The 115,343-nt window shown below is 60.3% G+C and carries 102 protein-coding genes, 1 other RNA gene and 4 pseudogenes (1 of these 107 only partly in view); 34 read left to right on the top strand and 73 right to left on the bottom strand.

The annotated features are described in order from the left end of the window. From UIA24_RS16020 to UIA24_RS15955, 14 genes are all read right to left on the bottom strand, one after another. On the bottom strand, positions 1-384 hold the 5' portion of the coding sequence (locus tag UIA24_RS16020; protein WP_330523281.1) for a CS1 type fimbrial major subunit. Its footprint begins 75 nt before the window's first position; only the first 384 of its 459 coding nucleotides appear in the window; it begins with the start codon at positions 382-384; its stop codon lies off the left edge, out of view. An 82-nt stretch (positions 385-466) separates the two neighbouring features. Further along, the gene (locus UIA24_RS16015) at positions 467-1,207 is read right to left on the bottom strand and encodes a molecular chaperone (RefSeq protein ID WP_330523280.1); all 741 of its coding nucleotides are present in this window, start codon (positions 1,205-1,207) and stop codon (positions 467-469) included. A 39-nt stretch (positions 1,208-1,246) separates the two neighbouring features. Continuing rightward, positions 1,247-2,452, bottom strand: coding sequence for a hypothetical protein (locus UIA24_RS16010; RefSeq protein ID WP_330523279.1), 1,206 nt, complete (start codon positions 2,450-2,452; stop codon positions 1,247-1,249). An 87-nt stretch (positions 2,453-2,539) separates the two neighbouring features. After that, positions 2,540-3,751, bottom strand: a complete 1,212-nt coding sequence (locus tag UIA24_RS16005; RefSeq protein ID WP_330523278.1) for a hypothetical protein — start codon at positions 3,749-3,751, stop codon at positions 2,540-2,542. A gap of 31 nt (positions 3,752-3,782) precedes the next feature. Continuing rightward, positions 3,783-6,320, bottom strand: a complete 2,538-nt coding sequence (locus UIA24_RS16000; RefSeq protein WP_330523277.1) for a CS1-pili formation C-terminal domain-containing protein — start codon at positions 6,318-6,320, stop codon at positions 3,783-3,785. A 168-nt stretch (positions 6,321-6,488) separates the two neighbouring features. Continuing rightward, positions 6,489-6,974 (bottom strand): CS1 type fimbrial major subunit, encoded by a 486-nt coding sequence (locus tag UIA24_RS15995; protein ID WP_330523276.1) that lies wholly within the window; start codon positions 6,972-6,974, stop codon positions 6,489-6,491. Between the two features lie 1,496 nt (positions 6,975-8,470). Next, the gene (locus UIA24_RS15990) at positions 8,471-8,938 is read right to left on the bottom strand and encodes a CS1 type fimbrial major subunit (protein WP_330523275.1); all 468 of its coding nucleotides are present in this window, start codon (positions 8,936-8,938) and stop codon (positions 8,471-8,473) included. Positions 8,939-9,230: 292 nt separating this feature from the next. After that, positions 9,231-9,557 (bottom strand): YbaB/EbfC family nucleoid-associated protein, encoded by a 327-nt coding sequence (locus UIA24_RS15985; RefSeq protein ID WP_065760970.1) that lies wholly within the window; start codon positions 9,555-9,557, stop codon positions 9,231-9,233. A gap of 70 nt (positions 9,558-9,627) precedes the next feature. Further along, positions 9,628-11,676 carry a DNA polymerase III subunit gamma/tau gene (dnaX, locus tag UIA24_RS15980; protein ID WP_330523273.1) on the bottom strand — a complete coding sequence of 683 codons (2,049 nt, stop codon included), beginning with the start codon at positions 11,674-11,676 and terminating at the stop codon, positions 9,628-9,630. Positions 11,677-11,873: 197 nt separating this feature from the next. Further along, an RNA gene (gene ffs / locus UIA24_RS15975) (signal recognition particle sRNA small type) lies at positions 11,874-11,970 on the bottom strand. 111 nt (positions 11,971-12,081) lie between these two features. Beyond that, on the bottom strand, positions 12,082-14,448 hold the full coding sequence (gene ligA, locus UIA24_RS15970) for an NAD-dependent DNA ligase LigA (protein WP_330523272.1): 2,367 nt from the start codon (positions 14,446-14,448) through the stop codon (positions 12,082-12,084). A gap of 240 nt (positions 14,449-14,688) precedes the next feature. Next, the gene (zipA, locus tag UIA24_RS15965) at positions 14,689-15,573 is read right to left on the bottom strand and encodes a cell division protein ZipA (protein WP_330523271.1); all 885 of its coding nucleotides are present in this window, start codon (positions 15,571-15,573) and stop codon (positions 14,689-14,691) included. Positions 15,574-15,777: 204 nt separating this feature from the next. Continuing rightward, complete coding sequence (gene smc, locus UIA24_RS15960) at positions 15,778-19,266, bottom strand: chromosome segregation protein SMC (protein WP_330523270.1); 3,489 nt, start codon at positions 19,264-19,266, stop codon at positions 15,778-15,780. A 2-nt stretch (positions 19,267-19,268) separates the two neighbouring features. Then, positions 19,269-19,928 (bottom strand): GntR family transcriptional regulator, encoded by a 660-nt coding sequence (locus tag UIA24_RS15955; RefSeq protein WP_065760382.1) that lies wholly within the window; start codon positions 19,926-19,928, stop codon positions 19,269-19,271. Between the two features lie 239 nt (positions 19,929-20,167). Here UIA24_RS15955 and xdhA point away from each other — a divergent pair, with 239 nt between their 5' ends. The 9 genes and pseudogenes from xdhA to guaD all read left to right on the top strand — a co-directional run bounded on the left by xdhA (position 20,168) and on the right by guaD (position 29,208). Then, complete coding sequence (gene xdhA / locus UIA24_RS15950; RefSeq protein ID WP_330523268.1) at positions 20,168-21,622, top strand: xanthine dehydrogenase small subunit; 1,455 nt, start codon at positions 20,168-20,170, stop codon at positions 21,620-21,622. Continuing rightward, complete coding sequence (xdhB, locus tag UIA24_RS15945) at positions 21,615-24,011, top strand: xanthine dehydrogenase molybdopterin binding subunit (RefSeq protein WP_330523267.1); 2,397 nt, start codon at positions 21,615-21,617, stop codon at positions 24,009-24,011. The genes xdhA and xdhB overlap by 8 nt, the downstream gene beginning before the upstream one ends. 49 nt (positions 24,012-24,060) lie before the next feature. After that, positions 24,061-24,831: pseudogene (xdhC, locus tag UIA24_RS15940) on the top strand (xanthine dehydrogenase accessory protein XdhC); the annotation flags it as partial. 181 nt (positions 24,832-25,012) lie between these two features. Beyond that, a pseudogene (locus UIA24_RS15935) lies at positions 25,013-25,177 on the top strand (IS4 family transposase); the annotation flags it as partial. A gap of 21 nt (positions 25,178-25,198) precedes the next feature. Beyond that, the gene (locus UIA24_RS15930) at positions 25,199-25,915 is read left to right on the top strand and encodes a hypothetical protein (protein WP_008832113.1); all 717 of its coding nucleotides are present in this window, start codon (positions 25,199-25,201) and stop codon (positions 25,913-25,915) included. Further along, positions 25,899-26,078: pseudogene (locus tag UIA24_RS15925) on the top strand (hypothetical protein); the annotation flags it as partial. The gene UIA24_RS15930 and the pseudogene UIA24_RS15925, both read left to right, overlap by 17 nt. A 581-nt stretch (positions 26,079-26,659) precedes the next feature. Beyond that, the gene (gene aph(3')-Ia, locus UIA24_RS15920) at positions 26,660-27,475 is read left to right on the top strand and encodes an aminoglycoside O-phosphotransferase APH(3')-Ia (protein ID WP_000018329.1); all 816 of its coding nucleotides are present in this window, start codon (positions 26,660-26,662) and stop codon (positions 27,473-27,475) included. Between the two features lie 137 nt (positions 27,476-27,612). Next, a pseudogene (locus UIA24_RS15915) lies at positions 27,613-27,756 on the top strand (IS5/IS1182 family transposase); the annotation flags it as partial. Positions 27,757-27,903: 147 nt separating this feature from the next. Further along, a complete protein-coding gene (gene guaD / locus UIA24_RS15910; protein ID WP_330523266.1) occupies positions 27,904-29,208 on the top strand; it encodes a guanine deaminase in 1,305 nt (434 codons plus the stop codon). A 4-nt stretch (positions 29,209-29,212) separates the two neighbouring features. Here guaD and aqpZ read toward each other — a convergent pair whose 3' ends face one another. Both aqpZ and UIA24_RS15900 read right to left on the bottom strand, forming a co-directional pair. Then, positions 29,213-29,911, bottom strand: coding sequence for an aquaporin Z (gene aqpZ, locus UIA24_RS15905; RefSeq protein WP_330523265.1), 699 nt, complete (start codon positions 29,909-29,911; stop codon positions 29,213-29,215). Between the two features lie 155 nt (positions 29,912-30,066). After that, the gene (locus UIA24_RS15900; RefSeq protein ID WP_065760387.1) at positions 30,067-30,834 is read right to left on the bottom strand and encodes a GntR family transcriptional regulator; all 768 of its coding nucleotides are present in this window, start codon (positions 30,832-30,834) and stop codon (positions 30,067-30,069) included. Positions 30,835-31,191: 357 nt separating this feature from the next. Here UIA24_RS15900 and UIA24_RS15895 point away from each other — a divergent pair, with 357 nt between their 5' ends. After that, complete coding sequence (locus UIA24_RS15895) at positions 31,192-32,541, top strand: NCS2 family permease (RefSeq protein ID WP_065760388.1); 1,350 nt, start codon at positions 31,192-31,194, stop codon at positions 32,539-32,541. Positions 32,542-32,606: 65 nt separating this feature from the next. Next, positions 32,607-33,233, top strand: coding sequence for a LysE family translocator (locus UIA24_RS15890; RefSeq protein WP_065760389.1), 627 nt, complete (start codon positions 32,607-32,609; stop codon positions 33,231-33,233). 45 nt (positions 33,234-33,278) lie between these two features. On the opposite strand, the gene UIA24_RS15885 is transcribed toward UIA24_RS15890, so the two are convergent. Both UIA24_RS15885 and uraH read right to left on the bottom strand, forming a co-directional pair. Further along, complete coding sequence (locus tag UIA24_RS15885) at positions 33,279-38,504, bottom strand: hypothetical protein (protein WP_330523264.1); 5,226 nt, start codon at positions 38,502-38,504, stop codon at positions 33,279-33,281. A gap of 172 nt (positions 38,505-38,676) precedes the next feature. After that, positions 38,677-39,030 carry a hydroxyisourate hydrolase gene (uraH, locus tag UIA24_RS15880; RefSeq protein WP_065760391.1) on the bottom strand — a complete coding sequence of 118 codons (354 nt, stop codon included), beginning with the start codon at positions 39,028-39,030 and terminating at the stop codon, positions 38,677-38,679. Between the two features lie 386 nt (positions 39,031-39,416). Here uraH and puuE point away from each other — a divergent pair, with 386 nt between their 5' ends. From puuE to UIA24_RS15835, 9 genes are all read left to right on the top strand, one after another. After that, entirely contained in the window at positions 39,417-40,343 is a 927-nt protein-coding gene (puuE, locus tag UIA24_RS15875; RefSeq protein WP_099773962.1) for an allantoinase PuuE, read from the top strand. Then, the gene (uraD, locus tag UIA24_RS15870; RefSeq protein ID WP_065760393.1) at positions 40,343-40,858 is read left to right on the top strand and encodes a 2-oxo-4-hydroxy-4-carboxy-5-ureidoimidazoline decarboxylase; all 516 of its coding nucleotides are present in this window, start codon (positions 40,343-40,345) and stop codon (positions 40,856-40,858) included. The genes puuE and uraD overlap by 1 nt, the downstream gene beginning before the upstream one ends. A 90-nt stretch (positions 40,859-40,948) precedes the next feature. Continuing rightward, positions 40,949-41,944: an allantoicase gene (gene alc / locus UIA24_RS15865; RefSeq protein ID WP_330523263.1), complete on the top strand. Its 996-nt coding sequence runs from the start codon at positions 40,949-40,951 to the stop codon at positions 41,942-41,944. A 96-nt stretch (positions 41,945-42,040) separates the two neighbouring features. Next, the gene (locus tag UIA24_RS15860) at positions 42,041-42,544 is read left to right on the top strand and encodes an ureidoglycolate lyase (RefSeq protein WP_102052438.1); all 504 of its coding nucleotides are present in this window, start codon (positions 42,041-42,043) and stop codon (positions 42,542-42,544) included. A gap of 47 nt (positions 42,545-42,591) precedes the next feature. Beyond that, positions 42,592-43,902: a urate hydroxylase PuuD gene (locus UIA24_RS15855; protein ID WP_330523262.1), complete on the top strand. Its 1,311-nt coding sequence runs from the start codon at positions 42,592-42,594 to the stop codon at positions 43,900-43,902. Between the two features lie 88 nt (positions 43,903-43,990). Beyond that, positions 43,991-45,346, top strand: a complete 1,356-nt coding sequence (locus UIA24_RS15850; protein WP_099773959.1) for a nucleobase:cation symporter-2 family protein — start codon at positions 43,991-43,993, stop codon at positions 45,344-45,346. A gap of 127 nt (positions 45,347-45,473) precedes the next feature. Further along, entirely contained in the window at positions 45,474-46,259 is a 786-nt protein-coding gene (locus UIA24_RS15845; RefSeq protein WP_099773958.1) for an outer membrane protein OmpK, read from the top strand. Between the two features lie 506 nt (positions 46,260-46,765). Then, complete coding sequence (locus UIA24_RS15840; RefSeq protein WP_330523261.1) at positions 46,766-47,551, top strand: outer membrane protein OmpK; 786 nt, start codon at positions 46,766-46,768, stop codon at positions 47,549-47,551. A 289-nt stretch (positions 47,552-47,840) separates the two neighbouring features. After that, positions 47,841-49,787 carry an LTA synthase family protein gene (locus tag UIA24_RS15835; RefSeq protein WP_330523260.1) on the top strand — a complete coding sequence of 649 codons (1,947 nt, stop codon included), beginning with the start codon at positions 47,841-47,843 and terminating at the stop codon, positions 49,785-49,787. A gap of 37 nt (positions 49,788-49,824) precedes the next feature. Here the strand turns inward: UIA24_RS15835 and UIA24_RS15830 are convergent, their stop codons facing one another. Further along, a complete protein-coding gene (locus UIA24_RS15830) occupies positions 49,825-50,733 on the bottom strand; it encodes a DUF808 domain-containing protein (protein ID WP_330523259.1) in 909 nt (302 codons plus the stop codon). 154 nt (positions 50,734-50,887) lie between these two features. On the opposite strand from UIA24_RS15830, the gene UIA24_RS15825 reads away from it, so the two are divergent. Further along, positions 50,888-51,508: a TetR/AcrR family transcriptional regulator gene (locus tag UIA24_RS15825; RefSeq protein WP_065759816.1), complete on the top strand. Its 621-nt coding sequence runs from the start codon at positions 50,888-50,890 to the stop codon at positions 51,506-51,508. Positions 51,509-51,565: 57 nt separating this feature from the next. Here UIA24_RS15825 and UIA24_RS15820 read toward each other — a convergent pair whose 3' ends face one another. Further along, the gene (locus tag UIA24_RS15820; protein WP_065759817.1) at positions 51,566-52,006 is read right to left on the bottom strand and encodes a GlcG/HbpS family heme-binding protein; all 441 of its coding nucleotides are present in this window, start codon (positions 52,004-52,006) and stop codon (positions 51,566-51,568) included. 257 nt (positions 52,007-52,263) lie between these two features. Between UIA24_RS15820 and gcl the strand changes: the two genes are divergently transcribed. From gcl to UIA24_RS15775, 9 genes are all read left to right on the top strand, one after another. Continuing rightward, positions 52,264-54,039: a glyoxylate carboligase gene (gene gcl, locus UIA24_RS15815; protein ID WP_330523258.1), complete on the top strand. Its 1,776-nt coding sequence runs from the start codon at positions 52,264-52,266 to the stop codon at positions 54,037-54,039. Between the two features lie 57 nt (positions 54,040-54,096). Beyond that, positions 54,097-54,879, top strand: a complete 783-nt coding sequence (gene hyi, locus UIA24_RS15810; protein WP_330523257.1) for a hydroxypyruvate isomerase — start codon at positions 54,097-54,099, stop codon at positions 54,877-54,879. Between the two features lie 66 nt (positions 54,880-54,945). Continuing rightward, positions 54,946-55,839, top strand: a complete 894-nt coding sequence (locus UIA24_RS15805) for a 2-hydroxy-3-oxopropionate reductase (protein WP_065759820.1) — start codon at positions 54,946-54,948, stop codon at positions 55,837-55,839. Between the two features lie 143 nt (positions 55,840-55,982). Further along, positions 55,983-57,263, top strand: a complete 1,281-nt coding sequence (locus tag UIA24_RS15800; protein WP_330523256.1) for a glycerate kinase type-2 family protein — start codon at positions 55,983-55,985, stop codon at positions 57,261-57,263. Continuing rightward, a complete protein-coding gene (gene pyk, locus UIA24_RS15795; RefSeq protein WP_330523255.1) occupies positions 57,253-58,668 on the top strand; it encodes a pyruvate kinase in 1,416 nt (471 codons plus the stop codon). Before UIA24_RS15800 ends, pyk begins: the two co-directional genes overlap by 11 nt. Before the next feature lie 111 nt (positions 58,669-58,779). After that, positions 58,780-59,667 (top strand): urea transporter, encoded by an 888-nt coding sequence (locus UIA24_RS15790; protein WP_330523254.1) that lies wholly within the window; start codon positions 58,780-58,782, stop codon positions 59,665-59,667. Positions 59,668-59,712: 45 nt separating this feature from the next. Then, entirely contained in the window at positions 59,713-60,537 is an 825-nt protein-coding gene (locus UIA24_RS15785) for an ion transporter (RefSeq protein WP_330523253.1), read from the top strand. Between the two features lie 92 nt (positions 60,538-60,629). Next, complete coding sequence (locus UIA24_RS15780) at positions 60,630-61,628, top strand: sulfate ABC transporter substrate-binding protein (RefSeq protein WP_065759825.1); 999 nt, start codon at positions 60,630-60,632, stop codon at positions 61,626-61,628. A gap of 931 nt (positions 61,629-62,559) precedes the next feature. Beyond that, positions 62,560-62,886, top strand: coding sequence for a DUF3077 domain-containing protein (locus UIA24_RS15775; protein ID WP_330523283.1), 327 nt, complete (start codon positions 62,560-62,562; stop codon positions 62,884-62,886). Here the strand turns inward: UIA24_RS15775 and UIA24_RS15770 are convergent. Together UIA24_RS15770 and UIA24_RS15765 are read right to left on the bottom strand one after the other, a co-directional pair. Then, the gene (locus UIA24_RS15770; protein ID WP_330523252.1) at positions 62,883-63,812 is read right to left on the bottom strand and encodes a class I SAM-dependent methyltransferase; all 930 of its coding nucleotides are present in this window, start codon (positions 63,810-63,812) and stop codon (positions 62,883-62,885) included. The genes UIA24_RS15775 and UIA24_RS15770 overlap by 4 nt on opposite strands. 31 nt (positions 63,813-63,843) lie before the next feature. Then, entirely contained in the window at positions 63,844-64,752 is a 909-nt protein-coding gene (locus UIA24_RS15765) for a DMT family transporter (protein ID WP_330523251.1), read from the bottom strand. A 131-nt stretch (positions 64,753-64,883) separates the two neighbouring features. On the opposite strand from UIA24_RS15765, the gene UIA24_RS15760 reads away from it, so the two are divergent. Next, positions 64,884-65,321, top strand: coding sequence for an Lrp/AsnC family transcriptional regulator (locus UIA24_RS15760; RefSeq protein ID WP_065759829.1), 438 nt, complete (start codon positions 64,884-64,886; stop codon positions 65,319-65,321). 16 nt (positions 65,322-65,337) lie between these two features. Here UIA24_RS15760 and UIA24_RS15755 read toward each other — a convergent pair whose 3' ends face one another. The 10 genes from UIA24_RS15755 to UIA24_RS15710 form a co-directional block, all read right to left on the bottom strand. Continuing rightward, positions 65,338-66,267 carry a phosphatidate cytidylyltransferase gene (locus UIA24_RS15755; RefSeq protein WP_065759830.1) on the bottom strand — a complete coding sequence of 310 codons (930 nt, stop codon included), beginning with the start codon at positions 66,265-66,267 and terminating at the stop codon, positions 65,338-65,340. Position 66,268: 1 nt separating this feature from the next. Further along, a complete protein-coding gene (locus tag UIA24_RS15750) occupies positions 66,269-66,892 on the bottom strand; it encodes a lysophospholipid acyltransferase family protein (RefSeq protein ID WP_330523250.1) in 624 nt (207 codons plus the stop codon). 10 nt (positions 66,893-66,902) lie between these two features. Continuing rightward, the gene (locus UIA24_RS15745) at positions 66,903-67,358 is read right to left on the bottom strand and encodes a hypothetical protein (RefSeq protein ID WP_330523249.1); all 456 of its coding nucleotides are present in this window, start codon (positions 67,356-67,358) and stop codon (positions 66,903-66,905) included. Next, on the bottom strand, positions 67,348-68,673 hold the full coding sequence (locus tag UIA24_RS15740; protein ID WP_330523248.1) for a phosphatase PAP2/dual specificity phosphatase family protein: 1,326 nt from the start codon (positions 68,671-68,673) through the stop codon (positions 67,348-67,350). Before UIA24_RS15740 ends, UIA24_RS15745 begins: the two co-directional genes overlap by 11 nt. Further along, a complete protein-coding gene (locus UIA24_RS15735) occupies positions 68,673-70,427 on the bottom strand; it encodes a bifunctional alpha/beta hydrolase/class I SAM-dependent methyltransferase (RefSeq protein ID WP_330523247.1) in 1,755 nt (584 codons plus the stop codon). Before UIA24_RS15735 ends, UIA24_RS15740 begins: the two co-directional genes overlap by 1 nt. Positions 70,428-70,435: 8 nt before the next feature. Continuing rightward, on the bottom strand, positions 70,436-71,062 hold the full coding sequence (locus tag UIA24_RS15730) for a CDP-alcohol phosphatidyltransferase family protein (protein WP_099773944.1): 627 nt from the start codon (positions 71,060-71,062) through the stop codon (positions 70,436-70,438). A gap of 205 nt (positions 71,063-71,267) precedes the next feature. Beyond that, complete coding sequence (locus UIA24_RS15725) at positions 71,268-71,678, bottom strand: hypothetical protein (protein WP_330523246.1); 411 nt, start codon at positions 71,676-71,678, stop codon at positions 71,268-71,270. A gap of 19 nt (positions 71,679-71,697) precedes the next feature. Further along, the gene (locus UIA24_RS15720; protein ID WP_102052422.1) at positions 71,698-73,791 is read right to left on the bottom strand and encodes a putative bifunctional diguanylate cyclase/phosphodiesterase; all 2,094 of its coding nucleotides are present in this window, start codon (positions 73,789-73,791) and stop codon (positions 71,698-71,700) included. A 232-nt stretch (positions 73,792-74,023) separates the two neighbouring features. Beyond that, a complete protein-coding gene (locus tag UIA24_RS15715) occupies positions 74,024-74,365 on the bottom strand; it encodes an FKBP-type peptidyl-prolyl cis-trans isomerase (RefSeq protein WP_065759838.1) in 342 nt (113 codons plus the stop codon). Positions 74,366-74,800: 435 nt separating this feature from the next. Next, positions 74,801-75,733 (bottom strand): DMT family transporter, encoded by a 933-nt coding sequence (locus tag UIA24_RS15710; RefSeq protein WP_065759839.1) that lies wholly within the window; start codon positions 75,731-75,733, stop codon positions 74,801-74,803. A 158-nt stretch (positions 75,734-75,891) separates the two neighbouring features. Between UIA24_RS15710 and UIA24_RS15705 the strand changes: the two genes are divergently transcribed. Continuing rightward, complete coding sequence (locus UIA24_RS15705; RefSeq protein WP_330523245.1) at positions 75,892-76,785, top strand: LysR substrate-binding domain-containing protein; 894 nt, start codon at positions 75,892-75,894, stop codon at positions 76,783-76,785. A gap of 14 nt (positions 76,786-76,799) precedes the next feature. Here UIA24_RS15705 and UIA24_RS15700 read toward each other — a convergent pair whose 3' ends face one another. The 12 genes from UIA24_RS15700 to ccmA form a co-directional block, all read right to left on the bottom strand. After that, on the bottom strand, positions 76,800-77,666 hold the full coding sequence (locus UIA24_RS15700) for a TylF/MycF/NovP-related O-methyltransferase (RefSeq protein WP_330523244.1): 867 nt from the start codon (positions 77,664-77,666) through the stop codon (positions 76,800-76,802). Between the two features lie 98 nt (positions 77,667-77,764). Further along, complete coding sequence (locus tag UIA24_RS15695; RefSeq protein ID WP_330523243.1) at positions 77,765-78,703, bottom strand: 2-hydroxyacid dehydrogenase; 939 nt, start codon at positions 78,701-78,703, stop codon at positions 77,765-77,767. Positions 78,704-78,751: 48 nt separating this feature from the next. Then, entirely contained in the window at positions 78,752-79,165 is a 414-nt protein-coding gene (locus UIA24_RS15690; protein ID WP_065759842.1) for a hypothetical protein, read from the bottom strand. Between the two features lie 12 nt (positions 79,166-79,177). Beyond that, positions 79,178-80,386: a c-type cytochrome biogenesis protein CcmI gene (ccmI, locus tag UIA24_RS15685; protein ID WP_330523242.1), complete on the bottom strand. Its 1,209-nt coding sequence runs from the start codon at positions 80,384-80,386 to the stop codon at positions 79,178-79,180. Continuing rightward, the gene (locus UIA24_RS15680; RefSeq protein ID WP_330523241.1) at positions 80,379-80,855 is read right to left on the bottom strand and encodes a cytochrome c-type biogenesis protein; all 477 of its coding nucleotides are present in this window, start codon (positions 80,853-80,855) and stop codon (positions 80,379-80,381) included. The genes ccmI and UIA24_RS15680 overlap by 8 nt, the downstream gene beginning before the upstream one ends. Further along, a complete protein-coding gene (locus UIA24_RS15675; protein WP_065759845.1) occupies positions 80,852-81,388 on the bottom strand; it encodes a DsbE family thiol:disulfide interchange protein in 537 nt (178 codons plus the stop codon). The genes UIA24_RS15680 and UIA24_RS15675 overlap by 4 nt, the downstream gene beginning before the upstream one ends. Next, a complete protein-coding gene (locus UIA24_RS15670) occupies positions 81,385-83,373 on the bottom strand; it encodes a heme lyase CcmF/NrfE family subunit (protein WP_330523240.1) in 1,989 nt (662 codons plus the stop codon). Before UIA24_RS15670 ends, UIA24_RS15675 begins: the two co-directional genes overlap by 4 nt. Then, the gene (gene ccmE, locus UIA24_RS15665; RefSeq protein ID WP_065759847.1) at positions 83,370-83,834 is read right to left on the bottom strand and encodes a cytochrome c maturation protein CcmE; all 465 of its coding nucleotides are present in this window, start codon (positions 83,832-83,834) and stop codon (positions 83,370-83,372) included. The genes UIA24_RS15670 and ccmE overlap by 4 nt, the downstream gene beginning before the upstream one ends. Then, positions 83,831-84,007 (bottom strand): heme exporter protein CcmD, encoded by a 177-nt coding sequence (gene ccmD, locus UIA24_RS15660; RefSeq protein ID WP_065759848.1) that lies wholly within the window; start codon positions 84,005-84,007, stop codon positions 83,831-83,833. The genes ccmE and ccmD overlap by 4 nt, the downstream gene beginning before the upstream one ends. Continuing rightward, positions 84,004-84,780: a heme ABC transporter permease gene (locus UIA24_RS15655; protein WP_330523239.1), complete on the bottom strand. Its 777-nt coding sequence runs from the start codon at positions 84,778-84,780 to the stop codon at positions 84,004-84,006. Before UIA24_RS15655 ends, ccmD begins: the two co-directional genes overlap by 4 nt. Before the next feature lie 45 nt (positions 84,781-84,825). Then, positions 84,826-85,494 (bottom strand): heme exporter protein CcmB, encoded by a 669-nt coding sequence (gene ccmB, locus UIA24_RS15650; RefSeq protein WP_065759853.1) that lies wholly within the window; start codon positions 85,492-85,494, stop codon positions 84,826-84,828. Further along, positions 85,491-86,123 carry a cytochrome c biogenesis heme-transporting ATPase CcmA gene (ccmA, locus tag UIA24_RS15645; RefSeq protein WP_330523238.1) on the bottom strand — a complete coding sequence of 211 codons (633 nt, stop codon included), beginning with the start codon at positions 86,121-86,123 and terminating at the stop codon, positions 85,491-85,493. Before ccmA ends, ccmB begins: the two co-directional genes overlap by 4 nt. Positions 86,124-86,317: 194 nt before the next feature. Here ccmA and fliK point away from each other — a divergent pair, with 194 nt between their 5' ends. Together fliK and UIA24_RS15635 are read left to right on the top strand one after the other, a co-directional pair. After that, positions 86,318-87,889, top strand: coding sequence for a flagellar hook-length control protein FliK (gene fliK, locus UIA24_RS15640; RefSeq protein ID WP_330523237.1), 1,572 nt, complete (start codon positions 86,318-86,320; stop codon positions 87,887-87,889). Next, positions 87,886-88,221, top strand: a complete 336-nt coding sequence (locus UIA24_RS15635) for an EscU/YscU/HrcU family type III secretion system export apparatus switch protein (protein WP_099773935.1) — start codon at positions 87,886-87,888, stop codon at positions 88,219-88,221. Before fliK ends, UIA24_RS15635 begins: the two co-directional genes overlap by 4 nt. 635 nt (positions 88,222-88,856) lie before the next feature. Here the strand turns inward: UIA24_RS15635 and UIA24_RS15630 are convergent. The 29 genes from UIA24_RS15630 to fliH form a co-directional block, all read right to left on the bottom strand. Continuing rightward, entirely contained in the window at positions 88,857-89,249 is a 393-nt protein-coding gene (locus UIA24_RS15630; RefSeq protein ID WP_065760016.1) for a DUF2802 domain-containing protein, read from the bottom strand. Position 89,250: 1 nt separating this feature from the next. Then, positions 89,251-89,730: a chemotaxis protein CheW gene (locus tag UIA24_RS15625; RefSeq protein WP_065760015.1), complete on the bottom strand. Its 480-nt coding sequence runs from the start codon at positions 89,728-89,730 to the stop codon at positions 89,251-89,253. Positions 89,731-89,797: 67 nt separating this feature from the next. Beyond that, complete coding sequence (locus UIA24_RS15620; RefSeq protein WP_330523236.1) at positions 89,798-90,667, bottom strand: CheW domain-containing protein; 870 nt, start codon at positions 90,665-90,667, stop codon at positions 89,798-89,800. After that, complete coding sequence (locus UIA24_RS15615) at positions 90,667-91,455, bottom strand: ParA family protein (protein WP_065760013.1); 789 nt, start codon at positions 91,453-91,455, stop codon at positions 90,667-90,669. The genes UIA24_RS15620 and UIA24_RS15615 overlap by 1 nt, the downstream gene beginning before the upstream one ends. A 45-nt stretch (positions 91,456-91,500) precedes the next feature. After that, positions 91,501-92,388 (bottom strand): flagellar motor protein MotD, encoded by an 888-nt coding sequence (gene motD / locus UIA24_RS15610; protein WP_330523235.1) that lies wholly within the window; start codon positions 92,386-92,388, stop codon positions 91,501-91,503. A gap of 3 nt (positions 92,389-92,391) precedes the next feature. Continuing rightward, positions 92,392-93,132, bottom strand: coding sequence for a flagellar motor protein (locus UIA24_RS15605; RefSeq protein ID WP_065760011.1), 741 nt, complete (start codon positions 93,130-93,132; stop codon positions 92,392-92,394). After that, the gene (locus tag UIA24_RS15600) at positions 93,132-94,247 is read right to left on the bottom strand and encodes a protein-glutamate methylesterase/protein-glutamine glutaminase (protein ID WP_065760010.1); all 1,116 of its coding nucleotides are present in this window, start codon (positions 94,245-94,247) and stop codon (positions 93,132-93,134) included. The genes UIA24_RS15605 and UIA24_RS15600 overlap by 1 nt, the downstream gene beginning before the upstream one ends. 45 nt (positions 94,248-94,292) lie before the next feature. Beyond that, on the bottom strand, positions 94,293-96,515 hold the full coding sequence (locus tag UIA24_RS15595) for a chemotaxis protein CheA (protein WP_330523234.1): 2,223 nt from the start codon (positions 96,513-96,515) through the stop codon (positions 94,293-94,295). Between the two features lie 12 nt (positions 96,516-96,527). Next, positions 96,528-97,316: a protein phosphatase CheZ gene (locus UIA24_RS15590; protein ID WP_065760008.1), complete on the bottom strand. Its 789-nt coding sequence runs from the start codon at positions 97,314-97,316 to the stop codon at positions 96,528-96,530. Between the two features lie 20 nt (positions 97,317-97,336). Next, positions 97,337-97,711, bottom strand: a complete 375-nt coding sequence (locus UIA24_RS15585; RefSeq protein WP_176717425.1) for a chemotaxis response regulator CheY — start codon at positions 97,709-97,711, stop codon at positions 97,337-97,339. A 106-nt stretch (positions 97,712-97,817) separates the two neighbouring features. Continuing rightward, a complete protein-coding gene (gene fliA, locus UIA24_RS15580) occupies positions 97,818-98,558 on the bottom strand; it encodes an RNA polymerase sigma factor FliA (protein WP_065760006.1) in 741 nt (246 codons plus the stop codon). Then, positions 98,555-99,388: a flagellar synthesis regulator FleN gene (fleN, locus tag UIA24_RS15575; RefSeq protein ID WP_065760005.1), complete on the bottom strand. Its 834-nt coding sequence runs from the start codon at positions 99,386-99,388 to the stop codon at positions 98,555-98,557. The genes fliA and fleN overlap by 4 nt, the downstream gene beginning before the upstream one ends. A gap of 120 nt (positions 99,389-99,508) precedes the next feature. Further along, entirely contained in the window at positions 99,509-100,819 is a 1,311-nt protein-coding gene (gene flhF / locus UIA24_RS15570) for a flagellar biosynthesis protein FlhF (RefSeq protein WP_065760004.1), read from the bottom strand. An 11-nt stretch (positions 100,820-100,830) separates the two neighbouring features. Beyond that, positions 100,831-102,960, bottom strand: coding sequence for a flagellar biosynthesis protein FlhA (gene flhA / locus UIA24_RS15565; protein ID WP_330523233.1), 2,130 nt, complete (start codon positions 102,958-102,960; stop codon positions 100,831-100,833). Between the two features lie 179 nt (positions 102,961-103,139). After that, entirely contained in the window at positions 103,140-104,276 is a 1,137-nt protein-coding gene (gene flhB, locus UIA24_RS15560) for a flagellar biosynthesis protein FlhB (RefSeq protein WP_102052417.1), read from the bottom strand. Between the two features lie 2 nt (positions 104,277-104,278). Next, positions 104,279-105,055, bottom strand: coding sequence for a flagellar biosynthetic protein FliR (fliR, locus tag UIA24_RS15555; RefSeq protein WP_065760001.1), 777 nt, complete (start codon positions 105,053-105,055; stop codon positions 104,279-104,281). 7 nt (positions 105,056-105,062) lie between these two features. After that, entirely contained in the window at positions 105,063-105,332 is a 270-nt protein-coding gene (fliQ, locus tag UIA24_RS15550; RefSeq protein WP_065760000.1) for a flagellar biosynthesis protein FliQ, read from the bottom strand. Between the two features lie 11 nt (positions 105,333-105,343). Then, entirely contained in the window at positions 105,344-106,096 is a 753-nt protein-coding gene (gene fliP / locus UIA24_RS15545) for a flagellar type III secretion system pore protein FliP (protein ID WP_065759999.1), read from the bottom strand. Then, complete coding sequence (gene fliO / locus UIA24_RS15540) at positions 106,096-106,545, bottom strand: flagellar biosynthetic protein FliO (protein WP_330523232.1); 450 nt, start codon at positions 106,543-106,545, stop codon at positions 106,096-106,098. The genes fliP and fliO overlap by 1 nt, the downstream gene beginning before the upstream one ends. After that, positions 106,546-107,010, bottom strand: a complete 465-nt coding sequence (gene fliN, locus UIA24_RS15535; RefSeq protein WP_065759997.1) for a flagellar motor switch protein FliN — start codon at positions 107,008-107,010, stop codon at positions 106,546-106,548. Between the two features lie 48 nt (positions 107,011-107,058). Continuing rightward, entirely contained in the window at positions 107,059-108,027 is a 969-nt protein-coding gene (fliM, locus tag UIA24_RS15530; RefSeq protein WP_065759996.1) for a flagellar motor switch protein FliM, read from the bottom strand. A 9-nt stretch (positions 108,028-108,036) separates the two neighbouring features. Continuing rightward, a complete protein-coding gene (gene fliL, locus UIA24_RS15525; RefSeq protein WP_065759995.1) occupies positions 108,037-108,534 on the bottom strand; it encodes a flagellar basal body-associated protein FliL in 498 nt (165 codons plus the stop codon). Between the two features lie 164 nt (positions 108,535-108,698). Continuing rightward, positions 108,699-110,066, bottom strand: coding sequence for a flagellar hook-length control protein FliK (locus UIA24_RS15520; protein ID WP_330523231.1), 1,368 nt, complete (start codon positions 110,064-110,066; stop codon positions 108,699-108,701). Between the two features lie 97 nt (positions 110,067-110,163). Continuing rightward, positions 110,164-110,511: an Hpt domain-containing protein gene (locus UIA24_RS15515; RefSeq protein ID WP_099773926.1), complete on the bottom strand. Its 348-nt coding sequence runs from the start codon at positions 110,509-110,511 to the stop codon at positions 110,164-110,166. Positions 110,512-110,536: 25 nt separating this feature from the next. After that, complete coding sequence (locus UIA24_RS15510) at positions 110,537-112,240, bottom strand: ATP-binding SpoIIE family protein phosphatase (RefSeq protein ID WP_330523230.1); 1,704 nt, start codon at positions 112,238-112,240, stop codon at positions 110,537-110,539. Positions 112,241-112,248: 8 nt separating this feature from the next. Then, positions 112,249-112,551 carry an STAS domain-containing protein gene (locus tag UIA24_RS15505; RefSeq protein WP_099773924.1) on the bottom strand — a complete coding sequence of 101 codons (303 nt, stop codon included), beginning with the start codon at positions 112,549-112,551 and terminating at the stop codon, positions 112,249-112,251. Positions 112,552-112,639: 88 nt separating this feature from the next. Continuing rightward, entirely contained in the window at positions 112,640-113,092 is a 453-nt protein-coding gene (fliJ, locus tag UIA24_RS15500) for a flagellar export protein FliJ (RefSeq protein WP_099773923.1), read from the bottom strand. A 6-nt stretch (positions 113,093-113,098) separates the two neighbouring features. Continuing rightward, positions 113,099-114,457 carry a flagellar protein export ATPase FliI gene (gene fliI, locus UIA24_RS15495; protein WP_099773922.1) on the bottom strand — a complete coding sequence of 453 codons (1,359 nt, stop codon included), beginning with the start codon at positions 114,455-114,457 and terminating at the stop codon, positions 113,099-113,101. After that, positions 114,447-115,208, bottom strand: coding sequence for a flagellar assembly protein FliH (fliH, locus tag UIA24_RS15490; RefSeq protein ID WP_330523229.1), 762 nt, complete (start codon positions 115,206-115,208; stop codon positions 114,447-114,449). The genes fliI and fliH overlap by 11 nt, the downstream gene beginning before the upstream one ends. Positions 115,209-115,343: the final 135 nt, after the last annotated feature.

The following is a 115,343-nucleotide window of genomic DNA, read 5'->3' as shown; positions in this document are numbered from 1 at the left end:
GATCTGCACCGGCATGTACGCCTGCACGCTGCTGTCGGCGGCCGAAAGCACCTCTTGAGCGATCAGGTTCAGCTCTCTGCCGTTCACCTTCACAGTGAGCGGAATTGAATCCGAACCACTGGTAATCACCGGCTGCTGGACCAGCCTGGCCTGGATGCCCCCCGAAACGCTCTTGGCGATATAGCGCTTGGTCAATGGCTGCAGGCGCTGCTGCATCACGTTATAGCTCAGCGCCTGGCTGCGCTGGTCCCAACCGCCTTCAGCTTGAACATAAAACGACTGCGACGGAACCTGAACAATGACCTCAACCTGTTTCCGAATATCCACTGCCATTGCACTGCCCGCGACGAGCAATGCTAACGGGATAGCCAAGTACTTTTTCATAATAGGCTCACTAAAAAATTCACAGATACAGGCCCGGCAATGCCAACCCCAGGCCACTGCATAACCGGCCAACAACACACACTCAGCTTTTAAGCGCGTAGGGTTTAAGGGCCTCGCCTTCGCGCAGTTCGAACTGGTACGTGCGCCCGGCCTGCTTGGTGAACTCACGCACCTTCCCGGGCCGCACATGGTAGGTATACGGGGCAGTACACTGCTCGCCCTTGCTGTCACAGTCCTTGAACGACTCCAACACCACCGACGCCGTACCGTTGTTACGCACCCGGAACATACGCGGCTGGTCATCCAGCACCGTGGCATAGCGGACGTTACGCGGTGCCACCAGCAGTACCGTGCCAAAGCCCTTGAGCACACTGACGTCCGCCGCAAGGGTTTTCTGGTACTGGGCCGCCTCTTCTTTGCTCAGGGCAAACTCATCCTCGCCTTTGGGCAACACCGGCTTGAAGCGCAGGCGAAAGTAGCGCTCCACCGTCCGGTCACCGCGAAACAGCAGGCGTACGTTCTGCATACCCTGGGCCGGAATGATCAACCGCGAAGGCGTTGCCACCAGCGCCCGTTGCCCGCTGTCCTGGCCATCCAGCGGGGTTTCCTTGACCTTATCGTCGTGATCGAAATGCATCTCGGCCACCGACACGCTGACAAAGGCCGTTGAGCTGCCGATGTTGTTCAAGCGCTTTTGCATCGTGCTGCGCTCTGCGCCCAGGTAGTCATACAACGTGCCGACGTAAAGCTCAGGCATGGCCTGCGCCACACAGGCCTGGCCAAGCAGCAGCGCTGCCCACAACTGACGTTTGATCATTGCCATTACGCTCCTCTTGAGCCGCCTCACCTCGCACCCCAGGTGCTAGAGCAAGGCATCGAACACCACCGTGACATTCCCCCGGTAGGTGTCTCCCGGGTTTGCTACCATCGCTGCCGCTTCACCAGGGGCCGTCGCAAAATGTAGCGCCCCGGGCTGGTTGAACACCGGCGTCGCCGTCTCGACACGCAGCCGCTGCATGCGCCCGGTCGGGATCGGGTGGCGCTCTACCGCCTGGCCGTTATGGAGCTGAAGGCCCCCGGGCAGCGACATCTTTATATCCAACGCGGCAGTATGGTTATTGCGGGGATTTCGAATACCACATAAGCGGCCGACTTCGTACTCACATTCCATGAAAACAGACATCGGCCCGGTTTTGGTAATCCGGAATGGCAGGTCGCGCACCAACCTCTCGGGCGCAGGCCCGCCATTCAGCCAGCGCATCCAGCCACCTGGCGGCTCGAGGATCACCTTGTCGGAGTTGGCCGGGAACTGCAGTTCGAAGGCGTGTTGTACATCGAGTTCGAATTTGATTTTCAGGCTATTGGTATTGAGGTTTGTGACGTTATTACCGAGAGCAATTTCACCATTCTCGCCAACAGTGTAATTTACCTCACCCGTATAGAGACCAGCTGGCATCTCAAGTGGGTTAGGTGCGATCAAACGATAAGCAACAGAAAATGCCTGCACAGCCGTAACTGCTGGAAGCCCTGGATCTTCCGAATAAGAGCCAGTTGTACAACCGGTTGGAGCCGTAGGATTTAGAATACGCCACAAGTTAGTACCAGTGCTGTACCCAACAGCTGCCTGTAACTCATTACATCCGCCTTCAACATGCCGCCCCACATTAGGAATCCTTCCGGGGCCACTGATATTTCTTAACGTTGCGCTAAATGATGAAAACGCAAAATTTAATTGTCGCGAAGACCCATCCGGCGAAGACACTGCCACCGTCCTCTCTGCCGGAAACGCCACATAGTAACGATTTCTAAAGTCCGGATCCCAAGACACCGTGTCCTTTGTGTATCTAATGCCTAACTCAACTGACTTGCCCTCTTGAGTACTACAGGCAGGATAACTCGGCCAAATACCACAAAACCCACTAACAGGCGTCGTATTTTCAAACCGCATATTCGTCGAAGAAGGCCGGAACTGCGCCGTAATCGTCACCTCGGATGCCAACGCAGCCTCGGCGCCACCCAGCAGCGCCAGCGAAAGCGCCGCCAGGCGCATTGTTTTCATTGGTTTCATACCGACCTCTCCATCGTCGTTAGCGTCAAGGTTAGCCACGCTTGGCGATTTGCACGGTCTGAGCCGTATACAGGCGCATTAAAGGTGCTAGAGCAAGGCATCGAACACCACCGTGACATTCCCCCGGTAGGTGTCTCCCGGGTGTTGCACCATCGCTGCCGCTTCACCAGGGGCCGTCGCAAAATGTAGCGCCCCGGGCTGGTTGAACACCGGCGTCACCGTCTCGACACGCAGCGGCATCGTGCGCCCGGTCGGGATCGGGTGGCGCTCTACCGCCTGGCCGTTATGGAGCTGAAGCCCCCCGGGCAGCGACATTTTTATATCCAACGCAGCAATGTGATTATTGCGGGGGTTTCGAACACCACATAGGAGGCCGACTAGGTACTCACATTCCATGAAAACAGACATCGGCCCGGTTTTGGTAATCCGGAACGGCAGGTCGCGCACCAACTTCTCGGGCGCAGGCCCGCCATTCAGCCAGCGCATCCAGCCACCTGGCGGCTCGAGGATCACCTTGTCGGAGTTGGCCGGGAACTGCAGTTCGAAGGCGTGTTGTACATCGAGTTCGAATTTGATTTTCAGGCTATTGGTATTGAGGTTGGTGACGTTATTACCGAGTGCAATTTGACCATTCTCGCCAACACTGTAATTCACTTCGCCCGTGTAAAGACCTGCTGGCATTGCCAATGGGTTAGGTGCGATCAGTTTATAAGCAACCGAAAACTCTGAAATATCCGAAACAGCCCGAAGCCCCTCACCTTCGCCATGAGCACCCACGTGGCACCCAGTAGGACTTTCAGGACTATTAATACCCCACAGATTAACACCCCAACTCACACCATTACCTATAGCCCCCTGCAATGCCCTACATCCACCTTCGACATAAAACCCCCAATTCGCGGGAAATCCGAGGCCACTTCTTTTTACTAAATACGCACTGAACGAGGTGAATGAAAAGCTCAATTGAACCGGAGCCCCACCAGCCGCCGAAACGTCCACAAGCTGAGTTCCCGGAAACAGCGCATAAAATCTGTCTCTCTCAATCGGGGCCCATGACACCGTTTCTTTAGTGTAATTAATACCTAAATCAATAGATTTTCCATCATCCTCCTGACACGAAGCATAAGAAGGCCAACGATTACAAAACCCACTAATCGGCGTCGTATTTTTAAACCGCATATTCGTCGAAGAAGGCCGAAACTCCGCAGTAATCGTCACCTCAGATGCCATCGCAACCTCGGCGCCACCCAGCAGCGCCAGCGAAAGCGCCGCCAGGCGCATTGTTTTCATCGGTTTCATACCGACCTCTCCATCGTCGTTAGCGTCAAGGTTAGCCACGCTTGGCGCTTGGCGCCTTGGCCGGTTCTGCCGCTGCCAGCCGCTCAGGCGTGCAGGTCTGGTCGCCGACCAGCAACACATCGTGCTCACGCTCGTAGCGGTCTTTGTCCAGGCGCAGGAAGCACTGCTGGCCACCTTTGTGCCGCACTTCCAGCGTAGGCGTGGATTCGCTCATTTCCACAGAGAAGAACCCATCGGCCTCACTGACACTGCGGCTGGCATGGTTGATCACCATCGCGCCACGCAGCGGCTCGCCGCTCTTGTCGAGCAACCGGCCGATCACGGTCACGGTGCGCATGATCCGCACTTTCTGGTACGCCACACCGCCCTTGTTCAGGTGGTAGCTGGCCGAGGCCGGCTGGATTACCGCCGCAGGCGCCGCATCGCCGTTGAAGTCGAACTGCAGGTTGCCGGACTTGTACGCCGACACCGGGACCAGGTTGCGCCCCGGTTTAAGGGTGCTGGCCAAGCCCTGTTGGTCGTAGGCCTGCATTTCCAGGTCGGTGAAGTCGGACTCGACATCCACCACCATGGCCGACTGCATCAGGCCGGTGTCGCCGCTCATGGCCACTGAGCCGCCACCAATACCCACGGTGCTTTGCAGGTTCAGGCCGCCACTCAGTTCGTTGTTGAACGATGAGGTTTGCAGGTGGGCAGAACCGGACATGGCACGGCCCTGCAGCTCTGCACTGGAACCAACGCCCACGCCGAAGCTGTCGGCGTTGAGGGTACCGGTCACGCTGCGCAGCACGCCGTGGTCGAGTTGCTGCTGATAGCTGAGCGAGGCGTTGTGCTCGCGGCTGCCGTCACGGCCAGTGCGGCTGCCAAGGCTGCCATAGGCACGGCTGCCATCGCTGCCCAGGCTCATGGTCAGGCTGACATCGACGCCGCGGTTACGCGCCCCACCGCTGCTGGCACTGCCGGGGCGGTCGAACACCGAGAAACGCCAGGTCGCATCCGAACCCATGACCATGCCACGGCGCACCCAGGACAAGTCGACACCCACACCCGAGTTGGCACCCGTGCTGTGGTTAACCCGCAGGTTGGCGCTGTTCTTGTCGTCCAGGCGCTGCTGCAGGCTGAGCGAATTCTGTTGCGTTTCACGCACTTCACGCTTGGCACGGCTGTTCAGGCGGTCTACCGAGTTACCGGTGGTGGTCTCTATCCAGGAACGGCTGTGGCTGAGGACCACGCTGCCGCCTTTGTGGGCATAGATGCTTTGCAGGTCGTAGCCATTGCCCTGGTTTTCGGTGTGATGCAGGTTACCGTACAGCTTGACGTTGTCTTTGATGTCCCAATCCAGCGAGGTGCCGTACTGCATGGCGTCGTTGACGCGCTCGGTAGAAAGCCCCAGCACGGCACGCGGGTGCAGCAGGTAGTTGGCCATCACCCCGGCGCCCAGGCTTTTGGCCCGGTCATCCTGCCAATTGCTCAGCAGGTCCTGGCTTTGCCCCAGGTAGGCGTTGTAGCGCCAGCGCTGGTCCGGGTTCGACCAGTTGCGCGGCTTGTACACGAACTCTTCGCTACGCGAGGTGATCTCGCCATCTTCAATCAGGCGCACTTCCACTTCATAGATCCCCCCCGGCAGGCTGCGCGTGTCGAGGGTTTGCAGGCCTGGTTGCACGGCCTGGGTGTAGATCAACGAGCCATCACGGTACACCTCGACCGTCGCCGGGCGGTTGGGCGTGACGTAGATCGGGGTGGTGCTGGCCTGGCCGTCATTGATCACCAGGCTGTCGTTCGAGCCGAACATGAACCCTACGATGCCCTCCGGGCGACTGCCCAGGGTGTTCGGCTGACGGGTAAGCCCTTGAGCGCTCGGGGCAAAGTAGCCCAAACGGTAGAAGCGGTCATCGACCAGGCGGTCGGCGTGCAGGTCACTGACCCGGTAGCGTTGCATCTGGCCGCCGGTGCCCGAACTGCGGTCCACCTGGCCACGGGCCGTGGTGGTCCACTGCCCTACACTGCCTACACCTTCCAGGGTGTAAGTGCCATGCACGTCGCGCTCCCCGCCGGAAAGGTTCAACTGGTTGCGCAGCAGCACGCCGTGGCTGCCCTGCTCGGGCAAGGCATGAAAACGCGCCAGGCTGGCATCACGCTCGGCGGCCTGGGTCAGAATCGACAGCTGCGAGTTGGCCAGGCTGTAATGCAGGGCCAAGAGCCCATTGGCGCATTTTTTGGTGCAATCGCCCAACGGCTGCGGGTCGTTCAAGGTGGCCAACCACTGCTGCAACACCTGCGCCGAAACCTCCGACTCGTGGGTATCGGTGTACTCAAGCAGTTGAACCTTCTCGTCACGGGTGAGAATCAGCATGGCTTCTGCCATGAAACGGCCGTCGAGGTCGACCCGTACGGCCAGGGGTACATCAAAGAAATGATCACGAAACTCCGCCGGCAGGCCCTGGGCCTGGGTCAGCAGCGAGATTGCGCTCGAGGGCTGCTGGTTGGCCTGAGCCGTACCCAGCCCAATGCTCAATGCACCGGCAAGTGCAAGCGCTAACAAACTTTTGGCGTACGGAAAAGTTGTCATGATCATCTCTCGGGCAATAAGTCCCCGGCTCGCGCAAAAACAAGCGCGAACGATTAAAGATGGGGAGGTTTAAACGGGAAAGCGTAATAGCAGCCTGGGGGCACGAGGGGGAACACAATACCCCCAGGCATTCAAACTAGAGACGGTGTAGCGGTTACATCGGTGACATTAGCTCCCCGATGTAGGCACTGTAGGCAGCGGAGTTTCAAACGTCATGTTGACAGTGCCGCTGTAGCTACCTGGATCATATGGACCGGCCTGAGCAGCAACTTTGAACCCCACGATCGATTCTGTAGCGGCAGCAGCAGTCGGGATAACCACCTGGCTGGTAGTAGTCAGTCTGATGCCGTTAAACTCAACATCAAGGAGAATCGCGTCTGCGCCGCTGTTGATTTGCGGCACACCGTCGAGTTTGGCGCTAATGGCGCCCGAGGTGCTCTTGGCAACATAACGCTGCTGGACTGGCGTCAAAGTTTGCGTAACTGCGTTATAAGGCAATGCTTGAGGGGCAGTATCCCAACCCGTGTCGGCCTCAACATAGAATGCATCGGTTGGAATATTAGCAGTGATATCAACCGTCTTGCTTTTCGTATCAACAGCAAAGGCGCTGCCAGCAACGAGCATGGCGAAAGGAACAACCAGGAACTTCTTCATATGAACTCCACAGGGAATTTCGAGAAACAATGGGTTTGATGCAATCGACAGCCTTACATAAGCAAGTTTCTGTCTATGGCTTACAGCGCTATCTGTCAGACATTCATCACTGCTAACCAATGCGCACAGTATGGCGATTGCTTTACACGCAAGATGTAGGTACTAAGCTCAGAAAATGTAGGAATATTCTTACTAAAGCCCGCGATAAGCGCATAACCCGTGACTGCACCTTTGTAGGAGTAGGCCTTGCCTACGATAGGATCAGTGGGGTATCAGCACGCACGCAGCGCCTGCCACACTTGCTGGCAACACGGTCACTCTGTAGGAGCAAGGCTTGCCTACGATGGCTTTAGCGGGGTTTCAGTGAGTCCGCGGCGCTTGCATCGCGGGCAAGACCCGCTCCTACAGCTGGCGCGGGGCCTGTTGGAGCTGGCTTGCCTGCGATGGCGTCGGCGGGGTTTCAGTGAGTCCGTGGTGCCTGCATCGGGGGCAAGCGCGGTTTTTGTTGGAGCTGGCTTGCCTGCGATGGCGTCGGTGGGGTGTCAGTGAGTGCGCGGTGCCTGCATCGCGGGCAAGACCCGCTCCTACAGCTGGCGCGGGCTCTGTTGGAGCTGGCTTGCCTGCGATGGCCTCGGTGGGGTTTCAGTGAGTGCGCGGCGTTTGCATCGCGGGCAAGCCCGGCTCCTACAGGTTGCGCGAGCCGTGTTGGAGCTGGCTTGCCTGCGATGGCTTCGGTGGGGTTTCAGTGAGTCCGCGGCGTTTGCATCGCGGGCAAGCCCGGCTCCTAAAGGCTAGCGCGGGCTCTGTTGGAGCTGGCTTGCCTGCGATGGCTTCGGTGGGGGTTTCAGTGAGTGCGCGGCGTTTGCATCGCGGGCAAGACCCGCTCCTACAGCTGGCGCGGGGCCTGTTGGAGCTGGCTTGCCTGCGATGATTTCGGTGGGGTGCCAGCGAGTTCGCGGTGCCTGCATCGCGGGCAAGACCCGCTCCTACAGGATGCAGGCTTGCCTGCGATGGCGTCGGTGGGGTGCCAGTGAGTGCGCGGCGTTTGCATCGCGGGCAAGACCCGCTCCTACAGCTGGCGCGGGCTCTGTTGGAGCTGGCTTGCCTGCGATGGCGTCGGTGGGGTGCCAGTGAGTGCGCGGCGTTTGCATCGCGGGCAAGCCCGGCTCCTACAGGCTGGCGCGGGGCCTGTTGGAGCTGGCTTGCCTGCGATGGCGTCGGTGGGGTGTCAGTGAGTGCGTGGTGCCTGCATCGCGGGCAAGACCCGCTCCTACAGGTTGCGCGGGCTCTGTTGGAGCTGGCTTGCCTGCGATGGCGTCGGTGGGGTGTCAGTGAGTTCGTGGCGTTTGCATCGCGGGCAAGCCCGGCTCCTACAGGATGCTGGCTTGCCTGCGATGGCTTCGGTGGGGTGCCGTAGACCTAAACGAAAAAACCTGGGGTTCGCACTGCATCAAGTGCGAACCCCAGGTTTGGCAACAGCGCTATATGCTAAGCAATCAGCGCGAAACAAGCGGTGTTTCAAAGGTCATGTTGACCATGCCCGAGTAACTACCCGGCGCATAAGGGCCCGCCTGGGCAGAGATTTCGATCGGAATGAACACCTGGTTGCCCCTTTGACTCTCAGGCACCACAATCTTGGCGGTATTGTCCAGATCAACCCCATTGATGCTGACATTAAGGTTGATTGCATCGGCGCCACTATTCATCTGGGCCGGTCCTTCAAGTCGGGCCTCAATGGCCCCGGTGGTGCTCTTGGCAATCAGGCGCTGAACGACGGGCCTCAGCGTTTCGGTTACCACGTTGTAGCTCAACTCTTGCACCCGAGTATCCCAGCCGTTTTCAGCCACAACATAAAACGAAGCGGCCGGAATATGGGCAATGACTTCAACTTGCTTGCGAACGGGGTTACTGGCAAAAACGCTACCGGCAGCGAGCATGGCGAACGGGATGATCCAGTATTTCATGATATGCACCTTTGATAATGTACGAATTCAAGCGGTTAGTAAGGCTTAACAGAAACGCCAACCGGCGCCCCCTGTTCATGGCCTGCAGCGCTATCATTCAGATCGCAGTCGCTGCCAACCAATGCGCACATTATCGACATCCTTCTGCCTCGCTTATGTAGGCGCAGAGCTCGAGGGACGTAGGAATTTTCCTCAGGATTTTCAATTTCGCATCATTTGCCTACAAGTAATCTCTAATGTTCGAACAAAAAAAATGCCAGGCATTGGCCTGGCATTTTTTACGACTGATGCCTTAGAACGGCATTTTGAAGCCCGGCGGCAGTTGCATGCCGGCGGTCATGCTGCCCATTTTGTCCTGGCTGTTCTGCTCGACCTTGCGTACCGCGTCGTTGACGGCGGCGGCGATCAGGTCTTCGAGGACTTCCTTGTCTTCCTGCATCAGGCTGTCGTCGATGCTGATGCGCTTGACGTCGTGACGCCCGGTCATCACCACGCTGACCAGGCCTGCACCGGATTGACCGGTCACTTCAGCATTGGCAAGTTCTTCCTGCATCTTGGCCATTTTTTCCTGCATCTGCTGTGCCTGCTTCATCAGGCCGGCCATGCCACCTTTCATCATGGGGATCACCTCAAGTATCACATTACGGAATACGGCCAGGAGCACGCTCCAGGCCGCCAGTGTCATTCAGTTACTCGCTTTGGCCAACGAAAGCGTCCACAGGTTCAATAGTATCCTCACGCACCACGGCACCGAACTGCTGGATCATCTGCTGGATGAACGGATCAGCATGAATTGACGCTTCAGCATCACGCTGGCGCTCGGCACGGCGACGCGCAGCGGCCTGGGCCGGGGTTTCCTGCTGGGGCTGGATCAGTTCAATGACCAGGTTGATGCTGCGCCCCAGGTGCTGGTTCAGCGCGTCGTTAAGGCGACGTTGCTGGGTGGCGTTGAACAACGCGCCCTGCCCTGGGTCCAGATGCAGCAGCCAATTGTCGCCCTCAGCGGCCATCAGGGTGCAGTTGGCGGCGATATTGCCGGTCATGCCGGAAACCGGCAACGCAGGGAACATTTCCAACCATTGCAGCGCAAGCCCGGTGGCCGGCTGGGCGGCCGGCAAGACTACCGGTTCAGGCTCGGCAACGGCGGGCACCATTTCGCTGGCCAGCTCGTCCAGGTAGCTGTAGCCCATTGGGTCCAGCTCAGGTTCGTAGTAATCCTCGTCCAGCGGCGGCTCGTCGTCACGCTCCATGCCCGCCGGGCTGTAGCTGGCATCATCATGCGGTGGCGGCGCTTCCTGCACCGGCGCGGCTACTGAAACAACAGGCTGTGCCGCCTCGACCACGTCCGCTTCAGCGACTGGCTCTGGCTCTGGCTCTGGCTCTACAGCAGGCTGCGCCATGGGCGGGTCGTTCCACGGCAGATCGATCTCGGCCTCAGCCGGTGCCGACACAACGGGAGCGGGTTCTGCAACCGGCTCAGGCTCAGGCTCAGGCTCAGCCGGCAAGACCGGCACAGGGGCTGGTGACTCGACCACGGCCACGGGCGCCTGTACCGGCGGCATAGCGGTGGCCGCAGCCACTGCTACCGTGGAATCAGCTGTGGCCTGGCTGATCCCCACTGGCTTTAGCGTTGGCCTGGGTGCGTCCGGGGTATCGGCCGGACGGAAGGCCAGCATCCGCAACAGCACCATCTCGAAACCACTGCGCGGGTCGGGTGCCAGCGGCAGGTCACGGCGGCCAATCAGGCCCATCTGGTAGTAAAACTGCACATCTTCGGCAGGCAGTGCCTGCGCCAGTGCCAGCACGCGTTCGCGGTCACCCTGGCCGTTATCGACCGCCTCGGGCAAGGCCTGGGCAATGGCCACGCGGTGCAGCACATTGAGCATTTCAGCGAGCACACCGCTCCAGTCCGGGCCCTGTTCGGCCAATTGCCGAACCGCCTCGAGCAATGCCCGGGCATCGCCCTCAAGCAGTGCCTGGAGCACTCCGTAGACCTGGCCGTGGTCAAGGGTACCGAGCATCGCACGGACATCGGCGGCCAACACCTTGCCTTCACCAAAGGCGATGGCCTGGTCGGTCAGGCTCATGGCGTCGCGCATCGAACCGTCGGCAGCGCGACCAAGCAGCCACAGTGCATCATCTTCAAACGGTACGTTCTCGACACCCAGCACATGGCTCAGGTGTTCGACGACGCGCTCCGGGGTCATGTTTTTCAGCGAGAACTGCAGGCAGCGCGACAGGATCGTGGCCGGCAGTTTCTGCGGATCGGTGGTGGCGAGGATGAACTTGACGTAAGGCGGCGGCTCTTCCAGCGTCTTGAGCAAGGCGTTGAACGAGTGGCTGGAGAGCATGTGGACTTCGTCGATCAAGTAGACCTTGAAGCGCCCACGGCTAGGGGCGTACTGCACGTTGTCGAGCAGCTCGCGGGTGTCCTCGACCTTGGTCCGGCTGGCGGCGTCGATCTCGATCAGGTCGACAAAACGCCCTTCGTCGATCTCCCGGCAGACCGAACAGGTGCCGCACGGGGTCGAGGTGATGCCGGTTTCGCAGTTAACGCATTTGGCAATAATGCGCGCGATGGTGGTCTTGCCCACACCCCGGGTACCGGTAAACAGGTAGGCGTGGTGCAGGCGCTGGTTGTCCAGCGCGTTGATGAGGGCCTTGAGCACATGGGTCTGGCCGACCATTTCGCGGAACGAGCGCGGACGCCATTTACGTGCAAGAACCTGATAACTCATCGAAAACCGTCGCGATCCAGAAGCTGAAGAGGGCTAATGCTAGCGGAGCGGGGGCAAAATTGCATCCGGTGTCGTCTACGCTGTGCAAGAGGACAGGCAGCAGGCGGCTCAATCGTCGAAAAGCCGACCGCTCACACAGCAAAAGCGCTGTCTGAGAGAGGAAATATAAGGAGGGGGGACTTTCTAAATGGAGGCGACCCCACCAGCCACACCCCGGCACACGATGTTCCCGCTATGGCTGCTCCCTTCCGGGCCTGACCAGGTTGACGGGTAATCGTTGCGGGGGGACCGATGGGGCCACCACTACGCGGCTCATCAAGCGACGAGCCGCGCCATTGTACCGGTCTTGCGCCAAGTTACAACCTCTGCCTCAAGAAAAAACCAACGTTTCTCAAGGACTTGGCTTCATGCCTCGATGCCGTGGCTGGCGAGAAAGACGACAAAGGCGTCCTCATCCATCACCTGAAGGCCCAGTTCATTGGCCTTGGCCAGCTTGGAACCTGCGCCGGGGCCGGCGACCACGCAGTGGGTCTTGGCCGAGACCGAGCCGGCAACCTTGGCGCCCAGCCCTTCCAGCTTGACCTTCGCCACGTCGCGGCTCATGCGCTCCAGGGTACCGGTGAGCACCCAGGTCTGGCCGGCCAGCGGCAAGCCTTCGGCGACTTTTTTCTCACTGGCCCAGTGCATGCCGAACTCAGACAATTGCACCTCGATGGCAAGCGCCTGGGCTACGTTGTCCGGTACGGCGAAAAATTCACGCAAGCCCTGCTTGGCCTTTTCGTTAAGGCCTTTCATGACGCTCAGTTCGAGCCAGTCGCGGCTCAGCGCAATCACCTGCTCGAGGCTGCCGGCTTTTTCGGCCAGGTTCCTGGCGCCGGTCGCTGCAATGCCCGGGATGTTCAGTTTTTCGATGAGGCCTGCCAGGGTGGTGCTGGCAGCGAACTCGGCATGCACCTCGCCTTCATCCTGCAAGGCGATGCCGGCGCCGAGCAATTGGTTGATGACCGCCTGGTTGTGGGCGTCGCCAAAGAAACTGTGGATCTCATGGGCCACTTCCAGGCCGATATCCGGCAGGTAGGTCAGCACTTGAGGCAACGCCACCCTCACCCGCGCCAGCGAACCCAGGGAGCGCGCCAGCACCTTGGCGGTTTCTTCGCCGACATCGGGAATACCCAAGGCATAAATGAACCGCGCCAACGCGGGCTGTTTGCTCTGCGCGATGGCCGCCAGCAGGTTCTTGCTGGACAACTCGGCAAAGCCTTCCAGGTCGACGATCTGCTCGAAGGTCAGGCTGTAGAGATCGGCAGGCGAACGGATCAGGCCTTCGTCGACCAGTTGCTCGACGCTTTTCTCACCCAGCCCGTCGATGTCCATGGCTCGGCGCGAGACGTAATGGATGATCGCCTGCTTGACCTGGGCGGCACACGCCAGGCGCCCGACACAGCGGTAGACGGCGCCCTCGCTGACCGTCTCCTTGCCCTTGCTGCGCTTGACCAACTGGGTACGCTCGACGTGCGAACCACACACCGGGCAGGTGTGCGGAATGTGAACCGGGCGTGCATCTGCCGGGCGCCGTTCCAGCACCACCTGCATGACCTGAGGGATCACGTCGCCAGCACGGCGGATGATCACCGTGTCACCGATCCGCAAGCCCAGCCGGTCGACTTCGTCCATGTTGTGCAAGGTCGCGTTGGCTACCGTGACCCCGGCGACCTTCACCGGCTTCAGGCGCGCCACTGGCGTCACCGCGCCGGTACGGCCCACCTGAAATTCCACGTCGAGGACTTCGGTCAGCTCTTCCATGGCCGGGAACTTGTGGGCAATCGCCCAACGCGGCTCACGCGCGCGAAAACCCAACTCGCGCTGATAGGCCAAGCTGTTGACCTTGAACACCACGCCGTCGATTTCATAGGGCAGGTCATTGCGGCGACGGCCGATGTCGCGGTAGTAGTCCAGGCATTGCGCTACACCCACGGCCAGTTTCAGTTCGTGACTGATCGGCAAGCCCCAGGCCTTGAGTTGCTGCAAAATGCCGACATGGGTGTCGGCAATGTCTGCCGAGACCTGCCCCAGGCCATAGCAGCAGAACTCCAGCGGCCGGCTCGCGGTGACTTTCGAGTCGAGCTGACGCAGGCTGCCTGCGGCGGCGTTACGCGGGTTGGCGAAGGTTTTGCCGCCGTTTTCGATCTGGCTGGCGTTCAACCGATCGAAGCCCGCCTTGGACATGAACACTTCACCGCGCACCTCCAAAACGGCCGGCCACCCTGCCCCCTCTAGCTTGAGCGGAATGTTGCGCACGGTACGCACGTTGACACTGATGTCTTCGCCGGTGGTGCCATCGCCACGGGTTGCGCCTTGCACCAGCAGGCCATCGCGATAGAGCAGGCTGACCGCCAGGCCATCGAGCTTCGGCTCGCAGCTGTACTCCACGGCCGCGCCGTCCCCGAACAGGTCGCCCGCTGGCAGCTCCAGCCCTTCGACCACCCGTCGATCGAAGTCACGCAGGTCGCTTTCCTCGAAAGCGTTACCCAGGCTCAGCATGGGCACTTCATGGCGCACCTGGCTGAAGGCCGACAGCGCTGCGCCACCAACACGCTGGGTGGGCGAGTCGGCTGTCACCAGTTCGGGGTGTTCTGCTTCCAGGGCCTGCAGTTCGCGGAACAGGCGGTCATACTCGACATCCGGAATGCTCGGGGCATCCTGCTCGTAGTAGCGCCGGTTGTGCTGCTGGAGTTCGGCACGCAGTGCGAGGATTCGGGTTTCGACGGTCATGTTCGTGTTCTCTTGCCATGCAAAAGAGCAACCCTGGCTGCCCAGGCTGCTGACACACCCCCGCTTTTCAGCGGTTTTCTCACGGTAGGAGCAGGCTTGTCTGCGATGCAGGCGCCGCGAATTCACGGGCACCCCATCGATCGCTTCGCAGGCACGCCTGCTCCCACGAAGATCACACAGGGGGGCTGTCAGCAACCTGAGCAGCCGTGGCTGCTCTTTGAGTGTTTAGGGTGCTTGGGATCAACGCTTCTGGGTCAGCGCCCGACGCTCGAACTCGACGATGCGCTGGCGGTAGTGCTCGATGGTCTGCGCGGTCATGACGCTACGCTGGTCATCTTTGAGCTCACCATTGAGCTCGTGTGCCAGTTTGCGTGCAGCCGCCACCATCACGTCGAATGCCTGCTTCGGATGACGCGGGCCCGGCAGGCCCAGGAAGAAGCTCACTGCACGCGTGCTGAAGTGGTCGATGTCGTCCAGGTCAAATACACCTGGCTTGACTGCGTTGGCCATGGAGAACAGCACTTCGCCGTTACCGGCCATGCTTTCGTGACGGTGGAAAATGTCCATTTCGCCAAAACGCAAACCGCTTTCAAGAATGTTCTGCAGCAGCGCCGGGCCCTTGAAGCCGCCCTCGTCACGGGAAATCACGCTGATCACCAGCACTTCTTCTACCGGTGGCAACTCTTTGCCTGCATTGGCAGCGCCAAAGCCGGTGCTCTTGGTGCGCGTTTCGTCCGGGAAGTCATCGGACGCATCGGCGAACAGGTCCGGCTCACGCGGCTCAGCGGCCAGGTTCAGGTCGCCCTGTTGCGGCTCGCTGTTACGCTTGTTGCGCTTGGAAGACTTCGGCTTGCTCTCACGTTCACGTTCACGCTCACGCAGCGGCGCACTCATGGATGGCAGGTCCTGCTCATCCAGCTCCGGCTCCTTGTGATTGTCCAGCACACGGGAAGGCCCCAGCACATCAGGGCTGCTCTCCTCGTCAGGCAGGTTGGAGAAACTGCGATCCAGACGGAATTTCAGCTTACCCTTGCCACCACGCATACGACGCCAGCCGTCAAAAAGAATACCGGCGATGACAATAATGCCGATGACGATCAGCCACTCGCGCAGACCGATTTCCATGTAATCCCGTGCCTCTGTAAAAAATGCTGATAAATAAAGGGCTTAAAGCCCTTTAAAACGTGGCGCCAACTCTATGTTCTGACAGGCGTTTTGCCCACGCGTAATAAAAATTGCCATTAAGCTAGCACGACCAAAGATAACTTTACACCGTCTGTCGCAACTGACAGGTCCATTAAGCGCAGGTTCACGCCTTATGACACCCGATCAGGCGTCGACCATGGCCATCGCCTCCTCCACATCAACCGCCACCAGGCGCGAGCAACCGGGCTCGTGCATGGTCACCCCCATCAATTGATCGGCCATTTCCATGGCGATCTTGTTGTGGGTGATATAGATGAATTGCACGGTCTGGCTCATTTCTTTTACCAGCCGGGCATAACGCCCCACGTTGGCATCGTCCAGTGGTGCATCGACTTCGTCGAGCATACAGAACGGTGCCGGGTTCAACTTGAAGATCGCGAACACCAACGCCAGGGCAGTCAACGCCTTCTCCCCACCGGACAACAGGTGGATGGTGCTGTTTTTCTTCCCAGGCGGGCGCGCCATGATCGTCACCCCTGTATCGAGTAAATCTTCGCCCGTCAGTTCCAGGTAAGCGCTGCCGCCACCGAAAACTTTTGGGAAAAGTGCCTGTAAACCGGCATTTATCTGATCAAAGGTATCCTTGAAGCGATTACGGGTTTCCTTGTCGATCTTGCGAATGACGTTTTCCAGCGTCTCCAGCGCCTCGACCAGGTCGTCGTTCTGCGCGTCCAGGTAGCGCTTGCGCTCGGACTGCTGCTGGTACTCATCGATGGCCGCCAGGTTGATGGCGCCCAGGCGCTGGATGCGCCCGTCGATACGCTCCAGTTCAAGCGCCGCTTCCTGCTCGCTGGCCTGTTCGGTCAGGGTTTCGAGCACGCCGTGCAGGTCATAGCCATCGGTGTGCAGTTGTTCCTGCAAGGCCTTGCGCTGAACACTCAGCCCTTGCCATTCCATACGGTGCTGCTCAAGCTGGCCGCGCAGCAGCTGGGACTGCTGCTCCGCCTGGCTGCGACGTTTTTCGGCCTCGCGCAACTCGCGGTCGGCTTCGTCCATGTGCAGGCGCGCCTGACGCATTTCGTCATCGACGCTCATGCGTTTTTCCAGCAGCTCTTCGAGCTTGAGCCGGAGCTCTTCCAGCGGCGCCTCGCCCTCCTCCAGGTTCAGCGTCAACTGCTCACGCTTTTCCGTCAGCCGCTCGGACTGCAACTCAAGGCGCTCAAGCGCCTGACGCGTGGAGTCGTGCTGGGCACGGAGCGAGCCCAAACGCACTGCCAACTGGTGGGCGTGGTCCTTGTGCTGCCGCGCCTCCTGACGCACCCGGTCAAGCCGCTCGCGCAGGTTGTCGCGCTGGGCCAGCAACAGCTCACGCTGCTCAGTGTCCTGCGCCATGAGGTCAAGCGCTTCCTGCAGTTGCAAGCGCGATTCACCGAGGCTTTCGTGCTCGATGGCACGCTGCTCAAGCAGCTCGCTCAATTCCTCGTCAAGACGGCGACGGCGCAGCGCCAACTGCTCGGCACGCGCCTTGCCCGCCGACAACTGTGCCTTGAGCTCGCCCTGCTGGCGCGCTTCGTCCTGCGCCCGGCGACGGATCTGCTCGCGGCCGTCCTCCAGGCTGCGCTGTTGCTCGCGCAGCGTGAGCAGCTGCTCGTCCAGAAGCTCCAGTTCGGCCTGCAAGGCTTCGTGCTCAAGGCGCAGTTGCTCAAGCTCCTGCCCTCGGGCGAGCACCCCGCCCTCGGCATCACTGGCACGCGACACCCGCAAGAAGTGCCGCCCGACCCAATAACCGTCACGGCTGACCAGGCTCTGCCCTTCGGCCAGTTGGCCACGCAGCGCCAACGCCGCATCGAGATCTTCCACCGGGCGTACCTGCCCCAGCCACGGGGCCAGGTCGACACGGCCTTGAACCTTGTCGAGCAAACTGCCCGGCTGGCTCGTCGCAGTGCCGCGTACATCGAGCAGGCGCAATGCGCCTTGATCGAAGCTGGCCAGGTCCAGGCCGGTGAACGCATCGACCAGCACGGCCTGCAGGTCAGCGCCCAGCACGGTCTCGACCGCCAGTTCCCAGCCCGGCTCGACGCGCAAGCCCTCGGCCAGTCGCGGACGCTGCGCCAGGCCCTGCGCCTGCAACCAGCGAGCGGTGCCGCTGCCAGGGTCCAGCGCGGCCTGCTGCAAGGCTTCCAGCGAGGCCAGACGACCACCCAGGCGCTGCAACTCGCCCTGGGTTTGCTGCTGAGCGCTGCCAACCTGCTGCAACTGCTCGCGCAGCACCTCAAGCCGCTCGACGGCCTGCTGCTCTTCCAGTTGCAGGTCTTCAAGGAGCAGTTCACTGCTGGCCAATTGCTCGCCCAGCTCCAGTATCGCCGCGTCTTCAGGGTCGGCACTGAGCTGGTCACGCTCCTCGCCCAGTTTGCGCTGACGCTCGGCCAGACGCTCCAGGCTGTGCTCCAGTTGCTGAATGCGCGACTGCTGCACTTCGGCCTGACGGCGCGGCTCGGCCGAACGGGTATTGAAGCTGTCCCATTGCTCCTGCCAGCCATGCATGGTGCCTTCGGCTTCTTCCAGCGTCGCGGCAGACTCTTCGGCAGCCGCCAGGGTCATTTCCTGCTCGGGCTCGAGCATTTCCAGCTCTTCAGCCAGGGTTGCCAGCAACGTGCGGTCATGCCCCAGGTGCGACTCGGTTTCCTGACGCGAACGCTCGGCCTCCTTGAGGTCATCCTGCAATTGGCGCAAGCGCTGCTGGCCATGCTGGATGCTTTGCTCGACCCGGGCGATATCACCGCCCACCGAATAGAAGCGCCCCTGAACCAGGTTGAACCGTTCAGACAGCTCATGGTGACCGTCACGCAGGCGCTCGATGCTGGCATCGGCATTGCGCTGTTCCGCGACCAATGCCTCGAAGGCCACTTCCTGATCGCCGATGATCGCTTCACGCTGGCCCACCTGATCGTTCAGTGCGCGCCAGCGCAGTGCCGCCAGTTGCGCCTTGAGCTGGCGCTCCTCGGCCTTGTATTCCTTGTACTTCTCGGCAGCCTGGGCCTGGCGGTGCAAGCGCTCAAGCTGGCGCTCAAGCTCTTCGCGCAGGTCGGTCAGGCGCTCGAGGTTTTCATGGGTGCGGCGAATGCGGTTCTCGGTTTCGCGGCGGCGCTCCTTGTACTTGGAGATACCGGCGGCTTCTTCGATGAAGTTGCGCAGCTCTTCGGGCTTGGCTTCGATCAGCTTGGAGATCATGCCCTGTTCGATGATCGAGTAGCTGCGTGGCCCCAGGCCAGTGCCGAGAAAGATATCGGTAATGTCACGGCGCCGACATTTGGTGCCATTGAGGAAATAGGTGTTCTGGGCGTCTCGGGTGACCTTGCGGCGAATGGAGATCTCCGCATAGGCGGCGTACTCGCCGACCAAGGTGTTGTCGCTGTTGTCGAAGACCAGCTCGATACTCGCCTGGCTGACCGGCTTGCGGCTGGTCGAACCATTGAAGATGACATCGGTCATCGACTCGCCGCGCAGGTTCTTGGCCGAGCTTTCGCCCATCACCCAACGCACCGCGTCGATGATGTTGGACTTGCCACAGCCATTGGGCCCGACAACGGCCGCCATGTTACTGGGGAAGTTGACGGTGGTCGGGTCGACGAAGGACTTGAACCCGGCCAGGCGAATGCACTTGAGGCGCATGCTCAGGCAGGTACCAGCGCCGTCAGCACAAGGTCGCAACTGCGCTGACAATACTCGACCAGCACACTGCGGATGCGCGGCAGGTCACGTGCAACCACGGCCTCGAGCAATTGCGCGAACAGCACCAGGAAGTCATCCATTTCGGCCTTGCGCTGATCCAGCGCCAGGTAATACGTGCGACTCATGGCCGGCTGCAGGTTTTCGACGGTTTCCTGCAGGTAAGGGTTGTTGGCAAACGGATAGGCCGCGCGCATTACCGCGAAGCTGTCTTCAACGAATGCCTTGATGTCCTTGCGCTCGCAGGCAGCGCGCAAACGCTGCTGAATGACCAGAAACGGAGCAAGCTCGGTGTCGCTGCGCAGGTGCGTGGCAACGGCATTGCCCAACAGGATGTACAGCTCGCTCATCAGCGTGCAGAGGCTGCGTACATTGTGCTCGTTTAGCTCGGTAACGTGCGCGCCGCGACGCGGCAGGATCGTGACCAGATGCCGGCGTTCGAGAATCAGCAGCGCCTCACGCACGGAGCCGCGGCTGACATTCAGCGCCTGGGTGACCTTCAGCTCCTGGATACGCTCGGCGGGTTTGAGCTCGCCGCGAATGATCCGCTCGGCCAGGTAATGGGCAATTTGCTCGGAGAGGCTGTCCGGCGCCTTGAACGTCATGGTTTTCCTTCAAACTCTTTGAACGGTGCACAAGGGCGGGATTGTAGCGCACTTGCCCCCCACTCGCGCAGGGCCTCTCGGCCCGTTCTATGCTTAAAAAGTCAGGTGTAGAGCGTACCAGGCGCCATTTCGATCATTTTCCTGACCCACAAGTCAGAAAGATGTTGACCGAAAAGTCAGGCCTGCTTAGAGTCAGCACAACCCCGCTCAACAACAATAATTCGCTTGTGAGGCCTTCCGTGATCCAGTTTCTCTTTAATCAGGAGCTGCGCAGTGAGCACGCCCTGGACCCCAATCTGACAGTGCTTGAATACCTGCGTGAACACCTGGGCAAACCCGGCACCAAGGAAGGCTGCGCCAGCGGCGACTGCGGCGCTTGCACTGTCGTGGTCGCTGAGCGCCATACGGATCAGGACGGCCTCGAACGCCTGCGCTATCGCAGCCTGAATGCGTGCCTGACCTTTGTGTCGGCGCTGCATGGCAAACAACTGATCAGTGTTGAAGGGCTCAAACACCAAGGGCAGTTGCACAGCGTTCAACAGGCAATGGTCGACTGCCACGGTTCACAGTGCGGCTTCTGCACGCCCGGCGTGGTGATGTCGCTGTTCGCCCTGCAGAAGAACAGCGACGCCCCGGACCTGCACAAGGCCCAGGAGGCGCTGGCCGGCAACCTCTGCCGCTGCACCGGTTATCGGCCGATTCTGGCAGCCGCGGAACAGGCCTGCTGCCAGCCGCCAGCCGACCCGTTCGATGCCGCCGAGGCGCAAACCATCGCCCGGCTCAAGGCGATTGCGCCCAAAGAAACCGGCGAGCTCAACAGCGGCGATAAACGCTGCCTGGTTCCACTGACCGTGGCCGACTTGGCCGAGCTCTATGGCTCGCACGCGGAAGCGCGCCTTCTGGCCGGTGGTACCGACCTGGCACTTGAGGTAACCCAGTTCCACAAGACCCTGCCAGTGATGATCTACGTCGGTAACGTCGCCGAGATGAAGCGCATCGAGCACGTCGACGAGCGCATCGAGATTGGTGCCGCCACGCCATTGACCGACTGCTATGGCGCGCTGAGCGCCGAGTACCCCGACTTTGGCGAGCTGCTGCACCGCTTCGCCTCGCTGCAAATCCGCAACCAGGGCACCTTGGGCGGCAACATTGGCAACGCATCACCGATTGGCGACGCCCCGCCCCTGCTGATCGCCCTGGGCGCCCAGATCGTCCTGCGCAAAGGCGACAGCCAGCGCACCCTGGCCCTGGAAGACTACTTCATCGATTACCGCATCACCGCCCGCCAGGAGAGCGAGTTCATCGAGAAGATCATCGTGCCGAAGGCTTCGCCCGGCTGGGCGTTCCGCGCCTACAAGTTGTCCAAGCGCCTGGACGACGATATCTCGGCGGTCTGCGCGGCAATCAACCTGCGCATCGAAGGCGGCGTCATCCACGAGGCACGCATCGCCTTCGGCGGCATGGCGGCCATCCCGAAACGCGCCCAGGCCTGTGAAACGCTGCTGACAGGCAAGCCCTGGAGCCAGGCACTGATTGAACAGGCCTGCCAGGCCTTGAGCGAAGACTTCACGCCGCTGTCGGATTTTCGCGCGAGCAAGGAGTACCGCTTGCTCAGTGCGCAGAACCTGCTGCGCAAATACTTCATCGAACTGCAAACACCGCACATCGAGACTCGGGTGACCGCTTATGTCTAACCATCCTCACGTCGCCAAGAGCCAGGCAGAGCTGGCCGACCTGTTCAGCCAGGACATGACCAGCGGTGTAGGCCGCAGCGTCAAGCATGACAGCGCCGACAAGCATGTGTCCGGCGAAGCGGTGTATATCGATGACCGCCTGGAGTTCCCGAATCAGTTGCACGTGTATGCCCGGTTGTCCGACCGTGCCCATGCGCGCATTGTCAGTATCGACACCGCGCCCTGCTACGCCTTCGAGGGCGTGCGCATTGCCATTACTCACGAAGACATACCGGGCTTGAAAGACATCGGCCCGCTGCTGCCGGGCGACCCCTTGCTGGCCATCGACACCGTGCAGTTCGTCGGCCAGCCGGTGGTGGCTGTGGCCGCACGCGACCTCGACACCGCGCGCCGCGCCGCGCTGGCAGCGATCATCACCTACGAAGACCTGGAGCCGGTGCTCGATGTGGTCGAAGCGCTGCGCAAAAAGCACTTTGTCCTCGACAGCCACACCCACCGGCGCGGGGACTCGGCCAGCGCATTGCGCGATGCACCCCATCGCTTGCAGGGCACCCTGCATATCGGCGGCCAGGAGCATTTCTACCTGGAAACCCAGATCTCTTCGGTGATGCCTACCGAAGACGGCGGCATGATCGTCTACTGCTCGACCCAGAACCCCACCGAGGTGCAGAAACTGGTCGCCGAAGTGCTCGATGTACCGATGAACAAGGTGGTGGTCGACATGCGCCGGATGGGCGGTGGCTTTGGCGGCAAGGAAACCCAGGCGGCGAGCCCGGCCTGCCTGTGCGCGGTGATCGCGCACCTGACCGGCCAGCCGACCAAGATGCGCCTGCCTCGCATGGAAGACATGGTCATGACCGGCAAGCGTCACCCCTTCTATGTCGAATACGATGTCGGTTTCGATGACCGCGGTCGCCTGCAGGGCATCAATTTCGAGCTGGCCGGTAACTGCGGCTGCTCGCCCGACCTGTCGGCGTCCATCGTCGACCGCGCCATGTTCCACGCCGACAACGCCTATTACCTGGGCGACGCCACGATCAACGGCCACCGCTGCAAGACCAACACCGCCTCAAACACCGCCTACCGGGGCTTCGGCGGCCCACAGGGGATGGTCGCCATCGAGGAAGTGATGGACCGTATTGCCCGCCATCTGGTGCTCGACCCACTGGCGGTGCGCAAGGCCAACTATTACGGCAAGACCGAGCGCAACGTCACCCATTACCACCAGACCGTCGAGCACAACATGCTCGAAGAAATCACCGCAGAGCTGGAAGCCAGCAGCGACTACGCCGAGCGCCGCGAGTCGATTCGCCGCTACAACGCCAACAGCCCGATACTGAAGAAAGGCCTGGCCCTGACACCGGTAAAATTCGGTATTTCCTTTACCGCCAGCTTCCTTAACCAGGCCGGTGCGCTGATACACCTCTATACCGACGGCAGCATCCACCTGAACCACGGCGGCACCGAGATGGGCCAGGGCCTCAACACCAAGGTTGCCCAAGTGGTGGCCGAAGTATTCCAGGTCGATATCTCGCGTATCCAGATCACCGCGACCAACACCGACAAGGTGCCCAACACTTCGCCGACTGCGGCGTCCAGCGGCGCCGACCTGAACGGCAAGGCTGCGCAGAACGCGGCTGAAACCCTGAAGCAACGCCTGGTCGAATTTGCCGCGCGGCAGTACAAGGTCAGCGCGGAAGACGTCGTGTTTCACAATGGCCATGTGCGTGTGCGCGATGAGATCCTGTCCTTTGACACCTTGGTGCAGCAGGCCTACTTCGCTCAGGTTTCACTGTCGAGCACCGGCTTCTACAAGACCCCGAAAATCTACTACGACCGCAGCCAGGCCCGTGGCCGCCCCTTTTACTACTACGCCTTTGGCGCGGCCTGCGCCGAGGTGATCGTCGACACCCTGACCGGCGAGTACAAGGTACTGCGCACCGACATCCTGCATGACGTCGGCGCGTCACTGAACCCGGCCATCGACATCGGTCAGGTGGAAGGCGGTTTCGTCCAGGGCATGGGCTGGCTGACCACCGAAGAGCTGGTGTGGAACGCCAAGGGCAAACTGATGACCAGCGGCCCGGCCAGCTACAAGATTCCGGCCGTGGCCGACATGCCGATCGACCTGCGGGTGCGCCTGGTCGAGAACCGCAAGAACCCGGAGGACACGGTGTTCCACTCCAAGGCCGTAGGCGAGCCGCCGTTCATGCTCGGTATCGCCGTCTGGTGTGCCATCAAGGATGCCGTGGCCAGCCTGGCCGATTACCGTGAGCAACCGCTGATCGACGCCCCGGCCACACCGGAGCGCGTGCTCTGGGGCTGCGAGCAAATGCGCAAGGCGATGGCGGCGCACCCGCGCACCGAAGCCGAGACAGCAGCACCATGACCGCCCTATCGCCCGCACAGCCTTACGGTCACCCAGGAGGTCACTGAACATGCACACCTGGATCAACGCCCTCGCCGACCTGCAGGCACGCGGTGAACCCTGCGTACTGGTCACCATCATCGAGGAGCGCGGCTCGACCCCGCGCAACGCCGGTTCCAAGATGGTGGTCAGTGCCGAGCAATTGTTCGACACCATCGGTGGCGGCCACCTGGAATACAAAGCCCTGCACATCGCCCGGCAGATGCTCGCCGAGGGGCGCCAGGCGCCCCATCTGGAGCGTTTCAGCCTCGGCGCCAGCCTCGGCCAATGCTGTGGCGGCGCCACGGTGTTGCTGTTCGAACCGATGGGCCGGGTTCAGGCGCAGATCGCGGTATTTGGTGCAGGCCACGTCGGTCGGGCGCTGGTACCCTTGCTGGCCGCCTTGCCGTGCCGGGTTCGTTGGATCGACTCACGCGAGCAGGAGTTCCCCGAGGCGATCCCTGCGGGGGTCAGCAAAATCGTCAGTGAAGACCCGGTCGATGAAGTCGACGACCTGCCGGTCGGCAGTTACTGCATCGTCATGACCCACAATCATCAACTGGACCTGGAGCTGACGGCGGCCATCCTTAAACGCAATGACTTCACCTGGTTCGGGCTGATTGGCTCGAAAACCAAACGGGCCAAGTTCGAGCACCGCCTGCATGAACGTGGCTTCACCCCGGAACGGTTGCAGCGGATGCGCTGCCCGATGGGGATTGCCGAGGTGAAGGGCAAGCTGCCGATCGAGATCGCCGTGTCCATCGCCGCCGAAATCATTGCCACCTACAACGCCAGCTTTGGCCAGCACGACGCTGCCGCCAATGCCTGTCTCTTGATCAGATCTGGCCGCCTAGGCCGGCCGCGATCGCCGGCGCGCCCCCCAGGCTTTACACTTTATGCTTCCGGCTCGTATGTTGTGTGGAATTGTGAGCGGATAACAATTTCACACAGGAAACAGCTATGACCATGATTACGCCAAGCTTGCAGGTAGCTTGCAGTGGGCTTACATGGCGATAGCTAGACTGGGCGGTTTTATGGACAGCAAGCGAACCGGAATTGCCAGCTGGGGCGCCCTCTGGTAAGGTTGGGAAGCCCTGCAAAGTAAACTGGATGGCTTTCTTGCCGCCAAGGATCTGATGGCGCTCTAGATTTAAGAAGGAGATATACATATGAGTAAAGGAGAAGAACTTTTCACTGGAGTTGTCCCAATTCTTGTTGAATTAGATGGTGATGTTAATGGGCACAAATTTTCTGTCAGTGGAGAGGGTGAAGGTGATGCAACATACGGAAAACTTACCCTTAAATTTATTTGCACTACTGGAAAACTACCTGTTCCATGGCCAACACTTGTCACTACTTTCGCGTATGGTCTTCAATGCTTTGCGAGATACCCAGATCATATGAAACAGCATGACTTTTTCAAGAGTGCCATGCCCGAAGGTTATGTACAGGAAAGAACTATATTTTTCAAAGATGACGGGAACTACAAGACACGTGCTGAAGTCAAGTTTGAAGGTGATACCCTTGTTAATAGAATCGAGTTAAAAGGTATTGATTTTAAAGAAGATGGAAACATTCTTGGACACAAATTGGAATACAACTATAACTCACACAATGTATACATCATGGCAGACAAACAAAAGAATGGAATCAAAGTTAACTTCAAAATTAGACACAACATTGAAGATGGAAGCGTTCAACTAGCAGACCATTATCAACAAAATACTCCAATTGGCGATGGCCCTGTCCTTTTACCAGACAACCATTACCTGTCCACACAATCTGCCCTTTCGAAAGATCCCAACGAAAAGAGAGACCACATGGTCCTTCTTGAGTTTGTAACAGCTGCTGGGATTACACATGGCATGGATGAACTATACAAATAATGAGAATTCACTGGCCGTCGTTTTACAACGTCGTGACTGGGAAAACCCTGGCGTTACCCAACTTAATCGCCTTGCAGCACATCCCCCTTTCGCCAGCTGGCGTAATAGCGAAGAGGCCCGCACCGATCGCCCTTCCCAACAGTTGCGCAGCCTGAATGGCGAATGTCTGTCGACGGTACCCCCCCATGTCAGCCGTTAAGTGTTCCTGTGTCACTCAAAATTGCTTTGAGAGGCTCTAAGGGCTTCTCAGTGCGTTACATCCCTGGCTTGTTGTCCACAACCGTTAAACCTTAAAAGCTTTAAAAGCCTTATATATTCTTTTTTTTCTTATAAAACTTAAAACCTTAGAGGCTATTTAAGTTGCTGATTTATATTAATTTTATTGTTCAAACATGAGAGCTTAGTACGTGAAACATGAGAGCTTAGTACGTTAGCCATGAGAGCTTAGTACGTTAGCCATGAGGGTTTAGTTCGTTAAACATGAGAGCTTAGTACGTTAAACATGAGAGCTTAGTACGTGAAACATGAGAGCTTAGTACGTACTATCAACAGGTTGAACTGCTGATCTTCAGATCCTCTACGCCGGACGCATCGTGGCCGGGGTTCGAAATCGATGAGCTCGGGGGGGGGGGGGAAAGCCACGTTGTGTCTCAAAATCTCTGATGTTACATTGCACAAGATAAAAATATATCATCATGAACAATAAAACTGTCTGCTTACATAAACAGTAATACAAGGGGTGTTATGAGCCATATTCAACGGGAAACGTCTTGCTCGAGGCCGCGATTAAATTCCAACATGGATGCTGATTTATATGGGTATAAATGGGCTCGCGATAATGTCGGGCAATCAGGTGCGACAATCTATCGATTGTATGGGAAGCCCGATGCGCCAGAGTTGTTTCTGAAACATGGCAAAGGTAGCGTTGCCAATGATGTTACAGATGAGATGGTCAGACTAAACTGGCTGACGGAATTTATGCCTCTTCCGACCATCAAGCATTTTATCCGTACTCCTGATGATGCATGGTTACTCACCACTGCGATCCCCGGGAAAACAGCATTCCAGGTATTAGAAGAATATCCTGATTCAGGTGAAAATATTGTTGATGCGCTGGCAGTGTTCCTGCGCCGGTTGCATTCGATTCCTGTTTGTAATTGTCCTTTTAACAGCGATCGCGTATTTCGTCTCGCTCAGGCGCAATCACGAATGAATAACGGTTTGGTTGATGCGAGTGATTTTGATGACGAGCGTAATGGCTGGCCTGTTGAACAAGTCTGGAAAGAAATGCATAAGCTTTTGCCATTCTCACCGGATTCAGTCGTCACTCATGGTGATTTCTCACTTGATAACCTTATTTTTGACGAGGGGAAATTAATAGGTTGTATTGATGTTGGACGAGTCGGAATCGCAGACCGATACCAGGATCTTGCCATCCTATGGAACTGCCTCGGTGAGTTTTCTCCTTCATTACAGAAACGGCTTTTTCAAAAATATGGTATTGATAATCCTGATATGAATAAATTGCAGTTTCATTTGATGCTCGATGAGTTTTTCTAATCAGAATTGGTTAATTGGTTGTAACACTGGCAGAGCATTACGCTGACTTGACGGGACGGCGGCTTTGTTGAATAAATCGAACTTTTGCTGAGTTGAAGGATCAGATCACGCATCTTCCCGACAACGCAGACCGTTCCGTGGCAAAGCAAAAGTTCAAAATCACCAACTGGTCCACCTACAACAAAGCTCTCATCAACCGTGGCTCCCTCACTTTCTGGCTGGATGATGGGGCGATTCAGGCCTGGTATGAGTCAGCAACACCTTCTTCACGAGGCAGACCTCAGCGCCCCCCCCCCCCCGAGCTCTTAATTAATTTAAATCTAGACTAGTGCGGCCGCACTTGTGTATAAGAGTCAGCGCCAATGCTGGCCCCATTGCCCAACTGCTGCCGCCCTCGCGGCGCAGCCAAGCCCATTGACGAGAGCCTCATGAGCGCAAAACCCAACGCCTACCGTGCCGCCATCCTGCACAGCCTCGACGACCCCGCCGAAGTCGGCGTAGACGCGTCCTACCAGTACTTTGAAGACGGCCTGCTGGTGGTCGAAGCTGGCAAGATCAGCGCCATTGGCCACGCCAGTGAATTGCTACCTACACTGCCGGCCGACCTGAACGTGGTGCACTACGAGAATGCCCTGATCACCCCGGGCTTTATCGACACCCATATCCATTTCCCGCAGACCGGCATGATCGGCTCCTACGGCGAGCAGCTACTGGACTGGCTCAATACCTACACCTTCCCCTGCGAACGGCAGTTCGCCGACAAGGCCCATGCCGAGCAGGTCGCGAAGCGTTTCATCAAGGAACTGCTGCGTAACGGCACCACCACGGCGCTGGTGTTCGGCAGCGTCCACCCCGAATCGGTGGACGCCTTCTTCGAAGAGGCGCAGCGCCTGGACCTGCGAATGATCGCCGGCAAGGTGATGATGGACCGCAATGCACCGGATTACCTCACCGACACCGCCGAGTCCAGCTACCTGGACAGCAAGGCCCTGATCGAGCGCTGGCACGGCAAGGGTCGCCTGCACTATGCGGTTACCCCGCGCTTCGCCCCGACCAGCACGCCAGAACAACTGGCTTTGGCCGGGCAACTGCTGGGCGAGTATCCCGACCTGTACCTGCACACCCACCTGAGCGAAAACCTCAAGGAAATCGAATGGGTCAAAGCACTGTTCCCGGAGCGCAAGGGCTACCTGGATGTCTACGATCACTTCCAGTTGCTGGGCGAGCGCTCCGTCTTTGCCCATGGCGTGCACCTGTGCGACGACGAATGCAAGCGCCTGGCGGAAACCGGCTCCGCCGTGGCCTTCTGCCCGACCTCCAACCTGTTTCTCGGCAGTGGCTTGTTCAACTTGCCGCAAGCCGAGCAGCACAAGGTGAAGGTTGGCCTGGGCACTGACGTGGGCGCCGGCACCAGTTTCTCGCTGCTCAACACCCTCAACGAAGCCTACAAGGTCATGCAGCTTCAGGGCGCACGGCTCAACCCGTTCAAATCGTTGTACCTGGCCACCCTGGGCGGCGCCAGGGCCCTGTGCCTGGAGGAGCGCATAGGCAACCTCACGCCGGGCCGTGATGCCGACTTCGTGGTGCTCGACTACAACGCGACACCGCTGCTGTCCTACCGCCTGCAGCAGTCGAACAGCATCGAGGAGACACTGTTCGTGCTGATGACCCTGGGCGACGATCGCACCGTCCGCGAAACCTTTGCGGCCGGTCGCAGCGTGCATCAACGCTGAGCCGCTAAGGCTCGCGCGCCAGGCCGCGATACAGTGCGCCGCCGATCACTGCACCGATCAGCGGCGCCACCCAGAACAGCCAGAGCTGCTGGAGTGCCCAACCGCCGACGAACAATGCCGGCCCGGTACTGCGTGCCGGGTTGACCGAGGTGTTGGTGATGGGAATCGAGATCAGGTGAATCAGCGTCAGTGCCAGGCCAATGGCGATGGGCGCAAAACCCGCCGGTGCCCGTGAGTCGGTCGCGCCCATGATGATCAGGATAAACATGGCGGTCATCACCACTTCACTGGCAAAACCGGCAGCCAGCGAGTAGCCGGCAGGCGAATGTTCGCCATAGCCGTTCGAAGCCAGGCCCGATGCCACATCAAACCCGGCCTTTCCACTGGCAATGTAGTAGATCAGCGCGGCCGCAATGACAGCACCAATCACCTGAGCAATGATGTAGGGCAGCAGTTCCTTGGCCGGAAATCGCCCACCCACAACCAGCCCGACCGATACGGCGGGGTTCAAGTGACAGCCAGAAATGTGACCGATAGCGAAGGCCATGGTCAGCACCGTGAGCCCGAAGGCCATGGCGACACCGACCAGACCGATACCGCTGGGAAGAGACGCAGCAAGCACAGCACTGCCACACCCACCCAAAACCAGCCAGAACGTCCCGACCAGTTCAGCGCCCATGCGTTTGCTCAGGGGCATCGACATAGATCAATCCTCAAGTAGTTGCACGCGTAAAGCGCAAGCCCAACTGCTTGATGAAGGTTTGCGGTGAAGTTCAGTTGAGAATCTAGCAGAGGATGGCGTGAGCGCCAGTAATCACAGGCGTGCTGAAATCACTGGCGCCCACCCTGGCAGACGCATCAGCCTTTGGTCGAGGCCGCGCTGCCACGTTTCTTGGTCTGCAGCAGGTGCGAGAACACCGCATGCAGGTCATCGGACGCGCTGTCCTCATCGAGGTTGAGCTTGCTGTCGATATGGTCCATGTGGTGCATCATCAGGTTGACCGCAAGCGTCGCATCACGGGCTTCGATGGCGTCGATCAACTGCATGTGCTCGTCATAGGAGCAGTGCGAGCGGTTGCCGCTTTCATACTGGGCAATGATCAGCGAGGTCTGCGACACCAGGCTGCGCTGAAAGCTGATCAGCGGGGCATTGCCAGCAGCCTCGGCCAGCTTGAGGTGAAACTCGCCAGACAGGCGAATACCGGCGCCGCGGTCGCCCCGGGAAAAGCTGTCGCGCTCATCGCGCACCATTTGCCGCAGTTCGTTCAACTGCTCGACGGTAGCGTGTTGAACCGCAAGCTCGGTGATCGCCCGCTCGACCAGACGCCGGGAAAAGAACACCTGGCGGGCTTCTTCTACCGTGGGGCTGGCAACCACGGCACCCCGGTTGGGCCGCAGCAGCACCACGCTTTCATGGGCCAGACGCGACAGCGCGCGGCGAATGATGGTGCGGCTGACACCGAAAATCTCGCCCAGGGCTTCCTCGCTCAACTTGGTACCCGGCGCCAGACGCTGCTCGAGGATAGCCTCGAAAATATGTGCGTAAACGATGTCGTCCTGGGTGCCGCTGCGGCCGGCCTTGCCAACACGCGCGGGTTTCTTGAGGGGTTGCAGCTGTTCGTTCATGGATTCTCGGGCAGATAACCGGCAATTGGATCCGAACTGTAATACCGCACAGTAGGTCGTTGGCAAGCCGTGAATAGAAAATTTAAGGGAATCGGTACTGCCACATTGTACACAGCCAGCAGCAATTCTGCAGGTAGCGATAGCCTTTATAGCTGTATTGCCAAATAATATGCACACACCACATAAAACATTATTTGATTTATTTGTATACAAAAGCATAATCGCAGCGTGCAACTTCCTGACTTCAAGGTCAATAAAGCAGTCCGGTCGCCTGCCACCCTACCCTCTCACAGAGCCCCCCAGTGCGTGCGCAGGCCTGGCTCTGCAAAACAAGAAAAGACTTGAGGAGTACATGCTGTGGAAAGCCGCAAATCCGAAGCCCCTACGCTGGATCTTGCCCCACCGCTCGAAACGAGCTGGCTGGAGCGGATTTTCAAACTCAAGCTGCATGGCACCACCGTCAAGACCGAGCTGATTGCCGGCATGACCACCTTCATCACCATGGCGTACATCATTTTCGTCAACCCGAACATCATGGCCGATGCTGGGATCAACCATGGTGCGGCGTTCGTTGCCACCTGCATCGCCGCCGCCCTGGGCTGCCTGTTGATGGGCCTGTACGCCAACTGGCCGGTCGGCCTGGCACCGGGCATGGGCCTCAATGCATTCTTTACCTACACGGTCGTCGGCACCATGGGTTACACCTGGGAAGCGGCCCTGGGGGCGGTGTTCGTTTCCGGCGTGCTGTTCATGCTGCTGACCTTGTCACGCGTGCGCGAGTGGCTGCTCAACAGTATCCCGGTCAGCCTGCGCCACGCCATGGGTGCCGGGGTCGGGCTGTTTCTCGGGTTGATCGGCCTGAAAACCGCCGGCATTGTCGTCGACAGCCCTGCCACCCTGATCAAGCTCGGCTCGCTGCACGAACCCGCACCCCTGCTGGCCGCAGTGTGCTTCCTGATGATCGCGATACTCAGCTATCGACGGGTGTTCGGCGCCATCCTGATCAGCATCATCACTGTCACGCTGGCCGGCTGGGGCCTGGGGCTGGTCGAATACGGCGGCGTCTTCTCGTTGCCTCCCAGCCTCGCCCCCACCTGGATGGCCATGGATGTGGCCGGGGTGTTCAACGTCAGCATGATCAGCGTGGTCCTGGCGTTTCTGTTCGTGCACATGTTCGACACCGCCGGCACCCTGATGGGCGTCGCGCAGCGCGCCAACCTGGTGAACGCCGAGGGCCGCATCGAAAACCTTTCCCGCGCACTGAAAGCCGACAGCGCCTCCAGCGTCTTCGGCGCGGTGGTGGGTGTGCCACCGGTGACCAGCTACGTGGAGAGCGCGGCCGGGGTGGCCGCAGGCGGGCGCACCGGCCTGACGGCCGTGGTCGTTGGCCTGCTGTTCATCACGGCCATGTTCTTCGCCCCTCTGGCGGGCATGATCCCGGCCTATGCCACCGCTGGTGCCCTGATCTACGTGGCCATGCTGATGATGGGCAGCATGGCCCACATCAACTGGGATGAAGCCACCGACAGCATCCCGGCGATCGTAACCGCAATCATGATGCCCCTGACCTTTTCGGTTGCCGATGGCATTGCCTTGGGCTTCATCACCTATGTCGCCCTCAAGGCCGGCACCGGGCGATACAGGGAAATCTCGGCGAGCCTGTGGGTGCTGTGCGCCATTTTCATCGCCAAGTTCATGTTTTTGTAACGGTTGTACCGCAGTAAAAACGGCCTCGCCTTCGGGTGAGGCCTTCGCACATAAGGAGAAAATAAATGAGTGTGGAAACCTGGCTGTTGTTCTGTGGCGCGGCACTGATCGTCATTGCGATCCCCGGCCCGTTGTCCTTGCTGATGATCAGCAACAGCCTGAACTATGGCCTGCGTCGCTCCTACCCTGCGTTTCTCGGCGGTGTCATTGCGTCGATCTGCCTGCTCAGCGCCTCGGCACTGGGGCTGGGGGCGCTGTTGATGGCTTCGGAGCAGCTGTTCAGCGTCTTGAAGATTGTCGGTGGCCTTTACCTGTTTTACCTCGCCTGGCAAAGCTGGCAGCAATCGCGCCAACCCTCGCAGGGCGCCAATGTGCCTGAGGCCATGCCGACGCCAGGCTTTCGCGGCCTGTTCCTGCGCGCCTTTGCGCTGGGCGCGAGTAACCCGAAAGACATCCTGTTCTTCGCCGCCTTCCTGCCGCAGTTTCTCAGTGCAGAGCAGCCATTGCTCAGTCAATTGCTGGTCTTGATCGCCACCTGGACGGTGCTCGACCTGGGGTGCAAGCTGGCCTACGGCCTGGGTGCGCAAGGTGCCGCCCGCTACCTGCGCTCCGGCAAGGGGCAGAGTGGATTCAACCGGATCAGCGCCGGGCTATTCGGGGGCGCGGGCGTCGCCGCACTGCTGAGCCGCTAAACCACTGCCTGCCCCGCTGCCGCCTGGCGGCAACGGGGCAGAACCTCAGGCGAACTGCGGCCTGATAAAGACCAGCCCTTCATCCCTGCCAGAAGCACTGACGCGCTTGCCCGCCATCAGCACGACCAGCTCTTTCGCCGCCCGGGCCTGGCGCAACGCCTGGCGCGTCTCGGCATCCATCGACGTCATCAGTCGTTTCAGCGTGCTGGACGAGAGCGGGTACACATGCGACGCGTGCGTTGGCCTGACGATCACCAGGTAGAGCCGGTCTGAGCCGTTGCAACGCACCAGCAGTTGCCCCGGCCCGAAGGCCTGGTCACTGAAGACCTGGCCCACAGTGTAATAGTTTGCCGTCAGCACATCCCGGACAACCGCATGCAGCGGGGCCCGTGCAAACTGTTCCTCTGAAACCACAAACTCCACCGCGGTAAACCGGGCCGTTTCACTGTGCAAACTGAACCCTGCCCCTGCTGCCACCTCCGGACGACCGCGCAGCCACCCGAACGGGTCGACGACGGATGCGCCATTTTTAGTCAGCGGGTTATCCAGCACACCCAACAACAGGTCCAGCTTGAGGACGCCGGCAGCGGTCAGCTTGCCGTTTATGCTGGCCGACTCCATCAGGCGCCGAGAGAACTGCTTGGTGCTCTGATCGGTCAATTGCGGGAAACGGCGCTTGATGGTGTACATCATGTGATCAACGCGAAGCCCTGAACCGAGCGACCAGACGCCATTGACGCGCTGCATCCGATGATAACGCGGCAGAACGCCGTCCAGGCTCGGAGGCGGCTTGAGTACCGCACAGTCGGCCACGAGCTCAACCCCGTCGTCGAGCACCTCGTAGTACGCATTATCCACCTGGATCACACGCCGCGCTGTGTTTTGAGCGCTCACGAAAATGCCCGAGTTGCTGGCAGTTTCAATCAGCGGGCCATCAACCGGGGTACTCCAACTGCGCCAGTCGAACATCTGTTGAACCCTGGAAACCCCGTGAAGGGGTGCAATGACGGGTACTGTCGCGCCTGTCGCTGGCGGCAGATGCTCGATGCTCCAGAATGGCAAGTAGCCTCGGCTTTCGAAGTGCAACGCAAGCGCCCACTCCTTTGCGGCTCGCTCGCCCTCGGTGAAATTGAAACGACGCAGGAACGCCTCGGCGGCTGCCTGCGATTGCCCGGGCTCCGCGCGCTGAATCATCTTCCAGGCCGGGTCCGGTGTGCGACCTGGCAGGAACTGCAAGGCCCACTCAGGAAAGCGTTTGTGCTGAACAAACTGATCGGCCAGCAAACGTGCCAGGTCGGGATCATCGGCCGGCAGGCTGAAACGCCGCAAGACCTGCACGGCCTCATCAAGGGTAAAGCGACGGAAAACCTCCAGGATCGCCTCCAGCGTCCATTGCGATGGCAGCCCGAGCTGGTTTGCAAGCACTTGCACGTCTTCGCGCGTCACCGTCTGCAAACCTTGCTGGATAACTTCAGCCGGAGTTTGCGGTGCACCGCCGCGCAACCCCACGTCAAACGACACTTCCCAGTGTCCCAAGATATTGCGCCGCACCGCAGGACCGTAGCCACGGCGTCGCGTTTCGACGATGCGCCAGGGTTCAAGGGCCACGCCACCCTTGTACTGGACCTGATAGTAGCGGCCCCGCGTATCGGTAATGTAGTAGTGCGGGAAGCCGTCCGCGCCAACCTCTCCCTCATACACGCCGTTAAAATCGCCATCGGTGCGCAAGGTCAGGTCTTTAGGCCGCTGCTTGAGCGCAAACGAGCGATCAATGACCCTGTTCGACAACGGCGGCGCAACACCGTGCAGCGCATCGTTACCCGCCAAGGCGATCCGCGTGGTGCTGACGTCAGAGGCATGAGGCAGCATTTTCCAGAGCTTGCCCAGCCCCTTGAACCCGTGCTTCATGTCGCCCAAGGCCCCCAAGGTATTGAAGGCCGACGACAGTGCGTGCTGCACAGCCTTGGCGCGATCACCATCGGCCAGTGCCTTGATCGCCGAGGCCGACTCCTTGAGGGCAAAAAACGCACCCACCGCAAAGCTGGCCGGTGGAAATGGCAGTGTGACTGCCGTGGCAACCAACTCGACCCCAGTCCAGGTAATACGGCTGATCATGTCGGCCCGACCGAGCTCCAGGTCCGCCACATCGGTCATCTTGCGTTCGATTCGCTGGTCGTGGAAGGCCTTCTGCAGGCTCATGATTGGCGCACTCGACAGCACCGGCCCCGCAGCAGCACCACGCCTGACGGCGTGCAGCCTATAGGACATCCAGCGACCCAGCTTGTGGCGCATGCGGTCCTTGTAATAATCCCCCATGCCGGCATGGGCCAGGGACGCCTCGAATGACTGGAACTCACGGAATGCCAGGCCATCCGGCGCATCGGGGGTGTACAACAAGGCGGGCTGACCGGTGTTCTCCGGCGCCAGCATGACGTAGTTGCCTTCGACGGTTTCCACCGTCCCCAAGTGCTCGTTCATCCACGACAGATGGCCAAGGTACGCCAGCCAGGGGTACTCAGCGGTATTGAATACCGCCTCAAGATTGAAGTTCAGCAGATGCACCGGATGCGCCAGGCGTGTCGGCGCATCCTCGCGCTGAAAAGAACTCAACGTTTGACTCAACCAGGCGTACTGCTCGCCAGTGATCTGCCCCATCAGCTTGCTGCGCAGGGCTGCAACCGACATCTGCAACTGTGTCAGCGTGACACTGGCCTGTCGGCGGGTGGCATAGCCCTCGTGCTCAGGGTTTAGCAGCGTATCGCGCAGCACTTGAATGTAGCGGTCCGCCACCCATTGGCCGCGAATAGCGCCCGAGACGTTCTCCGGCCGCAGGGGCGAGAGGTCAACACCTTCCGGGCCTTCAAACGTCGCAGAAGTGTCCAGCGTGGCTTGCGTCAGGCTGATCGAGTCGTCATAGCCATTGCGCAACAAGTGGGTGAACGTAGCCCGCTCCCGGGGCGAGGTGATAATGATCGTGTCCGGGTCGACCGTGCCCGCGGGTGTACCCAGCAGCTGATTGATTTTTTCCGTGGCCTGGGCTTTGACGAAGCTTTCAAAATCCGGAACCTGCAGCAAGGACTGCTCGGTAAACCGTTGCGAGGCAGCGGCGACCTGCGTCTCCAGTGCATGCAACTGCTGCCGCTCAGCCAGCGGCGCATCCCGGTACCAGGCCGGCGTGTGAGCGTCAAAGCGCGCCTGGGTGAGCTCGACATCTAGCGCGACCAAGCGTTGCAAGGCAGTCGGATAGTCGACCTGAGGCGAGAGCGTAAGAAAATCGGCCTCGGCAGCCGGCTTCTGCGCCAGGGCACTCAACACGTTGTCCAAGGCGTTACGAGCGGCTTGCGGAACGCGTGCCAACAGGTAGTCGCGCAGTGCCGGCACAGCGGTCCAACCGACAATTTCGTGCAACAAGCGGCGCTCATCCAGCACCTTCAGCCACGGCTCGCGGCCAGGCACATCTGGGGCATAAAGCAACAGGCCGGCAGCTTCGCCATCGGCCTGGGTCAAGCAAAAGACCATGACATCCGCCAACTCGGCGCCGTTGATCTTTAACAGGTAAGCCGTCGCACGAAGCGCCGTCTGCTCGACAAACGGTGTGTGCAACACCCCGACTGCCTGAACCTGATCCTCGGCCAGGATGCCTTGAAAACCCGCAGCGCAGAGCGAGGCCTGTAGCCGTAGCGACATCACGACCTGCATGCGCTGGAGAACACCTGGCGTGATCGCTTCACGCCACTGTTGAGAAAATGTGCTCCTCAGTTGCAGCGGGGCAAGCACTGGGGCAAGCGTTGCAGGGGTCAACCCTTCGAACACCTGCTCAACCGGCAGGCCTTGATACTGCAAGGTGCTGCCCGTGATGAAATCAGAGGCCTGGGCTTCATCCCCAGGATGCAGCCCGTACAGGGCCAGGCTGCTCAACGATGCCTGCTCGGTATAGACCTCACGGGTTACCGGCAAACGACGCTCGGTGGTGACCCACAGTTGATCGGGGTCCAGGTCAACGCCCAGCGCTTCGCGCAGGCGCAACGCCACCGTGACACGGGCAAATTGCTCTGGCGACTCGGCCTTGCCCAGCGCCTGACACAGATCCTCCTGAGCATCTTGATAGGCCTGCAATTTGTCGACGTAGCGCTGCCGCTCTTCGGTACTGCACAGTTTCATCCAATACGGTAACTGCCGGTACGCCTCATAGGCCGCGTGCTCTGCGTGCCACACCACGGCCATGCCGGGTGGGCCGTTGACGATGATCCGCTGGGTAGCCGCTGCCAGCCCTTCGAACAGCACCTGATACGACGCGAAGGTCGTGCGACGGGTTTGCAGAATGTCGATGATATCTGCCTGCTGACACTTCAGTTGGGCCTGTACAACGTCAGTCAGCAGGTGGCCGACGATCTCCCGGCACTGCCATTCGATACGACGCTGGCCGTCCAGTGCGCGTTGATGGCTCAAGCTCAGCAAGCCCGACCATTGTTCACGGCGCGGCAAGAGTGCATCGAACAGTTCGCCCAATGAGCCATGGCTGGAAAGCCCGTCACCCGGCAGGTACAGCAGCGTCGGAACAGCGTCCGCCTGCGATGCATCGGCCACCGGTTGCCTGCGAAGAATGAATGCACCGGCCAGGTGCGCGGCCTCTGCCCCCTCGAACAACAGGCTAAGGCTGTAGGCAAACAAAGCCCTGCGGCTGTCCGCCGGGGTCGACAGCGCGCTGCTCAACAACGCCTGCTCGTCTTTACTCAAGCGCCGTGCCGCGTCGAGGTGCAACGCCTGCGACAGGGCATCAGCCAGTTGCTGGTCGCGTGAGGTGTGCTCCGCTGTCGCGGCGTTCCAGTAGGCAGTGACTGCATCCCGATACAGATAACCCAGCTTGAGCGTCAACGTGTCGATGGCCCCCTCCAGCCCGCGCGTGCCGGCCATGCGCGTTCCGGGTTGATCATCCTCGCGACCATCGGCGTAAATCCCTGACAAGCCCTCGTCATACACCGTTGCGGCACCCACCAGACGCTCGCGCATTACCTGCTCGAGGGTCTTGTTCGTCTGCAAGGTGCAGTGCTCCGGGTTATCCGTGAGCGAAAAGGTTTTTACCCAGGTGTTGCGCGGATCCAGTTCAAGCTGCGGGTATTGACGCTTGAGCTCATCATCAAAGGCCGTTGCGAGCAGCGGCACAATGTCCGGCAGCGCGTTGCCCTGTTGTGTCCAGAGCGCCGCAGCCTTTTCCAACGCTGCCAACGCCTCAGTGTTGCTGAGCAAGTGAGGAGGAATTGCTACATCCATGGTCTGTGTCCCTGCTATCGAATGGCGCCTGCACACCCTGCGCAAGCGACCCAGCCGACATTTCAAAACAGCCGCTCAAACCATGTGAGATAAATAATGCTTTTCCTTCAGGCAAAAAAAAGCCCGCAGTGTGAGCGGGCAAGGACCTACGAAGATTCTGTTGGCTGACCTGCTAGCTTCCGCGGTAGGTCGAGTAGCTGTAAGGCGAAATCAGCAATGGAACGTGGTAATGATCCTGCTCGGCACTGATGCCAAAACGCAGAACGACCACATCGAGGAACGCAGGCTCTGGCAACTTCACGCCGCGTGCACGGTAGTAGTCACCGGCACTGAACTGCAGCTGGTAGACACCGCTGCGGTAATCGTCACCCTGCAGCAACGGTGCGTCGCAACGACCATCGCTGTTGGTCAGGGCAGTGGTCACCAGCTCTAGCTGCTGGCCTTCGACGCGGTAGAGCTCGACCTTGATCGAGCTGCCAGGGCAGCCATGCGCGGCGTCCAGTACATGCGTGGTCAAACGTCCCATAAGGTTGCTCGCCTCTTCTTGATCTGTGGGCAAAAAATACCCGTATCGCACCGCATGCAAGCACGGCAGCGTACGGCTGTTGGATTATTAAGACATTTTTATTGAAAATTGTACACAATAATTCCGACTTCTTTGTTAGCTTAGCCGCCTCGCCCAGCAAACAGGCCATCAGTCGCAAACCCAAGCAGAACAATGACGAGCACGTCATTATCTGACCATTCCGGCAGATTTATTGCAGGGGCATGGGGTGGCGGGCCAGGAAAGAAATGCGAAAAAACAGGCTTACAAACTGACAATAAAGTTGTATACAATCACTCCATCAGCGTGGTCGATACACCACACAGGCCACTCTACCCCCGTTTTCACGTACAAGAAGGAAGACTGCAGTGAGCGCTGATTATCCTCGCGACCTGATCGGTTACGGCAATACTCCACCCCATCCGCGCTGGCCGGGGAACGCCCGCATCGCTTTGTCTTTCGTGCTCAATTACGAAGAAGGTGGCGAACGCAACATCCTCCACGGTGATAAAGAGTCGGAAGCATTTCTGTCTGAAATGGTTGCCGCCCAGCCGCTGCAGGGCGCACGCAACATGAGCATGGAATCGCTCTACGAGTACGGCAGCCGCGCAGGCGTCTGGCGCCTGCTCAAACTGTTCAAGGACACTGGCATTCCGCTGACCGTGTTTGCCGTGGCCATGGCCGCCCAGCGCCACCCGGACGTGATCCGTGCCATGGTTGAAGCCGGCCATGAGATCTGCAGTCACGGCTACCGCTGGATCGACTACCAGTACATGGACGAGGCCCAGGAGCGCGAGCACATGCTCGAAGCGATCCGCATCCTCACCGAACTGACCGGCGAGCGCCCATTGGGCTGGTACACCGGCCGCACCGGGCCAAACACCCGCCGCCTGGTGATGGAGGAAGGTGGCTTCCTCTATGACAGCGACACCTATGACGACGACCTGCCCTATTGGGAACCCAACAACCCGACCGGCAAGCCACACCTGGTGATCCCCTACACCCTGGACACCAATGACATGCGCTTCACCCAGGTTCAGGGTTTCAACTGCGGCGAGCAGTTCTTCCAGTACCTCAAGGACGCGTTCGACGTGCTGTATGCCGAAGGTGCCGAGGCACCGAAGATGCTCTCCATCGGCCTGCACTGCCGCCTGGTCGGCCGCCCTGCCCGGTTGGCAGCCCTCAAGCGCTTTGTCGAATACGCACAAAGCCATGAGCAGGTCTGGTTTGCCCGGCGCGTGGACATCGCCCGCCACTGGCATGCCACCCACCCTTTCAACGCCGAGAACGCATAATGACCGACTTCAAGACGCTGAAGCCTTCGACCCTCGACCGCACCGCGTTCGTCGAAGCTTTCGCCGATATCTACGAACATTCGCCATGGGTTGCCGAGAAGGCATTCGACCTGGGCCAGCGCCAGGAGCTGGACCAGATCGAAAATCTGCACCAACGCATGAGCGATATCCTGTTGAGCGCCGACCCTGCCAGCCAGCTGGCACTGGTCAACGCTCACCCGGACCTGGCCGGCAAAGCGGCCGTCCAGGGCCAACTGACCGAAGCCAGTACTCACGAACAGGCTGGCGCCGGTATTCACCAATGCACGGCCGAAGAGTTCCAACGCTTCACCGAGCTGAACGACGCCTACAAAGCCAAGTTCAAGTTTCCCTTCATCATGGCGGTAAAAGGCAGCAACCGGCATCAGATCCTCGCCGCGTTCGAAACGCGCATCCATAACTCGGTCGAGGCCGAGTTCAAGGAAGCGCTGGCGCAGATCAACCTGATCGCCCTGTTCCGATTACTGCAGCTTTAGTGAGCGTGGCCCGAGTGCGCTCATGAACGCAGCGCGTACCCAGGGCCTTGCAAACATCCCCAGCCACCCATTCAAGGCAGACAAGAAAAAATGAAAGCATACGCCGTACCCTTCGAGAAATTCGTCAACCTGGCCGACGCGCGCCTGGGCACCAAGATCGTTTCGGTCACCGATGAGTGGTTCGCCGCTGCCGAGCGCCTGTTCCAGCCGACACCGGCCGTGTGGAAGGAGGGTGTGTTCGACGACAACGGCAAGTGGATGGACGGCTGGGAAACGCGCCGCAAGCGTTTCGAAGGCTTCGACAGCGCGGTGATCCGCCTGGGCGTTCCCGGCACCATCAAGGGCGTCGACATCGACACCTCGTTCTTCACCGGCAACTTCCCACCTTCGGCGTCCCTGGAAGGCTGCTTCGTCGCTGAAGGCGACCCGACCGAACAATCCCAGTGGGTTGAAGTGCTGTCGGCCGTCGAGCTGCAAGGCAACAGCCACCACTACCACGAAATCAACAACGACCAGGCCTTCAGCCACCTGCGCTTCAACATCTACCCGGACGGCGGTGTTGCCCGTCTGCGTGTGTACGGCGTGCCATTCCGTGACTGGTCGGCAGTAGGCGACAACGAGCAAGTCGACCTGGCAGCAGCGTTGAACGGTGGCCGTGCCCTGGCCTGCTCCGACGAACACTTCGGCCGCATGAGCAACATCCTCAACCCGGGCCGTGGCATCAACATGGGCGACGGCTGGGAAACCGCGCGCCGCCGCACCCCAGGCAATGACTGGGTCATCGTTGCCCTGGGCCATGCCGGCGTGGTCGAGCAGGTTGTCGTCGACACCCTGCACTTCAAAGGCAACTACCCCGACAGCTGCTCGATCCAGGGCGCATTCGTCAAGGGCGGTACCGACAGCCAGATCGAAACCCAGAGCCTGTTCTGGCGCGAACTGCTGCCAAGCCAGAAGCTGCAGATGCACGCCGAGCACAGCTTCCAGGAGCAGATCAATGACCTGGGGCCGATCACCCACATCCGGATCAACGTGTTCCCGGATGGCGGTATCAGCCGTCTGCGCGTACTGGGCAAAGTCGCGAAGTAAGCGCTGCCCCTGATCACCCACAACGCCGGCTCCCGAGAGCCGGCGTTGTGGGCAAGAGCGACAGCCCCAACAACATAGAATTAGAGACAGATCCGCATGCGCACTTTAGTGATTGAGCCCTTGACCAAAGAAGCCTTCGCCCCCTTCGGTGACGTGATCGAAACCGACGGCAGCGACCACTTCATGATCAACAACGGCTCGACCATGCGCTTCCATCGTCTGGCCACGGTAGAAACCGCGCAGCCCGACGACAAGGCGATCATCAGCATCTTCCGCGCCGACGCGCTGGAAATGCCCCTGACCGTCCGCATGCTGGAGCGCCATCCGCTGGGCAGCCAAGCGTTCATTCCGCTGCTCGGCAATCCCTTTCTGATCGTGGTCGCGCCTCTTGGCGATGCACCTGTATCGGGCTTGGTCCGTGCCTTTGCCAGTAATGGCAGGCAGGGCATTAATTACCATCGCGGCGTCTGGCACCACCCGGTGCTGACGATCGAAAAGCGGGATGACTTCCTGGTGGTTGATCGCAGTGGTTCCGGCAACAACTGCGACGAACATTTCTTCAATGAGGATGAGCTGCTGATCCTCAACCCCCACCAATAAGAGAAGACTGATCATCGGAAATCGGTGATCGGAAAGAGGTACATACTGTGGAAGCACATCTGTTCGAGTGGCTAAACCTGAGCGTGCGCTGGGTTCACATGATCACCGGTATCGCCTGGATCGGTGCATCGTTCTACTTCGTCTGGCTGGAAAACAACCTGAACCGCGCCAACCCGCGCGAGGGCCTGTCGGGTGACCTTTGGGCCATCCACGGCGGTGGTATCTACCACCTGGAAAAATACAAGCTGGCTCCACCGAAAATGCCGGAGAACCTGCACTGGTTCAAATGGGAAGCGTATTTCACCTGGCTGTCGGGCGTGGCCCTGCTGTGCGTGGTGTTCTACTCCAACCCGACCCTGTACCTGCTGGCACCGGGCAGCGGCCTGAGTGGCGCAGAAGGCGTGGCCATTGGTGTCGGCTCGTTGATCGCCAGCTGGTTCATCTACGACTTCCTCTGCGACTCGCCACTGGGCAAACGCCCTGCCCTGCTGGGCCTGGTGCTGTTCGTGCTGGTTATCGCGGCCTGCTTCGGCTTCAGCCAGGTGTTCAGCGGCCGTGGTGCGTACCTGCACACCGGTGCGATCATCGGCACCATCATGGTCGGTAACGTGTTCCGCATCATCATGCCGGCCCAGCGTGCGCTGGTCGCGGCCATCGAGCAGAACCGCACCCCCGATCCAGTGCTGCCGGCCAAGGGTCTGTTGCGCTCGCGTCACAACAACTACTTCACCCTGCCGGTGCTGTTCATCATGATCAGCAACCACTTCCCGAGCACCTACGGCAGCCAGTACAACTGGTTGATCCTGGCGGGTATCGCGGTGGCTGCGGTGTTGGTACGTCACTACTTCAACACCCGTCACGACAGCAACAAGTTCGCCTGGACCCTGCCTGTCGGCGCCCTGGCAATGATCTGCCTGGCCTATGTCACCGGCCCTTCGCCGATGCCGAAAGCGCCTGAGCAGGCTGCAGCGAAAATCGAGTACCAACCGCTGCCGGAAACCGCACTGGGCGGCAAGACTGCTGCTGAGAAAGCCGCCGAGCCGGCGCCAGCCAAAGTCGAGGAAGCGGCCAAGCCTGCCACTGCCTCGGTAGAAACCTCGAACTTCGACAAGATCCACAATGTCATTCAGGAACGCTGCACCGTGTGCCACTCGGCCAAGCCGACCAGCCCACTGTTCAGCACTGCGCCTGCGGGCGTGATGCTCGACACCCCGCAACAAATCCAGCAACTGGCACCGCGCATCCAGGCCCAGGCCGTCGCCAGCCAGATCATGCCGTTGGGCAACATCACTCAGATGACCCAGCAAGAACGTGAACTGATCGGCGCCTGGATCGCCAAGGGCGCTCCAACCAACTGATGCACCGGGCGGCTCGCAAGAGCCGCCCACCGGCGTCCTGCTCGGCGTCGCAGAACAATGAACAATAAAAACAAAACCGAGGTGTTGCATGTCAAAGTCACGCAAGGCGTCCATACCCGTTGCGCCCCCACGACAGCCACTGCCACTGCCGCAACTCATCCTGGTGGGTCTGCAACACGTATTACTGATGTATGGGGGCGCCATCGCGGTGCCGCTGATCATTGGCCAGGCCTGTGGCCTGACCCGTGAAGAAGTCGCCTTTCTGATCAATGCCGATCTGTTGGTTGCCGGTGTCGCTACCGTCATTCAGTCGTTCGGCATTGGTGCCGTGGGTATCCGCATGCCGGTCATGATGGGCGCCAGCTTCGCCGCCGTCGGCAGCATGGTCGCCATGGCCGGAATGCCCGGTGTAGGCCTGCAGGGAATATTCGGTGCGACCATCGCTGCCGGCTTCTTCGGCATGCTGATCGCGCCGTTCATGTCCAAGGTGGTGCGGTTCTTCCCGCCTCTGGTAACCGGTACCGTGATCACCTCCATCGGCCTGTCGCTGTTCCCGGTCGCGGTGAACTGGGCCGGTGGCGGCGCCAGTGCCGCACCCTTCGGCTCACCGGTCTACCTGATGGTTGCTGGCCTGGTGCTGGCAATCATCCTGCTGATCAACCGTTTCATGCGTGGTTTCTGGGTCAATGTGTCAGTGCTGATCGGCATGGGCGTTGGCTACATGCTGGCCGGCTCCATCGGCATGGTCGACCTTTCCGGGCTGGACCAAGCGCCGTGGCTGCAGGTGGTGACGCCCCTGCACTTTGGCATGCCGACATTCAGCCTGGCGCCAATCCTGTCCATGTGCCTGGTGGTGGTGATCATTTTCGTGGAGTCCACCGGCATGTTCCTCGCACTGGGCAAGGTCACCGACCGTGAAGTCACCCCGGGCATGCTCCGTCGCGGCCTGTTGTGTGATGCTGGTGCGTCCTTCATCGCGGGTTTCTTCAACACCTTCACCCACTCCTCGTTTGCCCAGAACATCGGCCTGGTGCAAATGACCGGTGTGCGCTGCCGGTACGTCACCATCGTTGCAGGCGCCTTCCTGATCATGCTCAGCCTGCTGCCCAAAGCTGCATTCCTGATCGCCTCGATTCCGCCCGCCGTTCTGGGGGGGGCCTCCATTGCCATGTTCGGCATGGTAGCCGCCACGGGTATCAAGATTCTTCAGGAAGCCGACATCGGCGACCGCCGCAATCAGTTGCTGGTGGCCGTCAGCGTCGGCATGGGCTTGATCCCGGTGGTACGTCCGGAGTTTTTTGCACAAATGCCACAGTGGATGGAGCCCATCACCCACAGCGGAATCGCCATGGCCACCGTGAGTGCGCTGATCCTGAACCTGCTGTTCAACATCCTCGGTGGTGTCGAGCGCGCAGCCCATAACGAAACCGCCCACCAGCATTGAACCGGCGGGCGGCGCTCGCCGCCCGGCATACCTCGAGCACGACCGTCGACCCGTAGAAGCGGGTCGATCGGGGCGCTTTGCGCCAAAAAACCGCAAACAAACAATAACAACAGCCGGGAATCACACCATGAAACGGATCACTTCATCTCTCCTGCTGGGCGGCGGACTGCTGGCAGCCTTGCCTGCAGTCGCGGGAGACATGCTGCTCTGGCAAACCAACAGCATCAGCTACCTCTACGGCAAAGACTTCACCGTCAACCCCGCCATCCAGCAAACGGTGACCTTCGAGCACGCCGACAAATGGAAATACGGCGACAACTTCCTGTTCGTCGACAAGACCTTCTACAACGGCGCAACCGACCGTAACAAAGGCAACAACACCTACTATGGCGAATTCAGCCCTCGCCTGTCGTTCGGCAAGATCTTCGACCGCAAATTCGAGTTCGGCCCAATCAAGGACGTGTTGCTGGCCATGACCTATGAGTCTGGCGAAGGTGATAACGAGGCCTACCTGATCGGCCCAGGCTTTGACCTGGCAGTTCCCGGCTTCAACTACTTCACCTTGAACTTCTATCAGCGCAACACCGAGGGCAGCCGCCCAGGCGATCGCGTATGGCAGATCACACCGACGTTCTCCTACACCATCCCCGCAGGCAAGTCCGACATCCTCGTCGACGGCTACATGGACTGGGTCGTTGACAACGACAGCACTCGCCGTGGCACCTACCACGCCAACCTGCACCTTAACCCACAGGTCAAATACGACCTGGGCAAAGCCTTGAACCTGGGCGCCAAGCAGCTTTACGTGGGCGTGGAGTACAGCTACTGGAAAGACAAGTACGGCATCGAGGACACTCAGCGCTTTGACACCAACGAAAGCGTCACCAGCTTCCTGGTGAAAATGCACTTCTAAAAGCTGACTGAGTGCACAGTATCAACCCCTTGTGCCCCTGAACAGGGCACTCAAGTGCCGGCGCGCCAGCCCCACGCTGCGCGCCCTTCGATCGAGGGCAGGCCGCATCCTGCCCTCGTTTGCTGACGGCTCAGTCAATATCGCCGTCAGTCGGCGCCTCTGCGCACCTCCACCTCGCGGCATCCATCACTTCAGCGTGGACAGCTATCCGCCCAGCCAGTAATCTGCGCGCCCTTTTATACAGGGCAAGACGGCATGCGCCCGGGTTTGCTGACCCACCCGTCAACAAATACAGGCGCTCGACAGACGCCTCGCCCGCTTGAAGCGCCTCTTTTCCATCGGTTCACAGCACGGTCGAACACGCTGATTGCGCGCGCCCCGAAAGGTTGGCGCAACCCTTGCTGTATCGCTGCGCCGAACCGAAAAACCGACCATTAAGTCAACAAACGGCATCACTCGAGAATGCCGACAACAGAACAACGAGAAATCAACCTTTGGAGCACACCATGCGTACCCGTAATAACCTGATCCTCGCCGGTGGCCTGCTGGCTGCCAGCAGCGCCATGGCCGGCGACCTGCTGCAATGGCAGAACAACAGCCTGACCTACCTGTACGGCAAGGATTTCACCGTTAACCCGGAGATCCAGCAAACCTTTACCTTTGAACATGCGGACGCCTGGAAGTACGGCGACAACTTCCTGTTCATCGACAAGATCTTCTACAACGGCAAGAAAGACTCGAACGCCGGCCCTAACACCTACTACGGCGAATTCACCCCTCGCCTGTCGTTCGGCAAGATCTTCGACCAGAAACTTGAGTTCGGCCCGGTGAAGGACGTGCTGCTGGCCATGACCTACGAGTTCGGTGAAGGCGACAACGAGTCGTACCTGATCGGCCCGGGCTTCGACCTGGCGATTCCAGGCTTCGACTATTTCCAGTTGAACTTCTACCAGCGCAACACCGAAGGTAGCCGCGCAGGCGATAACGTCTGGCAAATTACCCCGGTATGGTCCTACACCATCCCGATGGGCAAATCCGACGTTCTGATCGATGGCTACATGGACTGGGTCGTGGACAACGACGAAACCCGCAACCGTGGCACCTACCACGCCAACCTGCACTTCAACCCACAGATCAAATACGATCTGGGCAAGGCCTTGAGCCTGGGTGAGAAGCAGTTGTACGTGGGTGTCGAATACGACTACTGGAAAGACAAGTACGGTATCGAAGACACACCGGCCTTCGACACCAACCAGAACACCACCAGCCTGCTGGTCAAAGTGCACTTCTGATCGGTTGAGCCGCGACAGCCAGGGCCAAAGCGTTTAACACCGCAGCCCTGGCACGTATCGATGTCACTGCTATACAAACAGAGCGTGCAAGCGATGGGTGCTTGTTACGCCTAACGCGTCGTCGTTCAGCTTTTCACACGCGCCTAGCATTGCTTTGACGTTTTTTTCTCTTCGCAGTCGCTACTTTTCGCCGCGACCACCAACACTCGACACCACAATGTATTTACAGCGGGTGCACCACTGCTGTGCCTGTAGTGGCCAGGCATGAAGAGAGACAAAAGGAATTCATATGCGCGTTCCACAATCAGCGCCCCAACGCTACCTCTTGCTACTGACCTCAGTATGGCTGGCGATTTTTCTGCTCACCCGAGGCGTGCTGTTTTTCAGCCACTTGAACGAGGCCGGGAGCAATGTCTTCTCGATCTTCGGTATCGGGCTGCTGTACGACCTGAGCTTCCTGCTCTATGCCGCACTGCCACTGGGCCTTTACCTGCTGCTGTGCCCCGCGCGGCTGTGGCGCTCGCGAGCACATCAGGGGTTCCTGCAGGGCATCATGGTGCTGAGCGTGTTCGTGATGCTGTTCACTGCTGTCGCCGAATGGCTGTTCTGGGACGAGTTCGGCGTGCGCTTCAACTTCATTGCTGTCGACTACCTGGTCTATTCCGATGAAGTGTTGAACAACATCCTCGAGTCCTACCCGATCGGCCTGCTGCTGAGCATCCTGGCCGTTATCGCCATTGCCCTGAGCCTGGCACTGCGCGCACCGCTCAAGCGGGCCCTGAATGCACCGGTGCCCGCTTTTCGCCAGCGCCTGATGAGCTTTGCGGTACTGGCCGTGCTGGCAGGGCTGTGCGTGCAGGTGATCGACCAGGACCGCCCGCGTGGCCAAGGCGGCAATGCCTACCAACATGAATTGGCCAGCAACGGCCCTTACCAGTTCTTCGCCGCGTTCCGCAACAACGAACTCGATTACCCGCAGTTCTATAGCAGCCTGCCTGAGCAGGATGTCAACGCGCAGATCCAGAGCGAGCTGCGCCAACCCGATGCGAGTTTCGTCGGCAAGGAACCCCTGGATATTCGCCGCACCATCACCAGCAACGCACCGGCGCGTACACCCAACGTGGTCCTGGTGACCATTGAGAGCTTCAGCGCCAAGTACATGGGCAGCAACGGCGATAACCGCAACCTGACCCCAAACCTGGATGCGCTGCGCAAACAGAGCCTGTACTTCAACAACTTCTATGCCACTGGCACCCGCACCGACCGTGGCCTGGAGGCCATTACCCTGTCGATTCCGCCAACCCCTGGCCGCTCGATCGTCAAACGCGTGGGCCGTGAAAGCGGCTTCGCCAGCCTTGGCCAGCACATGAGTGAAGCGGGCTACGACAGCGTGTTCGTCTATGGTGGCCGTGGCTACTTCGACAACATGAACGCGTTCTTCAGCGGCAACGGCTACCGGGTTGTTGACCAGAGCAGCGTGAAAGAAAGCGACATCAGCTTCAAGAACGCCTGGGGCATGTCCGACGAAGACCTCTACAACCAGGCCATGCAGCTGGCAGACGCCGATTTCGCCAATCAGGTGCCGTTCTTCCTGCAACTGATGACGACCTCCAACCACCGCCCGTACACCTACCCTGACGGCCGGATCGATATCCCGTCTGGCGATGGCCGTGAAGGTGCAGTGAAATACACCGACTACGCCATCGGTCGTTTCCTTGAGCAGGCCCGCAGCAAGCCGTGGTTCGACAACACCCTGTTCATCTTCGTTGCCGACCATACCGCTGGCAGCGCAGGTAAAGAGGACCTGCCGGTGCGCAACTACCAGATCCCGCTATTCATCTACGGGCCGAAGTTGATCGAAGCGCGTGAGGAATCGAAACTGGCCAGCCAGATCGACCTGGCGCCTACCCTGCTTGGCCTGTTGAACATGAGCTACACCTCGACGTTCTTCGGCCGCAACCTGATGCTTGAAGACACACTGCCACCGCGCGTACTGATTGGTAACTACCAGCACCTGGGCCTGTTCGATGGCCAGGACCTGGCCATCCTCAGCCCTCGCGACGGCCTGCGCCTTCATGAGCAGGCCCTGGGCGAAAGCCGTGAGGTGGTGGGTGACAGCAACAACCCGCTGATCAAGCGCGCCATTACCTACTACCAGGCGGCCAGCTATGGCTTCAAGCACCACCTGCTCGACTGGGTGCCTGAAGACAGCGAAAAGACAGCCGGTAAAAACTGACTGAGCTGACGCGGCGCCCGTGAACAGGGCGCCGCCCTTAGCCTCTTGCAGCCCGCCAGAGCTTGCTGGCCAGCGATACCACGGCCAGTACGGCGGCACCGGCAAGAATACCGATGCCCGCATTGAGCAGGCTTGAGGTCAGTACCCCGCCCCGCCCTTCACTGAAGGCTTCGACAGCGTGATGCAGCGGCGCAACGCCATGCACCAGAATCCCGCCCCCGACCAGAAACATCGCCGCCGTGCCAACGACCGACAGCCCCTTCATCAAGTACGGTGCGGCCTGCAGAATGCCCTTGCCGATCGCCTGGGCGGCACGCCCGGTTTTGTGCGTGAGCCACAGGCCAAAGTCATCCAGCTTGACGATACCGCCAACCAGCCCGTACACCCCTACGGTCATGACAAAGGCAATACCCGACAACACGACGATTTGCTGTGTCAACGGTGCGCCAGCGACCGCGCCCAGGGTGATGGCGATGATTTCTGCCGACAGGATGAAGTCGGTACGCACGGCGCCTTTGATCTTGTCCTTCTCATAGGCCACCAGGTCGACTGACGGGTCGGCCACCGCTTCACTCAGGGCGGCATGCCCGGCATCGTCCTCGGCTGCACTGTGAAGAAATTTATGCGCCAGCTTCTCGAACCCCTCAAAACACAAGTAGGCGCCGCCGACCATCAACAATGGGGTCACCGCCCACGGAATGAAGGCGCTGATTGCCAACGCCGCAGGCACCAGAATCACCTTGTTCAGTAGCGAGCCCTTGGCCACGGCCCATACCACGGGCAACTCCCGGTCGGCGCGCACGCCACTGACCTGCTGAGCATTGAGCGCCAGATCGTCACCCAAAACCCCGGCGGTCTTTTTCGCCGCTACCTTGGTCATCACCGAGACATCGTCCAATACGGTGGCGATATCGTCGATCAGTACCAGTAGACTGCTTCCTGCCATGCTTGCGTATCCAGAGAGTTGAAAGGCCCAAAGCATAGCGTGACTGTGCGTGAAAGTGGCAGCCTTGAGCCTCGCGCAAACCCGGTGCTACCATGCGCCACCGCCTGCCCAGGCCTGGGCCGCCTGCGGCCCGACACAAGGAACAGCGCCAATCATGAGCAGCATTCGCGAGCGCAACAAAGAGCTGATCCTGCGCGCAGCCAGCGAAGAATTCGCCGAAAAGGGCTTCGCCGCCACCAAGACCAGCGACATCGCGGCCAAGGCCGGGCTACCCAAGCCCAACGTCTACTACTACTTCAAGTCCAAGGAAAACCTCTACCGCGAGGTGCTGGAAAGCATCATCGAGCCGATCATGCAGGCCTCCACCCCATTCAATGCCGAGGGTGAGCCTGAGGAGGTGCTGAGCGCCTACATTCGCTCAAAAATCCGCATATCGCGCGACCTGCCCTTTGCCTCCAAGGTCTTCGCCAGTGAAATCATGCACGGTGCGCCGCACCTGAGCCCGACACAGGTCGAGCAACTCAACCTGCAGGCCCGGCACAACATCGCGTGCATTCAGCGCTGGATCGACCGCGGCCAGATCGCCCCGCTCGACCCACACCACCTGATGTTCAGCATCTGGGCCGCAACCCAGACCTACGCCGATTTCGACTGGCAGATCTCCGTCGTCACCGGCAAAGCCAAGCTGGACGATGCCGACTATGAGGCCGCGGCACAGACCATCATTCGCCTGGTACTCAAGGGCTGCGCCCCCGACGCGCACACCACCGGTTGATCTGGGAGCAGTTCACCAGACGGGCGCCGCGCACGCGCTGACAACCCTCCGCTACCCTCAGGCTGCCACGCCCGCATCCGCGGTCAGCCCAACCTCCTCGATCGCACTGATCGCGCACTGTTCGTCGATGTCCGAGGTATCACCGCTGATACCGATCGCTCCCAGCACCACGCCCCTCTGATCACGGATCAGCACCCCACCCGGCGCCGGAACCACGGCGCCCTGGCCCAGGCCATTGAGCGCCGCGAAAAACGCCGGGCGCTGCTGCGCGTCCAGCGCCAGCAAGCGCGAGCCCTTGCCCAGGGCAATGGCGCCCCAGGCCTTCCCCATTGCCACCTGCGGACGCAGCAGGCTGGCACCGTCTTCACGTTGCAGGGCCAGCAGATGACCACCGCTGTCGAGCACCGCAATGGTCAAGGGTGCAGCCGAGATCTTGCGCCCGGCGGCAATGGCGCCGTTTACCAGGCTGACAGCGACTTTCAAGGTCAGAGCGTTCATGGACAGGTCCTCTTGTTGTTAGAAGCCCAGAGGGGCAAGTGAAAATCCAATACGACAAATAGAACACAATGGAGAATATTTTTGTATACAATAATTTTCGCCAGATGATCACAATCGGACAAAATGCCTTTTCTAGCGGCACGACGAGCAAAGCACTGGCAGCCGATGAAAATGGATTGACCAGAGCCACATACCGTGAATACACTCTGACGCAAAGCCATTTGTATACAATTACAAAACCAATGAGGCACAAAACCATGAGCAAAATGAGAGCAATTGATGCAGCCGTTCTGGTGATGCGCCGCGAAGGTGTTGAAAGCGCTTTTGGCATCCCGGGCGCAGCGATCAACCCGCTGTACTCGGCGTTGAAAAAAGTCGGCGGTATCGATCACGTCCTCGCTCGCCACGTTGAAGGCGCCTCGCACATGGCCGAGGGCTACACCCGTACCAAGGCCGGCAACATCGGCGTGTGCATCGGCACCTCCGGCCCAGCCGGTACCGACATGGTCACCGGCCTGTACAGCGCCTCGGCAGACTCGATCCCGATCCTCTGCATCACCGGCCAGGCACCTCGCGCTCGCCTGCACAAGGAAGACTTCCAGGCCGTCGACATCACCAACATCGTCAAGCCGGTAACCAAGTGGGCGACCACCGTTCTGGAACCCGGCCAAGTGCCTTACGCCTTCCAGAAAGCCTTCTATGAAATGCGTTCCGGTCGCCCAGGCCCGGTACTGATCGACTTGCCGTTCGACGTGCAGATGGCCGAAATCGAATTCGACATCGAGGCCTACCAGCCACTGCCCGTGCACAAGCCTGCGGCCAACCGCGTGCAGATCGAGAAGGCCCTGGCCATGCTCGACAGCGCAGAGCGCCCACTGCTGGTCGCCGGTGGCGGCATCATCAACGCCGACGCCAGCGAGAAACTGGTTGAGTTCGCAGAACTGACCGGCATTCCCGTGATTCCAACCCTGATGGGCTGGGGCATCATCCCTGACGATCACCCACAGATGGTCGGCATGGTCGGTTTGCAGACCTCGCACCGCTACGGCAACGCCACCCTGCTGAAGTCCGACATGGTGCTGGGTATCGGTAACCGCTGGGCCAACCGCCACACCGGTTCCGTGGACGTCTACACCGAAGGTCGTCGCTTCATCCACGTCGACATCGAACCCACCCAGATCGGCCGCGTGTTCAACCCGGACCTGGGTATCGTCTCGGACGCGGGCGCCGCACTGGACATGTTCCTGGAAGTGGCCCGCGAGTGGAAAGCCGCCGGCAAGCTCAAGTGCCGTGGCGAGTGGCTGAAAGACTGCCAACAGCGCAAAGCCAGCCTGCACCGCAAGACCCACTTCGACAACGTGCCGGTCAAGCCACAGCGCGTATACGAGGAAATGAACCAGGTGTTCGGCAAAGACACCTGCTACGTCAGCACCATCGGTCTGTCGCAGATCGCCGGCGCCCAGTTCCTTCACGTCTACAAGCCACGTCACTGGATCAACTGTGGCCAGGCCGGCCCACTGGGCTGGACCATTCCGGCCGCGCTGGGTGTGGTCAAGGCTGATCCGACCCGCAAGGTGGTCGCACTGTCCGGCGACTATGACTTCCAGTTCATGATCGAAGAACTGGCCGTCGGCGCGCAGTTCAATCTGCCTTACGTCCACGTACTGGTGAACAACTCCTACCTGGGGCTGATCCGTCAGGCCCAACGTGGCTTCGAGATGGATTACTGTGTACAGCTGGCGTTCGAGAACCTCAACGCGCCGGAGCTCAACGGCTACGGTGTTGACCACGTTGCCGTGGTTCAAGGCCTGGGTTGCAAGGCGATCCGCGTCTTTGAGCCGGGCGAGATCGCGCCGGCCCTGCTCAAGGCCCAGAAGATGGCCGAAGAGTTCCGGGTACCGGTTGTGGTCGAGGTGATTCTCGAGCGTGTGACCAATATTTCCATGGGTACCGAAATCAACGCCGTCAACGAATTCGAAGACCTGGCGCTGGTCGGCAACGATGCACCGACTGCGATTTCGCTGCTCGACTGATCGCACAAGCGGCCCCTGCCCTCGTGGCAGCGGGCCCTACTTTGCAAGGAGACAACCATGCCACGTTTCGCCGCCAACCTGTCCATGCTGTTCACCGAACAGGACTTCCTCGCGCGCTTCAAAGCGGCCGCCGATGCCGGGTTCACCGGGGTCGAATACCTGTTCCCGTACGATTACAGCTCGGCTGAAATCAAGCAGCAACTGGACGCCAACGGCCTGACCCAGGTGCTGTTCAACCTGCCGGCCGGCGACTGGGCCAAGGGTGACCGCGGAATCGCCTGCGACCCGGCCCGTGTTGAAGAGTTCCGTGCCGGTGTCGACCTGGCCATCGCTTACGCCAAGGTACTGGGCAACACCCAGGTCAACTGCCTGGCCGGCATTCGCCCACAAGGCCCGGATTGCGCCACGGTGAAGAAAACCTTCATCGACAACCTGAAGTACGCGGCCGACAAGCTCCAGGCCGAGGGCATCAAGCTGGTGATGGAGATGATCAACACCCGCGACATCCCCGGCTTCTACCTGAACACCACCCAACAGGCGCTGGAAATCCAGGACGCCGTGGGCAGCAGCAACCTGTTCCTGCAGTACGACATCTACCACATGCAGATCATGGAAGGTGACCTGGCGCGCACGATGGAAACCCACCTGTCGCGCATCAACCACATCCAGTTGGCCGACAACCCGGGCCGTCACGAACCGGGTACCGGTGAAATCAACTACCGCTTCCTGTTCGAGCACCTGGACCGTATTGGCTACCAGGGCTGGGTCGGCGCTGAGTACAAGCCACTGACCACCACTGAAGCAGGCCTGGTCTGGCTGAAGACCCACAACGCACTCTAACGCGCACTCACGCCCCAGGGGCGCTGCGCGCCGGCCGTATGCATACAACTACAAGAGGCATTTCTCATGGCTAAAATCGGATTTATCGGCACAGGTATCATGGGCCGCCCAATGGCTCAGAACCTTCAGAAAGCGGGCCACAGCCTGTTCGTCTCCACCCACCACGACGCGGCCCCGGCTGAACTGCTCGCCGCTGGCGCCGTCGCCCTGGCCAACCCGAAAGAAGTGGCTCAGGAAGCTGAATTCATCATCGTCATGGTGCCGGACACCCCGCAGGTCGAAGCCGTCCTGTTCGGTGAAAACGGCGTAGCTCAGGGTGTTGGCCCGAACAAAGTCGTCATCGACATGAGCTCGATCTCGCCGACCGCAACCAAAGTCTTCGCAGAAAAAATCAAGGCCACCGGCGCCACCTACCTCGACGCACCGGTCTCCGGCGGCGAAGTCGGTGCCAAAGCCGCGACCCTGAGCATCATGGTCGGCGGTTGCCCGAATGCCTTCGAGCGCGCTCTGCCACTGTTCCAGGCCATGGGCAAGAACATCACCCGCGTCGGCGGCAACGGTGACGGCCAGACCGCCAAGGTTGCCAACCAGATCATCGTCGCCCTGAACATCCAGGCCGTTGCCGAAGCGCTGCTGTTCGCCGCCAAGAACGGCGCAGACCCTGCCAAGGTGCGTGAAGCGCTGATGGGCGGTTTTGCTTCCTCGAAGATCCTCGAAGTGCATGGCGAGCGCATGATCAAGGGCACCTTCGATCCAGGCTTCCGCATCAGCCTGCACCAGAAAGACCTGAACCTGGCCCTGCAAGGCGCCAAAGAGCTGTCGATCAACCTGCCAAACACTGCCAACGCCCAACAGGTGTTCAGCACCTGTGCCGCCATCGGTGGTGCAAACTGGGACCATTCGGCACTGATCAAAGGCCTGGAGCACATGGCCAACTTCTCGATCCGTGGCGACAAGTAAGACCTGCTCTACCGTGAGATGAGGTGTCGTCACTACGGCCCTCACCGCCGCCAAGGCCGCCCTACCTGCGCCGGCCCTGGCGGCGATTGCAGACGACACCGCCCTCTCAGACAGACACAGAACAACACGATTGGGAGCCTGCCATGTCGGTCGATCCGCAACACTTTCTGCGCGAACTGTTCGCCACGGCCATCGAAGCCGCCCACCCCCGCCATGTCCTTGAGCCCCACCTGCCCAGCGATCGCAGCGGTCGCGTCATCGTCATCGGCGCAGGCAAAGCCGCCGCCGCCATGGCCGAAGTGGTCGAAAAAAACTGGCAAGGCGACGTCTCAGGCCTGGTCGTCACCCGTTACGGCCACGGCGCCAACTGCTCGAAAATCGAAATAGTCGAAGCCGCCCACCCGGTACCCGATGCCGCCGGCCTGGCAGTGGCCAAGCGTGTGCTGGCGATGGTCAGTGACCTGAGTGCCGACGACCGGGTGATTTTCCTCCTGTCTGGCGGTGGTTCGGCCCTGCTCGCCCTGCCGGCCGACGGCCTGACCTTGGCCGACAAGCAACAGATCAACAAGGCCCTGCTCAAATCCGGCGCCACCATTGGCGAGATGAACTGCGTGCGCAAGCACCTCTCGGCGATCAAGGGTGGCCGCCTGGCCAAGGCCTGCTGGCCGGCCACGGTGTACACCTATGCGATTTCCGATGTACCGGGCGATCTGGCCACGGTCATCGCCTCCGGCCCCACCGTGGCCGACCCCAGCACCTCGGCAGAAGCGCTGGCGATTCTCAAGCGCTACAACATCCAGGCACCGGCCGCGGTCATCGACTGGCTGAACAACCCTGCCTCGGAAACCGTCAAAGCCGGTGACCCCGCCCTGGCCCGCAGCCACTTCCAGTTGATCGCGCGCCCCCAGCAGTCGCTGGAAGCGGCGGCGGTCAAAGCCCGGCAGGCCGGTTTCAGCCCGCTGATCCTCGGCGACCTTGAAGGCGAGTCGCGGGAAGTGGCCAAGGTTCACGCCGGTATCGCCCGGCAGATCGTCCAGCATGGTCAGCCATTGCCGGCACCGTGCGTGATCCTCTCTGGCGGTGAAACCACCGTGACCGTGCGCGGCAATGGCCGTGGCGGGCGCAATGCCGAGTTCCTCCTGAGCCTGACCGAAAGCCTGAAGGGCTTGCCTGGCGTCTACGCCTTGGCGGGGGACACCGACGGCATCGACGGCTCGGAAGACAACGCCGGGGCCTTCATGACCCCCGACAGCTATGCCCGCGCCGAGGCCCTGGGCCTGTCGGCTGCCGACGAGCTGGACAACAACAACGGCTACGGCTACTTCGCCGCGCTCGATGCCTTGATCGTTACCGAACCGACCCGGACCAACGTCAACGACTTCCGCGCCATCCTGATTCTTGAGACTGCCCAACATGACGCCTGACAAAAAAGTCAAAATCCTCGCCACCCTCGGCCCTGCGACCAATGGCATCGACGACATTCGTCAACTGGTCGAGGCCGGAGTGAATATCTTCCGTCTCAACTTCAGCCACGGTGAACATGCCGACCACGCTCAACGCTACCAGTGGATCCGCGAAGTCGAGCAACAGCTGAACTACCCGCTGGGCATCCTCATGGACCTGCAGGGCCCCAAACTGCGCGTTGGTCGCTTTGCCGAAGGCAAGGTCCAGTTGCAACGCGGCCAGTCCCTGCGCCTGGACCTGGACCCAACCCCGGGCGATCAACGCCGGGTCAACCTTCCACACCCGGAAATCATCGCCGCGCTGGAACCGGGCATGGACCTGCTGGTCGACGACGGCAGATTGCGCCTGCAAGTGACCGCCAAGCACGCCGACGCCATCGAAACCCAAGTGCTCAACGGTGGCGAGTTGTCCGACCGTAAAGGCGTCAACGTGCCACAGGCCGTGCTGGACCTGAGCCCGCTGACCGCCAAAGACCGTCGCGACCTGGCCTTCGGCCTCGACCTGGGTGTGGACTGGGTGGCCCTGTCGTTCGTACAGCGTCCCGAGGACATCCGCGAAGCCCGCGAACTGATCGGCGACCGCGCCTACCTGATGGCCAAGATCGAAAAACCCTCGGCAGTCACCCAACTGCAGGCCATCGCCGAACTGAGTGACGCGATCATGGTTGCCCGGGGAGACCTGGGTGTAGAAGTGCCCGCCGAGAGCGTGCCGCATATCCAGAAACGCATCATCGGCACCTGCCGACAACTGGGCAAACCCGTGGTTGTGGCCACGCAAATGCTCGAGTCGATGCGCTTCTCTCCGGCACCGACCCGTGCAGAAGTCACCGACGTTGCCAATGCGGTAGCCGAAGGCGCCGATGCGGTGATGCTCTCCGCCGAGACCGCATCGGGCGACTACCCACTCGAAGCCGTGCAGATGATGAGCAAGATCATCCGCCAGGTGGAAAGCGGCCCGGACTACCAGGCCCAGCTCGATGTTGGCCGGCCCCAGGCCGAGGCGACCGTGTCCGATGCCATCAGCTGCGCAATCAGGCGCATCAGCAGCATCCTGCCGATTGCCGTCCTGGTGAACTACAGCGAGTCGGGCAACTCGACCCTGCGCACGGCCCGCGAGCGGCCACGCTCACCGATCCTCAACCTGACCCCGAACCTGAACACCGCACGCCGCCTGACCGTTGCCTGGGGCGTCCATTCGGTGGTCAACGACCGCTTGCGCCAGGTTGACGAAGTCTGCTCCACCGCATTGGAAATCGCCCAGGCGCAGGGCATGGCCGAGCGTGGCGACACCCTGTTGATCACCGCCGGTGTGCCTTTCGGCAAGCCAGGATCGACTAACTCACTGCGGATCGAAACCCTGATCTGACATCAAATTGCAGGCAAGCCAGCGCCTACCTGTGTGTTGGAGCTGGCTTGCCTGCGAGGCTTGTCTGCGATAGGGCAACCCCAAAATACGTTTCACCCCAGACCGACTGCCATGTACACCAAGAATTTCGTGAACCCGTGCCCCGACTGGGCCACGGCCTTGCTCAACGGCTTCAGCCAGGTACTGCTGCAGCGCAACCCGCTGTGCGGCCTGTTCTGCCTGCTGGCCATCCTGCTGACGGCCCCCGACCTGATCGGCGGCGCCCTGCTGGGAGCGCTGGCCGGGCTGCTCACTGCCCAGCGCCGTGGCTACACCCGCAGCGACCGCCAAGCGGGCCTGTACAGCTACAACGGCGTCCTGATTGGCCTGCTGCTCAGCCACGCGTTGCCCTGGACGGCGATCCTGCCGCCACTAATCATTGCCGCAGGCGGCTTGAGCAGCATACTCGTTCACCAGTGGCTCAAGCGCGCGGGCCCCAACAGCTGGCTGCCAGCCTATACCGCACCGTTCGTACTGCTCGGCTGGGCCACACTGGCGCTTAGCGAGCCGGCCGTGAGCAACACAGCCGTCGATAGCAACCCGTTGTTCGCCCTCGCCCGTGGCATGGGCCAGATCTTCCTGCTCGACCAGCCTCTGGCCGGCCTGCTGATTGCCCTCGGCCTGCTGATCGCCAACCGTTACGCCGCTGCCTGGGCCCTGCTCGGCTCAGCCCTCGGCGGCAGCGTGGCACTGCTTGCTGGCGGTGAACCCCATGCGGCCTTCAATGGCCTCTATGGCTTCAACGCCGCACTCGCCGCGCTCGCCTTCAGCCAGACCCGAAGCCAGCCCTGGCGCCCACTGCTGGCCATCGCCCTGGCGATTCTGCTGCAACCGGGCTTCACCCACCTCGCTGTACCGGGCCTGACTGCACCGTTCGTGCTGGCGTGCTGGCTGCTGCATATCGGTATTCGTGTAGTGCGCCAGCCGCTTGCCCACGGCTCACGCCGCTTGCACAGCTAAGTACCAGCTCCTAGGCTCTGCTCCATACTTCACTGGATAGAGCCTATGGACACCCCTACGCGCTGGCGCGAACAGCTCTTCATCATCGTTTTTAAAACCGATACTGCCGCTGGGCGACGCTTCGACAGCATCCTGCTGCTGGTCATCCTCGCCAGCCTGGTGACGGTTATACTGGACAGCATCGACGCAATCCACCGTGACTACGCGGGGCTACTGGCGGGTATCGAGTGGGGCTTCACGGCCATCTTCCTGATCGAGTACGTGGTGCGCCTTTACTGCTCGCCGAGACCGCTGCGTTATGCAGTCAGCTTCTATGGCCTGGTCGACCTGTTGGCGATACTGCCGGGGATCATGGCCCTGTACTACAGCGATGCGCAGTACCTGCTGATCATCCGCATCATTCGCATGCTGCGCATCTTTCGTGTACTCAAGCTGAGCCCGTACCTGAAGCAAGCCAACTACCTGCTCGCAGCATTGGAAGGCAGCCGGCAGAAGATCATTGTATTTCTGCTCAGCGTTTCAACCCTGGTGACCGTCTTCGGCACATTGATGTATGTGGTCGAAGGCCCGGCACATGGTTTTACCAGCATTCCCACCAGCATCTACTGGGCCGTCGTCACCCTGACCACGGTAGGTTTCGGCGACATTGTGCCCAGGACGCCATTGGGCCAGGTACTGTCAACGTTGGTGATGATCACCGGCTACTCGATCATTGCCGTCCCCACCGGCATCTTCACCGCCGAACTGGCCAACGCCATGCGCGGTGAAAAGCTGCAACACCGCTGCCCGGTCTGCCAAAAAGACAACCACGAACAAGACGCCGCATTCTGCTCCCGCTGCGGCAACGCACTATTCAAGAAAAGCGAATAAACAAATCACTTTTTAATCTTTTATCGACTAAGGCCGAACCGCTATAGTCGCAGGCATAATGCCGCTAACCCCACTCGAACAAGGAATGCGCAGTGAAAAAACTCTTCAGTGCCTCGCTTCTCGCCGCAGGCCTGGCCTTGGGCAACCTGGCCCAGGCCGCGCCACCCCTGCTCAACGTCTCCTATGACGTGATGCGCGACTTCTACAAGGACTACAACAGCGCCTTCCAGAAGCACTGGGAAGCCGAGCACAAAGAGAAAATCGCCGTACAGATGTCCTTCGGCGGCTCGAGCAAACAAGCACGCTCGGTAATCGATGGGCTGCCTGCCGATGTCATCACCATGAACATGGCCACCGACATCAACGCCTTGGCCGACAACGGCAAACTGGTCCCGGACAACTGGGTGACCCGCCTGCCGAACAACAGTGCGCCCTTCACATCGGCCACCGTGTTCATCGTCCGCAAGGGCAACCCGAAAGCCCTGAAAGACTGGCCAGACCTGCTCAAGGACGGCGTACAGGTCATCGTGCCTAACCCGAAAACCTCGGGTAACGGCCGCTACACCTACCTGTCGGCCTGGGGCTATGTGCTGAAGAACGGCGGCGACGAGAACAAGGCCAAGGCCTTTGTCGGCAAACTGTTCAAACAGGCGCCAGTGCTCGACACCGGCGGCCGTGCCGCCACCACCACCTTCATGACCAACCAGATTGGCGACGTGCTGGTAACCTTCGAGAACGAAGCCGAGATGATTGCCCGGGAGTTTGGGCGCGATCAGTTTGAGGTGATCTACCCGAGCGTTTCCGCCGAAGCTGAGCCACCGGTGAGCGTGGTCGACAAAGTGGTCGACAAGAAAGGCAGCCGTGCCGCCGCCGAAGAGTACCTGAAGTACCTGTGGTCGCCCGAGGCCCAGGAAATCGCCGCCAACAACTACCTGCGTCCACGCGACCCTGCCGTACTGGCCAAATACACCGACCGCTTCCCGAAAGTCGACTTCCTCTCGGTAGAGAAGACCTTCGGCGACTGGCGTACCGTACAAAAGACCCACTTCAATGACGGCGGCGTCTTCGACCAGATCTACACCGGGCAGTAAGCTAAGAACACTGCATTCTGTGTGAGCAGGCTTGCCTGCAAGTACGCGGCGCCTGCATCGCGGGCAAGACCCGCTCCTACAATCTCTGTTGGAGCTGGCTTGCCTGCGATGGCGTCGGTGGCAAGCCAACTCCAACAGGGTGCGCATATACCCTCTCACCTTATTGGCTGAACCCAGCCATAGGAATTATCCCACAACCTCTGTCCGCCTCGAGCGATTGCACGGGGAAGCGCTTCGCACGTAGTCTCGAACGGTCGCTGACGTTTCAGCGATCGGGTTTGGCGACCTGGGAAACGATACCAACGAGCAACCATTAGAGCGCGCAGATGCCGGCAGGCATAAGTGCATTTTTTATGGTGGCCGTGTGTGGGAGGGCTTCGGCCCTGCCGGGTTATCCTGGTGTCGTCCCGGTTCGCCAACCTGCACACGGCTGCCACCCATTTCGTTTGGCGACGAGCATGTGGCAGCTCCATTACAACGCCAAGAACATTGCATTTTCGGTGGGAGCTGGCTTGCCTGCGATGGCTTTGGCGGGGTGCCAACGAGTGCGCGGTGTCGTCATCGTTGGCAAGCCAACTCCAACAAGGTACGCATATGCCCTCTCACCTTATTGGCCGAGCCCAGCCATAGGAATTATCCTACAACCTCTGTCCACCTCGAATGATTGCACGGGGAAGCGCTTCGCACGTAGTCTCGAACGGTCGCTGACGTTTCAGCGATCGGGTTTGGCGACCCGGGAATATATGCAGAGATGCCCCGATTTCGATGGTTGGCGTGTTAGACGTCTGCGTCGTTTTTATGGTGGCTGTGCGCGGGAGGGCTTCGGCCCTGCCGGATTTCCTGTGTTGACCGGTTCGCCAACCTGCGTACAGCTGCCACCCTTTCGTTTGGCGACGATTCAGGTGGTAGCTCCAGTTCAATACAGGAGTTCATCGTGAAAAAAATCGTCCCCGATCCCCCCGCGTTTCTTTTCGCCAAAACAGCCGAAACCACCTTTGGCGAGTGCGAAGGCCACCCGCCGTTGTTCACCGTGCGGCCGGGCATCAGTGCTGAAGACGCACTGGTCCATGCGGCGCTTTACCTCAAGTGCGCCATCGACACGTGCCCTCAGGCCGTGCAGTACACCGACGAAACGGGCCGTGGCTTTGCCTGGAGCACGCTGCATTCCGTGCAAATGGCCAAAGGGCTGGTCGATGCCGTGCTAGACGGCATCGAAACCCATAACCTGAACGCGCACCGTGACGCGCAAAACCACTAGACGCCGCGGGTAAACACCAGTGCCTTGAGGCCGCCCGCCGGATCGTTGTCGGGAAACTCCGGCGGGTTGCTCAGGCGCTCGACGAAATGCAGGTGTGGCGCTTCGGCGGCCATGCCTTCGATGAGAAACTCAGGGCCAATGGCCGGGTCGTTGACGCACGCCAGCACCACGCCCTGCTCTGTCAGCAGTTCTGGCAAGCGGCGCAGGATCTTGCTGTAGTCGTGGGTCAGGACAAAGCTGCCACGCTGGAAGGTCGGCGGGTCGATGATGATCAGGTCATAGGGGCCACCCTTGCGCACCTTGCCCCAGGACTTGAACAACTCATGGCCGAGGAAGCTTACCCGCGCCAGTTCATGCTCATTCAACCGGTGGTTCTCGCGCCCACGGCTCAAGGCGGCCTTGGCCATGTCGAGGTTGACCACCTGTTCGGCGCCACCGGCAATCGCCGCCACGGAAAAACCGCAGGTGTAGGCAAACAGGTTCAATACGCGCTTGCCCGTCGCCTGTTCACGTACCCAGCGACGGCCATGGCGCATGTCGAGAAACAGCCCGGTGTTCTGCTTCAGGCCCAGGTCGAGCTTGTAGCGCAGGCCGTCTTCGTCGATCAGCCAATGCTCGCTCGGTGTACCCAACAACCAATGCCCCGGGCTGTCCGGCAGATAGCGGTGTTGAATAAGAATCGCCTGCCCGGGCCACTGCGGGCCTGCCGCCAGCGCCAGCAGCATCTGCTCGAGGGCCGGCAACTGGCCCTCAGGCGGTTCGCGAAACAATGACACCAACAACACGCCCTGCAACCAGTCGACGGTGATCTGCTCAAGCCCCGGCCAGCAGCGACCGCGGCCATGGAACAGGCGCCGGGTTTCCGCCGGAGCGGGGTTGAGGGCGTCGAGCAGGTGTTCGCGCAGGGTGTCGATAACAGAAGTCATGGCAAGGATCGAGGCTGTAAAGCGGCCTATTCTAACCCGACTCCCCCACCTCGGGCGCTGGCCTTGCCGGCTTGAACCACCAGCCCTGCTGCATACCGGCCGCCGCCAGCAAGATCGCGGCGACACCCAGCCACTGCAGCAGGCTCAGGCGATGGTCAAAGGCCAGCCAGTCGACGAAGATCGCCGCAATCGGGTAGATGAACGACAAGGCACCAGTCAGGGCGGTCGGCAGCTTTTGAATGGCGCCGTACAACAGCACGTACATCAGCCCGGTATGAACCATACCCAATGTCACCAGGCTGGCCAGCTCGCTCGCTTCGTGCGGCAACCCGCTGGTGTTGGCCCAGGGCGCCAGCAACAACACACCGGTACCGACCTGAATCAACGCGATCAGGTGCGGTGGCGTACCGCTCAGTCGCTTGATGATCAACGCGGCAACGGCATACAAGAATGCTGCCCCCAAGGCCAGGCCAATCCCCGCCAGGTAGTCATCCCCCGAACCTTGCTGAGCACCATGAGCGCTGACAATCGCCAGCATGCCGGCAAAGGCAATGCTCAACCAGAACACTTTCGGCAGGGTAATTTTCTCGCCGAGAAACACTGCGGCCAGTGCCACCAGCATGAACGGCTGGACGTTGTACACCGCTGTACCAATGGCAATCGACGCCCTTGAATAGGAGGCGAACAGCAACACCCAGTTGCCGACGATGGCCACGCCACTGAGCACCGCCAAGGCGAAGGTAGCCCGGCTGAGGATACCCGGGCGCAGGAAACCGAACAGCGCGCAAATCACCAGCAAGGTGCCGGCACCGAACACGCAACGCCAGAACACGACATCCAGCACCGGTTGCCCGGACACCAGCACAAACCAACCGATGGTCCCCGAAATCAACATGGCGGCGACCATCTCCAGCGACCCACGACGTATTGAACTGTCCATCACTCACCTCCGATACGATGGACAAAGTATGACGAGCGCCGAGGTGGCCATTCCAGCGGAAAAAGCAGGCTAAACTTGGCGTTAACCTTTTTTATCAAGGCACTTTTTCCTTTTTGCCTAACGAGGCGGATATGACTGACGACATCGACCAACTGCTGATCAACGCCCTGATGGAAGACTCTCGACGCTCGCTCAAGGCCCTGGCCCAGCTCAGCGGGCTGTCGGCGCCGAGTGTCAGTGAGCGCCTGCGCCGCCTGGAAGAGCGCGGCGTACTGAAGGGCTATACGGTGGACGTCGACCCACGCAGTTTTGGCTACCAGTTGCAGGCCATCGTGCGTATCCGCCCCCTGCCGGGCCAGTTGCAGGAGGTCGAACGGCAGATCCAGGCCATCCCCGAGTTCACTGAATGCGACAAGGTCACGGGTGACGACTGCTTCATTGCCCGCCTGCATGTGCGCTCGATGGAACAGCTCGACACCCTGCTCGACCGCCTCAACAGCCATGCCGAGACCAACACCGCCATCGTCAAGAAGACCCCGGTCAAGCGCCGTTTACCGCCGATGAATTGAATGGCCAATGGCCGGTTCAACTCCAGCCGTAGCGCACCAGGTGGAAAAACACTGGGGCAGCAAAACAGACGGAATCCAGCCGGTCGAGCATGCCGCCGTGGCCTTCGATCATGTGCCCCCAGTCCTTGACGCCACGATCACGCTTGATGGCCGACATCACCAGGCCACCGGCAAAGCCCAGCAGGCACACCACCAACGCAAGCAGCGCGGCCTGCCAGGGCGCAAACGGGGTAATCCAGTACAGCGCCGCACCGATCAGAGTCGCCAGTGCGATGCCGCCGAAGAAGCCCTCGGTGGTTTTCGACGGCGACAGGTTAGGCGCAATCTTGTGCTTGCCCCACAGCTTGCCGCAGACGTACTGCAACACATCCGACAGCTGCACCACCAGGATCAGCCAGGCAATCAGCAACAGGTTGCGCCCCTCATAGCCTGGAATATCCAGGGTCAGCAACGCGGGCACGGCGGACACGCAGTAGACCGCAATCGTCAGGCCCCATTGGACTTTCGAGGTGCGCTCCAGAAAGTGCGTGGTGTCACCGCCCAGTGACGACAGGATCGGCATCAGCAGGAACAGGTAGACCGGGATGAAGATCGAGAACAGCCCGTACCAGTCCATCCCGATCAACAGGTACTGCACCGGCAAGGCAAAGTAGAACGCGGCCACCAGCGCCGGATAGTCGCTACGCCGGGTAGGTGTCAGGGTCATGAACTCGCGCAGGGCATAGAACGACACGCCATAGAACAGCAGGATCACGCCGACCTGACCGATCATGAAGGCGATGCCGATCACCGCGACCATCACCCACCAGGCATTGATGCGGGCATTAAGGTTGTCGATCACCGGGTTCGGTGCCGAGGCCCGCCATTTCAGGAGTTGGCCGACGACCGTGGCCAGGACCAGAATGCCGCCAATACCGGCAAACAGTTGCAGTGTTGTGCTGTCCATTTCAGACCCCCTCCTTTGCCAGGGCCAACAAGGCGTCCCGTGATCGTTCAAGGAACATGGCCTTGCTCTCATCCGCCGCCAGCGAAATCGGTTCGCCGAAGTTCAAGGTGCATAACAGTGGCAACGGCAGCACCCGGCCTTTGGGCATCACACGGTTGAGGTTGGCGATCCACACCGGAATGATCTCGATGTCTGGCCGTTGCCGCGCCAGGTGGTACAGGCCACTTTTGAACGGCAGCAAGGTTTCATCGCTGAGGTTGCGCGTGCCCTCAGGGAACAGGATCAGTGAGTCACCCTGATCCAGCGCATCGAGCATCGCCTGCAACGGCTGGCTGTCTGGAAGCGCATGCTGGCGGTCGATCAGCACGCCATTGAACACCCGCTGGATCAGGAAACGCCGCAACCGCCCGGTTAGCCAGTAATCGGCACCGGCCACAGGGCGGGTACGCTGACGCAAATGGGCGGGCAGCGAGGCCCAGAACAGCACGAAGTCACCGTGGCTGCTGTGGTTGGCAAAATAGATACGTTGCACCGGCTCAGGGCTACACCCCAGCCACAGTGCACGTGCGCCGGTCAGCAGCCGCGCACCGGAGGTTATGGCGAAGGCAACCAGAGAAACAAGCATCGAGAATTCCTTACGCGATGAGGGAAAGCCACGGCATGCACAGGCACGCCAGGAGCACGATCAGGCATTGCGCACACACCCATAACGCCTGGAACCGAAGCAAGCGCAATGCGCCCCGGCTACGTTCAAACAGGCTTCTGGAACCCGTTGCCGCGGGCTGCAAGCCCAGCTCGTGCAGTGCGCTATCAAGGGCCTCGGCCTTCAGGTCAAAGGCCTGTGGCGGCTGTGCCAGGCAGGTGAACAGGTCGGCATCCAAGGCAACCCGCAGGGCGAAGTACTTTTGTACCAACCCACAGAACAGCAAGGCTGAGGCCAGCAGCGCAGCAAACAACGAAGGTGTAACCCCAAACAACGGCGCCAACCCGACAAGCAACGCCACCCCCGTCAGCACCGTGGAAAACCGGTCCAGGTCACGCCCCCGGCGCAGCAGGTTGACGACCAGCTTCAAGTGCATCTCAGTAGCCATCGGACACCATCGTTGCAAGAGGCATAAGGGCCTGGCGCTGAGCCTGGGCCAGCACCACCTGCGGTCGTGCCTTGCGCACACAGGCCAGGGCGCTGTCGATGTCGCGGCAACGGCGGGTGTACAACAACCAGGCCGCCACCGCCGTTGCGCTGCGCGAGTAACCCAGCGCACAGCACACCAGTACCGGCCCCTGCTGGCGCAAGGCCTCGATGGCCTGCGCCGCCGCCTCGCAGCGGGCTGCGCTTGGCGCCGTCAGGTCGAGCACCGGGAAGCTGCGATAGGCCTTGCCACGGCTGTCGACCGGCAACTCCGCACACAGGTCTACGATCGCGGCAAACGGCTGGGCCTGCCCGGCGGCTGGAATTCGCCCAAGCCAGACGTTGTCAGCGACCTGAACGGGATGTGGGTGCTGCCGCGTCCATACCCGGGAGTTGACCCAGGCAGCCAGCAGGTAAGGCGCCAGTAACCCTTGCGCAGCGGCTGACAGGCGCCCGTCCGCACGCTTCTGAAAGCCTTCGGCACCGAACAGGGCGTAGTTCAGCGCCACCAACAGCAACGACAGCGCCGGCCACAGTAGCCACAGTGCGCTGCCTTTCAGGGTCAAGGCCAGCGCCACCAGCACCGCGCTGCCCAGACCGTAGCGCACAGCCAACAGCCGGCGTTTCGGGTCGGTCGCCAGTTGCAGCGTACGCAAGGGGCTTTGCCCCTCGCTGGGCCAGAGCCACAGGCAGAACAAGCCCGCGGCCACACCGGTCGGCACATCAATGAAATGGTGTTGCCAGGTAGTCAGGACCGACAGACCAATCAGCACGAACCAACCGTGCAACAGAACGCGCCAGACGCCACGGGCATACCGGGCAAAGCAGGCCCAGAGCACGACCAGTAAGGTGATGTGCAGCGAAGGCGCCTGATTGAAGGGTTTATCGAAGCCCATCAGCAGGTCGAACATCAGCCCGAACGTCCCCTCCAGTGGCGGGCGCTCAAAGGTGAAACGCAGGGGCCAGAGAAGAAAACAGGCAATGCAGATCACCTGCGCGCTGAGCAGCCGCAGACCATGCCGGTCCATTTCGCGGCGACTGGCCGGTAGCAGGAATGACAACCCGTACAGCAGGTCAATCGACCAGTAAGGCACGATTGTCCAGGGCCATAACGGCAGGTGTTGTTCCCAGGCAAAGACCAAGCTGCCAACATCATCACGCTGGCCGGTAAACCGGTTGGCGAAGCCGTAACTGGCGAAAAACAGCGGCCCGAGCAGTAACAGCCAGAGCACACCGCGCTTCCACAGCCCGGCCTCCCTTGCCTCAACAGGCGCCATCACGACACCCGTTGAGCCAGAGACACGGTGAAGATACCCCACTCGTCCACACGCTGAGTCACCTTGCGGAAACCGGCACGCTCAACCAATTGGTCCATTTCAACCTGGCTGCGCCGACGCATCACCCAGGCCTGCCCTTCACGGTGGCTGGTCAAGGCGCGGGCAATGAATTCCAGTTGCGGGTGCCAAGGCTGCCCGGTGTACACCAGGTAACCCCCCTCTTCCACTGCAGCGGCCAGACCGGCCAGCGAATCACTCACCATGGCATTGCTGGCGAACAGCTCATAGAGCCCGGAAACCACGGCCAGGGTCTTGGGTTCCAGCGCGGCCAGGTCCTCGCGGTCGAAGGCATCGCCTTTGACGAAGCGGGCGATATCACCCAGCCCTTTCTGCTCGATCAGGGCCGAACCATCACGTACGTTCAGGTCGCTGTAGTCGCGCAGCAGGATCGACTCAGGCCGTTGCGCGCCCTGCTCCAACGATTCGAGGATATAGCGGCCATGCCCGGCAGCAATGTCGACGATATGCACGGGGCGCTGCTGTTCGCGCAACGATGCCATCGCCTGGCGCAACAGCTCCTCGACGTGCACCTTGCGCTGACGGATACCGCGCCAGCCAATAGCGTTCAGGTAGTTGCGGTCGATCAGGCGGCCCAGCGGCGAGTTGCCGGTGGGCTGGTTACGGTAGACGTAGTCCAGGGTACTGCCCGAATCGAAGCCAGTGTCGAAACCCAGCTTGACCCCGGCACTGAGCGTAGCGCCCAGTTTCAGCCCGGCACGAGTCGCCCGCCAATACAGTTCACGCGGCGAGTTCAGCGGCAGGGGGGCAGCCAGGGCTTCGGACTCGGCGCAGCTCCAGCCGATCTGGTCGGCGTCGAGCAATGACGGCCTGACGATAGGCTCGGCGAAGTTGCGCAAAATGAAACGGCGCATACGCTGGGTAGCCTGTGCGCGCTCACGCTCACCCAGGGTGTCGTGGAAAAAGCCTGGCAGGATGTGTTTTTCCTTGCACACACTGCCCAGCCGGTCGAAGAACTGCTCCTGCGGTTTGCGGTGCACGACAAAGTCGGCACCGGAGATCAGCAGTTGGGTCGGTGTCTGGATCGACTGCGCATCGGCCACCACCCGCTCGGCGGCGTCATACAGCCCCAGCAGCATGTTGACCGAAATCGGCCGGGTAATCAGGGGATCGCTCTCGTAAGAGGCAATGCGTTGCGGGTCATGGCTGAGGAACTTGGCCTTGACGTAGCTGTTGACGAAGAAGTTGCCGCGCCAGGCGCGCATCAGCTTCAGGCCCGTACGGGCAAACGGTACATAGAGCTTGACCTTGAAGGCCGGCGAAGCCAGAACCAGTGCACGTATTGGCGGCGCATAGTCGTGAACCCAGGTCGCGATCAATACCGCACCGACGCTTTGCGCAACCACCGCCATGTGGTCAACCGCAATACCGTACTGGTCACGGATATGCTCGATGAAGGTCTGTACATCGCGCACGCTGGTGGCAAAGCCAGGGCTGTCGCCCCGCGCGCCCGGCGACTCGCCATGACCGCGTGCATCCCAGGCAAAGACATCGAAGCCCGGCAGGTCCAGCTCATCGGCCAGGTGAGCCATCCGGCCACCGTGTTCATGCCCTCGGTGGAACAGCACCAGCGCTCGGCGAGGCGTGGCCTCATCGCGCTGAACCGCCGGCCAGTGGCGGTAAAACAGGCTGACGTTGTCATGGGTACTGAAGGACTGCTGCAGGGCTTCGCGCATCAATTGATTCATTCCGTTGGATTGATGGAGGTGCAAGGATGTGCCAGCCCCTGGCGGACACGGTTGACGATGGTGTACACGAGCAGGGCCAATACCAGGGCCAACAGGCCGTTGATCCAGACGCTGCTCAACAGGCCGCTGGCGACACCTGCGCCCAGCACGCCAAAAACAAACGCACGGTCACTCTTGCCCATCGGCCCGTCGTAACGGCGCTCAGCCCCGACCATCAGGCCCAGTACCCCGGCGTATTCACTGATCACGGCCAACACCACCACCAACACCACCAGCAATGGCGACACCCCAACCAGCAGGGCAAACGGCAGGTACAAGGCACTGTCGGCGATCACATCGCACAGCTCATTGAGGTAAGCCCCCAGCCTGGACTGCTGACCGAACTCACGGGCCAGCATGCCATCCACGGCATTGAGGGCCATGCGCAGGAACATCCACACCGGTATCAGGGCAAACAGCCAGGCCCGGCTGGCAAACAGTGCCACCAGCAACCCAATGAGCAAGGAAACAACTGCCGCCGTCACAGTGACCTGATTGGCCGTCACGCCGCGCTGGTGCAAGCGGGTGACGAACGGACGCAGTACGCGCTGGAAGCGCGGTTTGAGGTGGTAAATCGAAAGCATCAACACTCATCCTTTAACTGATGCAAAACGACCCTGAAACCCTGCCTCGGCCGTACGCTGCCCTCTTGGCAACTGCCCGTAATGCCGCTCAGGGTGTTGTTTCACGCCCGACTAACCTGGCGAGATCGCCAACAAGGGAAACAATTCCCCTATTCGACATTCCTGACACACTAACGGTCACAGAACAGGCAAAGGGCCATCAACCTCAACGTGGCACGGCGATGTACCACTTGGGCTTCATGCGCCCGAAATCCTGGCGTCGGTTGTGCTTGAGGGCTTTTTTTGAGTCCAGCACAAAACAGCCCTCTGCATCGCGCACGAAGACAACCCAATGCCAAAAAGGCCGGCTAGCCACCAGCCGCCACTTGATCGCCAACAGGGCGCGGTCGGGCAACGCCTCCCACCCGTCAAAGGGGTGCTGCTCAGGGGCCGCAACGATACCCAGTTCGCCGAGCAGACGGCGAACATAGTGAGTGTCCGACCACAGCGCGCGGTCCTCGGCAACGATACCCAGCGCATTGGCCACCTGCCGCGCCTGGCCATAATCAATCTGTGCCAGGGCAGCACAGGCGGCAATGCCGCATCCGGTAGGTTCCTGCTGTACAACAGCATCCATGCGATACGTCTCCATTGCGTCAGATCAGTGAGGAAATGCTCTCCAGGCGCCGTTCGGCAGGCTCAGGCCGGCCAAACAGATAACCCTGGAAGTGAGAACAGCCTTGCTCCACGAGGCCCTTGAACTGGGTACGGGTTTCGACACCTTCAGCGGTGGTCTGGATGTCGAGGCTTCTGCCAATACCGGTGATTGCACTGACAATGGCCAGCGCCTCACGGCTGCGCTCCATATCCTGAGTAAAGGTTTTGTCGATCTTGATTCTGTCAAACGGGAACGAGCGCAGATAGCCCAATGACGAATAACCCGTACCAAAATCATCCAGGGCAATACGTACGCCCAAGGCTTTGATCTGCCGCAGGGCTTCAATGTTGCCCAGCGAATTTTCCAACAACACGGATTCGGTGATTTCCAGTTCCAGCCGATGAGGTTCAAGGCCCGAGCTCTTCAGCGCATGTTCAACCAGCGCAACGAACTGGCTGTTTCTGAACTGCATGGGTGACAGGTTTACCGCCACCGTCTGCTGGCCCGGCCAACTGGCGGCTTCACGACATGCCTCCTTCAGCGCCAATGCTCCCACTTCGTGAATCAGGCCGGACTCTTCGGCAATCGGTATGAAATCCAGGGGCCCGACCAGACCGTTGACAGGATGACGCCAACGCATCAACGCTTCGTATCCCACCACCTCGGTGTGGTCCTGATCCGTGATCGGCTGGTAGTACAACTGCAACTGTTCGTTGGCAATCGCATCGCGCAGCTCCAGTTCGATGGTGCGCCGGTTACGCGCCGCCTCATCCATATCCAACCGGAAAAACGCATGGCAGTTACGCCCATTGCGCTTGGCTTCATACAACGCCATGTCGGCATAACGCAGCAGCTTTTCCGGGGTGGTGTGATCACCCGGAGCCAAGGCGATCCCCACACTGATCCCCACCGATACGCGATGCCCATCGATCAGGAACTCCGGCTCTACCGCCTCGATCAGCCGTTGAGCCGCTTCCGCTGCATCAGCAGGTTTTGAAAGGCCCGGAAGAATTACCGCAAACTCATCCCCACCCAGACGGGCCAGGGTGTCGTGGCCGCGCAAGACCTTGCGCAATCGCTCGGCAAGCTGGCGCAGCAGTTCATCGCCGTATTGATGCCCGAGGGCATCATTGACGTTCTTGAAGTTGTCCAGGTCCAGACAAAGGGTTGCTGTCACACATGACATCAGGTTATCGAGGAGCAACGCGTCATGCAGCCGCTGGCGCAGTTGCACGCGGTTGGGCAAGCCCGTCAGGATGTCGTGATGCGCCAGAAAGCGAATCTTTTCATTGGCCGCGTTCTCTTCGGTAATGTCATCGGCAATCAACATCAAGTAGCGCTTGCCTGACTCATGGCCATGAATGCTCAGTGCTCGTGAGCGCAGCGTGCGAGTACCTCGCGGTGTCTCAAGCTGGTCCTCAGAACGGTGTGCAACCTCGGTAAGCAGGGCTATGTCCGCTAGCTGCTCAAAATATTCGCTTATCTGCGGGGCCAGGCATTCCTCACTGCGTTTACCGACCATGTCCGCGTGCGGGCAATCGAACAGTGTTTCAGCCTGTCGGTTGGCCAACAGGATCTGCCGCGTCACGGCATCTTGAACCACAACGCTGGAGGGGATATTGGCAATCACCGTATCCAGGAACATCGACATTGATGCCATCTGTTCACTGTAACGTTCAGCCAGCTCCTTGGCCTCGAGCAGTTGCTGCTCTCGGTTACGCAACTCCGTGATATCACGGGTGACCTTGGCGAAGCCGATGAACGCGCCCTGTTCATCGTAAATGGCGTCGATGACCACGTTCGCCCAGAACGCGCTTCCGTCTTTGCGAAAACGCCAACCCTGAGCCTCGAAGCGGCCCGTACGACGTGCGATCTCAAGCCCTCGCTGAGGCACACCTGCGGCCTGTTCCTCCGGGGAGTAAAAGCACGCGAAATTCCGACCGACTATTTCCTCTTGCCGATACCCCTTGGCGCGTTCGGCACCGGCGTTCCAGTTCGCCACGGTACCCTCTGGGCTTAGCATGTAGATCGCATAATCGACCACACCCTGCACCAGCAACCTGTACATCACATCTGAATTATCTAGGGTCATTGCACTCATTGCCGCCAATCGTCCATTAACACGTCGACCGAGCAAGAACCCAGTGTCCGAAGACGCGAGCAACGAGACCAAGTCGATAGCACTATGCTACCAATCTTGTCCTACAGACAGACAAAAAATCAGCTCAAAGGAGGGGCAAGAAACCTAAAAACAGATGGCTGGTAGAGTGGGCACGCACTGGCACAGCCGGGTGGGTAATGGCCGTGCCAGCCTGGGCCCGCGGTCAATCGTCGCGGGTCAGTACTTCCAGCAATTCGATCTCGAAGACCAGGTTCGAGTGAGGCTTGATCACCGGGCCCATCTTGCGTGCGCCATAGGCCAGGTGAGATGGCACGAACAGCTTGCGCTTGCCGCCAACCTTCATGCCCATCAGGCCCTGGTCCCAGCCCTTGATCACGCGCCCGGTGCCGATGACACACTGGAACGGCTTGCCCCGCTCATAGGAAGAATCGAACGGTGTGCCGTCTTCGAGAAAGCCGCGGTACTGGGTGGTGATCAAGGCCCCCTTGACCACGGCCTTGCCTTCGCCCACCTGGATATCGGTAATTTGCAGTTCGCTGCTCATGCTTGTCCTCGTTGAAACGTACGTACGCTATTGCCGCAGCCTTTTCTCAGGAATGCGCGCGTTTGGCAAGCACCGACAAAAACCAGGGGCGATACAGGTTTGTAATTTGTGGCACCTGTCTCGCGAACTTATCCATTCCCTGAAGTGGCACCACCGGTTGGTTTCGCCTCTATACGGCGACCCACTTTTGAACGGCACAAAAGTGGGCAAAACGCCCTGTCCCGACATCCGGCCCTACGCTGCGCTTCGGGTTCCTTCCTTACGCCATCGCTCCCGTGTGGACGCGCCGACGGGCCATCCATGGCCCATCAGCACTTGCTACTTCGCGCACTGAAAAACAAAGCCCACGCAGGAAATCCACGCTCTGCACGAGTGCCACCATCCCCCATTGTCCCAGCCGATCTCGGCAATCTGTAAGCCGGCAACACCCTCAGTTCAGGCAACGCTTACCGCCCGCTGGGGTTCATGCTGACGCATCGACCAGCACACGCCGCCAATCACCAGCACAATCGCGGCGGCTTCCAGCACGCTCGGGCCGCTGTGCCGCCAGATGAAGGCATACAGCAGGGCAAACAGCGTTTCGAATACGATCAACTGGCCGCTCATAGTCAACGGCATCCGCTTGGACGCGGCGTTCCACAGCAAGGCGGCCAACCACGAGCCAAACAAGGCGCTGCCCAGGCTGTAAAGCCAGAACAGGCTCCAGCGGCCAGCCGGCGCCTCGACGTGCAACTGAGCCGGTTGCCACAGCCAGATCGCAGCGACCAGCAGCAAGCTGAACAGGCCCGTGGCCACACCACAGAACACCGACCACTGGTGGCTGTCGAAATGCCCGGACTGCTTCAGGTAGCGGCTGTTGTGGACGGCGTACCAGGTCCAGCTCAGCAGCGCACCCAAGGCGTACAGCACACCGATAAACTTGTCAGCCATGGCGCCCGGCTCTACGGCGAAGGTTTGCAGGTTGATACAGAGCATGCCGGCGAGGATCAAACCTAATGGGCCGGCCAGCCGCGACAAGGCAATTGCGCCGCTGTCATGGCGACCGTACAGGGTGATGGTCAAGGGCAGTACCCCGACAATCAGCGAAGCTGGCGCCACGCCCAGGCGCTGAATCGCGGCCACCAGGCAAATGAAGTAGATCAGGTTGCCGATCACTGATAGCCGCGTGAGCATCCACAGGTCGCTCAGGGTCAATTTGCGCAAGGCCTGACGCAGGGGAATGGCAAGCACCAGCGAAATCACCCCGAACAGTACGAAGCGTGCGCAGCTGAGCAGCACCGGGCTGAACTCCGGCAACAACTGCGGCACCATCAGTACCATTCCCCACATCGCTCCGGCCACGCCGGCATAGGCCACACCCCGTTTCACCGCACACACCTCTTGATGGATTGATGCGCGCAGGCTAGCCGCTCACACGCCCCTCGACAAAAGATCATTCGGCATGCAGCCATTCCCATATGGAATACCTTTCCCCCGTCAGCCTTCGATCTTATGATCAGGGCATTCCGTAAACGCAGGCCTGGAACATGAGCCGCTTCAACCGACACTTGCCGCCTCTCGACACCCTGATTGCCTTTGAAGCGGTCGCCCGCACTGGCAGCTTTACCCGCGCTGCCAGCGAGCTGTGCCTGACGCAAAGCGCAGTCAGCAAGCAAATCAAGGTGCTGGAGGATCACTTGTCGGCGCCGTTGTTCGAGCGGCGCGCACGCGGTATTGCCTTGACCCAGGCCGGTACCGCCTTCAATGCCATCGTCGAGCCCCTGCTGGAGAGCCTGCTGGCTAATGTGCTGCGGCTCAAGAGCGGCCATGGCAGCCGCAATGTCAGCGTTATCTGCACACACGCTGTGGCGCAGTACTGGCTGTTCCCGCGCCTGTTGCGCTTCAACGAACAACACCCCGAACTGACGGTGAACATTCATGCCAGCAACGAGATCAGCGAGAGCGTGATCGCCGACTACGACTTCGGCATCCTCTACGGTCATGGCCGCTGGCGCTCGCTGCAGGCCAACAAGCTGTTTGACGAATGCATCTATCCGATTGTCAGTGCTCAACGCCCACTGCCAGCGGTGCACTCACTCAGTGAGCTGCAGGCCTTGCCTCTGATTCAACTGGACGCCTCGGCCTGGAACTGCCTGGACTGGCACGACTGGTTCAACCATCAGGGCGTGCGCTACAAAGCACCGGCTGACGCAGTGACGTTCAATCAGGTCAATCTGGTGTTCGATGCAGTGATGCAGGGCATGGGTGTGGGATTGGGCTGGGAGTTCATGGCGCGCGAGCGGATCGACAGTGGGCAGATCCGCACGGTTTCGGACTTTGTCGTGCATACCGGGCAGGCTGACTACCTGGTGCACGACAAACAGGTGATGCCTTCGCCTGCGGCGAAGGTCTTTGCGGACTGGCTGATGGCGAACGGTTGACCCCGCCTAAGGCATCAAGGCTTGATGAGCAGGCCCTGACCGGTCGGCAAACTGGCAATAGAAAGGTCCATTTTCTTTGCCCAGGCATCCATCCCTTCCTTCTGCGGCTGATAACCGAAGTAGGCGTAATCGTCGAGCAGTACAAAGGCACCGGGGACCAGGCGGTCCCAAAGATAATCGATAGCCGCCACTTCAGGTATCGTGCAGTTAAGATCGATGTGCAGAAACGCAATACGGGTGGCCTCGATGTGCTCCAACGTATCAGGAATGCTTCCCGGGACGATGCGCACATTGCGCCACTCGGAGAAATTCTTTTTCACCGAATCGAGGTTGGTGGTGTAAAAGCCCGATTTGATTTCGCTCTGATTGCGTTCGATGACCCCGCCGTTTTTTTCATTATCGGACAGGTAGCGCTCATCCAACCCGGTAAACGTATCCAGCAAGTAGAACTGCCTGCCGGTAGTATCCCAATCCAGGTCCTTCATGATTGCCGAACTCAGAAAGCCATAGTTGACACCGCACTCGACAAAATCGCCTTCGTGCTTGGCTGCCGAGCGAGCGGCCCACAGCCCGATATGGACGCGCCAGTACCACTTGTAATCAGACCCTGTCGCTTCGATGCCACGCTGATAGGCAGCAACGTAGGACGGGTCGATCATGAAGTCATGGTTGTGCTTCGAGGCAAGGCCGTCGTACTGATAATGACCTTCGAGCTTAGGGTGGAGCAGGCTTTTGTCACGGGTGGCAACAGCGCCATGCTTGTAAGGACGACCTTCACTTTTGCCAAATTTAAGGTAGTGCTGAGTCGGGTCCATGCCAGCGGCCCGAACATCGGCATGCAGCTCCAAATATACTTCGGGCGAAAAATCATCCGGCAACATCAGCAGACACTCCAGTCTAAAACTCGTTGAATATCAAGGCATAGAACGTATCGGCCACCATCAAAAAACCTTAAGCGACGGCCCATCAGCCAGCAATATCAGGCGGTGACCGGGGTCAGCACAGGCTTGCCGGAAAAGAACGCCTGCAGGTTCTGCAACACCAGACGCACCGTGTCACCCGCCGCTTCTGGCGACTGCCCGGCCACGTGCGGGGTCAACACCACATTCGGCAGTGCCTTGAGCGCTTCAGGTACCGCAGGCTCTTCATCGAAAACGTCCAGCGCAGCACCGGCGATGCGCTTTTGCTGCAACGCATCGACCAGGTCGGCGGTACAGACCACGCTGGCCCGGGCGATGTTCACCAGGAAGCCCGCTTCACCCAATGCCTCCAGCACCGTGGCGTCGATCAGGTGCCGGGTACTGGCACCACCCGGCGTGGCAACCACCAGAAAATCCGATGCATGCGCCAACGCCAGCACACTGTCACAGTACGTGTAGGGCACGCCGCTACGTGGCTGGCGGCTGTGGTAACTGACCTGCATATCGAAACCAAGAGCGCCACGCTTGGCGATGGCCTGGCCAATCGCCCCCAAGCCGAGAATGCCCAGACGCTTGCCGGCCAGCGACGGGCTGATTACCCGGTTCCACTCGCCACGACGGGTTGAAGCATCGGCACGGGGGATATCGCGAACCACCGCACACAGCAGGGCCATGGCATGGTCAGCCACCGTCGATGCATTGGCGCCCGCCCCATTGGTGACGGTGATGTCGCGTGCTGCCGCTGCCGCAAGGTCAACCTGCTCATAGCCGGCACCAATCACGCAGATGATTTTCAGGTGTGGCAATGCCGCCATTTCATCGGCATGCAGGCCCAGCGGCCCGCGCGTAAGCACCGCATCGATTTCACTGCCATGGCGAGCAATGGCCTCGCGCCGTAGCGCCGGCGTCTGCGCAAGAATCAGGTTGAAACCGTTGTTGCGCAGCAGGGGCAGGTAGTCGTCGACCGTTTCTACCAGCACCAATACCGTCTTTGTCATGCCTTGCTCCAGAACTGTCCGCGAGGGCGCATTGTGCGCCAGCACGGACTAGTTGGAAAAGGCCCGTCCCAGACCACCCGGAACACCGCTGCTATCGGTTTCCTGCCAAGGCCCCTGGAGGCTGGTCGACCAGCTCCAGCCGTTATTCCAGCGGTAGTAGGTGCGCTGCCGGTAGAAGGTGTTGGTCTGGCCTTCGAGCACGTAAACCCCGAGGCGCGGGTCCCAGTGGCTGGCACCGCCGGGTGGCGGTGCGAAGCTGGCCGAGGTGCGCGGCATCGGTTTCTGCGAAGGGGTAACGGTCGGCTTGCTCGGCACTGTGCCCGGGCGCGGCGTCGGCTTGATCACCGGCCCTGGTGGTTGACGCCCTATGGGCGGTTCAGGGTAAGTCGAAGGCTGCTGCACCGTACACGCACTCAGGCCCAGAAACAGGGTAATCAGGGTGAGGCGTACGGTGCTGTTCATGAGGCTACTCGCTTAAGGATCCGGGCTGTCGATGGTCAGGTGCTGCTGCGCCTCGGTACTGCTGGCCAGCGGCGAACTGCGGCCGATCCACTCGCCCTTGGTCGGCTGGCCTGCGCGAGAGACGCGCGCAACCAGTTGGACTTCAGGAAAGTTCGACAGTTTCATGCTCGGCATCATTGCGTCGCTATCCGCCAATTCGACCTCGATGGGCAACTGGGCCACCGTCACCCGCTTCACTGCCAACGGCATGGGCGGGCCTTCGCTCGCACGGGCAAAGATAAACACGCTGTCACCGGGCTGAACCTTGTCCTTCAGCGCTGCCGCCAGTTCGACCCGTACCTTGAGCCGCGCCGGTGCCTTGTCGCTGGCGGCAGGGGTTGTTACGGGCTCAACACCGCTGGCCTTGAGCCTGTCGGCAGCACGTGCCACGCCGCCTTCCAGCGCCGCACGGGAGGCATCACCGGCAGGCAGTTGCGCCAACAGGCGGTTCCAGTAATCAATGGCCTGTTGATAGCGCTGGCCTTCGAACGCGGCAATACCCAGCAGCCCAAGGCTGGTGACTTCCTGCGGATCAGCCTTGAGGGCTTCGTCGGTCAGCCCCTGCAACTGCGGGGTCCACTGCTTGCCGTTGGCAAAGTAGAGTGCCTGCGCCCACTGCCCGAGCAACTCGGGCTGGCGCCCGGCCAGGCCCACGGCACGCTCGAAGGTCTTGGCGGCATCGGCAGAACGCTCTTGCGCCATGTAGGCACGACCAAGGAAGTACAGGCCCTCGGCCGAATCCGGCTGGGCAGCAACGGCGCGCTCCAGGCGTGCGGTCATTTCTTCCAGCGACTGCGGTGCCTGGGCAAATTCCTGGGTCAGGGCCACTTTGTCACTGGCGCCAAAATGCAGGTACAGGCCCAGGGCCATCAATGGCACCAATACCGCAGCCAGCAGTGGCAGTGGCTTGCCAAGGCGAGCCAGCCGTGCAGGCTCGGCATTTTCGGTATCGTCGAGCAGCTCGCGGGCCGCTTCGTCACGCCCACTCGCCAGTTGTTCGGCGCTAAGTACACCGGCAGCCTGTTGCGCCTGCAACTCGGCGACGCGCTCCTGATACAGGGCAACGTTCAGTGCGGTACGGTCTTCTTCCAGTTGCGCACGACGTCCGCGCAGCACCGGGATCAGCAAAAAGCTCAGGGCTACCAGTAACAGCAGGCCTGCAGCAAGCCAGAAATCAGTCATGGGTCTGTTCTTTTTCCAACAGTTTGGCGAGGCGCTCACGCTCCTCGGGAGAAAGGTCGGCGGTGCCGTTGACAACCGGCGTGCGGCGCTTGCGCACGATCACCGCAAGAACCACGACGCCGCCCAGCAGCAGTGCACCGGGGCCGAACCACAGCAACCAGGTACGCGCAGTCAGGGCCGGTTTGTAACGAACGAAATCACCGTAACGGTCAACCATGAAGTCGATGATCTGCTGGTTACTCTTGCCCTCGCCCAGCATCCGGAAAATCTCCCGACGCAGGTCGGCGGCAATGGGGGCGTTGGAGTCTGCGATGTCCTGGTTCTGGCATTTGGGGCAACGCAGTTCCTTGGTCAGGTCGCGATAACGCTCACGTTCAGCATCATCGGCAAACTGATAGGTATCAATTGCCGCCTGGGCCACGCCGGCCAGGCTCAGGCCCAGTACGGCCGCCGCTAGCCAGCGCTTCATTGCCGGCCCTCGTCGACAAGGCCTTGGTACAACGGGGCCAGTTGCTCGCGCCAGACAGTCTCGTCGACGACACCCACGAACTTGTGACGGATGATGCCCTTGGCATCGATCAGGAAGGTTTCCGGCGCGCCGTACACGCCCAGGTCCAGGCCCAGGGTGCCCTGCTCATCGCGGATATTGAGCTGATACGGGTTGTGGAAGTCCTTCAGCCACTTCAGCGCCGCCGCATTGTCGTCTTTGTAATTGACCCCGTAGATCCGCACGCCCTGTTCGGCCAGCTTGTTCAGCACCGGGTGCTCGACCCGGCAGGACACGCACCAGGTACCCCAGACGTTGACCAGTGCCGGCTTGCCCAGCAGGTCGGCCTGGGTCAGGGTGCTCTCGCCCTCCACGGCTGGCAAGGAGAAATGCGGGAACGGCTTGCCGATCATTGCCGAAGGCAGTTCAGCCGGGTCCAGGTACAACCCGCGATAGAGGAAGACCGCCACCAGCAAAAACACCGCCAGCGGCAGCACCATGATCCAACGCTTCATGCAGTTGCTCCAGACATGCCCAGTACTTCACGTACACGGCTTTTCACCTTGACCCGATAACGTCCATCCAATGCGGCCAGCAGGCCACCCAGGCCAGTCAGCAGACCGCCCAGCCAGATCCAGCGCACGAACGGTTTGACATGAACCCGTACAGCCCAGGCGCCGTTGTCCAGCGGTTCGCCGAGAGCAACATAGAGGTCGCGAGTGAAGCCGGCATCGATGCCCGCTTCGGTCATCACCGATTGCTGCACGGTGTAGAGGCGTTTCTCCGGGTGCAGGACGCTGATCTCACGCCCATCCTTGACCACCCGAACCGTGCCCTTGTCGGAGGTGAAGTTCGGCCCCTCGAAATGCTTGGCGCCCTCGAAAATGAAGTGGTAGCCCGCCAGTTCCACTGACTCGCCCGGCGCCAGGCGCAGGTCGCGCTCGGCACTGTTGTTGCTCGACAGCACCACACCCAGCGCGCAAACCGCCAGGCCGAAGTGAGCGACGTGCATCCCCCAGTAGCTGCGGGTGAGGCTTCGCATGCCCTTGAACACACCCTTGTGGCGCGTCTTGTCGAGAAGGTCACGCACGCCGGCAAGCACGATCCAGGCCGCCAGGGCAAAGGTGGTCAGTACTGGCCAATCGAAGTCATCCACGATCAGCCCGCCGATCGGCGCAAGAATGGCGCTGCCGATCAGTACCGGGGTGAGCATGCCCAGCAGCCATTTGCCGGGGGTGTCTTTCCAGCGCACAAGAACGCCTATGGCCAACACCACCATCAACAGGGCCATCAGGGGCAGGAACAGTGCATCGAAGTACGGTGGGCCGACGGACAGCTTCGCCCCGGTCAACGCGTCGAGCACCAGCGGATACAGCGTGCCGAGCAGGATCATCGAGGCCGCGACCACCAGTATCAGGTTGTTGGCCAGCAGCAGGGTTTCACGCGACCACAGGGCAAAGCCAACCTGGCTCTTGACGACTGGCGCACGCAGCGCGAACAGGGTCAGCGAGCCGCCGACCACGCACAGCAGGAACATCAGGATGAACACACCGCGCTCCGGGTCGGAAGCGAAGGCATGCACCGAGGTCAACACGCCCGAGCGAACCAGGAAGGTACCCAGCAAGCTCAACGAGAATGCGGCAATGGCCAGCAGTACCGTCCAGCTCTTGAACACGCCGCGTTTTTCAGTCACGGCCAGGGAGTGGATCAGGGCAGTGCCGACCAGCCACGGCATGAACGAGGCGTTCTCTACCGGGTCCCAGAACCACCAGCCGCCCCAACCCAACTCGTAGTAGGCCCACCAGGAGCCCAGGGTGATACCAATGCCGAGAAAGGCCCAGGCGATGATGGTCCAGGGCCGCGACCAGCGCGCCCAGGCCGCATCAAGACGACCGCCGAGCAACGCAGCGATGGCGAAGGCAAACGCGACCGAGAAACCGACATAGCCCATGTAGAGCATGGGTGGGTGAACGATCAGGCCCACATCCTGCAACAGCGGGTTGAGGTCACGACCATCGGTCGGTACCTGCGGCAACAGCCGCTGGAACGGGTTGGAGGTGACGATCAGGAACGACATGAAGCCCACGCTGATCATGCCCATGATCGCCAGCACGCGGGCGAGCATCACCTGTGGCAACTGCCGGGAGAAGATCGACACGGCAAAGGTCCAGCCGCCGAGAATCAGTGCCCATAGTAGCAACGACCCTTCGTGAGCGCCCCACACCGCGCTGAACTTGAAGTACCAAGGCAGGGCGCTGTTGGAGTTGCTGGCGACATAGGCAACCGAGAAGTTATCGGTCATGAAGGCGTGGGTCAGGCAGGCAAAGGCGAAGGCCAGGAATGCGAACTGGCCCCAGGCCGCAGGCCGTGCCAGGCTCATCCACAGGCTGTCACCGCGCCAGGCACCCAGCAATGGCACACTGGCCTGGACGCAGGCAAAGCACAGCGCCAGGATCATGGCCAATTGGCCCAGTTCGGGGATTACCAACGCGGCGTTCATGGTTTGCCTCCGGCCTGGCCAGCGTCAGTCGCAGCCTGACCGCTTTCCTTCAGGGCTTTGGTCACTTCTGGCGGCATGTACTTTTCATCGTGCTTGGCCAGCACTTCGTCCGCCACTACCACACCTTCGGCATTCAGTTTGCCGAGTGCGACAATGCCCTGCCCTTCGCGAAACAGATCCGGAAGAATGCCGCGGTAGGTAATGGGCACGGACTTGTTGAAGTCGGTGACCACGAAACGCACGTCCAGCGAATCACCGGAACGTTGCAGGGAACCTTTTTCAACCATGCCACCCGCACGGATACGGGTATCCAGGGGCGCCTCGCCATTGGCGATCTGGGTTGGGGTGTAGAACAGGTTGATGTTCTGCTGCAAGGCACTCAATGCCAGTGCCACGGCAACGCCGAGGCCGGCGAGCAGGCCGAGAATGATGAACAGGCGCTTCTTGCGTTGCGGATTCACTGATTGCTCTCCCGGCGCAGACGGCGCGCCTCTTCTTGCAGGTAACGGCGACGGGCCAGGATTGGCACCGCGACGTTGATCGCCAGCACTAACAGGCTAATGCCGTAGGCCGACCAGACATACAGGCCGTGGTGGCCCATGGCGAGAAAATCGCTGAAGGAGGTGAAACTCATCGTGCCAGCTCCCGACCCAGGGTATTCATGACTTCACTTTTCACCCAACTGCTGCGGGCTTCGCGCTTGAGTACTTCAAGGCGCATGCGCATCAGCAGTACCGCGCCGAAGAAGCAGTAGAAACCCAGTGCCGTGAGCAGCAACGGCAACCACATTTCCGCCGGCATCGCCGGTTTTTCGGTCAAGGTAAAGGTTGCGCCCTGGTGCAGGGTGTTCCACCACTCCACCGAATACTTGATGATCGGGATATTGATCACCCCGACAATCGCCAGCACTGCACAGGCCTTGGCCGCGCTCTCACGATTGCTGATCGCCTGCCCCAGGGCAATCAGACCGAAGTACAGAAACAGGAGGATCAGCATCGACGTCAGTCGGGCATCCCAGACCCACCAACTGCCCCAGGTCGGCTTACCCCAGATGGCGCCGGTAACCAGCGCCACGGCGGTCATCCAGGCGCCAATGGGCGCAGCGCACTGCAATGCAATGTCGGCGATCTTCATTTTCCAGACCAGGCCGACCACGCCGGCCACTGCCAGCATCACATAGCAGGACTGTGCCAGCATGGCGGCGGGCACATGGATGTAGATGATGCGAAAACTGTTGCCCTGTTGGTAATCCTGAGGGGCAAAGGCCAGGCCCCAGACCACACCGACCGTCAACAGCAGCACGGCGGCGATCGTCAGCCACGGCAGCATCCGCCCACTGATGGAATAGAACCACTTGGGCGAACCCAGTTTATGAAACCACGTCCAGCTGATTGCGCTGCTTTTCATCACGGTACATCCAGGGTCTTTGCTGGGCAGCGAGCCCAGACCTCATTATTCGCCGACGCTGATCTTCAGGCCAGCCGCTATTGCAAAGGGTGCCAACGTTACTGCCAGGGCGGTCAGGCTACCAAGCCAGAGCAGATAACCGGTCGCCGGCATCGCTTGCAGCGACGCCTGCAACGCGCCACTGCCCAAAATCAACACCGGGATATACAACGGCAGAATCAGCAGCGCCAGTAGCAGGCCACCACGTTTCAAGCCGACTGTCAGGGCTGCACCCACAGCGCCCAACAGGCTCAACACCGGGGTGCCGAGCAAAAGTGATGCCAGCAGCACGGGCAGGCTGGCACTTGGCAAGCCGAGCATCAAGGCCAGCAGCGGTGCCAACAATACCAGTGCCAGGCCGGAAAAGGCCCAGTGTGCCAGCACCTTGGCCAAAACCAGAAGAGGCAGGGGGTGCGACGAAAGGACCCACTGTTCCAGTGATCCATCCTCGAAATCACTGCGAAAAAGCCCGTCCAGCGAGAGCAGGACGGACAAAAGTGCAGCCACCCACACCAACCCAGGTGACAAGGTTTGCAACAATTGTGTCTCAGGACCGACCGCCAAAGGAAACAGTGCAATGACGATGGCGAAGAACACCAAGGGGTTGGCCAGCTCGGCCGGACGACGGCACAGCAGCCGCGCTTCGCGGCTCAGCAACAGGACAAATACACTCATGCGGCCCACTGCCCCAGGTTCAGTTCACGGTAACCGGAGGGTTTGCGCTCCAGCGTGTGGTGCGTGGTGAGGATCACCATGCCACCCGTTTCACAGTGGTGTGCCAGATGCGCTTCGAGCTGGGCCACCCCCTGCTTGTCGAGTGCGGTGAACGGTTCGTCGAGAATCCACAACGGCGGGCTGTCCAGGTACAACCGGGCCAGGGCTACGCGACGCTGCTGACCGGCCGACAGGGTATGACAAGGCACGTCCTCGAAGCCACGCAGGCCAACCGCCGCCAGTGCCTGCCAGATCGCCTCGCGCCCGGCCGGGCGGTGCAAGGCACACAACCAGGCAAGGTTCTCCTCTGGCGTCAGCAGGTCCTTGATCCCCGCCGCATGGCCGATCCACAGCAGCAGCCGGGCCAGTTCGCCGCGTTGCTCAGCCAAGGGCTTGCCTTGAACCAGGATCTGGCCACTGGTCGGGCGCATCAAACCGGCCAGCAACCGCAACAGGCTGGTTTTACCGCTGCCGTTGGGGCCGCTGATCTGGAGCATGTCGCCGGCGGCCAACTGCAGATCGAGATGCTCGAAGAGCATTCGCCAGTCGCGCTCGCAGGCCAGATCCACCGCTTCGAGTTGAGGGGTCACAGGTTTGCCTTATTGGTTCGGATGACTGTCTCAAGTCGGTCCCGGCGCGGCCGTTATACTGGAACGGTGACGCGGCCGACTGGTCTGTTCAAAAGAGCACCAGACCGCGAGCTCAAGGCTCCCCGAAAGTTCGGGCCGCATTATACATGCCATGTCCTACTGCAAAGAGGGCTATTTCGACAGGTTGTAACTTGATGACAGGCGAAATCAACAGCGTCGGCACGCAGGCACTGGCCAATCCACAGGCGCGCGGTGCCGCCATGACCGGCGAACTGCTCAGGCTTTTGCAGCCTCAGCAGGGCCTGCTGGCCCCCGGCGAAACGGCAGACGCCGAAGTTCTCTCGCTGAAGCAGAATGGTCAAGACTTCCAACTATTGATCAAGTTGACCCAGGACAGCGGGCGACAAACCAATGTACAAGCCAACAGCAGCCAGCCGCTGGCCCAAGGCACCCAGCTTACCGTCAGCCAGCCCAGCGCCTCCGCCCTGGCTATTGGCGTGCAACAGGCCAAGGCCAGTACTGTCACCACGTTGACCCAGATCGACACCCGCCAGTTGCCGGTCGGCACCCTGCTGCAAGGCAAGGTACTGACCAGCCAGGCCCTGCCCCAGGCCAACGGCCAGGCCAGCGTGTTCCGCTCACTGGTTAGCCTGCTCAATACTGTCCAGGCAGGCGCCACGCTGGCCGTGGACAGCCCGCGCCCGCTGCCTCTGGGCAGCTTGCTCAGCGCCGTCGTACGCAGTGAACAACAGCTATCGTTCATGCCGCTGAGTGGTCGCCAGGACCAGTTGGCAATCGCCCAACACCTGAGCAGCCAGCAAACCCGCCAGGCATCATTACCAGGTCTGCTGGCGGCCTTGCAGCGGATCGCCAGCGATGATCAACAACCTGCCCCATTGCGTACCCGTATCGACACGCTGCTTGCCAGCCTGCCGGATGTACGCCAGCTCAGCGATGCGAAGGGCCTGGCCCACGCCATGAACAACAGCGGCCTATTTCTGGAAGCCAAGTTGCTCAACGGCCTGCCAAGCGGCCTTGCACCGGACCTCAAGGCCCAGGTAGTACGCCTGATCGCACAGATATTGCCGGGGCTGCCCACCAGCACCCCATTCAACCCCGCCACCGCAGCGACCACCCTGTCCCAGGCCATGCCGGGCATGCTGCGCAACGCATTGGGTATGCTCGGCCAGGTGGGTGCACGGATCACCCCTTCCAGCTTCCCCCTGCCCTCGCGACTGCTGCAAAGCCTGGAGGGCGAAGGCGACCTTGAGCACGTGCTGCGCCTCGCGGCGGCGGCCGTCTCTCGGCTGCAAAGCCATCAACTGGCTAGCCTGGAGCAAACCGGCAGTACCGCCGACGGCACCCTGCAGACCACCTGGCAACTGGAAATTCCGCTGCGCACTGGCCAGGACTTCATGCCCTTGCAGGTCAAGCTGCAGCGCGAAGAAACGCCTGAGCAACAGGCCGACCCGGAACGTGAAAAGCGCGACCCTCTGGAAATGCTCTGGAAGATTGAGCTGTCGTTCGACCTCAGCCCGCTGGGACCGTTGCAAGTGCAGGCGCAGCTTGCCCAGGGCTGCCTGTCGAGCCAGCTGTGGGCCGAGCTGCCCAGCACAGTGCGCCTGATCGAAAGCCAGCTGAGCGAGCTGCGCACTCGTTTACTAGCACGGGGGCTGAGCGTCGGCGAGCTGAACTGTCATCACGGCACGCCGCCGCAAGGGCCGCGTACACGCCTGGAACAACGTTGGGTAGATGAAAACGCATGACTGAGCAAACACCCCGCCAGGCCATTGCCCTGAGCTACGACGGCCAACAAGCGCCCACCCTCACGGCCAAAGGCGATGACGCACTGGCCGAGGCGATCCTGGCCCTGGCGCGCGAGCACGAAGTGCCCATCTATGAAAACGCCGACCTGGTGAAACTGCTGGCACGGATGGAACTGGGCGACCGTATACCCGAAGCGCTGTACTTGACCATCGCCGAAATCATCGCCTTCGCCTGGCAACTCAAAGGCAAGGTGCCGGTGGATTTTGTAGATGAGGGACCGCAGGAACGGGATGTAACGCCACAGGCACTGGGCCTGAAGGCACCGCTGTAACGGGGAACGGGGTATCAGGCCCGACATCGCGAATGGATATGCTTGCTTTCATCAGGGGGGATGCGTGTTTGTGGCGGGTGGCACTCACCTCGTGAACATATCCATTCCCTACAGTGGCACTACCGGCTGGTTTCGCCTTTTACGGCGATCCACTTTTTTGCCGGCAATGCTTTTTCGTACGCTGAACCTGCAGGCGCCGCCAAATTGTCCCTTCAGGAGGTCGAACGCAGGCAGTGCGTAGTCGGGTGCCAGGCAGGGATGCCTGGCAAGGGCTGAGGGCCAGGAAGGCCCTTCAGCACGGCCCCGGCGGGAGCACTGCCGGAGTGAGAGAACCCGCAGCGCAGCGGAGGGCCGGATGTTGGGACGAGGGGTTTTGGTCACTTTTGCCCCGACAAAAGTGCCCCGCCGTAAAGGCGGAACGGGGTATCAGGCCCAAGATCGCAAATGGATATGCTTGCTTTCATCAGGGGGGATGCGTGTCTGTGGCCGCGATGGCTCCACTCAGCCTACTGAAGGGACACCCTGCAGCGCCTGCTACTTCGCGCACTGACAAACAAAGCCCACGCAGGAACTCGCCGCTTATCCGTGAAGGTAAACGGCGGTTTATCTTGGCCTTGATGCAGCTGATTGGGTGCTTAGCCGCGGTGCAGCTTACTCATCAGCTCTGCCTCGGCCTGAGTCAGGCCGCAGGACTGGGTCAGTTCGTCGACGCTAGCACCCATGCCGACCAAGCGCTCGGCCTGGGCAAACGACAGGCTGTTGGGGTCGCGCTGCTCCAACTGCATCAGCTTGTCAGGCAACGGTGCCACGACCGCACGCAACTCATGCAGGGCTTCGCCCATTCGCACGGTGCCATTCTGGTAATCGTCCAAGCGCTTGGCCAGGTCCTTGATGCGCTGATCGCGCAGCGCATCACCCTGGGCCTGTTGCGAGGCCAGCTCACGCTGGCGCTTGCTATACCCCAGAAACAGCCACAGGCTCACCGCCCAGAGCAGCGCCAGAAAAATGACTGCAACCTCGAAAATCAAATCAGATGTTCTCCAGCTCTGACCACTCTTCCTCGGTCATCATCTTGTCCAACTCAACCAGAATCAGCAGCTCGCCGTTCTTGTTGCATACGCCTTGAATGAACTTGGCCGATTCCTCGTTGCCCACATTCGGCGCGGTTTCAACTTCCGATTGGCGCAGGTAAACCACTTCGGCAACGCTGTCGACCAGAATACCAACGACTTGCTTGTCCGCTTCGATGATGACAATACGGGTGTTGTCGCTGACATCGGTCGGTGCCAGGCCAAAGCGCTGACGCGTATCGATCACGGTGACGACGTTACCGCGCAGGTTGATGATGCCCAGCACGTAGCTCGGCGCACCCGGCACAGGCGCAATCTCGGTGTAGCGAAGCACTTCCTGCACTTGCATCACATTGATGCCGTAGGACTCGTTGTCCAGGCGGAAGGTCACCCACTGCAGAATCGGATCTTCGGAACCTTGTGCAGATGTCTTTTTCATTCCCCTAACCCTCAAAATCCGCCGTTGGCGGTGTGCTCAGTGTGACCGCACGCGGTGCGGCCATCATTTATGGTTGTTTGTGCATCTGCTTGACCGCGCCGCTGGCAATCAGCTCAGCCAATTCGGCGACATCCAGCAACGCGCACATATGCTCAATCACGGTACCGGCCAACCATGGCCGCTGGCCACGTTGGCTACGCCATTTGATTTCGCCGGGGTCCAAGCGCAGCGAGCGGCTGACCTGATGCACCGCCAACCCCCACTCGTAGCCTTGCACCGAAATCACATACTGCAGCCCCTGACGGAAATCATCGCGGTAGCGGTCCGGCATGACCCAACGGGCAGTGTCCAGCACTTTCAGGTTGCCGGCCTGGCTCGGCAGAATGCCAAGAAACCAGTCAGGTTGGCCGAACAACGGTGTCAGTTCCTGACCCGCCAGCGAGTAGATCGAGCCCAGGCAAACCAGCGGAACGGCCAGCGTCAGCCCGGCGACATCGAACAACAGGCATTCAAACGGTTCGGCAGCCCAGGCTGGGCGACCGTCTGTGGTAGCCGGAGGCACTGGCGGATTGAGCGCAGGCGGCAGATGAACCTCAACCAAGGGTTCAACCGGCACTGGCGCCTCAACCACCGGAGCCGCTGGTGCTACCGCGACCTCCAGCGGTGGCGCGATAACAGGCATTACCAGCCGGCTCGGCTCGGCAAAGACCGTTGTGGTGACTTCTACCGATACAGACGGCTGGCGCTTGGCATCACGCACCTGCTCTTCAAGCACGGCAGCCTGAAATTCGTCCAGTTCCGCTGGCACTTCGACAGGCGGGCGAAGCGTTTCAACACGCGGCGCCTCCAACTCTTCGGTCGCTTCCTGCAACAAGCCATCCAGATAGGATTGCAGGGCCAGTTGTGGCCGGGTGGCGATCAACGCGGGGCGAGTCATCAAGCCACCTGCGCTGCAGCGTTGTGGGTAAGCAACTGCTTGAGCAGCGCCCTGTAAGCGGTTACGCCACGGCTTTTGCCATCGAATTGCGAAGGCGTCAAACCGGCCCGGCTGGCATCACGCAGGCGCGTATCAACCGGGATGTAGCCCTGCCAGATATGTTCCGGGTAACTGTCACGCAGCACCCGCAGCGTGCCCATGGAAGCCTGGGTACGCCGATCGAACAACGTCGGCACGATATGGAACGGCAACGCCTGCTTGCGTGAGCGGTTCACCATCGCAAGCGTGCTGACCATGCGCTCCAGGCCTTTGACCGCCAGGTATTCGGTTTGCACTGGAATCACCAGTTGCTGGCTGGCAGCCAGGGCGTTGACCATCAACACGCCGAGTAACGGTGGGCTGTCGATGATGGCGTAGTCGAAATCCTGCCACAGCTGCGCCAGACTCTTGGCGATCACCAGGCCCAGGCCGCTTTGCCCGGGAGACTGACGCTCCAGGGTGGCGAGGGCGGTACTCGATGGCAACAACGAGATATTGTCGTGACTGGTCGGCAGCAGCAGCTGCCCCGGCAAGCCTTCGGGGACAGTGCCCTTGTGAAGGAACAAGTCGAAGCTGCTGTGCTCCAGGGTATCGGGATTGTGCCCGAAGTAGCTGGTCATGGACCCGTGAGGGTCGAGGTCAACCACGACCACGCGCTTGCCCGCATCAGCCAGCAAACCGGCCAAGGCGATGGACGTGGTGGTCTTGCCGACGCCACCTTTTTGATTGGCTACTGCCCAGACTCTCATTGCGCTGCTTCCTCCCGCTACGGCAACCTGCCCTACCGGGATCGGTTATAAGGTCGGTGACGGGGAATTGACGGGGCTGGCCCCGACCGTCGGTGATACCACTCGCGGTGCAGTTTGTGTGCCAGCTCGCTTCATTGCTGCATCTGGCGTGGCATTGGCACTGCCCGTACCGGTCAGGCTGCGGCGCACCTCCAGGTTACGCGAGATCACCAGCACCACCCGACGATTGCGCGCACGCCCATCTGCCGTGGTATTGCTGGCAATCGGCTGGAACTCGCCATAGCCCACCGACGCCATGCGTGCGGGGTTAACGCCTTCCATCGCCAACAGGCGCACAATGCTGGCCGCACGTGCCGACGACAGCTCCCAGTTGGTCGGGTACTGCGCCGTGCGAATCGGCAAATCGTCGGTGAACCCTTCGACATGCACCGGGTTGGCGAAAGGCTTCAGGATCCGCGCCACTTTTTCGATGATATTGAAGGCCGCGTCGCTGGGCATGGCGTCGCCACTGCCAAACAGCAGCGAAGAGTTCAACTCGATCTCCACCCACAACTCGTTGCCGCGCACCGTCATCTGATCGGATTTGATCAAATCACCGAAGGCGTCCCGAACATCGTTGGTGATGGTCTTGAGTGGATCGCTGTTGGTTTGAGCAAGCCCGGCATCGACCTGTTCGCTATCGCGGATCAGCGGTTCGGCTGGCTTGACGCTGAGCGGCTGCTCATCGCCAATCGGAATCGGCCGCATGCTCCGTTCGGGGTCATTGAAAACCCCGAGCAGGGCCTGGGAAATTATTTTGTACTTGCCCTCGTTGATCGAGGAGATCGAGTACATGACCACGAAGAAGGCGAACAACAAGGTAATGAAGTCGGCGTACGACACCAGCCAGCGTTCGTGGTTCTCATGTTCCTCGGGGGCGCGACGACGAGCCATGTATTACTCCATGAAGCCCTGAAGCTTCAACTCGATCGAACGCGGGTTTTCACCTTCTGCAATCGACAACAGGCCTTCCAGGAGCATTTCCCGGTAACGCGACTGACGCAGGGCCAGAGCCTTGAGCTTGTTGGCGACCGGCAGCAGGATCAGGTTGGCACTGGCAACACCATAGATCGTCGCCACGAACGCAACGGCAATGCCATTGCCCAGCTGGGACGGGTCGGCCAGATTGCCCATCACATGGATCAAACCCATTACCGCACCGATGATGCCGATGGTTGGCGCATAGCCGCCCATGCTCTCGAACACTTTTGCAGCCTGGATATCGCGGCTTTCCTGGGTGTAGAAATCCACCTCGAGAATGCTGCGAATCGCTTCCGGCTCCGCACCATCGACCAGCAGTTGCAAGCCCTTGCGCGCATAGGGATCGGGCTCGGCGTCAGCCACCCCTTCCAGGCCCAGCAGGCCCTCTTTGCGCGCCGTCAGGCTCCAGTTGACGACCCGATCAATACCACCGGCCAGGTCAACCCGTGGCGGGAACAGGATCCAGATGACAATCTGCATCGCGCGCTTGAAAGCGCTCATCGGCGACTGCAGCAACGAAGCTGCCAACGTGCCGCCGAGCACGATCAGCGCCGCAGGGCCGTTGATCAACGCAGACAGGTGGCCGCCTTCCAGGTAGTTGCCACCGATGATGGCAACAAAGGCCAGGATGATCCCGATGAGGCTCAAGACATCCATTAGACGCACGCCTCGACCAGATGCCGACCGATGTCATCCAGGCCGTACACCGCGTCCGCCAGATTGGCCTTGACGATCGCCATGGGCATGCCATAGATCACGCAGCTGGCTTCATCCTGAGCCCAGACCTGGCTGCCGCCCTGCTTGAGCAGGCGAGCACCTTCGCGGCCATCAGCGCCCATGCCGGTCAACACCACGGCCAATACCTTGTCGCCGTAGGACTTCGCGGCAGAACCAAAGGTGATGTCCACGCACGGTTTGTAGTTCAGACGCTCGTCGCCCGGGAGGATTTTCACCGTACCCCGCGCATCGACCATCATCTGCTTGCCACCAGGGGCCAGCAGCGCCAGGCCAGGACGCAACACGTCACCGTCCTCGGCTTCCTTGACACTGATCTTGCAGAGCTTGTCCAGGCGTTCGGCAAACGCCTTGGTGAACGCCGCCGGCATGTGCTGGATCAATACGATCGGCGCTGGGAAGTTTGCCGGCAGCTGGGTCAGTACGCGCTGCAGGGCAACCGGGCCGCCTGTCGACGTGCCGATGGCCAGCAGCTTGTAGGACTTGCGTTTGGGTGCAGGCGAGCTGGGTGCGGCCGCACGTGCTGGCGCGCTAGCAGGCGCTGGGCGCGAGAGGCCTGGCGACGCCATGCTGCTGACACTGTGCTGGGCGCTGGGCGCTGGAGCCGGAGCTGGCGTGGCGAAACTGCTGAAGCGGCGGTTACTGCGGGAAATGGTATGAACCTTTTCGCACAGCAGTTGCTTGACCTTTTCCGGGTTGCGCGAGATGTCCTCGAAGTTCTTCGGCAGGTAATCCACCGCACCGGCATCCAGTGCATCAAGGGTAACGCGAGCACCTTCATGGGTCAGCGAGGAGAACATCAACACCGGCGTCGGGCAACGCTGCATGATGTGCCGAACGGCAGTGATGCCATCCATCATGGGCATTTCATAGTCCATGGTGATCACATCAGGCTTGAGCGACAGTGCTTGGTCGATCGCTTCCTTGCCGTTGGTCGCGGTGCCCACGACCTGGATAGTCGGGTCCGCTGAAAGAATTTCCGAGACACGGCGGCGGAAGAAACCGGAATCATCCACCACCAGGACCTTGACTGCCATAAACACTCCATTACGGGGCGCGGTCGAAAGACCGCGCCACCGGGATCAAATACGCCGGGCAGCGTAACGCTTGAGCATGCTCGGAACGTCGAGGATCAGCGCAATGCGCCCGTCACCGGTAATGGTGGCGCCCGACATCCCAGGGGTGCCTTGCAGCATCTTGCCCAGCGGCTTGATGACCACCTCTTCCTGGCCGACCAGTTGATCGACGACGAAGCCGATCCGCTGAGTGCCCACCGAGAGGATCACCACATGGCCTTCGTGCTGCTCTTCATGAGCGGCAGAGCTGACCAACCAGCGCTTGAGGTAAAACAGTGGCAACGCCTTGTCGCGTACGATCACCACTTCCTGGCCGTCAACCACGTTGGTACGCGACAGGTCGAGGTGGAAAATTTCGTTGACGTTGACCAGCGGGAACGCGAACGCCTGATTGCCCAGCATGACCATCAGCGTCGGCATGATCGCCAAGGTCAACGGCACCTTGATCACGATCTTCGAACCCTGGCCCTTGGCCGAGTAGATGTTGATCGAGCCGTTGAGCTGGGAGATCTTGGTTTTCACCACGTCCATGCCGACACCACGGCCAGACACATCGGAAATCTCGGTCTTGGTGGAAAAGCCCGGGGCGAAGATCAGGTTGTAGCAGTCCGACTCGCTCAGGCGATCGGCTGCATCCTTGTCCATCAGGCCCTTTTCCACCGCCTTGGCGCGCAGCACGTTGGGGTCCATGCCCTTGCCGTCGTCAGAGATCGACAAGAGGATGTGATCGCCTTCCTGCTCAGCCGACAGTACGACCTTGCCACCACGCGACTTGCCTGCGGCTTCACGCTCTTCCGGTGTTTCGACACCGTGGTCGACAGCGTTGCGCACCAAGTGGACCAGCGGGTCGGCCAAGGCCTCGACCAGGTTTTTGTCCAGGTCGGTCTCTTCGCCCACCAGCTCCAGGTTGATCTCTTTCTTCAACTGGCGCGCCAGGTCACGAACCAGGCGGGGGAAGCGCCCGAAGACCTTCTTGATCGGCTGCATGCGGGTCTTCATGACCGCGGTCTGCAGGTCAGCGGTGACCACGTCGAGGTTCGACACCGCCTTGGACATGGCCTCATCGCCGCTGTTCAAGCCCAGGCGAACCAGACGGTTACGCACCAGTACCAGCTCGCCGACCATGTTCATGATCTCATCGAGGCGGGCGGTATCGACGCGCACAGTGGTTTCGGCTTCACTGGCAGCATGCTTGTCGGCTGACGCCGGAGCGGCCTGACGCGCAGGTGCTGCAGCGGCAGCTGGCTTGGCGACGGGAGCAGGTGCAGGTGCTGCAGCGGGCGCGGGTTTGGCCTCAGGCTTGGCTACTGCTGCTTCTGCGACCGAGGCCGTTGCTGCTGCGCCCTCGGCAAATTTACCTTTGCCGTGGATCTGATCGAGCAACGCTTCGAACTCGTGCTCGGAAATATGGTCGCCCGACCCTTCGGTAGCAGCGGGCTCGACAGCCGCGGCCGGCAGTGCATCCACAGCAAAGGTACCCTTGCCATGAAGCTGATCCAGCAGCGCTTCGAATTCGTCGTCGGTAATTTCGTTGCTGGCTTCAGTGCCTGCCTCGACAACCGCTGCCGACGCAGGCGCAGCAGGTGTGGGAAGGCTGTCGGCAGCAAACTGGCCTTTGCCGTGCAGTTGGTCGAGCAATGACTCAAACTCGGCATCGGTGATTTCATCACCCGCCGCTGCTGCCGGAGCGGCAGGCGCCTCGGCCTCGGCCTTGACGGCGTTGAGCGAGTCGAGCAGTTGCTCGAACTCCGTGTCGGTAATGTCGCCAGACGCTTGCTCAGCGGGCGCCTCGGCAACCGGTTCTGACTCAGGCTCGGGTGCAGCAGCCTGCTGGGCCGAAGCCGGCTCAGCCAGACGTGCCAGCGCAGCCAGCAGCTCTGGCGTGGCCGGCGTCACATCGCTGCGCTCGCGGACCTGGCCGAACATGCTGTTGACCGTGTCCAGGGCTTCCAGGACCACGTCCATCAGCTCGGAGTCAACGCGACGCTCGCCCTTGCGCAGAATGTCGAACACGTTCTCGGCAATATGGCAGCACTCCACCAGCTCATTGAGCTGGAGGAAGCCGGCGCCCCCTTTTACAGTGTGAAAGCCGCGAAAGATTGCATTGAGCAGATCCGCATCATCAGGCCGGCTTTCCAGCTCGACCAATTGCTCGGACAGTTGCTCAAGAATTTCGCCGGCTTCTACCAGGAAATCCTGGAGGATTTCTTCATCGGCGCCGAAGCTCATTAAACGTGCTCCCTAAAAACCCAGGCTAGACAACAGATCGTCGACATCGTCCTGACCGGACACGACGTCTTCACGCTTATCGGCATGAATCTGCGGACCTTCACCCCGAGTCGGATGTTTTTCTTGATCTTTTTCAGCACGTAGCTGCTGGTGGTCATGTTCAATACCGGCAAAGCGGTCGACCTGACTGGCCATCAATACGAGCTTGAGCAGATTGCTTTCTACTTCGGTAACCAGTTGCGTGACGCGCTTGATCACCTGGCCGGTCAGGTCTTGGTAGTCCTGAGCCAACAAAATGTCATTGAGGTGGCCTGCCACTTCACGGGTGCCGGCCTCGCTGCGCGTCAGAAAACTGTCAACACGACGCGCCAGCTCGCGAAACTCCGGCGCAGCCACTTCTCGACGCATGAAACGCTGCCAGTCAGCACTCAAGGTACTTGCCTCGGCACTCAATTCTTGAAGCACCGGCGTACTTTGCTCGACCAGGTCCATGGTCCGGTTAGCCGCGCCCTCGGTGAGCTTGACCACATAGGACAAGCGCTCGGTGGCATCGGTGATCTGCGACACTTCCTCAGCCTGCGGCATCTGCGGGTCAATATGAAAACTGACGATCGCACTATGCAACTCGCGGGTGAGCTTGCCGACTTCCTGATACAGGCCACGATCACGGGTCTGGTTCAGCTGATGGATCAGTTGTACCGCGTCGCCGAATTTACCTCGTTCAAGGCTATCGACAAGCTCGTTGGCATGTTTCTTCAGTGTCGACTCGAAGTCGCCCAACGACGATTGTTTATGCTCCATAAGCGCCCCCGTGGCGTACCTCAGCTATTGACGCGCTCGAAGATCTTCTCGATCTTTTCTTTCAACACCTGAGCCGTGAATGGTTTTACCACGTAACCATTAACGCCAGCCTGAGCCGCCTCAATGATCTGATCACGCTTGGCCTCTGCCGTTACCATCAGCACCGGCAGGTGCTTCAGGCGTTCGTCAGCGCGCACCGTACGCAGCAGGTCGATGCCGGACATGCCAGGCATGTTCCAGTCCGTTACCAGAAAATCGAAGTTACCGCTGTGCAGCATTGGCAGTGCAGTGACGCCGTCGTCCGCTTCCTGGGTATTGGTGAAGCCCAGGTCACGCAACAGGTTCTTGATGATCCGCCGCATCGTCGAAAAATCGTCAACGATGAGGATTTTCATGTTCTTGTCCAATTAGACCTCCAAGCAGTCTTTAACGCGCTCAGCGCTGAACGCGCACTCAATCAAATCCGGCACAACATTTTCACGACTGCATGAAACCCAGCAATCAACGCGCGCGCCATTCTCCCAGCCGCCCACGCAAGCGTGCAGCACACTGGCTGTGCAACTGGCTGACCCGCGACTCACTGACCCCAAGCACCTCGCCGATTTCCTTGAGGTTCAGCTCTTCGTCGTAATACAACGCCAGCACCAGCCGCTCACGCTCAGGCAAGTTGGCAATCGCATCTGCCAACGCTGCCTGAAAGCGCTCGTCTTCCAGATCGCGCGAAGGCTCGACCTGGGCGCTGGCGCCGTCCTCGTGCAGCCCTTCATGCTCGCCGTCCTGCAACAGGTCGTCGAAGCTGAACAGGCGACTGCCCAAGGTGTCATTCAAAATCCCGTAATAATCATCGAGACTCAATTGAAGTTCGGCAGCAACCTCATGATCTTTAGCGTCACGACCTGTTTTTGCTTCAACAGCGCGAATTGCATCACTGACCATGCGGGTATTGCGATGAACCGAACGCGGCGCCCAATCCCCCTTGCGCACCTCATCCAGCATCGCACCGCGGATGCGAATACCGGCATAGGTCTCAAAACTGGCACCTTTGCTTGAGTCATACTTGTTCGCCACCTCAAGCAAACCGATCATGCCGGCTTGAATCAGGTCTTCAACCTGAACACTGGCGGGCAAACGCGCCAACAGGTGGTAAGCGATGCGCTTGACCAACGGCGCGTAGCGTTCGACCAACTCATACTGCGCGTCGCGCGAAGCCTTGCTGTACATCCGGAAACCGCTGGCACTCATAGAGCAGGCCCCACACTGGTCGGCTGCACCAGACGCTCGACGAAGAACTCCAGATGGCCGCGTGGGTTGGCTGGCAGCGGCCAGCTATCGACCTTCTGTGCGATGGCCTTGAACGCCAACGCGCACTTGGAACGCGGAAAGGCTTCATAGACCGCTCGCTGCTTCTGCACGGCTTTACGCACGCACTCGTCATACGGCACTGCACCGACGTATTGTAGGGCGACATCGAGGAAGCGATCCGTGACCTTGGTCAACTTAGCGAACAGATTGCGCCCTTCCTGAGGGCTTTGCGCCATGTTCGCCAGCACGCGGAAGCGGTTCATGCCGTAATCACGGTTAAGCAGCTTGATCAACGCATAGGCGTCGGTAATCGAGGTGGGCTCGTCACAGACCACCAGCAACACTTCCTGGGCCGCTCGAACGAAGCTGACCACCGAGTCACCAATACCCGCAGCGGTGTCGATCACCAGCACATCGAGGTTGTCGCCGATATCACTGAACGCCTGAATCAGGCCGGCATGCTGAGCGGGCGCCAGGTGAACCATGCTTTGCGTACCCGAAGCGGCTGGCACGATGCGCACACCACCCGGCCCCTGCAGCAGCACGTCGCGCAGCTCGCAGTGCCCTTCGATAACGTCGGCCAGGGTTCGCTTGGGCGTGAGGCCCAGCAACACGTCGACGTTAGCCAGGCCCAGGTCGGCGTCCAACAGCATGACGCGACGGCCGAGCTCGGCCAACGCCAGTGACAAGTTCACTGACACGTTAGTCTTGCCAACGCCACCTTTGCCGCCGGTCACGGCGATCACCTGTACGGGATGCATGCTACCCATGTTTGTTCTTTACCTTGTCTTGCTTAGACCGAGGCCACATGACTGGCTGCACTTTCAAACACCTGAAAAATGCCTGGCAGACCATTGATGTAGATACTTTGCAACGTCTTCACCGACACCTCAGCCAACACGCTTAGGGCCGTGATAGAGATCAGCGAACATATCGGCCATGGCCTCCTCGCTGGGCTCGTCCTGCATTTGCACACTAACCGCGCGGCTGACCAACTGGTGGCGGCGCGGCAAGTGCAAGTCATCCGGAATGCGCGGCCCATCGGTCAGATAGGCCACCGGCAATTCATGACTGATCGCCAGGCTCAACACCTCACCGAGGCTGGCGGTTTCATCAAGTTTAGTCAGGATGCAACCGGCCAGCCCGCAGCGTTTGTAGCTGTGGTAGGCCGCCGTCAGCACCTGTTTCTGGCTGGTCGTCGCCAACACCAGGTAGTTCTTCGCCTGGATACCGCGACCGGCCAGCGTCTCCAACTGCATGCGCAGGGCCGGATCACTGGCCTGCAAACCTGCGGTATCGATCAGTACCACGCGCTTGCGCAGCAAGGGCTCCAACGCCTGCCCCAAGGACTGCCCCGGATCGACATGGGTGACCGAAACATTGAGGATACGCCCGAGCGTCTTCAGTTGTTCCTGGGCACCGATGCGGAAACTGTCCATGCTCACCAGAGCCAGGTTCTGCGCGCCGTACTTGAGCACGTAGCGGGCTGCCAACTTCGCCAGCGTAGTGGTCTTGCCCATACCCGCCGGGCCGACCATGGCGATCACCCCACCCTCTTCGATCGGATCGACTTCCGGCACGCTGATCATCCGCGCCAGGTGGGCCAGCAACATCCGCCAGGCATGGCGTGGCTCTTCAATTTCGGCGGTCAGGTCAAGCAGCTCGCGCGACAGCGGTCCCGACAAGCCAATACGCTGCAGGCGGCGCCAGAGGCTCGCTTGCTGCGGTTTGCTGCCTTGCAGTTGAGTCCACGCCAGCGACCCCAGCTGCACTTCCAGCAACTCACGCAAACCAGACAGCTCGTTACGCATCGAGTCAAACAGGCGCTGATCTACCGCAGGCGCTGGCGCGACCCGAGGGCGCTCCGGCTCATCGACATGCGGCTCGATCAGCGGCTCCGATGCAGTTAGTGGCAGGCCGGCGAACAACTGGCGATTCGCCGTCTCGTCACCCTCGACGCGGCTGCTCAATTCGGCTTGGGCAGTGACGATGCGCGACTGAGTCTTGCGCAGTTCGTCCTCAAGCTCGACATTGGGAACACGTGGCGACAAGGCAGACAACTTGTAGTCCAGCGCAGCCGTCAGCTCGACACCGCCAGCAATCCGTCGGTTGCCGATGATGGCGGCCTCAGCCCCCAGTTCATCACGAACCAACTTCATGGCCTGACGCATATCGGCTGCGAAAAAACGCTTAACTTGCATAACCCACTACCTCAGCCGTTGGGGCCTACTGTGGCAACGATGGTGACTTGCTTGTTGTCAGGTATTTCCTGATACGCCAAAACATGCAAATTCGGTACTGCCAGGCGACCAAAACGCGACAACATTGCCCGTATCGGCCCTGCGACCAACAAGATCGCTGGTTGCCCTTGCATTTCTTGACGCTGGGCAGCCTCGATTAACGAACGCTGAAGCTTTTCAGCCATGCTTGGCTCAAGAAGAACGCCCTCTTCTTGACCTTGCCCGGCCCTTTGTAAACTATTGAGCAAAATCTGTTCCAACCTTGGTTCAAGCGTGATGACTGGCAGCTCAGACTCAGTGCCGACAATGCTTTGCACGATGGCGCGACACAATCCGACGCGCACCGCAGCCACCAAAGCGGCGGTATCTTGACTCTTCCCGGCGTTGTTCGCGATGGCTTCGGCAATACTGCGGATATCGCGTACGGGCACCTGCTCGGACAACAGCGCCTGCAACACCTTGAGCAACCCCGACAGCGACATGATGCCCGGCACCAGCTCCTCGGCCAGTTTCGGCGAGCCCTTGGCCAACACCTGCAGCAACTGCTGAACCTCTTCGTGACCGATCAGCTCATGGCAATGCTTGTGCAGGATCTGGTTCAAGTGCGTAGCAACCACGGTGCTGGCATCGACCACGGTATAACCCAGCGACTGAGCCTGACTGCGCTGACCCACGTCGATCCACACAGCCTCCAGGCCGAAGGCCGGGTCCTTGGCGGCAATGCCATTGAGCGTACCAAAGACCTGCCCCGGGTTAATCGCCAGCTCGCGGTCAGGATAGATTTCCGCCTCAGCCAGGATGACCCCCATGAGCGTCAGGCGGTAGACACTTGGCGCAAGGTCGAGGTTGTCGCGGATGTGCACCGTCGGCATCAGGAAACCGAGGTCCTGGGAGAGCTTTTTGCGCACGCCCTTGATCCGCGCCAACAGCTGCCCACCCTGATTGCGGTCGACCAATGGAATCAGGCGATAGCCCACCTCCAGGCCGATCATGTCAATCGGCGTGACGTCATCCCAACCCAGCTCTTTGGTTTCCATGGCTCGCTGTGGAGACGGCAGCAGGTCTTGCTGCATCTGGGCCATTTCCTGCGCCTTGAGCTTGGCCTGATTCTGCTTGCGCCACACCATGTAGGCGGCACCACCGGCCAGCGCCGCCAAGCCGATAAAGGCAATGTGCGGCATGCCCGGCACCAGGCCCATGACCAGCATGATCCCGGCCGAAACCGCCAGGGCCTTCGGCGACTCGAACATCTGCCGGTTGATCTGCTTGCCCATGTCCTCGGAACCCGAGGCACGCGTCACCATGATCGCCGCGGCGGTGGACAACAGCAGCGATGGCAACTGCGCCACCAAACCGTCACCAATGGTCAACAAGGCGTACACCTTGCCCGCATCGGCGAAGGTCATGTTGTGCTGGAACATACCGACGGCCATACCGCCGATCAGGTTGATGAACAGAATCAGCAGGCCGGCGATGGCGTCACCGCGCACAAACTTGCTGGCACCGTCCATGGAACCATAGAACTCAGCCTCCTGAGCCACCTCGGAGCGGCGCGCCTTGGCCTGGGCCTGATCGATCAGGCCGGCGTTGAGGTCGGCGTCGATTGCCATTTGCTTGCCCGGCATCGCGTCGAGGGTAAACCGCGCGCTCACTTCGGAGATACGCCCTGCACCCTTGGTAACCACGACGAAGTTGATGATCATCAGGATGGCGAAGACCACGATACCGACCACGTAGTTACCGCCGATCACCACCTCACCAAAGGCCTGAATCACCTTACCGGCCGCAGCGTGACCATCATGACCATGGAGCATGACCACCCGCGTCGACGCTACGTTCAACGCCAGTCGCAGCAGCGTCGCCACCAGCAGAATGGTCGGAAAAACAGCAAAATCCAGTGGGCGCAGTGCGTAGACACACACCAGCAGGACCACAATCGACAGGGCAATGTTGAACGTGAAGAACACGTCGAGCAGGAACGGCGGGATCGGCAACATCATCATTGCCAGCAACACCAGCAGCAACAGCGGCACACCCAGGTTTCCTCGGCCAAGGCCGACCAGGTTGCTACGGGCGCTGTTGATTAACTGAGTGCGATCCACCGGTATTCCTCTCAAGCAAACTTTTGACGCCACGAAGGCGCGTGGCGCTGCCTCTGCAAGAAGCCTTCCAACTTTGCGTCTGTCACGCAATAAGAGGCTTTCAGGGGGATCAGAACGTATGCGGTGCGGTCATCGCAGGCAAGCCGGCTGGCCACAGGACGCCATCACATCAGGGAGGATCAGGAGTCCCGACGCAAATCCGGCGGAATCGGTACGTCCTTGAGGGGTTCCGGCGCCTTGCCTTTGCCAGCACGGTACTGGCGGACCTGGAAGACATAGGCCAGTACCTGGGCCACCGCCAGGTAGAGGCCCGCCGGGATTTCTTCCTCAAGTTCGGTGGAGTAGTAGATCGAACGCGCCAACGCCGCCGACTCAAGAATCTGGATCTTGTGCTCACCCGCGATTTCACGAATCTTCAGCGCAATGAAGTCAGTGCCCTTGGCCAGTAGCAATGGCGCACCGCCCTTATCAGGGTCGTACTTGAGTGCCACGGCATAGTGCGTCGGGTTGGTGATGACCACATCGGCTTCGGGAATCGCCGCCATCATTCGGCGCTGCGACATCTCACGCTGGGTCTGTCGAATGCGCTGTTTGACCTCGGGGCGACCTTCACTGTCCTTGTACTCGTCACGCACTTCCTGCTTGGTCATCAACAGCTTCTTGTGTGCCTGCCAAAGCTGCAAAGGCGCGTCCACAGCGGCGATCAGCAGCAAACCCGCCGCCATCCACAAGGCACTCCAGCCCACCACCTGAACGCTATGGATGACTGCCTGATCAAGCGGCTCGTGCGCGATGGCAATCAGGTCGTCGCGATCTGAAGACAGCACCACCAAGGCCACCAGCAAGATCACAAAGAACTTGGCCAGCGCCTTGAGCAACTCGGTCAGCGCATGCATGGAGAACATCCGCTTGATCCCCGACATCGGGTTCATTCGGCTGAACTTCGGTGCCAGGCTACTGCCGGCAAACAAAAACCCGCCCAGGGAAATCGGCCCGATGATCGCCGCCAGCAGCAACACCAGCAACACCGGCTGAGTGGCGAGTATGGCCATCTTGCCCGAGGCCAACAGAAAGATCCCCATGGAGCGCTCGTCGATGAGCACCTCGCGGGACAAGGTGAAATTGATCCGCATCAGCTCCATCAGCGTTTCCGCCAACGCACCGCCGAAGACCAGCAACCCGCCCGCGCCCGCCAAGGTTACGGCAACCGTATTGAGTTCTTTGGAGCGCGCAATCTCGCCCTTCTCACGAGCGTCCTTCTTGCGCTTGTCGGTGGGGTCTTCTGTTTTATCCTGACCGCTCTCGCTCTCAGCCATGCTCAGCGCGCCCTCGCCAGTTCACGCAGCCATTGCAGCGCCTCGGAGGCCAATGACTGGTAATGGGACAGAATGTCGGCCAGACCGACCCAGAAAATCCCGAGCCCCAATACCAGGGTCAAGGGAAAACCGATGGAAAAAATGTTCAACTGCGGCGCGGCGCGGGTCATCACGCCAAAGGCGATGTTGACCACCAGCAGTGCGGTAATCGCCGGCAGTACCAGCAGCAGTGCTGCGCCCAATACCCAGCCCAGGCGCCCGGCCATGTCCCAGAAATGATTGACCAGCAGACCGCTGCCAATTGGCAATGTGGTGAAACTCTCGGTGAGCACCTCGAAAACCACCAGATGGCCATTCATCGATAGAAACAACAGGGTCACCAGCATCGTCAGGAACTGACTGACCACCGCGACATTGACGCCGTTGGCCGGATCGACCATCGAGGCAAACGCCATCCCCATCTGAATCGCAACAATCTGCCCGGCAATCACAAAGGCCTGGAAGAACAGCTGCAGCGCCATACCGAACAGGGCACCGATGATCACCTGTTCGGCAATCAGCAGCAGCCCACTAAGGCTCAAGGGATTGACCTCAGGCAGAGGCGGCAAGCCAGGCACGATGACCACTGTAATGGCCACCGCGAAATACAGCCGGATGCGCGCTGGCAACAAGGTGGTACCGAATATCGGCATGGTCATCAGTACGGCAGCGACACGAAACAGCGGCAGGATGAACGACGCCACCCACGTGCTGATCTGCGCATCGGTCAACTCGAGCATGCCGTACTCAACCGATCAGCTGCGGAATACTGCCGTACAGCGACAGGATGTACTCCATGAACGTGCGAACCAACCACGGCCCCACCACGATCAGGGTCACCAGCATCACCAACAGCCGCGGCAAGAAGCTCAGGGTCTGTTCGTTGATCTGGGTGGCCGCCTGAAACATCGCGACCACCAGACCGACCAGCAGGCTCGGCACTACCAGCACCGCCACCATCATCGTGGTCAGCCACAGCGCATCGCGAAACAGGTCGACAGCGACTTCCGGGGTCATGCGCGATTCTCCTAGACGCCGCCGAAACTGCCGGCCAGGGTACCAATGATAAGCGCCCAGCCGTCCACCAGCACGAAGAGCATGATCTTGAACGGCAACGAGATGATCAACGGCGAGAGCATCATCATACCCATGGCCATCAGTACGCTGGCGACCACCAGGTCGATGATCAGAAACGGAATAAAGATCATGAAGCCGATTTGAAACGCCGTCTTCAGTTCCGATGTCACAAAGGCGGGCACCAGGATCGTCAACGGCGCCTGGTCGGGCGTTGCGATGTCGGTACGCTTGGACAGCCGCATGAACAGATCAAGGTCGCTCTGCCGAGTTTGCGCCAGCATGAAATCCTTCAGCGGCACTTCGGCCTTGGCAATCGCATCTTGCGCGGTAAGCGTCTCGTTCAGGTAAGGCTGTAGCGCATCGCGATTCACCCGGTCGAACACCGGGGCCATGATGAACATGGTCAGGAACAGCGCCATGCCGGTGAGGATCTGGTTCGACGGAGTCTGCTGCAAGCCCAGGGCCTGGCGCAAAATCGAGAAGACGATGATGATCCGGGTAAAACTGGTCATCAGGATGACGAACGCCGGGATGAAACTCAGCGCCGTCATGATCAACAGGATCTGCAGGCTGACGGAGTATTCCTGCTGCCCATTCGCCCCATTGGACAAGGTAATGGCCGGGATCGACAGCGGATCGGCAGCCAAGGCCAACGGCGCCGCCAGCATCAGCAGCAGCGTCAACATCATGCGCAATGCGCCCATTACGTCTTGTCCTTCTGATCCTTGCCCAGCAACTCCATCAGGCGCTGAGCGAATTCCGGTGTAGCCTGTCGCGCACCCGACGGCACTTCGACCGGCTCACGCAACACATGCAACGCTTCGATCGTGCCAGGCGAGTGCCCCAGCAAAATCTGCTCATTGCCTACCTTGACCAGCAGCAGGCGGTCGCGCGGCCCCAAGGCCCGCGTACCGATGATCTCAATGACCTGATCGCCTCGCGGCGCAGCCTGCTGCACCCTGCGCAGCAGCCAGGCCAGAAAGAAGATCAACCCCACCACCAACAGCAAGCCCAGCACCAACTGCGCCAACTGCCCACCGACACTTCCCGGCGCAGCCGGCGCGGACGCCGTCGCCGCCGGCTGCGCCGCGAGGGCCACGTCGACGCAGAACAGGCCGGCCGCGGCCAGGCCCTTGAGCAGAGTGTTTTTCACTTAGCGCAGCTTCTTGATACGTTCGCTCGGGCTGATCACGTCAGTCAGACGAATACCGAACTTCTCGTTGACCACAACCACTTCACCGTGCGCAATCAGCGTACCGTTAACCAGCACATCCAGCGGCTCTCCGGCCAGGCGATCAAGCTCGATCACCGAACCCTGGTTGAGTTGCAGCAGGTTACGGATGTTGATTTCAGTACTGCCGACTTCCATGGAGATGCTCACCGGAATATCCAGGATCACATCCAGGTTCGGGCCTTCAAGGCTGACCTGTTCATTGCTGCGTGGCGAGGAAGGAAATTCCTCCATCGGCAGGCGGCCCGAAGCAGGCGTAGTGCTACCGCCGGACATCAGGGCATCGATGTCGGCCTGACCGCCCTCGCCAGTTTCACTCAAGGCAGCGGCCCACTCATCGGCCAGCGCCTGATCTTCCATGGAGGTGATATCGTTTTCGTCAGCCATTTTGTCCTCGACGGGCAATCAATTCGGGGGGTAAACCAGCAGCGCCGCTTAGCGACGCTCGATCGGATCGGTTATCTGCAGGGCCAGGGTGCCCTTGTGCGAGCCCAGCTTGGCCTTGAACGACGGCACGCCGTTAGCCCGCAGAATCAGCTCTTCGGGTAATTCGATAGGGATCACGTCACCGGGCTGCATGTGCAGGATGTCGCGCAGGCGCAACTGACGCCGGGCTACCGTCGCGCTCAACGGCACGCTGACGTCCAGTACGTCTTCGCGCAGGGCCTTGACCCAACGCTCATCCTGGTCATCCAGGTCAGACTGGAAGCCGGCATCCAGCATCTCGCGAACCGGCTCGATCATCGAGTACGGCATGGTCACATGCAGGTCGCCACCGCCGCCATCGAGTTCAATGTGGAAGGTCGAGACCACCACCGCCTCACTCGGACCGACAATGTTGGCCATGGCCGGGTTGACCTCCGAGTTGATGTACTCGAAGTTGACCGGCATGATCGCCTGCCAGGCTTCCTTGAGGTCGACGAAGGCCTGGTCCAGCACCATGCGCACCACGCGCAGCTCGGTCGGGGTGAATTCACGGCCTTCGATCTTGGCGTGACGGCCGTCACCACCAAAGAAATTGTCCACCAGCTTGAATACCAGCTTGGCATCAAGAATGAACAGTGACGTGCCGCGCAACGGCTTGATCTTCACCAGGTTCAAGCTGGTCGGCACGTACAACGAATGCACGTACTCACCGAACTTCATCACCTGAACCCCGCCTACCGCCACGTCGGCAGAGCGACGCAACAGGTTGAACATGCTGATACGGGTATAACGGGCGAAACGCTCGTTGATCATTTCCAGGGTCGGCATGCGTCCGCGGACGATCCGATCCTGGCTGGTCAGGTCATAACTTTTGACGCTACCGGGCTCAGCGGCGCTTTCGGTTTGCACCAGACCATCGTCGACACCGTGTAACAGGGCATCGATTTCATCCTGGGACAGCAGGTCCTGCACGGCCATCTTGGGCTCCTACTGCAATACGAAATTGGTGAACAGCAACTGGTCAACAACCAGTTTGCCAACTTCCTTCTGCGCCACTTCCTGAACACTGGCAGTGGCCTTCTGGCGCAACATTTCCTGACCGACCGGGGTTGCCAGGGTATCGAAGCCCTGGCCCGAGAACAGCATGACCAGGTTGTTGCGGATCACCGGCATGTGCACTTTCAGTGCATCCAGCGCAGCCTGGTCACGGCCCTGCATGGTGATGCTCACCTGCATGAAACGCTGACGACCGTTCTGGTTGAAGTTGACTACGAATGCAGGAGACAGGGGTTCGTAGATCGCTGCCGGCTTGACGTTGGTCGCCTGCGCAGGGCTTGCCTCAGGCTTGCTGTCAGCCTTGTGCAGGAAGAACCAGGTTGCCCCCACGGACAGACCAATCGCCAGGAGCAATGCCAGCACCAACAACAGGATCAGTTTGAGTTTGCCTTTCGAGGCGGGGTCTTTCACTGCGTCGTTCTTCGCCATGCCAATAATCCGTCACTCACACGAGATTTCACTCAGATGGCGAGGGTTCAGCAAGTGTTATGCCAGTTTCCCGGAACAGGCGATGGAATCCATGGCGCGCTGGCAAGATCGCCCCTGGAGGGCCGGCGCCTGCAGGGGCTTTACGCGAGGCGCCGCGGCTCACATCAAGCGTAATAATCTACTGCACTGGAACCGATCACTACCTGGCGCTCGACAGCCTTGACGCCAGCATCAGCCTCCGCCTGCTCTGCGGCATCACCCGCCTCACCGCGTCGCCCGGCAACGCCGCTCAGGCGCGGGCCTTCTTGAGCACCCTGCTGCTGGCCGCGCGACTGATCGGAAACGTTGACATCCGGTTGCGCCAGGCCTTGCTGGGCAAACAACTCACGCAGACGATGAACCTGCCCTTCCAGCGCATCACGAACCACCACATGACCACTGACGAAGGTGATCTGGGCTGGCTGGTCCGCCGCCAGGTTGACGCGAATATCGAGGCGCCCCAGTTCAGCAGGCTGAAGCTGAATATCGGCCGACTTCAGGTTCTGGCTGGACAGGTACATGACGCGGTTGACCAACCCTTCAGTCCAGCCGCTCTGGTTCATCGCCAGCGGCTGATTAAGGGGCGCGGCCGGAACCGGCACGGCATTCGCGGTCTTGGCGGTTGCCGCCTGGGTCAAGGCGCTCAAGCGCTCGGCAAAGTTATCGACACGCGTGTCACTGGCAGCCCCCTTGAGATCTTTCAGGCCATCATCCATCAGCGCGCCAAAGGCTTTCTCTCCCGGCTCGCCCTGCTCCGCCTCAGCACCCGGCTTGTCGACGGTAGCCGCCAGTGTATTGACGGCAGACTGCCCCGGCGTCGCTTCTGGCTGTGGTTGAGCAGACTTGCCCGTTGGCGCGGCATTCACCGATGTGGTTCCCTGGGCCTGAGCACTCTGCTCCAACGCCAGGCGCAGCGTTGGCAAATCAGCAAGCGGATCGACATCGGGATCGAAAGGCGGCTCTTGTGGAGCGCTATCGCTGGCGGGCGCCTGCACCTGCGCTTGAAGCTGCGCAGCCTGCACCACTGGCGCCACCGCCTCGGCCTGAGCCTGAATCAATTGCGCCCCTGGCTGGGCATCAGTAACCTGGCCGGCAACCAGGCTCGGATCAAGCAACTGCGGGTCGGCCTGATCGGCTGAATCCTCTGTAGCTACAGCATCTTGCGCCAGCGCCGTGTCGGCAACCTGTGCGTCATCCTGGCCCTGAACCTCTTTTTTACTCGCGTTATCGGCAGGCAAGCTTTTGCCGCTACCGGCAACTTTCTGCTGCCCGTCCACCTTGGAATTGCCACTGCTGACGGTGTTGGCTGGCGCGAACGGCTTGTCAAAGGAAGGCCCGCCCGCGACTTTATCCTTGGACTGCGAAAGCACTTGGGAGAAGCCTGAAGCCTTGTCGCCAAGCGCCTGCTGCGACTTGTCCGATGACGCACCTGATGCGCGCGATGAATTGGCGACGGAGCCCGATTGCAGCAATGGGTTTGTGGCGACAGGCATGAAAGAGTCTCCGCGGCAGCGTGTCTGATACAGGAATGGAAAAGACGCTGCAAAAGTCACGCCAGGACGTAGCAACACTCAACGCCAGCCACACACATCACCCAATCTGAACCCGTTGTCGCTCCGCGCAATAGAGCTGACGAACCGCGGCATACTCACGATCAATGCGATTGATGAGGTCCTCGATGCCGTAGAGCGGGCGCTGCTTGACCCGTTCTTCAAGCTGCCGGCACAGCTCGGCCAGCGCCACTGCCCCCATATTGCTGGTACTGCCTTTGAAGCTATGGGCAGCCATCCCCAACTCCTCGGCGTTCTTGGCCTCATGGAGCTGGCTGAGGCGCGTCTCGGAGTCCGAGAGAAAAGTCTCGAGCAAGTACAAGTAGCCATCTTCCATGACTTCCTGCAAATCGCTCAGTACCTTGCGATCAATATGATTGTCAGACACTCGCTCACTCCTTGATCAAGCTTGATTATGCCTCAGACACCCAAGCGAACACTACGCACGCACGACGCCCGCCATCAAACCATTGCGCTTGCTGGCTCAAACCACGTATCAAGCTCAGGCCCCGGCCATAAAACCCATGCCCGCCCTGCGAACAGCCAAGGACGCGCTCGACATCGAAGCCCGCACCGCTGTCTTCGACCTCGATGGTCAGCCGCCCGCCCGAGGCGGCCGGCTCTACCTGCAGACGCAAGCGGATGCAGCCTTCCTGCAAGGCCTGTAGACGTCTGTTTCGCTCGCGGTAGTACTCGGTAAACCCACAGGCATCGCGCTTGAGCCTTGAATCAAGCGCCAGCACGCCGTGCTCCAGCGCATTGGAGTACAACTCGCTGAGCACACTGTGCAGCTCGCTACTCTGGGCGCGCAAACCGTGAATTTCCTGCAGCAGGTGCAACAGGAAAGGCAGCGGGTTGAAGCGCTTGAGGCTTTCGGCACGAAATTCGAGATTGAGCGACCAGTCCAACGGGCTGGACTGCCCGCTGTCGGTGTACGCCAGCGGCGGCAGCGACAGCGCGTGATGCTCGACCATGCACAGGTCCATCATGCTGACGTCATCACGTGGATGCCCACCAAAACGTGCCAACGCCATCTGGATATCGTCAAACAACTGCTCCGGCACCCGATTGGCAATGAGCACCTCACGCAAGCGCTCGACACCGAACAACTGCTCATTCTCATCACGGGTATCAACAACCCCATCACTGAGTAGAAACAGGCGATCACCCACCGTCATGGGCAGTACCTGCGTATGCTCATCGAACTGCTCAGGCGGCAGAACACCCAGCGGCAGAAAATGCGACACCAGCGGCAACGGCTCACCGCCACCGACCCGCAGCAGGTAGGCATCAGGCATCCCGCCGTTCCAGACCTCCACCGTACGCCGCTGAAAACTCATATTGAGCAGCACGGCACAGCAGAACATGTCCACCGGCAAGATGCGCTTGAGCTTGGCATTCATCTCACGCAAGGTTTCCGCCAGGCCGTAGCCCTTGGCCGTCATGCCGTAGAACACTTCCGCCAAGGGCATGGCGCCTACGGCGGCAGGCAAGCCATGGCCCGTGAAATCACCCAGCAGCACATGCATATCCCCAGACGGCGTAAAGGCAGCCAGCATCAAGTCGCCATTGAACAGCGCATAAGGGGATTGCAGGAAGCGGATGTTCGGCGAGCCAAGGCAGCCGGCATGCGCCACCTTATCGAATACGGCCTTCGCTACCCGCTGCTCATTGAGCAAGTGACGGTGATGATGGGCAAGCTGGTCTCGCTGCTCAAGCACCGTTGCCTGCAAACGACGCGTGCGCTCCATGGCTTTGATCTTGGCCGCCAGAATCACCTGGCTATACGGCTTGGCCAGAAAGTCATCCCCACCCGCCTCCAGGCAACGCACCAGCGCCTGTTCTTCACTTAGCGAGGTCAGGAAAATGATAGGTACCAAGGTTTCGCCGGCCAGAAGCTTGATCCTGCGCGCCGCCTCAAAACCATCCATGACCGGCATCAACGCGTCGAGCAGTACCAGGTGCGGTCGCTGCGCAGCAAACACAGCCACCGCCTGCTCGCCGTCTTCGGCCATCAATACCTGATGCCCTTGCTTGCGAACAATAGTGGCCAGCAGCAACCGATCAGTCGCACTGTCTTCGGCGATCAGCACCGTCAAGATATCCTGGCTTGGCATACTAACGCTCAACTGATGTCGAACAGCTTGTCAAAGTTGGAAATCGCCAGGATCTTGCGCACATCCGAACTGGTATTGACCATGCTGACCCGGGATTCGTCCCCACCCACATGGTCGCGCAGCAGCAACAACATCCCCAGCGCAGAACTGTCGAGATAGGTCGCCTCCTTGAGGTCGACCACGACAGTGCGCGGAGCGGAGTTTAGGTGCTCGTATGCCTCTCGAAATTCCCTATGCCTGCCGAAGTCAAACCGACCTTTAACGCGAATGGTCAATTTCCCGTCCTGGGAGAGCTCGGATTCCACAGCCATTTTGCGATTCCTTCGATGATGGCAATTGCAGACACAAGAAGGTGTAGCAGCCTCCCCCCACAACGGCAACCCGAACCGCGGTCAAAGATCAGTAACGATCATGTCGAGGCAGGCGCTGGGACAATTCGTCGAGCAATTTCTGCTCGCGCTTGTCCTCAACCATCCGCGCTTCGTCTATGTAGCGCTGCACCAGCTTGCGCAACCCTTCAACCCGCGCATAGGCCTGCTGCCAGGTAGCGCGGGCGTTGTTCAGGTTGCTTTTGTGCCAGGTGAGGCTCTGATGCTGCTGGGCCATGGCCGTGTCCAGCTGACTAAGAAAACGCTGGTAACCCATCAACCAGTTACCCGTGACCCCCTGCCCGCCGCGCTGCAGCCACTGCTGCTGATACTCTTCGCGAAAACGATCGAGTTCGGCAAGCTTGGCCTGTGCCATGTTCACCTGCTGCTGAAACTGACCGAGTCGCTGAGCCGCTTGCCGCTCATTGTTCTCGGCCATTTCCACCACGGGCGCAAGACGCGCCGCTCGACTGGGCTGGGCCATGATCTATCAGCCCGGAGCGACAGGCGCGAACACACTGGCCAACTGTTCGCCGCTCGCAGCGAGGCTGACGTTGTCGTTCAACCCCTGGCGCAGGAAGTGCACCAACTTCGGTTGCAGCGAAATCGCCAGGTCGGTCTCGCGGTCGCCCCCGGCAACGTAGGCGCCGACACTGATCAGGTCGCGGCTTTGCGAAAGGCGTGACCATAACTGCTTGAACTGCTGGGCCTGCCCCATGTGCTCAGGACTGACCACCTGCGGCATCACGCGACTGATGGAGGCCTCGATATCAATGGCCGGGTAATGCCCTTCTTCAGCCAGCCGCCGCGACAGCACGATGTGGCCGTCGAGTACACCCCGCGCCGAATCCGCAATCGGGTCTTGCTGATCGTCACCTTCGGACAACACGGTATAGAACGCAGTAATCGAGCCACCACCAGCCTCGCCATTACCGGCGCGCTCCACCAATTTAGGCAGTTTGGCAAACACCGAGGGCGGATAACCCTTGGTCGCCGGAGGCTCGCCAATGGCCAGGGCAATTTCCCGCTGCGCCTGGGCAAAACGTGTCAGCGAATCCATCAGCAACAGGACATTCTTGCCCTTGTCGCGGAAATACTCGGCGATACGCGTACAGTACATGGCAGCCCGCAAGCGCATCAGCGGTGCATCATCGGCAGGCGAGGCCACGACGACAGAGCGCTTCAGCCCCTCAGTACCCAGGATGTGCTCAATGAACTCCTTGACCTCACGCCCCCGCTCACCAATCAGCCCCACAACGATGATGTCGGCTTCGGTAAAGCGGGTCATCATGCCCAGCAGCACACTCTTGCCCACGCCGGTACCGGCGAACAGCCCGAGACGCTGGCCACGACCCACCGTGAGCAGGCCATTGATACTGCGGATGCCGACATCCAGAGGCTGGCTGATCGGGTCGCGGTTGAGCGGGTTGATCGTCGGGCCGTCCATCGGCACCCAATCCTCAGCCCGCATGCCGCCCTTGCCGTCCAACGCACGACCGGCCCCATCAAGCACCCGCCCGAGCATGCTCATACCCATCGGCAGACGACTGCTTTCAGCCAGCGGCACCACCCGCGCGCCTGGCGCAATACCCGCCACGCTGCCGACCGGCATCAGAAACACCTTGCCGCCGGAAAAACCCATGACCTCGGCCTCAACCTGCACCGGGTGATAGCTGTCGTCATTGATGACCACACACCGGCTGCCGACGGCAGCACGCAGGCCCTCGGCCTCCAGCGTAAGGCCAACCATGCGCAACAAGCGCCCTTCGACGACCGGCTGTGACGGCAAGGCAATTGCCTCGGCATAGGTGCCAAGGCGCTTGCCGAAGCTGGTACGGTCAAGGCGCATCGGGGGTGTCCAACTCGATGGTCAGGTCTGGCGCTGCCGGGTGCAGGCTCTGATCGTGCAACTGATCGAACAGTTGTGCCAAGGCCTTCTCGATACGGGTTTCCATGGTCGCGTCAATGCGGCTCTGGGCGGTCTCGATGCGGCACCCCCCTGGCAGCAGCGCTTCATCTTCAAGCAGGCGCCAATTTTCTTCGTGGCGCTCGCGCAGCGCCTTGGCCAATTCGAAATCCTGCGGATTGACGTGAATACGAATGTTCTCCGCGCCCATCGGCAGCAGCTTCAGGGCTTCGCGCAATACATGGGTAATTTGACTGGAGTCGGTGAGCAGCTCGCGACCAACGACCTGCCGAGTGATGTGCGCAACCAGGTGCACCAGGGACTTTTCGATCTGGACGTCCTGCTCGGCAATCGGCTCAAGCAAGTTGCTCATCAGTTGTTCAAGGCTGGCCAGCTTCGCGGCCAGGGCCACTTCGGCTTCTTGCCGAACCTTGAGCTGGGTACTGTGAAAACCTTCACGCTCACCGGTAGCGAACCCCTCGTTGTAAGCCTCCTGACGGATGCTCTCCAACTCCTCCAGGGTCAGCGGCTGGACCTCCTCCAGCGGCACTTCCTCGATCTCGTCTTCGACGATCTCGGGTTCCGGCTCGGGCTCGGGTTCTGGCTCCGGGTCGAACGAAGGTAAAGCCCAGCGATCGAATGCTTCCAGGTCGCCAGCGCGAATCAGTTCAGTTAAATGCTCGTTGGTCGACATGATTCCACGCGCTCAAAATAAAGCACCGTATCGGCACTGGCGTGCCAGCGATGCAGACACCGCGCACCTACCGGCATCGCATTGATCCCACCGCTGGCGCCGGCCCGAAAAAGGCCGACACCAGCGTGCGGGTCG

Origin of the sequence: Pseudomonas sp. AL 58 (genome assembly GCF_036348395.1) — a bacterium.
Taxonomy (GTDB): domain Bacteria; phylum Pseudomonadota; class Gammaproteobacteria; order Pseudomonadales; family Pseudomonadaceae; genus Aquipseudomonas; species Aquipseudomonas defluvii.
The sequence above is the reverse complement of the archived record's forward strand: the minus strand, read 5'-3'. Positions and strand labels throughout refer to the sequence as shown.

Coding starts and splice junctions, on each gene's coding strand:
- UIA24_RS15770 (WP_330523252.1), bottom strand. CDS start 63,812: ATGACTTCTGTTATCGACACCCTGCGCGAACACCTGCTCGACGCCCTC.
- UIA24_RS15625 (WP_065760015.1), bottom strand. CDS start 89,730: ATGAAAAAGACATCTGCACAAGGTTCCGAAGATCCGATTCTGCAGTGG.
- fliQ (WP_065760000.1), bottom strand. CDS start 105,332: ATGACCCCGGAAGTCGCTGTCGACCTGTTTCGCGATGCGCTGTGGCTG.
- UIA24_RS15750 (WP_330523250.1), bottom strand. CDS start 66,892: ATGCTTGTTTCTCTGGTTGCCTTCGCCATAACCTCCGGTGCGCGGCTG.
- UIA24_RS15725 (WP_330523246.1), bottom strand. CDS start 71,678: ATGGATGCTGTTGTACAGCAGGAACCTACCGGATGCGGCATTGCCGCC.
- UIA24_RS15675 (WP_065759845.1), bottom strand. CDS start 81,388: ATGAAGCGTTGGATCATGGTGCTGCCGCTGGCGGTGTTTTTGCTGGTG.
- UIA24_RS15680 (WP_330523241.1), bottom strand. CDS start 80,855: ATGAAGCGCTGGCTAGCGGCGGCCGTACTGGGCCTGAGCCTGGCCGGC.
- UIA24_RS15840 (WP_330523261.1), top strand. CDS start 46,766: ATGCGTACCCGTAATAACCTGATCCTCGCCGGTGGCCTGCTGGCTGCC.
- UIA24_RS15505 (WP_099773924.1), bottom strand. CDS start 112,551: ATGGCTGTGGAATCCGAGCTCTCCCAGGACGGGAAATTGACCATTCGC.
- UIA24_RS16000 (WP_330523277.1), bottom strand. CDS start 6,320: ATGACAACTTTTCCGTACGCCAAAAGTTTGTTAGCGCTTGCACTTGCC.
- UIA24_RS15585 (WP_176717425.1), bottom strand. CDS start 97,711: ATGAAAATCCTCATCGTTGACGATTTTTCGACGATGCGGCGGATCATC.
- fliL (WP_065759995.1), bottom strand. CDS start 108,534: ATGGCGAAGAACGACGCAGTGAAAGACCCCGCCTCGAAAGGCAAACTC.
- UIA24_RS15820 (WP_065759817.1), bottom strand. CDS start 52,006: ATGAACGCTCTGACCTTGAAAGTCGCTGTCAGCCTGGTAAACGGCGCC.
- UIA24_RS15620 (WP_330523236.1), bottom strand. CDS start 90,667: ATGACTCGCCCCGCGTTGATCGCCACCCGGCCACAACTGGCCCTGCAA.
- UIA24_RS15690 (WP_065759842.1), bottom strand. CDS start 79,165: ATGAACAGCACCGTACGCCTCACCCTGATTACCCTGTTTCTGGGCCTG.
- alc (WP_330523263.1), top strand. CDS start 40,949: ATGAAAGCATACGCCGTACCCTTCGAGAAATTCGTCAACCTGGCCGAC.
- UIA24_RS15695 (WP_330523243.1), bottom strand. CDS start 78,703: ATGACAAAGACGGTATTGGTGCTGGTAGAAACGGTCGACGACTACCTG.
- UIA24_RS15755 (WP_065759830.1), bottom strand. CDS start 66,267: ATGGACAGCACAACACTGCAACTGTTTGCCGGTATTGGCGGCATTCTG.
- fliK (WP_330523237.1), top strand. CDS start 86,318: ATGACAGGCGAAATCAACAGCGTCGGCACGCAGGCACTGGCCAATCCA.
- flhF (WP_065760004.1), bottom strand. CDS start 100,819: ATGCAAGTTAAGCGTTTTTTCGCAGCCGATATGCGTCAGGCCATGAAG.
- smc (WP_330523270.1), bottom strand. CDS start 19,266: ATGCGCCTCAAGTGCATTCGCCTGGCCGGGTTCAAGTCCTTCGTCGAC.
- UIA24_RS15635 (WP_099773935.1), top strand. CDS start 87,886: ATGACTGAGCAAACACCCCGCCAGGCCATTGCCCTGAGCTACGACGGC.
- UIA24_RS15805 (WP_065759820.1), top strand. CDS start 54,946: ATGGCTAAAATCGGATTTATCGGCACAGGTATCATGGGCCGCCCAATG.
- fliJ (WP_099773923.1), bottom strand. CDS start 113,092: ATGGCCCAGCCCAGTCGAGCGGCGCGTCTTGCGCCCGTGGTGGAAATG.
- UIA24_RS15735 (WP_330523247.1), bottom strand. CDS start 70,427: ATGCGCGAAGCCCTGCAGCAGTCCTTCAGTACCCATGACAACGTCAGC.
- hyi (WP_330523257.1), top strand. CDS start 54,097: ATGCCACGTTTCGCCGCCAACCTGTCCATGCTGTTCACCGAACAGGAC.
- fliN (WP_065759997.1), bottom strand. CDS start 107,010: ATGGCTGACGAAAACGATATCACCTCCATGGAAGATCAGGCGCTGGCC.
- UIA24_RS15930 (WP_008832113.1), top strand. CDS start 25,199: ATGAGTAAAGGAGAAGAACTTTTCACTGGAGTTGTCCCAATTCTTGTT.
- UIA24_RS15785 (WP_330523253.1), top strand. CDS start 59,713: ATGGACACCCCTACGCGCTGGCGCGAACAGCTCTTCATCATCGTTTTT.
- UIA24_RS15825 (WP_065759816.1), top strand. CDS start 50,888: ATGAGCAGCATTCGCGAGCGCAACAAAGAGCTGATCCTGCGCGCAGCC.
- UIA24_RS15615 (WP_065760013.1), bottom strand. CDS start 91,455: ATGAGAGTCTGGGCAGTAGCCAATCAAAAAGGTGGCGTCGGCAAGACC.
- fleN (WP_065760005.1), bottom strand. CDS start 99,388: ATGGGTAGCATGCATCCCGTACAGGTGATCGCCGTGACCGGCGGCAAA.
- UIA24_RS15670 (WP_330523240.1), bottom strand. CDS start 83,373: ATGAACGCCGCGTTGGTAATCCCCGAACTGGGCCAATTGGCCATGATC.
- UIA24_RS15510 (WP_330523230.1), bottom strand. CDS start 112,240: ATGCCAAGCCAGGATATCTTGACGGTGCTGATCGCCGAAGACAGTGCG.
- UIA24_RS15790 (WP_330523254.1), top strand. CDS start 58,780: ATGTACACCAAGAATTTCGTGAACCCGTGCCCCGACTGGGCCACGGCC.
- ccmB (WP_065759853.1), bottom strand. CDS start 85,494: ATGAGTGTATTTGTCCTGTTGCTGAGCCGCGAAGCGCGGCTGCTGTGC.
- UIA24_RS15705 (WP_330523245.1), top strand. CDS start 75,892: ATGAGCCGCTTCAACCGACACTTGCCGCCTCTCGACACCCTGATTGCC.
- UIA24_RS15885 (WP_330523264.1), bottom strand. CDS start 38,504: ATGGATGTAGCAATTCCTCCTCACTTGCTCAGCAACACTGAGGCGTTG.
- UIA24_RS15800 (WP_330523256.1), top strand. CDS start 55,983: ATGTCGGTCGATCCGCAACACTTTCTGCGCGAACTGTTCGCCACGGCC.
- UIA24_RS15990 (WP_330523275.1), bottom strand. CDS start 8,938: ATGAAATACTGGATCATCCCGTTCGCCATGCTCGCTGCCGGTAGCGTT.
- UIA24_RS15730 (WP_099773944.1), bottom strand. CDS start 71,062: ATGCTTTCGATTTACCACCTCAAACCGCGCTTCCAGCGCGTACTGCGT.
- UIA24_RS15760 (WP_065759829.1), top strand. CDS start 64,884: ATGACTGACGACATCGACCAACTGCTGATCAACGCCCTGATGGAAGAC.
- UIA24_RS16010 (WP_330523279.1), bottom strand. CDS start 2,452: ATGAAACCAATGAAAACAATGCGCCTGGCGGCGCTTTCGCTGGCGCTG.
- fliA (WP_065760006.1), bottom strand. CDS start 98,558: ATGAGTGCCAGCGGTTTCCGGATGTACAGCAAGGCTTCGCGCGACGCG.
- motD (WP_330523235.1), bottom strand. CDS start 92,388: ATGGCTCGTCGTCGCGCCCCCGAGGAACATGAGAACCACGAACGCTGG.
- uraD (WP_065760393.1), top strand. CDS start 40,343: ATGACCGACTTCAAGACGCTGAAGCCTTCGACCCTCGACCGCACCGCG.
- UIA24_RS15765 (WP_330523251.1), bottom strand. CDS start 64,752: ATGGACAGTTCAATACGTCGTGGGTCGCTGGAGATGGTCGCCGCCATG.
- aqpZ (WP_330523265.1), bottom strand. CDS start 29,911: ATGTCGATGCCCCTGAGCAAACGCATGGGCGCTGAACTGGTCGGGACG.
- UIA24_RS15985 (WP_065760970.1), bottom strand. CDS start 9,557: ATGATGAAAGGTGGCATGGCCGGCCTGATGAAGCAGGCACAGCAGATG.
- UIA24_RS15900 (WP_065760387.1), bottom strand. CDS start 30,834: ATGAACGAACAGCTGCAACCCCTCAAGAAACCCGCGCGTGTTGGCAAG.
- fliI (WP_099773922.1), bottom strand. CDS start 114,457: ATGCGCCTTGACCGTACCAGCTTCGGCAAGCGCCTTGGCACCTATGCC.
- UIA24_RS15715 (WP_065759838.1), bottom strand. CDS start 74,365: ATGAGCAGCGAACTGCAAATTACCGATATCCAGGTGGGCGAAGGCAAG.
- UIA24_RS15745 (WP_330523249.1), bottom strand. CDS start 67,358: ATGGCTACTGAGATGCACTTGAAGCTGGTCGTCAACCTGCTGCGCCGG.
- UIA24_RS16005 (WP_330523278.1), bottom strand. CDS start 3,751: ATGAAACCGATGAAAACAATGCGCCTGGCGGCGCTTTCGCTGGCGCTG.
- zipA (WP_330523271.1), bottom strand. CDS start 15,573: ATGGAAATCGGTCTGCGCGAGTGGCTGATCGTCATCGGCATTATTGTC.
- guaD (WP_330523266.1), top strand. CDS start 27,904: ATGAGCGCAAAACCCAACGCCTACCGTGCCGCCATCCTGCACAGCCTC.
- fliH (WP_330523229.1), bottom strand. CDS start 115,208: ATGTCGACCAACGAGCATTTAACTGAACTGATTCGCGCTGGCGACCTG.
- flhB (WP_102052417.1), bottom strand. CDS start 104,276: ATGGCTGAGAGCGAGAGCGGTCAGGATAAAACAGAAGACCCCACCGAC.
- ccmD (WP_065759848.1), bottom strand. CDS start 84,007: ATGAGTTTCACCTCCTTCAGCGATTTTCTCGCCATGGGCCACCACGGC.
- UIA24_RS15955 (WP_065760382.1), bottom strand. CDS start 19,928: ATGACGTTCAAGGCGCCGGACAGCCTCTCCGAGCAAATTGCCCATTAC.
- pyk (WP_330523255.1), top strand. CDS start 57,253: ATGACGCCTGACAAAAAAGTCAAAATCCTCGCCACCCTCGGCCCTGCG.
- fliM (WP_065759996.1), bottom strand. CDS start 108,027: ATGGCCGTGCAGGACCTGCTGTCCCAGGATGAAATCGATGCCCTGTTA.
- UIA24_RS15850 (WP_099773959.1), top strand. CDS start 43,991: ATGTCAAAGTCACGCAAGGCGTCCATACCCGTTGCGCCCCCACGACAG.
- uraH (WP_065760391.1), bottom strand. CDS start 39,030: ATGGGACGTTTGACCACGCATGTACTGGACGCCGCGCATGGCTGCCCT.
- UIA24_RS15740 (WP_330523248.1), bottom strand. CDS start 68,673: ATGGCGCCTGTTGAGGCAAGGGAGGCCGGGCTGTGGAAGCGCGGTGTG.
- fliR (WP_065760001.1), bottom strand. CDS start 105,055: ATGCTCGAGTTGACCGATGCGCAGATCAGCACGTGGGTGGCGTCGTTC.
- gcl (WP_330523258.1), top strand. CDS start 52,264: ATGAGCAAAATGAGAGCAATTGATGCAGCCGTTCTGGTGATGCGCCGC.
- dnaX (WP_330523273.1), bottom strand. CDS start 11,676: ATGAGTTATCAGGTTCTTGCACGTAAATGGCGTCCGCGCTCGTTCCGC.
- xdhB (WP_330523267.1), top strand. CDS start 21,615: ATGTCTAACCATCCTCACGTCGCCAAGAGCCAGGCAGAGCTGGCCGAC.
- UIA24_RS15830 (WP_330523259.1), bottom strand. CDS start 50,733: ATGGCAGGAAGCAGTCTACTGGTACTGATCGACGATATCGCCACCGTA.
- UIA24_RS15600 (WP_065760010.1), bottom strand. CDS start 94,247: ATGGCAGTCAAGGTCCTGGTGGTGGATGATTCCGGTTTCTTCCGCCGC.
- fliP (WP_065759999.1), bottom strand. CDS start 106,096: ATGGGCGCATTGCGCATGATGTTGACGCTGCTGCTGATGCTGGCGGCG.
- UIA24_RS15835 (WP_330523260.1), top strand. CDS start 47,841: ATGCGCGTTCCACAATCAGCGCCCCAACGCTACCTCTTGCTACTGACC.
- ligA (WP_330523272.1), bottom strand. CDS start 14,448: ATGACCGTCGAAACCCGAATCCTCGCACTGCGTGCCGAACTCCAGCAG.
- UIA24_RS15520 (WP_330523231.1), bottom strand. CDS start 110,066: ATGCCTGTCGCCACAAACCCATTGCTGCAATCGGGCTCCGTCGCCAAT.
- UIA24_RS15720 (WP_102052422.1), bottom strand. CDS start 73,791: ATGACCCTAGATAATTCAGATGTGATGTACAGGTTGCTGGTGCAGGGT.
- UIA24_RS15700 (WP_330523244.1), bottom strand. CDS start 77,666: ATGTTGCCGGATGATTTTTCGCCCGAAGTATATTTGGAGCTGCATGCC.
- UIA24_RS15655 (WP_330523239.1), bottom strand. CDS start 84,780: ATGAAAAGCAGCGCAATCAGCTGGACGTGGTTTCATAAACTGGGTTCG.
- ccmI (WP_330523242.1), bottom strand. CDS start 80,386: ATGACTGATTTCTGGCTTGCTGCAGGCCTGCTGTTACTGGTAGCCCTG.
- UIA24_RS15890 (WP_065760389.1), top strand. CDS start 32,607: ATGAGTGTGGAAACCTGGCTGTTGTTCTGTGGCGCGGCACTGATCGTC.
- UIA24_RS15590 (WP_065760008.1), bottom strand. CDS start 97,316: ATGGAGCATAAACAATCGTCGTTGGGCGACTTCGAGTCGACACTGAAG.
- UIA24_RS15595 (WP_330523234.1), bottom strand. CDS start 96,515: ATGAGCTTCGGCGCCGATGAAGAAATCCTCCAGGATTTCCTGGTAGAA.
- UIA24_RS15995 (WP_330523276.1), bottom strand. CDS start 6,974: ATGAAGAAGTTCCTGGTTGTTCCTTTCGCCATGCTCGTTGCTGGCAGC.
- UIA24_RS15605 (WP_065760011.1), bottom strand. CDS start 93,132: ATGGATGTCTTGAGCCTCATCGGGATCATCCTGGCCTTTGTTGCCATC.
- UIA24_RS15845 (WP_099773958.1), top strand. CDS start 45,474: ATGAAACGGATCACTTCATCTCTCCTGCTGGGCGGCGGACTGCTGGCA.
- UIA24_RS15860 (WP_102052438.1), top strand. CDS start 42,041: ATGCGCACTTTAGTGATTGAGCCCTTGACCAAAGAAGCCTTCGCCCCC.
- UIA24_RS16015 (WP_330523280.1), bottom strand. CDS start 1,207: ATGGCAATGATCAAACGTCAGTTGTGGGCAGCGCTGCTGCTTGGCCAG.